The sequence below is a fragment of the Stutzerimonas tianxiuensis genome, assembly GCF_053470365.1.
The window spans coordinates 1-103614 of the sequence record NZ_JBPVWS010000016.1; the positions used below are offsets into that span (position 1 = coordinate 1).

Annotated in this window: 99 protein-coding genes, 4 pseudogenes and 1 other annotated feature; of the genes and pseudogenes, 44 read left to right on the top strand and 59 right to left on the bottom strand. The window is 58.7% G+C overall.

Annotated elements, in window-relative coordinates; genetic code table 11:
- Window positions 1–477 precede the first annotated feature (477 nt).
- The 3 genes from ACSSNI_RS18145 (at window position 478) to ACSSNI_RS18155 (ending at window position 4660) form a co-directional block, all read left to right on the top strand.
- Entirely contained in the window at window positions 478–1443 is a 966-nt protein-coding gene (locus ACSSNI_RS18145) for a hypothetical protein (RefSeq protein ID WP_165771289.1), read from the top strand.
- Window positions 1444–1568: 125 nt separating this feature from the next.
- The gene (locus ACSSNI_RS18150) at window positions 1569–3434 is read left to right on the top strand and encodes a polysaccharide deacetylase family protein (protein WP_104739576.1); all 1866 of its coding nucleotides are present in this window, start codon (window positions 1569–1571) and stop codon (window positions 3432–3434) included.
- Between the two features lie 194 nt (window positions 3435–3628).
- The gene (locus tag ACSSNI_RS18155) at window positions 3629–4660 is read left to right on the top strand and encodes a sensor domain-containing diguanylate cyclase (protein WP_448259883.1); all 1032 of its coding nucleotides are present in this window, start codon (window positions 3629–3631) and stop codon (window positions 4658–4660) included.
- Window positions 4661–5347: 687 nt separating this feature from the next.
- Here the strand turns inward: ACSSNI_RS18155 and ACSSNI_RS18160 are convergent.
- Entirely contained in the window at window positions 5348–5806 is a 459-nt protein-coding gene (locus ACSSNI_RS18160) for a hypothetical protein (protein ID WP_200638671.1), read from the bottom strand.
- A gap of 180 nt (window positions 5807–5986) precedes the next feature.
- On the opposite strand from ACSSNI_RS18160, the gene ACSSNI_RS18165 reads away from it, so the two are divergent.
- Window positions 5987–6172 carry a hypothetical protein gene (locus ACSSNI_RS18165; RefSeq protein WP_200638669.1) on the top strand — a complete coding sequence of 62 codons (186 nt, stop codon included), beginning with the start codon at window positions 5987–5989 and terminating at the stop codon, window positions 6170–6172.
- A 399-nt stretch (window positions 6173–6571) separates the two neighbouring features.
- A complete protein-coding gene (gloA, locus tag ACSSNI_RS18170; RefSeq protein ID WP_200638667.1) occupies window positions 6572–6958 on the top strand; it encodes a lactoylglutathione lyase in 387 nt (128 codons plus the stop codon).
- On the opposite strand, the gene ACSSNI_RS18175 is transcribed toward gloA, so the two are convergent.
- The 15 genes from ACSSNI_RS18175 to ACSSNI_RS18245 all read right to left on the bottom strand — a co-directional run bounded on the left by ACSSNI_RS18175 (window position 6951) and on the right by ACSSNI_RS18245 (window position 22218).
- Window positions 6951–7313 (bottom strand): hypothetical protein, encoded by a 363-nt coding sequence (locus ACSSNI_RS18175; protein WP_234484533.1) that lies wholly within the window; start codon window positions 7311–7313, stop codon window positions 6951–6953. The genes gloA and ACSSNI_RS18175 overlap by 8 nt on opposite strands.
- Window position 7314: 1 nt before the next feature.
- Window positions 7315–9231 (bottom strand): hypothetical protein, encoded by a 1917-nt coding sequence (locus tag ACSSNI_RS18180; protein ID WP_200638666.1) that lies wholly within the window; start codon window positions 9229–9231, stop codon window positions 7315–7317.
- Window positions 9231–11093, bottom strand: coding sequence for a hypothetical protein (locus tag ACSSNI_RS18185; protein ID WP_200638665.1), 1863 nt, complete (start codon window positions 11091–11093; stop codon window positions 9231–9233). The genes ACSSNI_RS18180 and ACSSNI_RS18185 overlap by 1 nt, the downstream gene beginning before the upstream one ends.
- A complete protein-coding gene (locus tag ACSSNI_RS18190; protein WP_200638664.1) occupies window positions 11090–12487 on the bottom strand; it encodes a site-specific integrase in 1398 nt (465 codons plus the stop codon). The genes ACSSNI_RS18185 and ACSSNI_RS18190 overlap by 4 nt, the downstream gene beginning before the upstream one ends.
- A gap of 475 nt (window positions 12488–12962) precedes the next feature.
- Window positions 12963–13181 (bottom strand): hypothetical protein, encoded by a 219-nt coding sequence (locus tag ACSSNI_RS18195; RefSeq protein WP_125869341.1) that lies wholly within the window; start codon window positions 13179–13181, stop codon window positions 12963–12965.
- 70 nt (window positions 13182–13251) lie between these two features.
- Window positions 13252–13659: a hypothetical protein gene (locus tag ACSSNI_RS18200; protein ID WP_019406495.1), complete on the bottom strand. Its 408-nt coding sequence runs from the start codon at window positions 13657–13659 to the stop codon at window positions 13252–13254.
- Between the two features lie 72 nt (window positions 13660–13731).
- Window positions 13732–15597 carry a VWA domain-containing protein gene (locus ACSSNI_RS18205; protein ID WP_019406496.1) on the bottom strand — a complete coding sequence of 622 codons (1866 nt, stop codon included), beginning with the start codon at window positions 15595–15597 and terminating at the stop codon, window positions 13732–13734.
- Between the two features lie 81 nt (window positions 15598–15678).
- Window positions 15679–16842, bottom strand: a complete 1164-nt coding sequence (locus ACSSNI_RS18210) for a DUF3150 domain-containing protein (RefSeq protein ID WP_019406497.1) — start codon at window positions 16840–16842, stop codon at window positions 15679–15681.
- An 83-nt stretch (window positions 16843–16925) separates the two neighbouring features.
- The gene (locus ACSSNI_RS18215; protein WP_019406498.1) at window positions 16926–17906 is read right to left on the bottom strand and encodes an AAA family ATPase; all 981 of its coding nucleotides are present in this window, start codon (window positions 17904–17906) and stop codon (window positions 16926–16928) included.
- A 95-nt stretch (window positions 17907–18001) separates the two neighbouring features.
- Entirely contained in the window at window positions 18002–18358 is a 357-nt protein-coding gene (locus tag ACSSNI_RS18220; RefSeq protein ID WP_019406499.1) for a hypothetical protein, read from the bottom strand.
- Between the two features lie 398 nt (window positions 18359–18756).
- On the bottom strand, window positions 18757–19557 hold the full coding sequence (locus ACSSNI_RS18225) for a hypothetical protein (protein ID WP_448259888.1): 801 nt from the start codon (window positions 19555–19557) through the stop codon (window positions 18757–18759).
- Window positions 19550–21016, bottom strand: coding sequence for a 3'-5' exonuclease (locus ACSSNI_RS18230; protein ID WP_019406501.1), 1467 nt, complete (start codon window positions 21014–21016; stop codon window positions 19550–19552). The genes ACSSNI_RS18225 and ACSSNI_RS18230 overlap by 8 nt, the downstream gene beginning before the upstream one ends.
- 20 nt (window positions 21017–21036) lie before the next feature.
- Window positions 21037–21483 carry a hypothetical protein gene (locus ACSSNI_RS18235; RefSeq protein ID WP_125869340.1) on the bottom strand — a complete coding sequence of 149 codons (447 nt, stop codon included), beginning with the start codon at window positions 21481–21483 and terminating at the stop codon, window positions 21037–21039.
- Window positions 21484–21565: 82 nt separating this feature from the next.
- Window positions 21566–21745: a hypothetical protein gene (locus tag ACSSNI_RS18240; RefSeq protein WP_019406503.1), complete on the bottom strand. Its 180-nt coding sequence runs from the start codon at window positions 21743–21745 to the stop codon at window positions 21566–21568.
- Window positions 21742–22218 carry an HU family DNA-binding protein gene (locus ACSSNI_RS18245; RefSeq protein ID WP_331250369.1) on the bottom strand — a complete coding sequence of 159 codons (477 nt, stop codon included), beginning with the start codon at window positions 22216–22218 and terminating at the stop codon, window positions 21742–21744. Before ACSSNI_RS18245 ends, ACSSNI_RS18240 begins: the two co-directional genes overlap by 4 nt.
- A gap of 126 nt (window positions 22219–22344) precedes the next feature.
- On the opposite strand from ACSSNI_RS18245, the pseudogene ACSSNI_RS18250 reads away from it, so the two are divergent.
- Window positions 22345–22668 (top strand): annotated as a pseudogene (locus tag ACSSNI_RS18250) (DUF4158 domain-containing protein); the annotation flags it as partial.
- Window positions 22669–22991: 323 nt separating this feature from the next.
- Here the strand turns inward: ACSSNI_RS18250 and ACSSNI_RS18255 are convergent.
- Entirely contained in the window at window positions 22992–24500 is a 1509-nt protein-coding gene (locus ACSSNI_RS18255) for a DEAD/DEAH box helicase (RefSeq protein ID WP_173425594.1), read from the bottom strand.
- A 337-nt stretch (window positions 24501–24837) separates the two neighbouring features.
- Here ACSSNI_RS18255 and ACSSNI_RS18260 point away from each other — a divergent pair, with 337 nt between their 5' ends.
- Window positions 24838–25740 (top strand): DNA-binding protein, encoded by a 903-nt coding sequence (locus tag ACSSNI_RS18260; protein WP_019406702.1) that lies wholly within the window; start codon window positions 24838–24840, stop codon window positions 25738–25740.
- Between the two features lie 6 nt (window positions 25741–25746).
- Here ACSSNI_RS18260 and ACSSNI_RS18265 read toward each other — a convergent pair whose 3' ends face one another.
- The 3 genes from ACSSNI_RS18265 to ACSSNI_RS18275 all read right to left on the bottom strand — a co-directional run bounded on the left by ACSSNI_RS18265 (window position 25747) and on the right by ACSSNI_RS18275 (window position 28668).
- The gene (locus ACSSNI_RS18265; protein ID WP_448259891.1) at window positions 25747–27012 is read right to left on the bottom strand and encodes a Y-family DNA polymerase; all 1266 of its coding nucleotides are present in this window, start codon (window positions 27010–27012) and stop codon (window positions 25747–25749) included.
- 18 nt (window positions 27013–27030) lie between these two features.
- Window positions 27031–28152 (bottom strand): ATP-binding protein, encoded by a 1122-nt coding sequence (locus ACSSNI_RS18270; RefSeq protein ID WP_040137971.1) that lies wholly within the window; start codon window positions 28150–28152, stop codon window positions 27031–27033.
- 75 nt (window positions 28153–28227) lie between these two features.
- Window positions 28228–28668, bottom strand: a complete 441-nt coding sequence (locus ACSSNI_RS18275; protein WP_448259892.1) for a LexA family protein — start codon at window positions 28666–28668, stop codon at window positions 28228–28230.
- Between the two features lie 172 nt (window positions 28669–28840).
- Here ACSSNI_RS18275 and ACSSNI_RS18280 point away from each other — a divergent pair, with 172 nt between their 5' ends.
- The 7 genes from ACSSNI_RS18280 (at window position 28841) to ACSSNI_RS18310 (ending at window position 35431) form a co-directional block, all read left to right on the top strand.
- The gene (locus ACSSNI_RS18280) at window positions 28841–29386 is read left to right on the top strand and encodes a hypothetical protein (protein WP_040137966.1); all 546 of its coding nucleotides are present in this window, start codon (window positions 28841–28843) and stop codon (window positions 29384–29386) included.
- Window positions 29387–29534: 148 nt separating this feature from the next.
- Window positions 29535–30026, top strand: a complete 492-nt coding sequence (locus ACSSNI_RS18285; RefSeq protein ID WP_044315039.1) for a DUF5983 family protein — start codon at window positions 29535–29537, stop codon at window positions 30024–30026.
- 262 nt (window positions 30027–30288) lie between these two features.
- On the top strand, window positions 30289–30546 hold the full coding sequence (locus ACSSNI_RS18290; RefSeq protein WP_044315040.1) for a hypothetical protein: 258 nt from the start codon (window positions 30289–30291) through the stop codon (window positions 30544–30546).
- 1149 nt (window positions 30547–31695) lie between these two features.
- On the top strand, window positions 31696–32526 hold the full coding sequence (locus tag ACSSNI_RS18295) for a replication initiation protein (RefSeq protein ID WP_125869336.1): 831 nt from the start codon (window positions 31696–31698) through the stop codon (window positions 32524–32526).
- 66 nt (window positions 32527–32592) lie between these two features.
- Entirely contained in the window at window positions 32593–34317 is a 1725-nt protein-coding gene (locus ACSSNI_RS18300) for a DUF4942 domain-containing protein (RefSeq protein WP_448259893.1), read from the top strand.
- A gap of 273 nt (window positions 34318–34590) precedes the next feature.
- Window positions 34591–34992, top strand: a complete 402-nt coding sequence (locus tag ACSSNI_RS18305; protein WP_063542199.1) for a TraR/DksA family transcriptional regulator — start codon at window positions 34591–34593, stop codon at window positions 34990–34992.
- Between the two features lie 70 nt (window positions 34993–35062).
- A complete protein-coding gene (locus ACSSNI_RS18310) occupies window positions 35063–35431 on the top strand; it encodes a hypothetical protein (protein ID WP_063542197.1) in 369 nt (122 codons plus the stop codon).
- A gap of 59 nt (window positions 35432–35490) precedes the next feature.
- Here the strand turns inward: ACSSNI_RS18310 and ACSSNI_RS18315 are convergent, their stop codons facing one another.
- The gene (locus ACSSNI_RS18315) at window positions 35491–36693 is read right to left on the bottom strand and encodes an ISL3 family transposase (protein WP_079761896.1); all 1203 of its coding nucleotides are present in this window, start codon (window positions 36691–36693) and stop codon (window positions 35491–35493) included.
- 233 nt (window positions 36694–36926) lie between these two features.
- Between ACSSNI_RS18315 and ACSSNI_RS18320 the strand changes: the two genes are divergently transcribed.
- From ACSSNI_RS18320 to ACSSNI_RS18330, 3 genes are all read left to right on the top strand, one after another.
- Window positions 36927–37157 carry a metallophosphoesterase family protein gene (locus tag ACSSNI_RS18320; protein WP_026012526.1) on the top strand — a complete coding sequence of 77 codons (231 nt, stop codon included), beginning with the start codon at window positions 36927–36929 and terminating at the stop codon, window positions 37155–37157.
- A gap of 169 nt (window positions 37158–37326) precedes the next feature.
- Entirely contained in the window at window positions 37327–37695 is a 369-nt protein-coding gene (locus tag ACSSNI_RS18325) for a hypothetical protein (RefSeq protein ID WP_417447081.1), read from the top strand.
- Window positions 37692–38882 carry a tyrosine-type recombinase/integrase gene (locus tag ACSSNI_RS18330; RefSeq protein WP_417447080.1) on the top strand — a complete coding sequence of 397 codons (1191 nt, stop codon included), beginning with the start codon at window positions 37692–37694 and terminating at the stop codon, window positions 38880–38882. Before ACSSNI_RS18325 ends, ACSSNI_RS18330 begins: the two co-directional genes overlap by 4 nt.
- 185 nt (window positions 38883–39067) lie before the next feature.
- Here ACSSNI_RS18330 and ACSSNI_RS18335 read toward each other — a convergent pair whose 3' ends face one another.
- Window positions 39068–39829, bottom strand: coding sequence for a hypothetical protein (locus ACSSNI_RS18335; protein WP_279648788.1), 762 nt, complete (start codon window positions 39827–39829; stop codon window positions 39068–39070).
- 109 nt (window positions 39830–39938) lie between these two features.
- On the opposite strand from ACSSNI_RS18335, the gene ACSSNI_RS18340 reads away from it, so the two are divergent.
- Window positions 39939–40253, top strand: coding sequence for a hypothetical protein (locus ACSSNI_RS18340; RefSeq protein ID WP_417447079.1), 315 nt, complete (start codon window positions 39939–39941; stop codon window positions 40251–40253).
- A 76-nt stretch (window positions 40254–40329) separates the two neighbouring features.
- On the opposite strand, the gene ACSSNI_RS18345 is transcribed toward ACSSNI_RS18340, so the two are convergent.
- From ACSSNI_RS18345 to ACSSNI_RS18375, 7 genes are all read right to left on the bottom strand, one after another.
- Window positions 40330–40689: a histone-like nucleoid-structuring protein, MvaT/MvaU family gene (locus ACSSNI_RS18345; RefSeq protein ID WP_417447078.1), complete on the bottom strand. Its 360-nt coding sequence runs from the start codon at window positions 40687–40689 to the stop codon at window positions 40330–40332.
- A gap of 257 nt (window positions 40690–40946) precedes the next feature.
- Entirely contained in the window at window positions 40947–41840 is an 894-nt protein-coding gene (locus ACSSNI_RS18350; protein WP_448259897.1) for a ParB N-terminal domain-containing protein, read from the bottom strand.
- A gap of 831 nt (window positions 41841–42671) precedes the next feature.
- The gene (locus tag ACSSNI_RS18355) at window positions 42672–43160 is read right to left on the bottom strand and encodes a hypothetical protein (protein WP_417447076.1); all 489 of its coding nucleotides are present in this window, start codon (window positions 43158–43160) and stop codon (window positions 42672–42674) included.
- A gap of 673 nt (window positions 43161–43833) precedes the next feature.
- Window positions 43834–44847, bottom strand: a complete 1014-nt coding sequence (locus tag ACSSNI_RS18360) for a ParB/RepB/Spo0J family partition protein (RefSeq protein WP_417447075.1) — start codon at window positions 44845–44847, stop codon at window positions 43834–43836.
- A 25-nt stretch (window positions 44848–44872) separates the two neighbouring features.
- Window positions 44873–45970, bottom strand: coding sequence for a ParA family protein (locus ACSSNI_RS18365; RefSeq protein WP_044314870.1), 1098 nt, complete (start codon window positions 45968–45970; stop codon window positions 44873–44875).
- Between the two features lie 174 nt (window positions 45971–46144).
- On the bottom strand, window positions 46145–46465 hold the full coding sequence (locus tag ACSSNI_RS18370; protein WP_279648796.1) for a hypothetical protein: 321 nt from the start codon (window positions 46463–46465) through the stop codon (window positions 46145–46147).
- Window positions 46466–46469: 4 nt separating this feature from the next.
- The gene (locus tag ACSSNI_RS18375) at window positions 46470–46817 is read right to left on the bottom strand and encodes a hypothetical protein (RefSeq protein WP_279648797.1); all 348 of its coding nucleotides are present in this window, start codon (window positions 46815–46817) and stop codon (window positions 46470–46472) included.
- A gap of 209 nt (window positions 46818–47026) precedes the next feature.
- Here ACSSNI_RS18375 and ACSSNI_RS18380 point away from each other — a divergent pair, with 209 nt between their 5' ends.
- The 8 genes from ACSSNI_RS18380 to ACSSNI_RS18415 all read left to right on the top strand — a co-directional run bounded on the left by ACSSNI_RS18380 (window position 47027) and on the right by ACSSNI_RS18415 (window position 53211).
- Window positions 47027–48325 carry a tyrosine-type recombinase/integrase gene (locus tag ACSSNI_RS18380; RefSeq protein WP_279648798.1) on the top strand — a complete coding sequence of 433 codons (1299 nt, stop codon included), beginning with the start codon at window positions 47027–47029 and terminating at the stop codon, window positions 48323–48325.
- Between the two features lie 248 nt (window positions 48326–48573).
- Entirely contained in the window at window positions 48574–48756 is a 183-nt protein-coding gene (locus ACSSNI_RS18385; protein WP_044316033.1) for a hypothetical protein, read from the top strand.
- A gap of 15 nt (window positions 48757–48771) precedes the next feature.
- A complete protein-coding gene (locus tag ACSSNI_RS18390; protein WP_448259901.1) occupies window positions 48772–49062 on the top strand; it encodes a hypothetical protein in 291 nt (96 codons plus the stop codon).
- Between the two features lie 327 nt (window positions 49063–49389).
- Window positions 49390–49707 carry a hypothetical protein gene (locus tag ACSSNI_RS18395; protein WP_417447073.1) on the top strand — a complete coding sequence of 106 codons (318 nt, stop codon included), beginning with the start codon at window positions 49390–49392 and terminating at the stop codon, window positions 49705–49707.
- 476 nt (window positions 49708–50183) lie between these two features.
- Window positions 50184–51620 (top strand): UvrD-helicase domain-containing protein, encoded by a 1437-nt coding sequence (locus tag ACSSNI_RS18400; protein WP_448259903.1) that lies wholly within the window; start codon window positions 50184–50186, stop codon window positions 51618–51620.
- 133 nt (window positions 51621–51753) lie between these two features.
- Window positions 51754–52053 carry a hypothetical protein gene (locus tag ACSSNI_RS18405; protein WP_417447072.1) on the top strand — a complete coding sequence of 100 codons (300 nt, stop codon included), beginning with the start codon at window positions 51754–51756 and terminating at the stop codon, window positions 52051–52053.
- A complete protein-coding gene (locus ACSSNI_RS18410; RefSeq protein WP_417447071.1) occupies window positions 52046–52450 on the top strand; it encodes a hypothetical protein in 405 nt (134 codons plus the stop codon). Before ACSSNI_RS18405 ends, ACSSNI_RS18410 begins: the two co-directional genes overlap by 8 nt.
- An 80-nt stretch (window positions 52451–52530) precedes the next feature.
- A complete protein-coding gene (locus tag ACSSNI_RS18415) occupies window positions 52531–53211 on the top strand; it encodes a hypothetical protein (RefSeq protein ID WP_019406669.1) in 681 nt (226 codons plus the stop codon).
- 261 nt (window positions 53212–53472) lie between these two features.
- Here ACSSNI_RS18415 and ACSSNI_RS18420 read toward each other — a convergent pair whose 3' ends face one another.
- The 7 genes from ACSSNI_RS18420 to ACSSNI_RS18450 form a co-directional block, all read right to left on the bottom strand.
- Window positions 53473–54201 (bottom strand): EAL domain-containing protein, encoded by a 729-nt coding sequence (locus ACSSNI_RS18420; protein WP_448259906.1) that lies wholly within the window; start codon window positions 54199–54201, stop codon window positions 53473–53475.
- Between the two features lie 27 nt (window positions 54202–54228).
- Window positions 54229–55206: an endonuclease gene (locus tag ACSSNI_RS18425; protein WP_448259908.1), complete on the bottom strand. Its 978-nt coding sequence runs from the start codon at window positions 55204–55206 to the stop codon at window positions 54229–54231.
- Between the two features lie 84 nt (window positions 55207–55290).
- Window positions 55291–55659 (bottom strand): hypothetical protein, encoded by a 369-nt coding sequence (locus ACSSNI_RS18430; protein WP_448259910.1) that lies wholly within the window; start codon window positions 55657–55659, stop codon window positions 55291–55293.
- 46 nt (window positions 55660–55705) lie between these two features.
- Window positions 55706–56899, bottom strand: coding sequence for a TniQ family protein (locus tag ACSSNI_RS18435; protein ID WP_202636815.1), 1194 nt, complete (start codon window positions 56897–56899; stop codon window positions 55706–55708).
- A gap of 20 nt (window positions 56900–56919) precedes the next feature.
- Window positions 56920–57828 carry a TniB family NTP-binding protein gene (locus ACSSNI_RS18440; protein ID WP_021264342.1) on the bottom strand — a complete coding sequence of 303 codons (909 nt, stop codon included), beginning with the start codon at window positions 57826–57828 and terminating at the stop codon, window positions 56920–56922.
- Window positions 57829–57830: 2 nt separating this feature from the next.
- On the bottom strand, window positions 57831–59513 hold the full coding sequence (locus tag ACSSNI_RS18445) for a Mu transposase C-terminal domain-containing protein (RefSeq protein ID WP_031297276.1): 1683 nt from the start codon (window positions 59511–59513) through the stop codon (window positions 57831–57833).
- A gap of 101 nt (window positions 59514–59614) precedes the next feature.
- Window positions 59615–60199, bottom strand: a complete 585-nt coding sequence (locus tag ACSSNI_RS18450) for a recombinase family protein (protein ID WP_448259913.1) — start codon at window positions 60197–60199, stop codon at window positions 59615–59617.
- A gap of 277 nt (window positions 60200–60476) precedes the next feature.
- On the opposite strand from ACSSNI_RS18450, the gene ACSSNI_RS18455 reads away from it, so the two are divergent.
- From ACSSNI_RS18455 to ACSSNI_RS18475, 5 genes are read left to right on the top strand one after another with little or no spacing between them, the layout of a single operon-like run.
- Window positions 60477–61421, top strand: coding sequence for a chromate resistance protein ChrB domain-containing protein (locus ACSSNI_RS18455; protein WP_126152496.1), 945 nt, complete (start codon window positions 60477–60479; stop codon window positions 61419–61421).
- Entirely contained in the window at window positions 61418–62650 is a 1233-nt protein-coding gene (chrA, locus tag ACSSNI_RS18460) for a chromate resistance efflux protein ChrA (protein WP_174236539.1), read from the top strand. The genes ACSSNI_RS18455 and chrA overlap by 4 nt, the downstream gene beginning before the upstream one ends.
- A 59-nt stretch (window positions 62651–62709) precedes the next feature.
- Window positions 62710–63303, top strand: a complete 594-nt coding sequence (locus tag ACSSNI_RS18465) for a superoxide dismutase (RefSeq protein ID WP_023443146.1) — start codon at window positions 62710–62712, stop codon at window positions 63301–63303.
- A gap of 2 nt (window positions 63304–63305) precedes the next feature.
- The gene (locus tag ACSSNI_RS18470) at window positions 63306–63770 is read left to right on the top strand and encodes a chromate resistance protein ChrB domain-containing protein (protein WP_003155013.1); all 465 of its coding nucleotides are present in this window, start codon (window positions 63306–63308) and stop codon (window positions 63768–63770) included.
- Complete coding sequence (locus tag ACSSNI_RS18475) at window positions 63770–64984, top strand: MFS transporter (RefSeq protein WP_126152498.1); 1215 nt, start codon at window positions 63770–63772, stop codon at window positions 64982–64984. Before ACSSNI_RS18470 ends, ACSSNI_RS18475 begins: the two co-directional genes overlap by 1 nt.
- On the opposite strand, the gene ACSSNI_RS18480 is transcribed toward ACSSNI_RS18475, so the two are convergent.
- From ACSSNI_RS18480 to ACSSNI_RS18495, 4 genes are all read right to left on the bottom strand, one after another.
- On the bottom strand, window positions 64920–65543 hold the full coding sequence (locus ACSSNI_RS18480; RefSeq protein WP_448259916.1) for a DUF4158 domain-containing protein: 624 nt from the start codon (window positions 65541–65543) through the stop codon (window positions 64920–64922). The two genes, ACSSNI_RS18475 and ACSSNI_RS18480, sit on opposite strands and share 65 nt — an antisense overlap.
- Before the next feature lie 3 nt (window positions 65544–65546).
- The gene (locus tag ACSSNI_RS18485; protein ID WP_003150546.1) at window positions 65547–65957 is read right to left on the bottom strand and encodes a putative toxin-antitoxin system toxin component, PIN family; all 411 of its coding nucleotides are present in this window, start codon (window positions 65955–65957) and stop codon (window positions 65547–65549) included.
- Window positions 65957–66196, bottom strand: a complete 240-nt coding sequence (locus tag ACSSNI_RS18490; RefSeq protein WP_003089107.1) for a ribbon-helix-helix domain-containing protein — start codon at window positions 66194–66196, stop codon at window positions 65957–65959. The genes ACSSNI_RS18485 and ACSSNI_RS18490 overlap by 1 nt, the downstream gene beginning before the upstream one ends.
- A 192-nt stretch (window positions 66197–66388) precedes the next feature.
- Complete coding sequence (locus ACSSNI_RS18495; RefSeq protein ID WP_003291594.1) at window positions 66389–67282, bottom strand: site-specific integrase; 894 nt, start codon at window positions 67280–67282, stop codon at window positions 66389–66391.
- Window positions 67283–67855: 573 nt separating this feature from the next.
- Between ACSSNI_RS18495 and ACSSNI_RS18500 the strand changes: the two genes are divergently transcribed.
- The gene (locus ACSSNI_RS18500) at window positions 67856–68290 is read left to right on the top strand and encodes a hypothetical protein (protein ID WP_041110863.1); all 435 of its coding nucleotides are present in this window, start codon (window positions 67856–67858) and stop codon (window positions 68288–68290) included.
- Window positions 68291–68833: 543 nt separating this feature from the next.
- On the opposite strand, the gene ACSSNI_RS18505 is transcribed toward ACSSNI_RS18500, so the two are convergent.
- The 5 genes from ACSSNI_RS18505 to bktB form a co-directional block, all read right to left on the bottom strand.
- Entirely contained in the window at window positions 68834–69778 is a 945-nt protein-coding gene (locus ACSSNI_RS18505) for an electron transfer flavoprotein subunit alpha/FixB family protein (protein ID WP_042909929.1), read from the bottom strand.
- The gene (locus tag ACSSNI_RS18510; protein WP_042909930.1) at window positions 69778–70527 is read right to left on the bottom strand and encodes an electron transfer flavoprotein subunit beta/FixA family protein; all 750 of its coding nucleotides are present in this window, start codon (window positions 70525–70527) and stop codon (window positions 69778–69780) included. The genes ACSSNI_RS18505 and ACSSNI_RS18510 overlap by 1 nt, the downstream gene beginning before the upstream one ends.
- Window positions 70528–70605: 78 nt before the next feature.
- Window positions 70606–72384: an acyl-CoA dehydrogenase gene (locus ACSSNI_RS18515; RefSeq protein ID WP_042909931.1), complete on the bottom strand. Its 1779-nt coding sequence runs from the start codon at window positions 72382–72384 to the stop codon at window positions 70606–70608.
- Between the two features lie 19 nt (window positions 72385–72403).
- Complete coding sequence (fadB, locus tag ACSSNI_RS18520) at window positions 72404–74509, bottom strand: fatty acid oxidation complex subunit alpha FadB (protein WP_041110995.1); 2106 nt, start codon at window positions 74507–74509, stop codon at window positions 72404–72406.
- Window positions 74509–75696, bottom strand: coding sequence for a beta-ketothiolase BktB (bktB, locus tag ACSSNI_RS18525; RefSeq protein WP_042909932.1), 1188 nt, complete (start codon window positions 75694–75696; stop codon window positions 74509–74511). Before bktB ends, fadB begins: the two co-directional genes overlap by 1 nt.
- Window positions 75697–75885: 189 nt before the next feature.
- On the opposite strand from bktB, the gene ACSSNI_RS18530 reads away from it, so the two are divergent.
- Entirely contained in the window at window positions 75886–76899 is a 1014-nt protein-coding gene (locus ACSSNI_RS18530) for an AraC family transcriptional regulator (protein ID WP_042909933.1), read from the top strand.
- A 4-nt stretch (window positions 76900–76903) separates the two neighbouring features.
- Here ACSSNI_RS18530 and ACSSNI_RS18535 read toward each other — a convergent pair whose 3' ends face one another.
- Window positions 76904–77539, bottom strand: coding sequence for a response regulator transcription factor (locus tag ACSSNI_RS18535; protein ID WP_042909934.1), 636 nt, complete (start codon window positions 77537–77539; stop codon window positions 76904–76906).
- Window positions 77539–79809, bottom strand: a complete 2271-nt coding sequence (locus ACSSNI_RS18540) for a PAS domain-containing sensor histidine kinase (RefSeq protein WP_079282612.1) — start codon at window positions 79807–79809, stop codon at window positions 77539–77541. The genes ACSSNI_RS18535 and ACSSNI_RS18540 overlap by 1 nt, the downstream gene beginning before the upstream one ends.
- Before the next feature lie 193 nt (window positions 79810–80002).
- Here ACSSNI_RS18540 and ACSSNI_RS18545 point away from each other — a divergent pair, with 193 nt between their 5' ends.
- The 4 genes and pseudogenes from ACSSNI_RS18545 (at window position 80003) to ACSSNI_RS18560 (ending at window position 84415) form a co-directional block, all read left to right on the top strand.
- Window positions 80003–81661 (top strand): acyl-CoA synthetase, encoded by a 1659-nt coding sequence (locus tag ACSSNI_RS18545; protein WP_042909936.1) that lies wholly within the window; start codon window positions 80003–80005, stop codon window positions 81659–81661.
- A 108-nt stretch (window positions 81662–81769) separates the two neighbouring features.
- Window positions 81770–83143: a solute carrier family 23 protein gene (locus ACSSNI_RS18550; protein WP_042909937.1), complete on the top strand. Its 1374-nt coding sequence runs from the start codon at window positions 81770–81772 to the stop codon at window positions 83141–83143.
- A gap of 98 nt (window positions 83144–83241) precedes the next feature.
- A pseudogene (locus tag ACSSNI_RS18555) lies at window positions 83242–83700 on the top strand (IS5 family transposase); the annotation flags it as partial.
- Between the two features lie 385 nt (window positions 83701–84085).
- Window positions 84086–84415 (top strand): four-helix bundle copper-binding protein, encoded by a 330-nt coding sequence (locus ACSSNI_RS18560; RefSeq protein ID WP_003283205.1) that lies wholly within the window; start codon window positions 84086–84088, stop codon window positions 84413–84415.
- 95 nt (window positions 84416–84510) lie between these two features.
- Here the strand turns inward: ACSSNI_RS18560 and ACSSNI_RS18565 are convergent, their stop codons facing one another.
- The 4 genes from ACSSNI_RS18565 to tnpA are packed head-to-tail and all read right to left on the bottom strand — an operon-like array spanning window position 84511 to window position 87061.
- A complete protein-coding gene (locus ACSSNI_RS18565; protein ID WP_003458515.1) occupies window positions 84511–84780 on the bottom strand; it encodes a hypothetical protein in 270 nt (89 codons plus the stop codon).
- Window positions 84770–86401 (bottom strand): IS66 family transposase, encoded by a 1632-nt coding sequence (gene tnpC / locus ACSSNI_RS18570; protein ID WP_004423346.1) that lies wholly within the window; start codon window positions 86399–86401, stop codon window positions 84770–84772. The genes ACSSNI_RS18565 and tnpC overlap by 11 nt, the downstream gene beginning before the upstream one ends.
- A 28-nt stretch (window positions 86402–86429) precedes the next feature.
- On the bottom strand, window positions 86430–86774 hold the full coding sequence (gene tnpB / locus ACSSNI_RS18575; RefSeq protein ID WP_004423345.1) for an IS66 family insertion sequence element accessory protein TnpB: 345 nt from the start codon (window positions 86772–86774) through the stop codon (window positions 86430–86432).
- A complete protein-coding gene (gene tnpA, locus ACSSNI_RS18580) occupies window positions 86771–87061 on the bottom strand; it encodes an IS66 family insertion sequence element accessory protein TnpA (protein ID WP_004423344.1) in 291 nt (96 codons plus the stop codon). Before tnpA ends, tnpB begins: the two co-directional genes overlap by 4 nt.
- Window positions 87062–87147: 86 nt before the next feature.
- Between tnpA and ACSSNI_RS18585 the strand changes: the two are divergent.
- From ACSSNI_RS18585 to ACSSNI_RS18600, 4 genes and pseudogenes are all read left to right on the top strand, one after another.
- Window positions 87148–87339, top strand: a pseudogene (locus ACSSNI_RS18585) (transposase); the annotation flags it as partial.
- 606 nt (window positions 87340–87945) lie between these two features.
- Window positions 87946–88077 (top strand): annotated as a pseudogene (locus ACSSNI_RS18590) (DUF2840 domain-containing protein); the annotation flags it as partial.
- Window positions 88074–88670, top strand: coding sequence for a S26 family signal peptidase (locus ACSSNI_RS18595; RefSeq protein WP_034201273.1), 597 nt, complete (start codon window positions 88074–88076; stop codon window positions 88668–88670). The pseudogene ACSSNI_RS18590 and the gene ACSSNI_RS18595, both read left to right, overlap by 4 nt.
- Window positions 88671–89118: 448 nt before the next feature.
- Window positions 89119–91086 carry a relaxase/mobilization nuclease domain-containing protein gene (locus ACSSNI_RS18600; protein WP_008642578.1) on the top strand — a complete coding sequence of 656 codons (1968 nt, stop codon included), beginning with the start codon at window positions 89119–89121 and terminating at the stop codon, window positions 91084–91086.
- A 46-nt stretch (window positions 91087–91132) separates the two neighbouring features.
- Here the strand turns inward: ACSSNI_RS18600 and ACSSNI_RS18605 are convergent, their stop codons facing one another.
- From ACSSNI_RS18605 to ACSSNI_RS18635, 7 genes are read right to left on the bottom strand one after another with little or no spacing between them, the layout of a single operon-like run.
- Window positions 91133–91921, bottom strand: a complete 789-nt coding sequence (locus ACSSNI_RS18605) for an enoyl-CoA hydratase/isomerase family protein (RefSeq protein ID WP_448259925.1) — start codon at window positions 91919–91921, stop codon at window positions 91133–91135.
- 31 nt (window positions 91922–91952) lie between these two features.
- The gene (locus ACSSNI_RS18610; protein WP_448259927.1) at window positions 91953–92735 is read right to left on the bottom strand and encodes an SDR family oxidoreductase; all 783 of its coding nucleotides are present in this window, start codon (window positions 92733–92735) and stop codon (window positions 91953–91955) included.
- 29 nt (window positions 92736–92764) lie between these two features.
- A complete protein-coding gene (locus tag ACSSNI_RS18615) occupies window positions 92765–93550 on the bottom strand; it encodes an enoyl-CoA hydratase/isomerase family protein (RefSeq protein ID WP_448259929.1) in 786 nt (261 codons plus the stop codon).
- Between the two features lie 11 nt (window positions 93551–93561).
- Window positions 93562–94743 carry a thiolase family protein gene (locus ACSSNI_RS18620; RefSeq protein WP_448259931.1) on the bottom strand — a complete coding sequence of 394 codons (1182 nt, stop codon included), beginning with the start codon at window positions 94741–94743 and terminating at the stop codon, window positions 93562–93564.
- Between the two features lie 28 nt (window positions 94744–94771).
- Window positions 94772–96448, bottom strand: a complete 1677-nt coding sequence (locus ACSSNI_RS18625) for a long-chain-fatty-acid--CoA ligase (protein ID WP_448259933.1) — start codon at window positions 96446–96448, stop codon at window positions 94772–94774.
- A gap of 11 nt (window positions 96449–96459) precedes the next feature.
- Entirely contained in the window at window positions 96460–97518 is a 1059-nt protein-coding gene (locus tag ACSSNI_RS18630) for a CaiB/BaiF CoA transferase family protein (protein ID WP_008642587.1), read from the bottom strand.
- A 2-nt stretch (window positions 97519–97520) separates the two neighbouring features.
- Window positions 97521–98636, bottom strand: coding sequence for an acyl-CoA dehydrogenase family protein (locus ACSSNI_RS18635; protein ID WP_448259938.1), 1116 nt, complete (start codon window positions 98634–98636; stop codon window positions 97521–97523).
- 224 nt (window positions 98637–98860) lie between these two features.
- On the opposite strand from ACSSNI_RS18635, the gene ACSSNI_RS18640 reads away from it, so the two are divergent.
- Together ACSSNI_RS18640 and ACSSNI_RS18645 are read left to right on the top strand one after the other, a co-directional pair.
- Window positions 98861–99901, top strand: coding sequence for an AraC family transcriptional regulator (locus ACSSNI_RS18640; protein ID WP_034201272.1), 1041 nt, complete (start codon window positions 98861–98863; stop codon window positions 99899–99901).
- A 305-nt stretch (window positions 99902–100206) separates the two neighbouring features.
- A complete protein-coding gene (locus tag ACSSNI_RS18645) occupies window positions 100207–101256 on the top strand; it encodes an MBL fold metallo-hydrolase (RefSeq protein WP_021025934.1) in 1050 nt (349 codons plus the stop codon).
- A 176-nt stretch (window positions 101257–101432) separates the two neighbouring features.
- Here the strand turns inward: ACSSNI_RS18645 and ACSSNI_RS18650 are convergent.
- Window positions 101433–102679 (bottom strand): IS3 family transposase gene (locus ACSSNI_RS18650; RefSeq protein ID WP_226145690.1). Its coding sequence is split into 2 segments (ribosomal slippage): window positions 101433–102388 and window positions 102388–102679, totalling 1248 coding nucleotides; the frame shifts between segments, so codons are not numbered across the junction.
- Window positions 102282–102398, bottom strand: a sequence feature (AL1L pseudoknot). Its footprint overlaps the gene before it by 117 nt.
- A 300-nt stretch (window positions 102680–102979) precedes the next feature.
- Here ACSSNI_RS18650 and ACSSNI_RS18655 point away from each other — a divergent pair.
- Window positions 102980–103606, top strand: a complete 627-nt coding sequence (locus tag ACSSNI_RS18655) for an MFS transporter (protein WP_448259936.1) — start codon at window positions 102980–102982, stop codon at window positions 103604–103606.
- Window positions 103607–103614: the final 8 nt, after the last annotated feature.

Consider the following 103614-nt stretch of genomic DNA (forward strand, 5'->3'; position numbering starts at 1 on the left):
ACCAACTTTCCTTTGTTCCAGGGCCGGCGGGTGCAGGTAGCAGTGATGTTCATGGCAAGTCCTCCACATGTGGGAGGACAAGCATGGCTAGCCAGAGAAGTGGTTGCTAACCGGCCAAAAGCAGTCCTTGAGAGCGATCGACCCGAAGCAGATGGTGTCCACCCGTGTAGCTGGACGGGCTGACCTATGCAGTTCGCTTGCAGCGCTGGCTGTATGCAACATACCGTTTAGCGGGGCGGGGATTGGAAACCTCGTCTCGGCACATTGGACTTGCCCTCAATGTCCGCTGGCTTCTTGACGACTCGTACCCCTGAGACTTCCTAGTCACTAGTGACGGTTTTGGTTGATAACGTGAAACCGCCACTCGGTTAGATTCGCATGGTGCAAAACTATCGCTACGCGGATACCTACGCCTGTGGCGGGGCGTCCAGATCTTCCGTGGCTCATATTGTCATTCGATGCTGGAGCGCGGTTGCGATGCTCAATGAAATGCTGCGACGTGATCGTGAATCATCAGCCATGGCACCGTGGTGGGTTCTCCTTAAAGCGAAGAAGTTTCAAATGCGCCAGCTTCTAGTGTGCGGCTTGCTAAGTTGCCTGGCTTTCGCTGCGCCGGCAGAGGTTATGTCACCGGCGCAATTGCACTTTCTGGAAGTAAACGCTGCTGAACCCGAGGCTACCCAGGCCTGGAGGCGGGGCGTGTACATTTGGGATAGCCGTGCGTTGCTCAATCCTGCTACTCGAACCGACGAGCTGTCTCGCCTGGACCGCACGGGCATCCAACGTCTATATATCGGGCTGAGCGCCGAGCAATTAGCGCAACCGGAAGTTGTGCGGACGCTCGATGCGGTTGCCATAACGCTCAGAAAACGTGGCTTCGAGCCTGTGCTGCTTTTGGGTGATCCAGACTGGATGGCGCCTGAGAACCGCGCTTCGCTGATCGCCATCATTTCGAAATTGAAGTCTGTGTCGTTCTCAGCACTTCATCTGGATCTGGAAGTTGAGCAGCGTGGCTGGCCGGTTCCGGCGAAACATGTGCGTGAATGGCTGGACACGCTAAAGCATGTGGCAGCCGCTAGTCCTTGGCCTGTCGAAATATCGAGCCATTACCGCTGGTTTACTGAGGAGATGGGTGGCTTTCCTTGCGCTCCGTGTGAGCTACCTTCCATCGGTGTAAGTAAGGTGAGTTTGATGATCTACACCCGCAGTGCTGAACGCAGCGCCCAGCTCACGGAGAAAATCGCTCAGCGCTGGCCGGCCGTGCGCTTTCGACTCGCGCAGAGCATAGAGCCTCAGCTTGCGCCTGAAGAAACCTGGGGCGGCGCAGCACAGGCTCTACTTCAAGAGCAGGACAGCTTTTGGCGGGCTAGGCTGCAGCCTTTGGCTGTAGGGGGTATCGACTGGCAAGAGTGGGAATATTATCCAACCGGCCAACAACTATGAAAATCTATTGCTAATAAACGAAACAGCTACGATCCGGAAGCAGCAGGAGCCGGTTGCCGCTCTAACGTTTCCTGCCTCGCATTGCTCCAAGATGCTAATTTTCTACTTGCACCGACGAGGTCTTCGTGCCGTTCGTAAACAAGCCTGCCATCTTGGCACGTGCCATCGCCATTATAGTTCTTGTCAGTTTGCTGATAGTTGCCGTTACCGCTTTTATCGAGCGAAACACATTTGATCGCTTAGATGATCTAAACGGGCCTACTGAAGTGAGCCATATCTCTGACCAGGGGCGTTCCGACTGGAATCGCTTCGCCAGCGGAGAGCCTTCTCGTCTTGCAATCTTGTTGACTGATAAGGATTCCGCTTGGCTCGGCCTGTCTCATGGCCTCAAAAGTATCGGCGTGCCGTTCACTATTACCGATGACGTCGCCGAGGCTACTCGTCATAACGTCGTCCTCGTGTATCCGTTGCTTTCGGGACGCACCCTTGACGATGCTGGGCGCACAGCGCTGCGCCGCCACGTGGAAGCAGGACGGACTCTAATAGCCACACAAGTGCTGGGTGGCGGACTACACGATCTGTTTGGCTTCGAATCGACTTTGGAATCGCGAGCTCACCACAGTATCACCTTCGAACAAGCGCCAGCCCTTGGCTGGATCAGCGATCCCCATGAAAAGACAGTACTGCTTGGCCAGCCTGATCTGCCGACAAGTTGGATCGGCACGCAAACGTATGTGAATGCGCAGCAGGTTTTGGCCAGGTTCGAAGACGGATCCGCCGCTTTGGTCAGAGGAGACAACAAGGCAGGCGGCAGCGCATATGCGTTGGGTTTTGACCTCGGCTTTTTCATCATGCGAGCGCACAACGATCGTAATGACCAAGGCTACCGGGCCTATGCCAATGGTTATGAGCCCTCCGTCGACGTATGGCTGCGCTGGCTCAGGGCTGTCTATCGCCAGCACGAACCGCTAGCCGTCACGATTGGCTCTGTGCCACAAGGCCAACGCCTGGCTGCGGTCGTGACGTTTGATGTGGATTACGTCAAGTCGATGGGCAATCTACTTGCCTATCGGGACTTGCTCGTGCGGGAAGGAATACCGGCAACCTTTTTCCTACAAACAAAATACTACCGCGACTTTCAGGACGAAGGTTTTTTCAACGACCGTACGCTTGCTGCGATGGATGCCTTGGTGGCGGCTGGTATGGAGATAGCCAGCCACTCAGTTAGCCATTCCGACATGTACGCCTCGCTTCCGCTTGGTGATGGGAGCGAGCAATATCCGACCTACCAGCCGAGGGTTAAGGCTCTCGGCGATACGCAAGGTGCGACGGTGATGGGCGAGCTTAGGGTGAGCCGCTTTTTGTTGGAGCAACTGACCGGTCGCTCGGTGGTCTCGTTCCGTCCCGGCTATCTAGCAACACCGCCTCGCCTCCCTGAGGCTCTGGCCGCATCGGGCTATCGCTTTTCGAGTTCAGCAACTGCAGGGAACCTCACCACACACTTACCGTTTCGCACAAACACGCAACGGATGTATAGCGATGAAACGACAGTGTTTGAGTTTCCAATTGCGATTGAAGATGAGATACCGCCGATTATGGATCAGCGAGTCGAGGAGGCGGTTGAGCTGGCCGAGAAGCTTGCCCGATATGGCGCAAGTTACGTGATGCTGCTTCACCCGAATGAAGTTGACCATAAGTACCGCTTCTTGGAGCAGATCCTTCCTCGACTCAAACCATTCGCCTGGTTTGGAACCATGAGCCAGTACGGCAGCTGGTGGGCTGCACGCGATAAAGTCGAGGTCGATGTGCTGGCGCAACGCGGTCAAATTGTGCTCAACGTCCAAGCGCAAGAGCCTATTAAAGATCTGGTATTTGAGTTGCCAACTGGCCTGCGGCCGGTCTCTGGCAGCGCCATGCAAAAGCTATCCGATGGGCGATGGCTGTTCCGCGATATTCCCGCCGGCACGATTATGATTGACTTACATCACTAAAGACGCAGGAAATCCAGGTTCGACTGCGACTGTCACCACGGGCAGGTTTTGGCCGGAGGCGGTCATCGATGACAGGCAGCTGCCGGCCAAAAGCAGACATCGGTGGAAAGTCGCTCACTCAGACAATGGGCTTTTCGGCAGCTGCCGTTTGGCTAACAATCTCCGTATCCGTTCTCCAACGCCGAAGTACCGCAATGGATCAGATACTGTCGCTTCTCTCCGAAACTGTTCCCAAGGCCCGCACACTTGAAGAGCTGACACGCCCCCTGCTGACGCTGCTCGGCCAGGTCACGGGGATGGAGTCGACTTATCTGACAACCATCCATGCCGAGGAGGGAGTCCAGCGCATCGAGTATTCCCGCAACGTTGGCAACATGGTCATCCCAGAGGGACTGGTTGTGCCCTGGGCCGATACGCTGTGCAAGCGGGCCCTGGAAGAGAACCGGCTGTACTCGGACAACGTGACCGAATGCTGGGGGGATTCGGAAGCTGCTGCGGCCCTGGGCATCAAGACCTATGTCAGCGCGCCGATCCGATCCCACGATGGCCGCGTGCTGGGCACGGTCTGTGCTGCCAGCTCGGCCAAGGTGCCTCGCGCGCCGGATGCCGAACCGCTACTCATGCTGCTGTCGGGGCTGCTGAGCTATTCGCTCGAGCGCGAGCAACTGGTCGAGCGACTGCAGGTCGCCAACGGCGAGCTGGCCAAGCTAGCCCTGACCGATTCCCTGACGGGCCTGCCCAACCGGCGAGCCATCCTCAACGAATCGGCTCACCTGTTCGCCCTAGCCGAGCGCGAGCTCAAGTACCTGCTGGTGGGCGTCGTCGACCTAGATGGCTTCAAGCTGATCAACGATACCCATGGCCATATGGCGGGCGACCAGTTCCTGCGTGGCGTCGCCGACAAATTGCAACACAGCCTGCGGGCCAGCGACATCGTAGGGCGGACCGGAGGCGACGAGTTCATCGTGTTAGCTCTGGGCAACCCATCCGAACACGAGGACCTGGAAACAGGCATGAGCCATACCGCAGAGCTGCTGCAGAAGCGTTTGACCGAAGCACCGATCGGCCACTACGAGCTGGACCATGGCATCGGCGACCTGAGCTATACGGGTGCGAGTGTCGGCGTTGTGGCAGTCATGCCTGAAAGCATGACGGCAGAGGACGCGATCAAGCTCGCGGATCGCGAAATGTACAAGGTCAAGCAGGGACGCAAACTTCGGGCATGAGGCTGACAGGCCAGCACCGGCTCGTCTCAGGTTTCGCCGCCCGCTAACCGGGGGCAGCGAAGCAATCGCACGGAGGCAATGAGGTTTTCGTCATCCAGCCTCAGCTGGCCGTTCAGCACCGCCTGCTGCCCCTCACCATTGGATGCTATCGGCCAAAAGCAGCTGCTGGAGAGGCCTCTAGGGAAGCGGGGCCTATTCACCATGTTCGCTCTTTCATTTCTTCTAGTGGGCTGTCATTCGCCTTGGGCTTCAGAAATGCGCTCGCGGAGCCTGTTCCAATGTGGCTTGAGCTGCTTCTTGATCGAGGGGGCGTTCATGATTCTGGCTGCCCGGTAACCATATGAGATGAAGTTTCTTCGACCTAGGTAGGAGTATCGCTTGTACAACTTCTTCAGGAACATCGAACGGGGCAACTGGCCTCTGGAAATCCGTTTGGCATTGACCTTGTCCATACATTTTTCGGCCAGCCAGATGCCTCTGTGTACACGGTACTGGTAGCGAGCCAGTGACGATGAGCGCAAGTAAATGTTGGCCCCATCGAAGATAAAACCCAACCTCAAAAGCGGGAGCCAAACGGCATGAACAGCACAGTCACACACCGAGCTAACAGAGCCCTGAAATTCCAGCACAGCTGCTTTCAAACCAGGCTACTAGCCTGCCTCAGGCTCCGACTAAAAAGTCATCGACTCAGTTCTCATGATCTCCGGCGACCCGGCCCAGCATGCTTGCGTCAAAGAGAAGTTCTGCAGTGCAGCTGCTCTGGGCAAGAGATGCGTCGCCAGTTACGTAGGAACGATTGCCGTCAACCTTGTAGGTCAGCGTGAGTTCAGAACCCGGATCCGCAAACAGAAGAAGCCGCTCAAGCTTCTCCAGCTGCCACGAATCGCTACCGTTCACGTGAGCGGGAGTAACAACCAGCACGCTTTTTACGAGCCAGTTGGATCGCTGAGACTCCATAAGGGACTGCAGCGAGCGCTCATGGCCAACCAAGACCATGTGACTCCACTGCATGCCATCTCCATGCTCCACGACGCAGACGTAGAACCAGGGGCGATGGATGTCATGTTCGACAGCTGCCCAAAGCATCGGCTCGTCGGGGAATGCCGGATGGGAAGGTATCCGAGCATGCGAATAGGTCTGAAACATCGGAAACTCCCAAAATATCGCTATAGAGCATAGCCCAAATCATCTGCGCGCGGCTTCATCGTTCCTTTTGTGGGGCGACGAATGGGCACTTCTCTTAGACATGCCATTGGAGAGGCAATAAAGGCGTTTCGAACTGCTCGATCCGTCAGCCAGGAAAGCTTGGGAGCGAGCCAGAGCTACATGAGCGAGCTCGAAAGGGGCGTAAAAAAGAACGTTACCTTTGTGAAGATCGACCAAGTGAGCGAAGCAATTGGGGTACACCCGATCACAATCATGACTGCGGCCTATCGACTGTCTGATCCCGAAACCAGCCTGCAAGAACTCCTCGCTCGGGTAGAGCGTGAGATGGCCGAAGTGGATCTTTGAGCCCCTGAAGTCCGCATCCATAGACAAGGTAGAGCCTTGATGGGCTTAGGCCTCTCAGTTGCTTCCTGCAATCTCGTCGAATCCGAGTTGCAGAGCGTTAAGAGATTCGCCCCCTAGTGATCGATCTTCAAATGCATATAGGAGTAGCTGCTCCTAAACAGGAGCTACGAGCAAAAATACCCTCAGACCTCGCAGAAGCATGCACTCAATTCCTCTCGAAAAATCAGCGCCGAAGAACGGAGTAAGCCTCTGAGTACGTGAGCCACATTTTCGAAAACTATCCAATCGCCTTGGAGGACCGGTAGTCGGATCAGATACAAGAGGTCTGCGCCACGCCAGAGAAACGCAAGCAAGTCACTGTGTATAATTCCCCCTAAGCTTGATGAGAGGAGACACACAATGAGACTGCTACATACCATGCTTCGCGTTGGCGACCTTGATCGGTCGATCGATTTCTATACACGCATCTTGGGAATGACGCTGCTACGTCGCCACGAATATCCAGACGGTCAGTTCACTTTGGCCTTCGTCGGCTACGGCAACGAGGCCGAAAACAGCGTGATCGAGCTGACCTACAACTGGGGTGTTGATAAATATGATCTCGGCACTGCATACGGACACATAGCAATTGAGGTAGAGAATGCCGCAAAAGCTTGCGATGACATCAGAAATAATGGTGGCACCGTAACTCGAGAAGCTGGCCCAATGAAGCATGGCAAGACAGTGATTGCGTTCGTCGCTGACCCAGACGGGTACAAAGTAGAGCTGATACAAAAATCTACTTAACAACTTTGATAGCTGCGGAATTTGCCTTTGCGAGTTCCGCTCTAACTGCGGTGAGCTCCACTAGCAGTGAAACCTCTCTCACTAAGGCCGCCTCGTATAAATCTCTGTATTTACGCACATCATCACGAAGAGAATTTTCATCCCCGTCAGAGCCGCCTTTTTGCTTTGCTGCTGCACGCTCGATAGACTCTATTAAGTCCAAAAATTGAGTTCTAGACTTCTTTATACTCCCCCTACCCCGCCCCGCCTCAAGCGCGACAGTATCCTTTGAAATCTTGCTGCCTCTCGAAACCCGAATCGGAGTATTTTTAGACAGGCGATCCAAGGCATCGTAATACTCAGTCATCACATCCACATCACCCTCCTTTATTAATTATTCTATCAAGAGCAGTTTTATAGTCATCTAGAATAGCCATCTCGTTTTTCCAAACAACTGTAGCGGCATCCAGCTTGGCAACATGGCCTTCCTGCGAAACAATAAGCTTTCGGAGTGAAGCAACCTTAATGACAGATTGATCACATTTAGTGACGCAATGTGAGAAAACGCCAAAGGATCGATGAATACAGTCGCCGCTATTCATACATCCTCCTATCGGCGTTTCCGTATATGAAATCAAGCCATTACGAGCTTTTCGCTGAGTTTCTTTAAACTCCTCGCGGGAGATCTCAACATTCTCAGGCGGCTTACGGTACCAAATCCCCTTGGGACCGAAAGATGGATCTGGACTTGAAAGCACGTTTTTAATGAAAGCAAGGGCCTGAGACTCGAGCTGAGCCTTGGCATACTGCACTGAAATGTGATCATCATAGGTCTCAAGGAGATTCTTAGCGAAGAAGCTTCCAGATGAGTAATATCGAGACATTTCTTCAGTAATGTGCTGAAGCTGTCTTTTAAGGGAAGGCAATGTCACCAACCCTGAACGCGTAGCGTAAAGGGCCAAAGATCGGCGGAGCTGATGTACTGTCAGATGCCATTTAGAACCAACTTTGAATGCCTTATCGAGCGCCCACATACGAAATGGATCTATATCCTGAAGCTCTTGCAAGTCCTCATCAGTAATCGCGACCATCAATCTGTCGACTAGTGTTTTGAAATGACATAAATCGAGGCGAGGCCCGCGAAGCTCATCGCCGAACCCCTTAATAAGAAGCCCAGGGGCCAGAAATAGTGGAGCATCATCAGGAACATGATCTCCCCCCAAGGCAAGGCGGTAGATAACAGCTGAAATTTTCTTCACAACTTCAACAGCTCTATAAGCCTCCTTTGAGGTAACCCATTTAGCCCGCTTCTTTTTTCCGTCCGCAAATTTCGTCGTAAACCCCTTGATCATGTAGTGCTTCTTGCCGCGCCCAGACACAGGCTCAAGACAGTTATAGGGCAAAAACTCTACTTCGCCGTCCCGCATACCGGAGAATGTATGGATTACAAGCTTGCATGATACAAATATCTCCAACAACGCTCGATTAATACTCTTCAGCGTTTCACCTATCCCCCTTTGCGCAAAATGCTCAGCTAAACCAAACTCATCAAGAAGAACCTCAATATATTTTTTTGGCCTTTCATTAGAAGGTATTTCACGAAAGCTATTAGCTCTCTCAACCAAACCTAACAAGCCATCTATTATGGCTTCGTTATAACTTAGATCTTCAAGCAAATTAGAAATAAACAAAGAATAAATTCTAGTCGGCAGAGGCGGATGCTGCCTTGCACCTACTTCGCTACGATATTCGACCTGCCTTGCTCTAACCTCTACCAGCATAGTCCGCCCAACAGGCACGAAACCTAGATCTGAGATATCAAACTGCTGCAAAGTAGAAACTACTTGCGCCAAGCTTCTTAATTGATTTTGATTATGAGAATTTAAAAAATCTATAAAAATATCATCCACCGAAAGAACATGACCTAGTCCAATCTCATTCTTCAACGCATAACGACAAACCATCACAAGGAGGTCGAAATAATGCCTAATCGTTGTTACACTCAAAGGATTTCCAGAGCGCTTAAAAATAATTAAAAAAATTAAATTATGAAGTTCAGAAATAAGACCCATCTCGATCAAGCTGGGATATTTTCGCTTTACACACCAGTGAGAAAAGTTGAAACTGCATGGCTTGGGCTTAGGAGAAAATGCCGATAAATCCCAAGTAAGATCCGGATAAAAAGAAACGGGATTCCCTTCCTTATCCCAACTAACGGGCATATCTGCGCGATTGGAGCATGGAGGTATCTTGATCAGTGCCGGAGCACCTTGAAGATTTGGAAAAACACTCATTAAAGAACACCTACCTGAATGAGAAGCTCGATTTTTCCTTCCCAGTAGGAATCTAACTGGTGCTCCTCGTTAATACTTCTCTCAATATCAGCCACCATCAAATACAATTCAGGAGACAAACTCTCAATATAATCTATGATTTCATCTATCCTATCTAATACGGGCTGATACCAAGAACTCTGAGCCATCTCTGATGGATTAATATACGACACACGCTCAACAAAATATCTACAGCTGAGGAGCTTCCTCACACCTTCCTCGTTTGCATGAACCTTAAAGAACCTACAAAAGAAGCAGCCAAAATCGCCTTTACAATCAGGAGTAATAGGAGCGTTTTCTTCAGCTTCTGGATTTCCAACGCTCTGACACATCGCGCTGCCTATCTGAGTAAACCTCTCAGACAGTTTACCCACTACCACCACAAGCCTTCTAAAGAACTCTGAGAACTGTTTCTTTTGATCACTTTCTCTTCCTTGGGAGTAGTGCATCTCGATAGTTTCCGGCTCACTCTGCAACGTGATTGATGCAATACCTGTATTGTACTTCGCTATATGAGAATCTGACTTAGCCGCCCGCCATTCGCGAGTTCTCACTAATCGGAAATCTCTATCAACGCGCAGTAAAAATTTTTCCAAACGGACGAGAACACCCGAGTCCAAAGCACAAACTTTCTTGTCGTAAGGCACGGTGAAGAACAGTAGAGAGCATTCGACTCCATTCAGAAGCCTGCTTCTAAATTCTAAAAACAACTCAAACTCTGCGACAAACTCAGTTGAGGCTCTAAATGTCTTTAAAACACCACCTGCACGCCACTTAATAACTTTGAAATGCGGGTCTGATTTTTCTATCTTGTATGAATCCCCCCAAGGTAGCTCGCATACCTGCTTAAGATTCATTGAGGTTTTAGCTTGAAACATTGCAACAAAGGCAATCATGGCATGATTAGCCAGCGTAATCCTATGAATACTTCTAGGATCAGCGTTTGCTTCGCGAATCTGTTTCAGCATCAAATTTCTGCAAGTGCGCGCAGTCTCTCGATTGTTGTATACGATCTCAGCGTCATCTAACGATCTAACCCATCCTTTCTCAAAATCCACAATAAGCGCGGGCCTAGTCATCCCAGAACTTGCGTTACTGAATGGGGATCTAAACTTGATCATACAAGGAAAGACCCACAACGCACCCCCAAGGTAATCAGGCAACTTCCAACTGTATGGATAACGTTCAAAACCAACAAATAAATTCGAAAATCCTACATAAGCAGCTCGACACATCGCATAGGATCTTGCCTGCACATCATCTTCCGGAGCCTCGGTCGGAGTTCCAAACAAATTATTGTGCTTAAGTAGTGGAACACCATGCCCGACATACTCATCATCAAATGCAACAGAAACAATCTCAATAATACTTCGCTGAGCTGTGGCATATTTATTCTTTGCAATGTCATCCAAACGATATTGAAGACCCATAAACAAGCAAAACTCTTTGACACAACCCCTCCGCTCTTGAACCACAGTCAAATCTAAAAACCTTGGATCACGATCACACCAATCTAAGAAAATCTTAAGTTGCGCCCACGCCCCCCTTATCGTCGAAAGGCTAAGACCACGATAATTCCTAAGCTGTATAAAATAATTAATAAAAAATGGAATACACTTAGCACGAACCTCACAATAACTATTGCGCTCAACTCTTTTAATGTGCGATCTAGACCCAGCTTTGTCATCCCTTTCCGCAAAACAGTATGAACCTATATCAAAGGTATAACGCTCGGCCCTTAAAACAATCTCACTAGGCCTTTCACCGTCATAAGATTCAACCTTATCTACATCAATGAATGACACCTCCCGTGCTTCCTTCATTGATAATCCTCCACCCTCCAACCTGCCAACAAATCCAAGCGCCGCTCCCAATCAAGCTGAGCCTGCAGTGCAACCTTGTTGTTTTCGGCATAAGACATATAACTATCTAGAGCTTTTTTAGTCGCATGACCTAATCTGAATCTTATATATTCCCTAATATAAGAATCCGATAGCTTCTCTTTTCCAGACAGCGAAGAAAGGCTGTTGTATATATTCATTGCGAAGGATGCTCTCAAATCGTGAAATCTATAAGAAAACACTTCGTGATCAATTTTCAGAGCGGGCCTGACTCTATCGGAAATAAATTGCCGTACAGCCGCACCTTCTAACGATATGAGCTTATCGTTACAGCCTGGATCTTGTATGGATTGATAGTATGGCGTGCCCCTATTACTTAGAAACAGATATTCCATCCCCTTGAATCGATCTCCCGTCGCCGCCTTCACCCGACTCTGATATCTACCACTATTAATATATAGCCTCAGTTTCTCTATTACTTCCCACGGCACCAGCAGCACATATCTCTTATTAAGCTTTGTATCAACACCGGTGCCAGGACCAACCTTAATATATGCGCAGTTGTTCGGACCTCGCTCACAAGAGGTAATATGCTCCGCGCGAATTGTTAGTACAGTTTGAATTCTCGCACCTGAGAATAGAGCAAGGATGTGGGCCAAATACATCTCGCTGTTCCCTAAGAGATAGAGCGTCTCCAACAACTTAATCTGCTGCGCATCCTGTAATGGCCTAAGCCTTCCACCATCAGTAATCAATGCAATATCTACTGGATCTGCACCTTTGAACGCCAAGTCGGTTGTAGTAACTACCCTATGCTTATCTTTTTTTCCTTCTTCATTAACTGGTATAAGGGTCTGCTTTTCTTTCCAAGGAGGGTTATCAGGAATAAATTTTTTATGTTCAGCTAACCATTTATAGAACGATATAACACAGGATATCTTGCGCCGTGCCGTCTTAATGGTGATTTCACCAGCATCCATTTTTAGCTTTAGATATGCCCGATAGCGATACGTAACTCTTTTATATCTTTCAGATGGAAAGAAACGGAAACTTAAATGTTCTTCGTTCAAGTAACGAAGATATAGGGCCAAGTCTTTTGCCAATGAAACACAGGTTCTTATATGACGTTTGTCGTCGTAAAACTTGCTGGCGAGGAAGAGACAGGCCTCAGGCCAAGGGGCCCCGTGCGAATCAACCACGATTGGAAAGGTGATGTGCTGGATACCAGTGTCACTGACCCCAGTGGTCAGAGCAGGCGTGGAGAGGTATGTGACAAGCGGCGTACTGACCAGCTGTGCGACTGGGTTCCCCAGCGCAGCTGTGCGGCTTAGCGCGAAGCGCTTGAGATGTAGGGAGTGCGCTTGACCAAGAGACATGGACGGTTCTCATTTGCTGAGCGACCTGTCCATAAATAGAACACTTTAGAAGGGTGTCAAATTAGTGGAAACTTTGGGGTGCATATGGGGGATGCCACCAGCAAACGTGAGCCATCTCACCGATGTACGACGCAAGGTCGTCCGTACGCAAGTTGAAGCCCTGATGTAGGTCAGTGCCAACAAATCGCAGTCCCATCTCCCTAGCAACATCGACGCTAGTACCGCCACCGATGCTCGGATCTACGACCAGGCCATCTTTTCTTTTCATGTAACTTTCCAGAAAGTCTTTGATAATTCTTCCTGTGCAGTTACCGCGATAGGATGACTTGCCCCAGTGACCACGATCCGGGTAAGAAACAACTGAGCCTGCAAACATGTCTATTCTCCATTCATTTTTGATGCTGGAGAACCCCGACTGGAGTTTCCCAGCCGGGTTTTAGGCGCTCGCCGTGTTAACCACGACGAGTAGCATTAGTCAGACAAACTCACCCTCTTCGCCGTTTGAGTAAACACGACAAGATGATGCGTAGTTCAACCAGCAAGCAGGATACTTATCCCGAGCTTGCTCAATTGCATGTAGCGAATCTTCTGCATCGCACTCGAACGTTGTTTCAGGGAGCAAAGCTCCGTTCACACGTTCGCGCAAGTAGATCCGATAGCGCAGATACAGCCGTGGTATCACCATGACTGACATGTTTCTCTCCTTTCATTTTCCAGAAGGGAGAAAGCCCGGTAAGGGGCTTCCCCCCCTACCGGGCTCATATTTACTTGCGCCGCATCATGCTCAGGAAATTCTCACGAACCTCCTCATGATCAGCGCCAGCTGCGTTACAGCAGGTTTTGAAGCTGAACGGTTCATCTTCGTCCGCCAGCACCCACAACATGCCATCCCACCAGTTTTCAATACTCACCTGAGGGTGAAGAATCTGGCGAAGTGTCATCTTGATCATGTAACTGCGCATCCAGTCGATGTAATCGTCAGTGATTTCATCCTCTGCGCGCAGCAACTCCAACTCCGCATCTGACATCTCAAGGATGTCGAGAAACCCAAGCTGAACCTGTACCTGGATGGGAACAGTTTTTCGCCGGGTGCGGCGCTCAAGAGAGCGGCGTTGAATAATTACTTCATCACCGAACAAGTCGAGTAATGGAGCTACAGCTACATTTTCCATTCTGGCCTCCCTTTCCAAGCGAAGGCCTCCCCCAGCAGGGTTGGCCCCTGCTGGGAATGGTTTGTTGTCTAGTTAAGCGGTTAGTACGTCTCGAACAACCTCAAACAGCGCTGTCTTCAATCTACTTACCGTCCCAACTGCAACGTATTTGGTGAAAAGCTTGCTGAGAACATAGCTATTAGCCGAGCCGAAGCCGAGTCCAATAACCTGTATCCCTGAAGCCTCACACCGCTCGAACATCTCTTTGCAATATCCGTCAGTACCGGAATTTGGCTCGCCATCGGTTATCACGAAAAGAATCTTCCGCTCTCCCTTTGCGCGTAAAACCTCAATCGCGGCAGGCCATATAGCCTGTGCCAATGGAGTTCCACCATGCGGCAGAGCACCAAATCCACCCGCTTCCACTGCAGCGCCAAGACGCTCGGTTGAACGCTTGATCAGATCGCAGCATTGACCGGCCCCAGCTGTGGTTGTGCCTGGAAAAGACATCGCCCCAGTTGTCACCAGTGGCAGCCCTTCAAGCCCCCTGAGAACGGCATACAGCGCCGCCTCAGCTTGTTCCATTGCCGCATCCATACTTACTGACTTGTCGAACAGGAACTGGATAGCAGCTGACTGACGCTCGGCCCGCGCTTTGCTTCGGAACACCCGCGTTTCGCCAGCTGGAAGCATGGCAATGCGCGAGGTATCGATCCGACGCCCTTGGCGCTTGAGCCTTACCCGACAGTCCACCTGTGCCTGCAGCAGTCCATTTAGGATCTGACGCAGACCAGCAGAGTGCGTTTCACCGGAAATACGACGCCTGCATGAGGCTTCGGCTGACCGGCGTACCGCTCTCCCTCCCAGGGGGAATGGCTTGATCGGAGTGAAGTGTGCCGCTGCCTTTCGGCCCAGCAACTCAGCTGCCGCATCGCCAACCTCCGAAATCAACCCTTGCAGGTCTTTTTCAGTGGCTTGCATTACGCGCTCACGCAATCCCAGTGGGGCACCTTGGCCATCACCGGGCTGTAGCGTTGCATCGCGCTGGCCTGAATCCTTCTGGTCGGAACTTCCGCCCTGACCTTCAGGAGATGATTTCTGCTCGGAATTTGGTTGCCCGCCTCCCGTGCCATCCTCACCGCCATTGGCTGGTTGATCACCGCCCGCTTCGTCACCCTGCGAAGAGTTCTGCTCTCCCGAAGGATCGCTTCCTTTTTCGCCGGTACCGTCACTGTCGGTGTTGCCGGTTTCGCCTTCGCCCTCCCCTTGCGGGTCGGCCTCCGACTCACCGTTTTCACCACTTTCGTCAGCACCTTCGTCATTGCCCTTTTCAGGCTCCGGCTCAGGCTTATCTTCGCTTGACGGAAGCAGCTCGATTATCGAATCCACCAGCGCCAGAACCTCTTTCGTGCTGTCGCACTTCAGAGTTTTCAGCACCTCGGCCATGATCTTGTCGGCTAACTCTTGGCCCAGTCGGGCTTCAAGCGCTTCGAGATAGGCTCGCGCGGGTACCTCTAGTTGCGGCTCCTGCAGTTTCCAGTAGCCGCCCATGAGGATTGCGTTATGGATGATCTCTACGTCTGTTGCCTGCGCGACTCGCTCAGGCTGAAACGGATCAAGCAGAACCTTGCGGTTCAGGTACCGAATGTCATCCTCGGTGCCAGGGTACTGATCCATCGACAGACGCTCGATACGGATGTCCTCCAGGATGTTCAGCAAGTTTTTGCGGAACGGAACCGGGGCATCCGCGCCGAATACCGCCATGTCAGTGTTACGGACATGGGAGCACTCATGCGCGATGAAGCCGAAGGACAGCGGTAAATCATCCTCACTGAATGGGACAGTTACCGTTTTTCCATCTGTGAAGGCTCGGGTTCCTTGCACCACCACCTTGACGCCGGTTTGTTCGGCCAGGTGTTGTGCGTAGTACGGGAGCGATCCAATCAGGGATTTAGCCATTTCGTTTCTCCATTCTCGCCACCGCCAGACGGAGAAACCCCCGCTGGGAGGTTTGCTCCCAGGCGGGGTTTAGTGTTGGTGTCAGAAGCTGAATACGCCGTGAGAGACGACGCTACTGACAGATACGGGTGGAACAACCAGCGGTTGAGGCTCTGGAAGCACGTCCTCGTCCTCTGCTTGCTCGGTTGAAGCAGCATCCTCGGCGCCGACCAGATCAAAGGGGTTGAACGAATCAGCCATGCCGGCCTGCTCGATCTCTTCCTCTGCCTGGATCTGCTGGGATACCAGTTCGTTTTCTAGCTGCACCTTCGGCTCAGTCGCTTCAGCAGGTTGCGTCGTGACTGTTTCCGCAGGCTGCACAGCAGCTGGTACCGCAACATCATCCTGCTCGGGCGAGCCATTGGCGATGTTGAGGTTCTTGATCAGCCGGCGTATCGAGTCCTCATCCGAGAGCCCCGATACCAACGTCACAATGTTGCTGTACTGCGTGCCATTGACCACCCCTGAGGCCGGCAAAACCGCAAGGGTTTCGTCGATGTAGGTGGACAGGGCTTGGACATCGCTCGACAGGAACATCAGGCCCTTGAGCTTGGTGTTCATCTTGCGAATCGTGTTGAGGGTCGTCTGGGTGACATGGCCACGAGTGGCCAGGCCGTTTTCCATCAAACGTTCGGCTGTCTCTGCCGTCTCAGCGTAGAGCTGATCCGACAGGCCGCGCACTTGACTCCCAAGCGTTGCAGATAGGTGCTTGTCGCCGTCCGGCGCCACACGGCAAGCCGCGTAACCGAACTGAAGACCGGCCTCTACCTGATGTTTCGGCGTGATGCTTTGCATAATGGCTTCTCGCCATTCGGCACGCTCCCACTCCTGCTGCACCCATTCATTGACCCAACGGTCATAGTTAGGAATGAAGTTTTTCTTCAGGTCATAGAACTGGTTCTTCAGAGCTTCAAGCTCGTCTACAACCCTCTGGATCTTCTCCTGCGGTATGGCATAGCCGCCGAGGAATTTGATTCCATAGTCTTCCAGGACCTTGATCGCACGCCGTTTGACTTTCTCGAACGGCTTGAGCTTTTCGGGATCGATTACTCGCATCGAACCCAATGAGGCCAGCCGTGCCGGTGGAATTTTACCCTCCAGCATTTCAGGCTTCAGTTTCTTCCGAGCAGTCCACAGGTGGATGCCCGAGAGGTCTACCAGCAGGATCTGGTCCAGAATCTGGATTTCGTTCTGTTGGATAGTCATTGCGAAGTTCTCCTTTTCTCTAAAGCAAAAAAAGGGGGAACTTCGCCCCTAAGGGGAAAGTTCCCCCTCAGGGCTGTTTACGATTAGAACGGTTTATCTACTTCAACCGGCCAGTCGTTACCAAACACGCTGCTTGCCATCTTATCGATTGCAAGCTTCTGCACTTTGTCGCAGCGATTAAGCAGCGACTCTTGCAGAGCGAGTTTCAACGGGTTTTTCTTCTTGGCCAATGTATATCCATTGCCAATCCGAGCCCAACGCAACAAAGTCCGAGTGGACATTGTAACGCTGAGATAGTTACCGCCTTTACCTTGGTGTTGATCACGAACACTATTTGCAATCTTCACCATGTTCTCGACGATTTCCTTTGTTATCCCTGGTACGGCTTTAACGACCAGATCAACTTCATCCTTCGGCTCAAGGTATTCCACCTCGAACACTCGGAATCGGTCGAGCGATGCCAGGTTCTGCTGCATCGTAGCGGCATAAACCCCCATCTCATCCGACTGCCCTGCCGTGTTGCCGCAAGCGACGAAACGGAAATTGGCATGTGGCCGAATGACCTCGCCGTTGTTTTCAGCGATCACCAGTGGACGCCCCTCCATTACCGCGTGGAGGCCCACCGTTACCGAAGGATCGAGGGTGTCGTACTCGTCCAGGACGAACACGAGCCCATGTCGCATAGCCTTGGTGAGCGGCCCGTCCACGAATTTCGTGTTCAGATCGCCCGACACAGGGTCCGTTACTGGCAGGTTGTAGCCTGTCAACTCCGGCATCTCCATGCGGCTATGTGCTGAGACGGTAATGCTTGGCCAGTTGAGTCGCGCGCACGTTTGTTCGACGAGCGAAGACTTACCGGCACCCGTTGGGCCGACGAGCAAACAGCTGTCACCTGCCGGGGCGTAAAGCCAACTCATAAACTGAGAAAGCAGTTCCTTCCTGAAGAAGTACGGCTTTGCTGGCTCAACGTGTTGCGAAAGATTGTGGTTTGGCGAAAAAGCCGGCGCAGTTGCATCGGATTGGAAGCCAAACTCTTTCATTCCAACTTGGATATTCAGTTGCATTTTATTTCTCCATTCTCAAAAGCAAGTTGCCCAAAGACGGAGAACTCCCATAGGGGATATCTCCCCCGATGGGTAGGTTGGTTATTTGTTGCGGCTTATGCAGCTGCTACAAGAGAAACAAGGACATGTCCCTGTTCAAGGTTTTTCTTGGTGAAAGACACCACTGGCTTGAGGCCGTGATACAGAAGCTCACGGCAAAGCGTAGCGTTCATCCAAGGCGGGCAGGCGACCAGAACGTCAACCGCACCCGTTTTCTTAGCCTCCTGCAGGGCGATCTCACCCAGGCGCTCAACGCGACTGGTGATAATCTCCGGCGAGGGAGGGGTCGGGAAATACAGAAGATCTCGGATTTCCTGAAACTGTTTCCAATCCGACAAATCGTGAACGCCGAAACGTTCCATCTCGGCAGTAGCCTTGAACTTCGTCAGATTGATTACGTGCTGCTTTTCCATTTCTCTACTCCAGATTTGAGCGGAGAAATCCCCCTTACGGAGATTCCCCGCAAGGGCTATTGGGCTGAATGAGTCGTCAGCTTCGACCCGTGCTAGGCACGGAACAAACACCAACGCGCATGCGTGGGTGATTGATTTCTGGAGCGGCACCTTTCGGTACACTTGGAGTGCGAGACGTTTGCACGTCTGCAAGAGATCTTTAGCTGTTCAGCGCACAGCTTGCGCCAGAGCATCATGCCATCGCCTGGATGGGTTTCACAAGGGGTGCACACAAGATCCTGACCCACCGAGGTGGTATGGGCTCGGCTTCAGCGCACCCAAATCGCTTGCCCCACGGGACTGAAGATCTTGGGACGCGCTTCCCTAGATATCTGAGCAATTTCTGCCGCGTTGGTCACTCAGATATCGCCGCGCGCCCCTCGGATGAACTGAACTACTTGCAGGCACAGAGAGGGGATCACGATGAGTGCCAGCCCGCCGAGGATCGTCAAGGTGACCAAGCTCACGGCCCCGTAAAGGGCTGCCCACATGCCCCTTTCTATTTGGAGCGTCACCACTCGAACGATGCTGTCGAGATCCTTGCCTACGTCTGGCCCGTACACCCAGAACAGATCGATGGCCACAGCTACAGCTGCTGCAAACCCCACCAATACGATCAAGCCCCGCAAGCCGGATTTGATATCTGCCAGGCTCGGAATTGCGTGCATGCTGATGATTGTCGCCAATAGCACAGCACCTAACCCCACCGGGCCGGTCATGGCCTGAGCCCAGGCTGCGAGAGCGGTACCTACGACTACTCCGCCAAGCCACCCCACGATATGTCCTACGCCACTATCCGGCAGCTCAGCTGGCCCACGGTTGGCCAGCAGAAGCCCCACGATGACGGCTCCGGCGAGAAGCGGCGCAATGCCCTGCAAGGCCATCCCAAGCGCATGCTTCATTGAGTACGGCGAATAGCGGTACTCGACGAACCCTAGCGTGCCGGTGGCACTGTTCGGCTGATAGAACGCCATCTTCGTTATCCGCATACCAAACAGCACGCAGACCAATGCGTGAGACAGTTCGTGTACTGGCACCCCGATATAGCCCGTCAGCCGCGTCAGTTTGCGCGCAATGGGTGCAAGCCTGTGCATCATCAGATCCCAGATGGTTATGACCGATGCAGGCACCAGCAGCAGGGCAACAAATAGCTCAATCATGGAGGGATTCTCTACTTGCAGGCAGCCCTCTCTTCGCCGCTCTGTGTGCTCGAACGATGATCGTTTGAACGATGGAATTGATGACAAGGGTTCGTCGCGCGCGCGTCACGGCCACATACAGAAGGTTCAGCTCATCACCTACTTGCGAGGGGTCTACTCGTTCCTCATCGAAAATGTCCGGGAAATCTTCCTCCAGCAGCACTACATCCCATTCAAGGCCCTTAGCTCGATGCGCGGTGCTCAGCACCACGTCAGCTTCGGTGATGTCATCGACCGTGCATTGACGCAGCGATGAGATCAGCCGGGGGATGTCACCGTAGGTTTTCAGAATCCGCATGGTGCGAAGCATCTCGGGATCTTCACTCGCCTCAGCAGCGTCGGTGTATGCCTCGTATGACTTGAAGTGCTTGAGCCGATAGTCCTGGATCTGGCTGTGCTTGTTGGTCTTCAGGTAGTAGACATCTTCGAGCTGTGACAGATTGTAGGCCTCGATTCCGCCGTTCCAGAACACAGTGAGTCCGTTGGCTACGGAGTCGATGGCAGACATCAGCACACCTGTCACGGTGCGGTTCAGGATGGTGTACTGGCCGCGTATCCCGGACATTGAGGTCTGCACTCTGTCAGCCGGCCCTAGCCCAACCAGTGGGCGTGTCTCGCCCTGGAGCCGCAGAATGGCATTGGCAACGCCAGCGATCATCGGCCCGAAGCGGAACGAGTTGGTCAGGTACATCGCTTCGGCGCCCTGCTCGATCTGCTTATCCAGGGCGTTTTCCGCGCCGCGCCACCTGTAGATCTGCTGCAATTTATCCCCCACAAAAATCTTCTGCCCACGCTGGCCGGCGACTATGGCTCCAAGGACGGGGTTTGTATCTTGTGCCTCATCGAGCAGGATGCAGTCGTAGTCGAGCTGCGGATCGCTAAGCTGGTACAGCTTCAGGTATGCGTCATGCGCGCAGACAAAAGCGCTCTTCTCGTCGGTCATGGCCTCCCAGACTGCCCCCGCCCCGTTGAGTAGTTTTTCGATGCGTGAATCTCCGTATGCGTCTCGCTCTTCGTCCGAGAGAGCCGCGATGAAATGGCACATGCCAATTTCCGGTTCTGCACTGCTGGTGAAGTTGTTGAAGACGGCCATGACGTGCCGCACGAACCCCCAATCGCGTGTCGCAAGTAGCTTGGAGACATCGGTGAGCTTCGGATTGCCCAGCTTATGGGCGTACCGGGTGCCAAAGCGCGGCCATGCCAACTGATGGCCTGTCTTGCAGATCACGTTGTCAGGGAATCGGGCCATGGCCTCATCCTTGATGGCCTTGTTGTAAGCCAGGTACAGAATCTTGATCGACGTGTTGGCGTAGGCGAAGGCTTCGAGCGTTGCCGTTTTTCCGCAGCCGGCATACGCCTTCACAACGAGATATGGCCCGCGATAGTCGATGATCGGTTGTTGTTCGTGGGTCGGATTCACAGAGAAAAATTCGCCTGGAATTACTGGCAGCTGACCGCGACACGATCAGCACGGAGGACAAAGACGGCTTGAGCACTGAACAGCCAGAGCTTGATCAGCAGGATGAACAGATGGGGGCTTTCGAAGAGCAGCAGCAGGGCGAGTTCCACCGGCGCGGTGAACAGTATGAGAGCGATCATGGCTGCCGCGCTTCGCCGGCCGAGCACAACGTAGAACACACTGATCGCTATGCCGGTTACCAGAGCGGCTTGCCAGAACGCCAAGAACTCAACTTGATCGCCGGCGACCGGAAGCAGCGCAGTTACTCCGGCGACAAGGCTCGCGACGATGCCGAGTAGCAGCATGTGCGCGCCCCCCAGATCAAGCCCCGCGCCCCGATGGCGGAAAGTCAGAATCATCCAGGCGTGGCTCGCTAGGTCTGTGAAATGACCGGCGCCGGTGGTCTTGCCGCAAGAAATCGTGGACATGAAAAAGCCCCTTGGTGATTGCGGTATGGTCCCATACGCAGCCTCCACCAAAAGGGGCTAAAGCAGCACGATTGTTGTAGGTTTAGCCCTCCCCTCCCCCCAGAAGCTGCGCGCAGCGTCGGGACATCAGATCGCTCAACACCTCGGCATCATTGGCAGCATCCACGGGATCGCGCAACGACGCTGCTATCAGCGCATCACGCAGCCAGTGGCTGGTTTCAGGAGCCGTAATGACCGCCTGAATCTCTTCCTGGATGCTCATTTTCCCCCCTGATTGACGGCATCCTTGAATGCCTTGCCGGGGGTGAACTTCGGGGTCGTCGATGCGGCAATGGTGATCTTCGCGCCGGTCTGAGGATTGCGCCCATCGCGCTCAGGCCGGCTCACCGGCTCGAAAGCGCCGAAGCCGACCAGTACCACTTTGTCCCCTGCAGCCACGGTGTCCTGGATCGTCCCAATCATGGCGTTGAGCATTTCGTTTACAGCGGTTTGGCTGTGGCCTGCCCGCTCTGCAACGGCCTTTACCAGTTCCTGTCGAGTCATGCGGTATCTCCTGTGCTTGTTGGAATGCAGTTTTCTGTTTCGAGAGCCCATTGGCTCAGATTGCGATGCCCTGGCCCGACTCCACTTTTGGCCGTGCCTCGCTGTTCGGCGCGTGGCCGCGCGGCTCGATCCATTGGCAGTGACGTACCCCTGCATGGGTCTTGCAGCTGGGCAGGATGTAGACCGGGTCATGCCGAGATGAAGGGAAAATTCACTCACTTCGCTCGTAACGTGTTGATGCCAAGAGAATTTACCAAATAGACCGCACAGCCTCTGATCGTGGACTATCTTTTCTGACTCCTCAGAAAAGGAGTTCCTATGGCTTCATTAGAGCGTACGGCGTATCCCACTCTGCCAAAGGCGTATTCAAAAGCTGAGCTGCAGCGAGATTTTTCGTTCTCAGATGATGAGATTAAATGGGTACGAAGCAAGTCCAAGGCCCCTTTTCACCTCAATCTCGCCGTTCTCCTCAAGACCTTTCAGGTGCTCCGGTATTTTCCTGATATCACCGACGTACCTGATCAACTGGTGGATTTCATTCGCGGAGAGTTGGGTCAGCGTAGCAAGGTGAAACTCGCGGAATACAAGTGGTTCCAGCAATATCGCCACATGAACGCGATCCGAGTTCGCCTCGGTGTGACGAGGGTAGCGTATGTCGGCACGCCCAATGTATTCGAGCGTAGAATTCACCTATGGATCAAAAGGTTAGAGAGGAAGTGAGTGAAATTTTCCCTTATCTCGGCACGCACCCTAGACCGGGATCGGCCGAGCGGGTGTGGTGACGGCATCTCGCGCCGCTTGGGTGGTCGGCACGCTGCTCGGCGCATCGTGGTTGGCGCAACCAGTGAGTGTTGCCATTAGAAGTGCGTAAGCAGTGAGTCGCTTCTGGTAGCAGTGCACAGCAATTTCCTTGATGCCGATTGACTGCAGATAGCTTGCCCCTGGTAGGGAAAATCCCAAGGCCCTCATGCGCGCCGCTTACTCTTCGCACGCCTTACGTTGTAGCCCTTGACCCATTGCTGCATCGGCTCGCCTGGCGGCACCGACGCAACCGTGTTCACCCACTCGCGCTGGATTGGCTCAGCCATGAACGCCTGATAGGCGCCTTGCGCCCACATGGGACTTTTGCCTTTCATCTGGGCATACCCCAGCAGCTCTGCGTAAGCGTGTTGCTTCGTGTTCGGGGCCAGCTTGGTCTTGCGGTCTGCCAATTTAACCAGAACGCCAGCTGCTACCTCCACGCCGGCGTCGATCTTGATCTCGAACCCGCAGCGGGGACAGATCAAGCCGGTCATCACATAGCTGCAGGTTGGGCACGGCTTGGTCTTAGCTTCCTTGTCAGGGTTGTTATCCGGCTTGGCCCGATCTACCGGGTCACCGTCACCCATGTCGAGCCGGTCTGGTAGCGGGTCAGTGGGGAGCCCGTTACGCAGAAGATTCCCCGCATGATCGATGATGATGCCGTTGGTCTTGCCTTCGAATATCCGCAAAACCCGTCCCAGGATCTGGTAGTGCAACATCAGGCTCTTGGTCGGGCGGGCGATCACGATGCACGAGGTCCGGGGGTCGTCGAACCCTTTGGCTAGCATCCCGACTGAAACCAGCACCTTAATCTTGCCAGACTTGTAGAGCCGAATAATCTCGTCGGATTCGTCAGAGTGCATGTATCCGTCGATGTGCGCGGCCATTACGCCCGCATTGAAGAACGACTCGGCAAGTTGCTTGGCGTGATGGACATTGCAGGCAAAGACCAGTGTTTGCCGGTTCTCGCCCAGCTGCTTCCAGTGGCTTACGACATCCCCGAGGATATCGGCGCCGCCCATGACGCGGGCTAGCTCATCTTCAGCCCAGTCACCGCCAGTCGATGTTCCTACACCTTTCAGGTCAGGCACATGCGGGGCGTAACACTCGGCAGGGACTAGGAAGCCTTGGTCTGTCAGCTGCTTAGTGCTGATGCGATTGACCAGACGGTCATAGATTTTGCCGAGCCCCCGCTTGAACGGCGTCGCGCTCAATCCGATCACCGGCACCTTGTTCTTGCGGCACCACTGGATCAGATCCTGATGCGCCTTGAACAGGACGTGCGCCTCATCGATCACCACCAGCTTGGGCGGCTGAGTTCGCAGCAACCAGTCCAGGCGCGGCCCGAGTGACTGAACCGTTGCCACCTGAACCACTTTCGAGTAGTCGGTGCACGGGTGATTCGACTGAATAGCGCCGGCATATATGCCATCGGCGTGGAAGCGCGCAAGCGTCTGATCAAGCAGTTTGACGCTATCGACTATGAACCAGACCTTGTTCTGCTTTGCCGCCGCATTGGCGATGACGTATTTCGCGACCTCGGTCTTGCCCGAGCCGGTAGGGCTCATGAGCATCTGCACGAGGAATTGCTGGCGGATTCCCTCGCGCAAATCTGAAACCTGATCGTTCTGGTAAGCCCTGAGCTGCATGGTGCCTCCCTGAAGTGCTGACATCAGGAGAACACCGCTTCTGGGAAACCCAAGCCCGGCCGGCTGAGGAGTGCCGGCACACCATTTCTCGGGTTCGCTGCCCACGGCTGGTCCCCGGCGCGACGGGCACCTCTATGGGCTGTATCGGCAATTCGCGAGATCTGCGGCGCCTACCTGAGCACTGGGCTCGCCCCACGCCGGCCCCGCATACGCGTCTGCGATAAGTGCACGAGCAAAGCCAGATCAGCAACCCGCCCTGCAGTAGCACGGCTGTGTTTCATCACCTCATAAAATCACAGCATAGATAACGTTATGTGTTATCATGTTATTCGTTATCTGTTATTACGTTTCGGAGCACACCATGGCCAACATCACACCGGATAGGGTTTTCGCTGCAGCAGATGCCCTTGAGGCCTCAGGCAACCGCGTCTCTGTGCGCTCCGTGCGCGATCACCTTGGTGGGGGCTCCCCAAACCAGATCACCCCACTGCTCGCCAGCTGGCGTGCACGCAAGCCTTCAGTGGCGGCGCCGGAGATCCAGCTGGACCCTCGCATCGTCCAGCTCATTGCCGAGCAAGTCCGCGCAGCAGCCGGCGAAGCCGCTGTTCGCGCCGATGAGCGCGCAAACGAGGCCGAGGACACCCTGACACTGTGCCAGCAGGAAAACAGCGAGCTGGCCGAGCAGCTGGCCACGACCCTCCGCGCCCTGGACGAAGCCCGCGCCAAGGTCGAGCAGCAGGCAGGGACCATCAGCGAGATCCGCGAGGAAATCGAGCGCGTGCGCAGTGAAGCCGAGGAAGAGGTGGAGGCAGCCGACACCAGGGCAAACCGTGAGCGAGAAGTGGCAGAGACGGCGCAGCACGCCCTGGCCCGCGCCGAACTGCGGCTCGAATCCATGCCTCGCCTGGAAGGGGAAGTGGAACGGCTCCGCACCGCGCTCGACGAGGCACTGTCCGGTAAGCAGTCGGCAGAGCAACAAGCGGCAGTCGCCGCCGCCAAGCTCGATGCCGCTATCCAGCGTGTGTCGGCAGCAGAAGAGCGCGAGCGTGAGGCACGCCAGCAGCAGGCAGCAGCTCAGGAGGCAGCCGCCCGTGCCAATGGCGATGCCCACCAGGCCCAAATCACTCTGCAGGCCGTGCAGGCGCGGCTTGAGTCCACCAGCAGAGAACTGGAAACCGCCAGGGGCAGCTTGAGCGAGCTGAAGGAAGAGCTGAAGGAGCTTCGCGCTGAGAAGAAGCCAGCAAAGAACGGTGAGCAGGGCTAGGCGCCCTCAGCAGCGCGCTTGGGGTAATCCCTGCCAGGAGGTGGTGTAGGACGGGCTGAGAAGCCTCTGCCGCATCACCCATCCGCCGCCCTCATGATCGCTGCCGAGGCGAATAGCTCCCCTGCCCTGTCTGGCATTGATCGCATCCATCACCTGCATGACTGCCTTGCTTCCGCTGCGCGGCGCCGGTGCGAAGAGGTCGCCGGTGATGGCACCCCGCTCGACGAACTGACTTAGGATCACACCGGCCTTGGCATAAGCCACACCTTCACGAAACATCGCGCTGAGCCCTTGCTGAGCTGCCGCAACCAGATCGCGTGTGTCATCGGTCGGGTACGGCAGCGCCATGATCCGCGTTCCGCTGAAGCGCTCGCCGGGGGCAAAGGCGCTGCTTTGGGCGAAGACCTGAATGCAGTTGGCCAAACTCCCCTGGGCGCGCAGCTTGGCAGCAGCAACCGAGGTGTAATGCGCCACGGCGCTACGCAGGGATTCCAAGCGGTAAATCTTCTCCCCGAATGTCCGTGAGCTGATGATCTGCTGCTTGCGCTCCGGCCCTGTGTCGCCAAAGGGAAAACATGGGATACCGCACAGCTCGCGCGCGGTACGCTCGACGTTGACGCTGAAGTAGCGGCGCAACAGCTTCGGATCGGCATTGGCCAGCTGCCAGGCGGTCTTGATGCTCAGCTCCGATTCAAGTCTCGCGCTCAACCTCCGGCCAATCCCCCAAACCTCTCCAACCGGCGCATAGCGCAGCAGCTTTTCCTGCCGCAGGGGATCGGTCAACAGGACCACGCACCCGGTCTTGGCCTTCCATTTCTTCGCCGCCCAGTTGGCCAGCTTGGCGAGCGTCTTGGTGGGGCCGATGCCAACACCCACCGGCAAGCCAATGCGCCGCATCACTTGTGCCTGCGCCTGCCGGCCCCAGGCCTCCGGGTCGGCAATACCATCGAGCCACGAAAAACATTCGTCGATTGAGTACGGGGAGATTCGAGGCGAATGCTCCTCCAGGATGGCCATCATGCGGTTGCTGAGCGATTGGTAGAGCGAGTAGTTCGAGGAGAAAATCTTCACCTGATTTCGGGCTTCGAGGTCGCGCAGCTCGAATACCGGCTGGCCCATTTTTATGCCGAGCGCCTTGGCCGGGTCATTACGACTGACCACACATCCATCCCCGTTGCTGGCGACCACCACCGCAGAGTCACGCAGCCACGGCTCGAACAGGATCTGCGCCGAGCAGTAGAAGGCGTTCGCGTCGATCAAGGCGATAGTCATGGCAGCCAGCCAGCGGGGTCAGTCCTGATCATCGTCCAGCAAAACCCGCCGCAGGTAGCTTTGCAAGGCGCCGTCCTCAATGCTCCAACTGCCGTGGTCGAGGTTACCGATCAGTTCGGCTCGCTGCAGGCGTTTGAGCGCTGACTGCACCTGAGTCGTCGTAGGCGCTATTCCGCTGGGGAGTTCATCACCGAGCCTCTTGCGGTATTCAGCCGAGAACAAGGATTCCCCAGTGAGAATGCCCACAAGCAATGCCTGATCCAGCGGAGCCAAGCTCTCGATCAGGGTGGCGAACTGGCCTTCGTCGAGCATGGAAGCCCAGACGATTTTATCCGCCTCAACTACGGGCAGGTTCTGCGTCAGGCTCAGGTTGTAAATCTCGCGCAAATGCTTGGGCATCATTCCGCGCCGCACGTACAACGAGAACGCCTCGGCAGCTTCCCAGGTTCGGCCGGTGGCCTCGAAATACAAGGCGGCAAGGTGCTGCGCGAATTCCATACCCAGCTCCGGGAAACTGACCTCCGAACCGTACTGGTAGAAAGGGGCTTTGCTGCGCCGGAACATGCGCGCCAGGCCATGCTGCGAAGAGCCGGTAAACACGGCATAGACTTCACCCTGCGCGCCCTGCAGTAGCGTGCGCAGCGTGGCGGTAAACGTCTCGAATTCCTTGCGCGTGGCGAGGTGCTGAACCTCGTCGATGATCAGCAGCGCCTTGCCTTTGCCGAGCTGGCTGAATCGTTCGAACAGCTCGGGCAGAACAAGCCCCGCGTCGTCCGCCAGATCGAGGCCAATGGATACTCCGTCCGTGCCGGCACCGGCGTTCACGCCACTGATCACCTGACCGGGCCTCGTAAACCGTAGCAAGGTGCGCCGGACAAAGCCGGTGCCATGAATGGCCTCCTGCAATGCCCGCGCGATAACTCGCTCCGGGTGATCCTTGTCCAGCCATAGGTCAGCGGTCGCAACAAGAAACCCCTTGTCTCTGGCCATCGGAATGAGATCGTTGCGCACGAACGTGGTCTTGCCTTTTCGACGCGGAGCGAAAATGGTCGTGGCAGTCTGAATGTTGTTCTCGAAGCCCAGCAAAATGGACTCGGCCAGCGCGTGCCGGGGGAAGTGCAGACGATCCTTGGTGGTCATGAATATGCACCTTTATGCGATTCTGAATAATTATTCATTTTTGCATAATCCAGCATAAACCCAACCCCCCGCAACTCATCTGGCGGCGCCCATCTGGCGCAACACCCAGATGCACACCCCCCAAACCTCCAAGGTTTCTGCCTCGCCCAGCAAAATCGGCGGATACGCCGGGTTCGTGGCCACGAGGGAGAAATTGCCTTGTTCATCCTTGGCCAGCTCCTTGACGGTGAACTCGCATCCGATGATGGCCAGCACCACATCGCCGACCTTGGCCTCCTTCGCCTTATCCACCACCAGGATGTCGCCGTCGCGGATGCCGGTCCCGAGCATCGAGTCCCCTGACGCGCGAAAGAGGAAAATCGAGCCGGTCGGCCTGATACCCACCAGTTCATCGAGCGATAGATCCGGTACCGCGTAGTCGGCCGCTGGCGAGGGGAACCCGCAGCTCACAGGCCCAGCCAGGGGGAGTGGTTGACTAGAGGCATTGGGCGAGAGCTTGGCAGAGAGCTGGATCATGATGCGAAACCAATACTGTACATATGGACAGTATTCTAGTGCGACACCCGGAATCCTGAAACGAGTTTTTCCCCTGGGAATTCCAGTGATTGCTCGCCTTGGGTTTCGCCGGTTCCATGCAAGCCTGTTCTCGCGGGGATTGGCCCCGCAAATAATCACAGCGGAGTCACCAATGGACGAGGCTGGAAAAGCACGCGGTCGCAAATTTGCGGCCCAAATTGAGAGCGCTGGGTGGGTGCTGGACGCCGGTCAGGAAGATGTTACGTCCTCGGGAGGCTTCTGGCTCTATTCCTACAGCATTCCGCAGGGCTCGCGTCTGGTTGCTCAGCTGACACCTGAGGGGTATCGCGCTATGTGCTCGGGCGAAATGCTGAAGCATGCTGCCGGGCTCAGCCCAGTTGATGTGCTAGCGGGCGCCTTGTCTCATTACGATGCGCTGCGCCCAGAAAAACGGGATCGGGCTTCCTCCCGTGATCTGGCGCTGGCTTTGGCTCTGTATGCCAGCCATACCCAAACTCTCAAGGCTTTGCCAAGGCTTCAAGGTGGCCTATCGCTGCACTTCATGGTCTTCGATTGGCATACCGCTCAGGGCACCCGAATTCTGAAGCCAGGTGCAGCACCTCACCCCTCCCCCATTACGCCCGCCGAACTGGAAGTTTTTTCCGCGCGTGTGCTGTTTGAGCACTTGGTCAAGAACCCGAACGAGCAACCTGCATAGAACCGCTTTCAGGGAGGAATTTTCTTCTGGGTTTTGTAGGCATGTACGGCCCTCGCTGCCGGTAGCTAAGCAAAGGCGCGCCGGCTCAGCTTGGGTTTCTTCGGGTCAGCGATAGCCTGGAAGCAATCCAAACAGCGAGGACACCCGTATGCAACCCCTCAACTTTTCATTGATCTTCAGCGGCACCGTCAACCCGAATGGTGGTGATGAGGAGGCCACTGGGATCGCCATGCAACGAGGCGAGTTGTACGCCAATCTTGAGCAGATCGTTTGCGATATCACAGGCAAGGGCCTGGTCACTGGTGACACGCCCGCCACTCTCGAAGATCACTCTCACCGCGTCCGTATCACTGAAGGCCGGTTCGACATGATGGCGATGCCCGTTATCTCGACTGCGCACCTGGACCAAGCTACTGCTCAAGAGCTGAGCGATAAGCCGGACGCCTGTAGCTGGGCCATCGTCGCCAATTACGGCGCTGGCATGTTCATTCGCTTCTTGGAGCAAGAGGGGCTGGAAGCAGAGCTGCCGCAGTGTGCCGCTGATATTCGCCAGTGGCTCAAGCGTCAGGGGCTCGATGGCTGGGTGCGCCTGGATCGGGACTGGGATGCCGTTGATGTCCTGAAGACCTACGAGTGGTAGTGCCAGTGGCCCTTGATCGATTCCATTTGCTCGGGCGGCGTACCAGTGCCGCCTCCTTGGTACTGCGGGGATGCTTCCATGGAAAAGAGGTGGTCGAGGTTGCGCCCTGGTCCGGTGAACAAACGGACCATTGGCAGACCACTGTCCAGCTGCGCTCGGAAGGGACCACCGCCATCGTTCAGTTCAACCTGTTTTTCCCGAATGGCGGGGAAGATCCTAATCGTGTGGATCTGATCCGACTGCCGAACCAGGAAGCATCGAGATGACGATTGAGCGTGTTAGCGGCCAGCGACCATACGTTGCGAGCTGGCAGGCGTATGGCGGACACATGATGTATGTCGGTGTTTTCACCTCAAATGTCTGCGGTCAGGTGCTGCTGGCAACCGCAGAGTCCTCCGAAGCGGCTGGGTTTGTGTCCGGTGAAGCTTGCGCTGCCGCACTGATGGCGTTCGGCTTCAAGGTTGACGGCGAAACGTGGATTGATATCGCTCCGATGTGCGGTCAGTTGGCGCTGTTCTGACCGCCCTACTCTGCTTGGGGCTGGAATTGTGATTTCACTGGGAACCCGCATGCAAAGCAGCATTCGTTGCTCGCAAATTTGCGTGCTCCATAGTTGTCTGATCTGAGGTGCTGAGCAGCCAAGGTCCGCTCTTCCCCTGGTAGGGATGCCCTGTCGCTGCTAGCTGGCAAAGTTGGTTCGCAGGAGGTGAGGGTCGTGGTATCAGGCCCCAGGCCGGGGCTCGATCCCGCCTTGTCCACAACCACCTGCCCTTTTAAATCTTTTTTTCTTGTTTTATGGCTTGTTTTTAAAAGCTTTATCGGAACGCTCCAGCCCTTCTACCATGCGGGTTTCAGAAGGGTCATGACTACAGATTCCCACCTTCATGACTACAGATTCCATGTCTCATGCCTACAGATTCCATTCCTCATGACTACGGATTCCATGCTTCGTGCTACAGATTCCATGCGCTATCCACAGGCAGGTGAGAACGCGGGACGAAGGGGCGAAGTCAGGGCTACAACAAAACAACCAATTTGTAAGGCTCAATCTTACGCATTTGTTGTAGGTTTAAGCTTCCGGCACCTCTGAAGGCCGCTAAATCATTGATCTGCAACCAGTTTCCCTTTTATCGGAACCTTGAGCTACTTCCGATTGTCCCGCTGGCCTCACAGCTACAAATTCCATGCTGTGAGCATGATCAATGTCACGATTTTGAGCCGCAGATCGGCAGATGGGTGCGGCCTAATGACTACAAATTCCATGTTAAGCAGCGCTCCGAACGGGCTCATGACTACAGATTCCATGTCGTAAGCCAGGCTTTGGAGCCCTCATGACTACAGATTCCAGGTGGAAAACCTCCCTCTCTCGGCGTCATGACTACAGATTCCATGCGAAACGAGCGGATCGGAACGCCTCATGACTACAAATTCCATGTTCCCAACCAGGGCGGCGTGGCCTTATGACTACAGATTCCATGCTGACATGACCTCAGGAAAACCTCATGACTACAGATTCCAGGTCGAGAAGATCACCCGCATCAAGCTGTCATGACTACAGATTCCATTACCTGCCGGCACCGTGCGAGATATCTGCAGGATGGTCGGTTGGGGTTTCCGGGAAAGGCCTTTATGCTCAACACCCTGAATGACTTTTGACCGGGATTGAGGCATGGGAGACATCATCACGACTGATAGCGTCGCCACTGAGCCAGACAGCGACACCAGCAATGAAACGATGATTTCGCCTCACGTTGTCTCCAAGCACAACGATCTGGTGGGCGCGTCCTATCGCTTGTCCGTGGCTGAGCAGCGGCTGATCTTGCTGGCCATTGCCAAGATCGATTCGCGCAAGCCCATGCCCAACGGGATCGTAGTCACCGCGCACGACTTCATGAGCCGGTACACGGTCAACAAGAGCGATGCCTACACCCAGCTCCAGGACGCCGCCAAGCAGCTGTTCAACGCCAAGATCACCTCCATCACCGGGACTGGCAAAGGCCGGGCGATCCACGAGGTCCGCTGGGTCGAGCGCTGCACCTATGTCAAAGGCGAAGGCCGGGTAGAGCTTCTTTTCTCCACGACCGTTAAGCCATATCTCTCCAGGCTGATCGGCCATTACACGTCCTACGACCTTTGGCGTGTTTCCGGCATAGAATCAACCTATAGCTTTCGACTCTTTGAGATGCTGATGCAGTACAAGTCGAAAGGATGGCTTTACATCACAGTTGAGGAGCTGCGCCGGCGCCTTCAGCTCGGCGATGCCTATGAGCGCTTTAGTAATCTGCGCAGTCGTGTAATCGATGCTTCAGTGAAGGAGCTGCGCAATAAATGCAGCATGGAACTGGACTACGAGTTAATAAAAGAGCACCGGACAGTTAAGGCAATTAAATTCAACTTTAGACTGCTCGATCAAATGACGCTCCAGTTCCAGAATGGGAATTTTCCCCCTGAGGACCTTGAGCAAGACATGAACGATATCATTGCTGAGCCCGAAAGTTAGGTAGCGTTGATTTGGGTATTTAAGGTTACGCGGGACAATTTGGTCATTTCCTTATAGGTGATGACCATGTTGAGCAACATACCCGCAACAGAGCCAGAAGTAATCCCTGCCGATATTATAGACACGTTCTATGCTCCGGTCGCTTTCGACCGATTCTCCTCCCTTGTCTCAGCTTATGAGGCAACCAAGAAAAAGATATTGGAAGTGCATGCTATGTACACCCAAGAGAATGTCTCGGGTGTTATGCACTACTTTTTCAATGGGAACAGTAAAGACAAGTATGGCCACTCGGCAAGTCTTCGTCATACAAACTCGTTCTCCGAGATATTTCAACTCCAAGGCGCCCTGTTTGAGCTGGAAGCCACATACTGGGATAAAGCGCTGCGGGAAACGGACCTGATGGACTATATGCCGCAGGAGCGCCGTAATCAGTGGAATGAAATCCTGAACGCTTGGCGTGACCATAATTATGTAAAGGGCCAGAACCCAGAACGTGATATGCCGGATTTTAATATCGACAATCTTCGGAGCACGATAACTTCTTTGCAGGCTCGGAGAGCCGAGTTCTTGGCTGAGCGGGTAGATGGAATATTCAAGGGAATATCGCGTCAGCACGTAACGAATGTTCCAGAGGGATTCTCCAAGCGCATGATCATGAGTGGCGTGTTCAACGAGTGGGGAAGCACGTCGCATGATCGCGAGGGGTATATCCACGACCTGCGGATGGTGATCGCGAAATTCATGGGTCGCGACGATCCCTGCCGATCTTCAACGGGACGACTACTGCAGACCGCACGCGCGGCGTCTGGAGAGTGGATCGAAGCGGACGCCGGCGCATTTCGGGTGAAGGCGTTCAAGGTGGGCACAGCTCACCTGGATGTGCATCCTGAGATGGCGTATCGGCTCAATAGCATCCTTGCTTATCTGCACCCTGCAGCCATACCTGAATCGTTCCGCAAGCGGCCGAAGCGGGCACCTACAGGCACATTCAAGAACAGGCCACTGTTTGATCGGCCATTTTCAAATGCGGTAGGGGCTCTGCTGGCCCAGATCGAGCCTTTCAAGAAGATGGTTAAGTCTGAAAGCTTCCGTCGCGAATACGACTACATTCCGGTGCGTAACGCGGTGTCCCTGCCCTTCTCCTGCCGTGAGCACAGCAAGCATCTACGGGCCGAGGTCGGAGCCGTCATGCAGGCGCTCGGCGGCGTGCTGACGCCATGCGCGGAACAACCCAGGATCACGTATTGGCAGTTCGATTTTGCTGCACTGGACCTGATCCACGAAACTGCCGCGTTGGGGGTCCTGCCGGACCAGCGGTCACATCAATTCTTCCCCACCCCCGAGGCGGTAGCACGCCAACTGGTGGATTGGCTGGATATCGGCCTGCTGGATACCGTGTGTGAGCCTCAGGCTGGTCAAGGAGGCATTGCGGATCTACTACCGAAGGATCGTACCCGGTGCGTAGAGATCAGCCCCCTGCACTGCGAAATCCTGCGCAAGAAGGGACATCAGGTCATCGAGGGCGATTTCCTCGCCTGGAGTCCAGGAGACGGCTTCTCTGTGATCGCGATGAACCCACCCTATAGCGAGGGGCGTTGGCAGGCGCATCTGCAGCATGCGGGCACTCTGGTAGCCCAGGGCGGGCGTATTGGTGCGGTGCTCCCTCTGAGTGCTCGCGGCAAGGCTGCGGATCTCCTTCCAGGCTTCGACCTTGAGTTTTCGCAGCCAATCGAGAACGCATTTGCCGGTACGTCTATAAGCGTGCTCCTTCTCAAGGCAACTAAGCGCTAAGAGTTGGGATTCGCCAAAGCTCGATCATTGTAATCGAGCACGACTTATCGCGCCTATCAGCGGATAGGCGCAGATATTGGGCTAAGAGAAATATCGGTGCTTTATGAAATGGTTTTATTGGCTAATTGTGCTGTACCTGATGATCGCTCTTTATGGTGCGGTCAGATCACAGAGTCATTGGAATGCCGTCAGTATCATCACTCAGTTACTGATTTGGATCTATATGTATCGGGCACACAAACAGGAAAAAATATCCAAAGAAGGAAATGACATATGAGCAGCTTCACTATCAATCGCGTTCCGGGTGGCGACTATATGAACCCAGCACAGAAAGAATTCTTCGAGGGCGTGCTGCGGGCTCGCCTTGGAGAAGTGGCTGATTCAGCGCGTGCTGCCAAAGAAGCATTGGCAGGCCTTGGCATTGCAGCGGACGCGTTAGATCAAGGCCTTATCGAAGAAGAACGAAACACGCTTTATCGCACCTTGGAGCGTTTGAATGCGCAGAGTGCCGAAATTACACGAGCTATCCAGGCAATCAAAGATGATGAGTATGGATGGTGTGAAGATACCGGCGAAGAAATCGGGTTAGAACGACTGATTGCTCAGCCCACTGCGAAGTTAAGCGCTGTGGCACAGGCGCGAATGGAGTCTGCAGCTGCTCACTATAATCGGTAAAATAAAGGTTTGACTAATTCGATTATTGTTATATTGTTGGCGTTAGGGTTTGAATTGATATGAGGTGGGTATGCTGGTGAGTGAAGAGATTAATTTTGACACGCTGTTGCGCTTCGATGGTAATGACCAAGTAAAAATGCACGCGGCGCTCCGGGGTTGGATGGACCTTGCCCAAGAGCAAAGAGCTTTATTGTGGAGATTCTACAATCTTTCAGAAGTGCTCACTGCACAAGACGTTCCGCGTGTAGAAAGTGCGCTGATGATTATTCGTCAGATTCGTGCGCGCATTGCCAATCTTGTTGAGCAATTTGCATTGACCCCGTGCGTGAATGTTCTAAAGAGTGCACTTGAAACATTGGACTCCTGTGCTAATGACGCAGAAAAGTACGCCAAGTGGATTCTTTCGTTCTACTACGAGCACAACAACGTCATGTTGTAGGACGCATGAAGAAAGAGTTACAAAACAAGACCTGCCCTCTGCAGGTCTTTTTTTTGGGTTCATCGCGCTTTCCCGGGGAAGGCGGCCTTGATTTTCAGGAAGAAGTATTCCGAGTCCCGGAATCCATAGGCCATGCGCTTGATCACCTTGATGCGGTTGTTAACACCCTCAAGGACGCTGGTATGCATGTGGAAGCGAGCACTGGCAAGGATGCCTCGGGCGTATTTGCGCAGGTTGCGAGCAAAGCGTTGCAGCGGTGCGAGGCCGCTCTCGCGAGCATGTCGCAGCCAGGTTCGCCAGCGTCGCCAACCCTCTCGTACGCTGGGGGCGTACCAGACATCCTTCAGGGCATCCTTGAGTACATAGACCGTAGCCAGCGGCTGGTTGGCCGCGAGCAGTTCCTGTAACTGCACGGCCTGTCCGTCCTTCAGGTTGTCGCGATTGCGCAGCAGCAGCCAACGACTCTGTTTGACCGCCTTTCGTGCCGGCTTGTCTTCGCGCAGGAGGTTGGCCTGGTCGACCCGGATTCGGTCGATCACATCTCGCCCGTAGCGCGCCACCACATGAAACAAGTCGTACACCACTTCGGCTTGAGGGCAATGTTGCTTCACCTCCAGGTCGAAAGCCGTGTTCATGTCCATGGCCACCGCTTCGATCCGTTGGCAGTGCTCGCCGAGCAATTCAAAGAACGGGCGGATCGCCTCGCGGCTGTTGCCGTGGCCGACCCACAGCACCCGTGTTCGCTCGGCATCCATGATTACCGTGGCGTAGCGATGCCCCTTGTGCAAGGCGAATTCGTCCATCACCAAGCGGCGGACGTCGCTCGAATTGAAGGTGCCTACCTCAGCTTCCAAGCGGCGTTTGTCGAGCGTTTTGAGGGTGTGCCAGTGCAGGCCGCTGAGGCGGCTGACGTGGCTAATCGGCAGCAGTCGCAGCAAGCTTTCGAGCCAGATCCGTAACCGCTGGGTCAGGCGAGATGCAGGCTCCAGCCAGTCGACCCGCTCGGTCACCCGACCACAGTTCAGGCAATCGACTCGGCGCACTGGTAGTTGAAGCAGGACGCGCTGATCGAACAAATCACGATCGCGCACCAGACGAATCCGGCGCTCATGAATCAAAGGGCTGAGCTGGCCACAACGCCCGCATTTGGGAACCGAGCCGGCTTGAGGCTCAAGCTCAATCAGAAGGGAGTTGTTGGCGGATGAGCGACAGGCAACGGCTTCATAGCCTGGCCAGAAAGCAGCAAGATCAATAGGATGCACGGCGACAGCAGGGACAGGTGAAGGGTGTGTTTGGCGACTGCCAATTTACCTGCTTCCCTGACTGTCAACTCGCTCTTCCCCCAGAATCCGCGAAGAACCTTTTAAATAAGCTTCCAGTTGCACTTTCGTTTATTGGGCCGTGCGGAAAGAAATACGGATTAGTTCATGCCGAATGCCCTCATCACGACTGGACCCACTTTGAGGAAATACTTCGTGGTGAGTGGGGGAATAATGTGCGCGCCCACTTCGCCTCCAAGGCTATCTGGAGCCGAAAGCGCTACCAGCAACTTGACGCTTCCCTGGTGCGCGGTGTTGAAGCGGTGTTCGTTGGCCACACGCGGGTCGATCAGGTCAAAACCATTGGCAACGTCTGTTACCTGGACACTGGCGCCTGCTTTGAGGGCGGCCGGTTGACCATGATCGAGCTGATGCCGAACGGCGCCCGGCACGTCTATCAGGTGTAAATGTGGGAGAGGCTGTGGGACAGATTGAGCCGGAACGGGCAATGGGCTGTAAATATGCGCTCTACAGGTCGTTTGTACGCAGATATAGTATCTGCGTACAAAGCGTGAAATCTGACCCTGCTGCTGGCCCTGCGGTGCCGAGATTTGAATTTTGCATAAAAGGATCAGCATGGAATCAGTAGTTGCAACCGTCAGTGCAGTGATCGAGGACGGCATATGCGCAGCTGCCATCAGCATGGCCTTGGATCAGGACTTCACCCAGGTGCGCGCGGAGATGGAGGTGCGCGCGATATACCTCAGCGCATCGCAGCGTCCGTTGTTCATAAAGGATGCAGTCGCTCACCTGGTCATCGAAGCCATCGGTGCGTTCGCTGAGTCCGAGGGGTTCACAGGCAACCGCTGTGCAGGTTTTGTCCGCGCCTGGCTGGGCTGCCCGGTTGGTGCGCACGGATCTTCCGACACGCTCGCCGGCTGGCAGGCAGGCTTCAGCCACCCGGCCAAGCCGCAACTTGAAACCTTCCTTGGAATCGAACCATGAGCAAACTGACCCCGAAGTTTGTGAAGGACACGACCACACCCGGCGCCTATCAGGATGGGCGGGGCTTGATACTGCGTATCGCGGAGACAGGGCGGAAAAGCTGGGTGTTCCGATATTCATTCCACGGGGATCGGCACGACATCTCGTTGGGTACCTACCCTGCCCTCTCTCTGCGTGATGCCCGGCTTGCCGCCGACGCTGAGCGAGTGACGATCTCGCAGGGGAAAAATCCGCTGGACCAGCGCTACGCCATTCGCCAGAAATCGGCTGCCAGCAAAAAGGCGGGAAAGACGTTCAAGTCTGAAGCCAAGCAGTACGTCAGGACCCACTCTGCCTCTTGGAGCCCGGCGTATGCTCAGGATTGGGAATCGAGCCTGGAGAATCACGTATTCAATGTTATCGGCATGCTGCACCCACGCGATGTACACACCGATAACGTCCTGGCTGTTCTCGAACCCATCTGGCTGCAGATTCCAGCTACCGCAAAGCTGGTCCGCAATCGCATCGAGCTGATTCTGGATGCTGCCAAAGCCAAGGGGCTGCGTGAGGGCGAGAATCCGGCCCGCTGGCGTGGCCACCTCGACAAGCTGCTGGCCAGGCAATCCAAGAGTAAGCGGCCCTTCCCCGCCTACCCTTGGCAGAAGATCCACGGGCTATACAGCGATCTCATCACCCTGGATGGGAGTGCTGCCCGCGCAATGGAGATGGTGATTCTCACTGCCTGCCGAAGCGGTGAGGTCCGTAATGCCCAATGGCATGAGTTTGATTTTGTAGAGCGGATCTGGACGATCCCTGCAGAGCGCATGAAGTCTGGGGTAACACATCGGGTACCGCTCACCGAGGCAATGATCGACGTTCTCGACAGTGTGAAAGGGCTCGATCCAGTCTGGGTTTTTAAGAAGGGTCGCGGCTCAGGCCCTTTGGCGGGGAATGCGTTGGGCCGCGTGCTGAAGAAGATAAAGGCCGGTGATTGCGTCCCGCATGGGTTCCGCTCGACCTTCAGGACGTGGGCGGCAGACGCTACCGATTTCCCCCGAGAGGTCTGCGAAATGGCTTTGGCGCACGGTTTGAGTGACAGGGTAGAAGCTGCGTACAACCGCGCGGAGTTGATCGATAAACGCCGGCTGCTTATGCAGCAGTGGAACGATTTCTTGCTGGGTACCAGAGAGCAGCAAGAGGCTGCTTAATGCCAGGCTTAGATAGGCATCTCATGGGAGGCCTCCATTTGAGCGATGGTGGCCGTCATGTAGATGACTGTGGCTGTAGGCCGGGGCTGGGTAATGGCGGGTTCAATTCTCTGACCGAGGCAATGAGCAGCAGCTGCATCTGCAGCAGCGTGCCAAAAGTAGCTAGGTCGGCGTTGCACCATGCATCAGGTAGCCTGCTGCATGTGCATTGTTGAGCGAACCAGTGCGATAGCTGAACTGGCATCCAACCATGGAGAGATCTTACGGATCTGCAAGAGAAACAAGCTCGTGACAAAGAAGGCGTCTGCAGCCTCAATCGGTACAGCTTTCACACCCCCGCCCTTCTCGAAGACCTTCGTGAACACCTTAGTACCCTGGCGCTCCATAGAGAAGCCTTTCGTTTTATCGGCACCGTGAGAAGAGAACTCGCAGGATTGGCGAGCGCCAAGCAGTACGGCCGCAACCACGGGTAGCTCAGCGCGCGTCATTTGAATGCGAGTTTTCTGCCCCCAGTTGTAGGATCGCGGTCCCGTTGCACTTGCAGCATCGAGTGCAATGGTTGGCACCCCACCACGGGTAACATCGGCTTCAAAGCATAGCGCGGCTTTGCCACCGTAGACGTGGAACTTCGCACGATCACTCAGCAGATTGTTCTCGTCACGTTGGCTACGGCCCTGGTCATCATCGTTAGTTTGGCCATCCATACCACCTTGATCATCTTCCTCATTGGCCGACAGTATTTGCGCGGCTGTTAGCGATGATCTGACATATTCCAATGCGTTCGGGTCATCGAGCTGGTTGAGCGAGGCGATCAACTTACCGCGATCAGCATGAGCAAGAACCACCTGGATCTTTTCGCGCGGGATCACTGGCAAGCTGAAGCGCATTAGCTGGTGATTGATCTGGGCAAGAGTTGGATTCTGATTGAGTGCGACTGAGCTATTCATGGAACCCTCCGGTTTTTCTTAAATCTATCCTAGATGGCCAGAAACCCAATGGCTTGGGATATAGCAGCTTGGCCGTACAGTCGATATAGGCATTGACTGGAGAGCCTGTATGGAAAACATTATAAAGCACATTTGCTCTGTAAAAGAGATATGCAATGAGTGCCCGTTTCTGAAAAGTAACCGTGATGCTGAAGCATTGAGTATTCGCCGGCATCATCTGTCTGAAATGAAAGGCGACCTATTTTATCGCCCCAACTGCCGCAAGCACGCTGACGTTGCTGACGGTGGCGATAACCCTATGTGTCGAGGGGCAGCGGTCTACATGCATAAGACCAAACAACTTAACGCAGCACTAAAGGTAGCGCTCGATAGCGGGGAGATCAAGGAGGAAGAGCTTGTAGCCGAGCACAATAAGGTTATTTGAAATCTACTGAAACTCAGCGAAAGAATAGAAACAAAAAAGCCAGCTTAGCGCTGGCTTTTTTGTTTTACCTTTACGGTCATTCGGTAACCCAGCTTTCAACCACATCGCTGCCGTGTTCGGCTTTCCATGCCTTCAGGGTCTTGTGGTTGCCGCCTTTGGTGGAGATTGATTCGTTGGTGTGGGGATTCACGTAGGTCTTGACCTTACGCTCTCCACGCTTCTTGGGCACCGCAGCAGCTGGACGCTGCCGGGAATCGGGGTCCAGGATTGCGATGATGTCACGTAGAGACTTGTTGTAGTCGGCCATCAGACTGCGCAACTTCTCTTCGAACTCCATCTCCTTGATCAGGCGTTCATCATTGCTCATGTTTGCCAGACGGGCTTGAAGCTCTTTGATAGCTTCCTCGGTTTGGCGGTATTCAGTGATGAGGGACATCGTTATTCCTTCCTTATGTTGGGTGTGCGCATTTAGCTTGCGTGTGAGCCAAACCCGACAAGAGTAAGGCATCCGTAGGTCGCAAGCATACCGAAAGCAAATATGCCTGCATAGAAAAGCTTACCGCGTATCAGCTGAAATGTGCTCATTTGTGTTCACGAGTGGTACTCGCCCTCTTTGATGTAAACTGGTGTGGTCGGTACGTTCTATCTGTACAGCTTTATCTAACCACGGACCCGCAACAACCCAAGCGAGGTTTAACGCCTGAACGACATAGCTTTAAGACGGGGGTATAGAAGACTCATGGCCTCAGAGGTAAACAATAGTAGTTGCATGTCCAGACCCTGTTCTACCTCATCCAGAATCTGTCCCACCAGTGTCTCTGCCTCATAGCCTTGCTCCATCGCATCCTTCGCCAGTGCAAATAGCAATTCGGTGCTGGACGGAGACTTCACCTTTGGTTGAAGCAAATCGTCTGATGCGGAATCTCTATCACAAGTGGATGCATTGAAGGATGCAGGATTGGATTCGATTGCATCACTTAGCGATGCTGGAGTTATGGGTTTACTTGCAGCCTTGGGGGCCGGCCTGCTCTTCTCTCGCATTTGCTTCGCAGCTTTGCATATGGCTTTGGGTCCATCGTTGCAAAGTGTTTTTTGTTCCTGGTCTTCCAGTCCACTGATTCTTTCTGCAGCTGAAATACTGATTTCGCCCGACTTCACAGCATCAAGCAACTCGGGCACGCCCTGGCGCACGACCTTGCAAGCTGAAGAAATGGATCTGGGGCTTACGCCCATGATGGTTGCTGCGTCATCAATCGTTATGCTCCCCTCTTCATCTGCGCCCTTCAGAGAGGAAACCTCTGCTGCGATCAATGCTCGCTGCGCAACGCTCAGTTGCCGACGATAGAGGTTCAACGACAGCACGAAGCCTAACGCGTCGTCGCCTGTGTACTCCTCCGTCGCAGGCTCAATATCGAGATCACAGCAGCTCCTATAACGATTACGACCGTCAAGGATCTTGCCCTGGAACAGAACGATAGGATGTCGCAGGCCATTGGTGCTGATATCGGAGCGGAATGAGACGTATTCATCCTCATGCATCATCGGGAACAACTTGGCGTAAGGATGAATTTCGTACTGTGTGACCATGATGCGGAGCCCGGCTAGGTGATGGACTTACGTTATCAGTCATCAACATGATCCGGTGCTTTAAACCTACCAGTTTCTGGTAGGTTTCCTGCCAAAAAAAAGGCCGCGTGGAGCGGCCTTCTATGAATGTTCATTGTCAGTTTTGGTTCGTCTCAGTCAAACCCCCTCTTTTTCAAGGGCTGAGATAAGTGCTTCAAGTTCCTTAGGATCGGGGTTTGTTTCGACGATCCTCAGCGTTTTATCAGACAGGACCTCCATTACACACCAGTCGATGCTTCGGAGATCTTGTCCCGGCGCGGGCGGTTCGACCCAATAAGGGAATGAATGCACAACGCTAGGCTCTGACTTTTTCTTCATGGTGGCTAACCTCTTGCTCAGTCAGCAATTTCAACATTGCGGCACGCTGGCTGATGTGATCGCTCAGCTTTGAAAGGCCACCTTGTGTGGGGTGCCTTCAGGCCAGGCGAATCATGTCAGATTGGGTGGTATCAAATATTTTCTGCATTAACTTGGCATTATCCCTGATGGGACTGCAGCAGGATTCTAGGAGTTCTCGTTTCGCGCAGGGTGTGCATTTTCTCCAGTGCTCCACTACGGCGGCGTGCAGCTCAGCAGTGGAAGCGTCAATAAGGTCATTACGGGTTATGGTGTCCGCCAAGCGCATGCTCTCGAATCGAGAGATCGCCCGATGAGAAATTTGTGTGCTGTTTTTGGTTGGCTGTTGCATGCTCGCCTCCGAAAAGTTCGGATGGCATTGTGCCATCACGTAAGAATCTTTGGCACATCATATTGATATTTTAGTACGCCGTTCGTTCCGCTCACCTCACTCATTTACTCATATATAAGCGTTGTTTTAGACATTTTTGCTAAATGAAACTTTCTGGTGCTGTAGCCAAGAGTCATTTCTTGGCTGAACAGAGGCGCGTGTAGCTCTAGCTGTCCATCGTCTAGCTTGAAGAGCACGCTCCTGCTACCCCGTATGGGGTCGTTGGTGTTCATTACCTCCAGTGCCTGCGAAAGATTTGCCTTCAGACGCTCGAAATCTGCCGCGTCCATCGTCAGCCAGGCTGCATCAAGGGTGCTCGTTTCGTCGAAGGCTAGCAGGATGTGTTGCACCTCTGGGTACAGATCATTAGACGATATGACCTCTACTACAGGCCCGTTCGTGAAGCTGTACCCTTGCTCGCTCGTGACTATGAAATCTTCCAGGATCGATTTCATTGTGCTCTGCCCTACTCGCAAACCCAGCGGCAGGCGCAGATCGTCGCAGCGTTCTTTCGGGGTGAAGGCGTCATCATCTAATTTCAGCGCGCTTTCCATGACTGTCCTCTTTGTGGTGAGTGAGGACATGTTGGAGTTTTTTTTCAGCTGCGTGCGCTGGAATCCTGCAGCTTTGTTGTCGATTTAAAAAATAGTTTGGCGCCTGGCGTCGTCGGATGCAGGCCGATATGGCAACGGCTGCGCTCGAAGTCCTTCACTATGAGTGCGCATGCTCAAAGCGCTGCCAATACGGCAACTGGCCGTCCACGCTTGAGGCGCTATGCCAGACGGCATCCAATTTGGCAGCATCGGCAATTCCAGCAGATGATGATGTTTCACAGTGAAACATTGATAAGGCTGCATTCCTGATTTCACGCCGCCCATGATCATCGCGGTGTAGAGGAAGGGGCATCACAGTGTTTCACGGTGAAACACGCAGCCGATAGAAGCGCCTCATTCGCTCTATATGCTGATAGATGTCAGATCTTGCTGAACCATCAGCATCACCTAGTGGGGCGCCCAAAGGGGGGCGTTCTGAATGCGACCTGTCCTGTTTCACTGTGAAACAACGGCAACAGCAGATCGAGGCGGGTAGGGCAGGGTGGTTGCTTGTTGAGGAGTGGCGATTCGCCACTTAGCGTGAGGGCTCGCTCGATAATAACGGCCTGTGTTTCACGGTGAAACAAAAAGGCCCCGTCATGAACGGGGCCAGGGGTGGATTCGATAGAGCTGGCTACTGGATTGACTCGATAGCCTTGCGTATCACTTCCTGAGCCGCGCTCATGTCCAGGTCCTTAGGAAGCTTCAGGCTGATCGTGTTCTTTCTGACCGTCATTGATGCAGCGCGTCCATTTCCCAGCGTCAATTCAGAGGTGCTAAAGCTCGGAGATCTCTCCTTGTTGCTATCGTCCTTAATGGTCTTCTCGATCCACCTTAACGCCGCTTCTTGGCTGATGCCTTCTTCTTCGATCTTATGCAGCGCCTGCAAAACCAGATCTGGATGAGATTCGCCGGCCGTTACAAAGTCAGCAATGCTGCGGCCGCCAACCAGGGAAGGGTGGGTTTCGAGATACTGAATCGCCTGGGGCGGAAGCTTCATGAAGGACAAGCAACGGGTTACGGACGCTAGGCTTGCGCCAAGCCTAGAAGCTAGCGCCCTTTGATTCTTGATCTTGCCTCGGCTCAAGATCTTCGCGTATTGCCGGCCCTTCTCGAAGTCCGTTAAGTCGGTATGACCTTCGTTGTCGGCTACTGCGAGTATTTCGGCCTCGGCGTCATCAGCTTCGATGATTCGGATTGGAATCGATATCCAGCCAAGATCTGCGGCTGCTCGGTACCTGCCATAGCCGCCAAGCAGCTCCAACTTCCCGTCATCCAGCATCCTAACCAGAACTGGTCTGGTGATCTTGCCAGCCACAGCTATCGAGGTCGTAAGACGCTCCTGCTGATCGTCGGTACGCGCGAGGCGCGGTTGGATCTCAGGATTGACGACAATGCGGGAAAGGGGGGCTACGGTCGCGTCACCCTGATCAGCGTGCTCATCAGCACTTGGATGCAGGGGGAGGGCGGTAGCGCTTGCTGGATGTTCATCAGTGGACTGCTGCTGACCTTTTGTCTTGAGAATGTCGTCAAGCGAGACTCCAAGGCTCGCCGGTGGAATCTTGCTTGCACTCTCCTGCTTCTGCAGTTGCTGCAACTCCTCGACCGAGGGCCGGTCCTGGCCGAAAGGCCGCACCTTCTTGGGCATCTGAACCTCCGTTGTGGTGACCTGATTAGCTCAGCGCAATCAGTCGATCAAGAATTTCACTGTAAACAGACCGCATGGCGCCAGCGGAATTGTCAGAAGCACCCTTCCAGGTAAGGATCGGCAGGCCCAGTTCGAGGGCCTTGGAGTAGTCTTCAGACATATACAGCTTCGATTCCGTAACGCACCCAGGGAAAACATCTTCCAGCTTCGCCAGGTGTTCCATGGCCCGTGGGCGATTCTTGATAAACATCGTAGGAATGGCTGCTACGGCCGGGGTGCGACCGTACTCCTCGTGGGAAGCGCGAAGACGGTCACCCAGGCGGGCGAGGGCGCGCGAGGAGAATTTATCCATCCTGATTGGGCAGACAATCAAGTCACAAGCGACAAGACTGTTGCGAGTCATAAGGGATGCTGTAGGGGCATTGTCGAAAATAATCACGTCATAAGAGCGCAGGTCCACACCGGGGAACTCGCCTTTCAGCCCCTTCGAGATGAGGGTGGCGTAGCGGTAGTCGTGGTTCTGCGATGCGTTGATGCCAATCTCCAGCTCTTCCAGCTGCTCCTCCGATGGGATGAGGTGAGGCCCATACTCACCAAAAGGCTTTTTGATGATCTCATCGAGGGATTTGGGGGCGAAAAGTCCACGAATGCCCAGCACGTTGCCAAGGCTTCCGTCTACGCCGCGATCTGCAGGAATTCCAAGGTCCTCCAGCTCTTCCGGGGTGAGGTCGGGATAGTAGCCGAGCATCTCCGTTGCATCGCTCTGCGGGTCATTATCGATGATCAGGACCTTCAGCCCCATGAACCCCAAATAAATGGCCAAATTCACGCAGTTGGTGGTTTTGGCCGTACCCCCTTTCTGCACGTATGTGGAGATCGTCATCGGCCGCTTGAGCGTCCGGGTAAGACCTTTGCTGCGGCGCAAGGCAGCGATCTGGAACAGGTCAGCAGGGGAGTACACACGACGCGCAACCGAGCCGCTATTGATCCGGCGAATCTCTATTCCTGGCTCGTCTTCGACCAGGCGCAATGCGCGCTGAGAGATGCCCAGGCAGTCGGCGGCAAACTGAGGCGCGTAAGCGATCTCATCGTAGTTAGGGTAGGGCGGTCGGGTGTTTTCCATGTCGATTCCTTGAGTGATTTTGGTGAGACTTTACACGGTGTGCGTTGTAAATCAAGTCTGCGTCATACGCGAGCGTTGATTAGAGCTAAAAAGCTTACGTGGAAAGACTTAAAAGTATTTTTTACGGCAGGTAGAAAAAAGCCCGCATAGGCGGGCTCAGAGAAGAGGCCAGCGTCATATCGCAACGGCATTCGGGAACAGTTCGATCAGGTCCGGGTACTGATCGAGTACATGGGCCGGGGGGAGGGTGGTTGTGCCGTAGAGCGAGCCAGACTGCACAGGATCGTTGAAGAAGAGGGCGTTATTAACGGCAGCACGGTGCACGTCACGAAGGGCAAGGTCTGCCGTTTCGGCGTCCGAGAAAGCCGAATAATGCTCTCCAAGCTCAACATTCCACCGCCGGCCGTGGTTGCTCAGGCGAACTGCCTTGGCCAATGCACAGAACTCCTCACGAAGCAGCTCATGCGGTGCAGCCTGGCTATCTGTAGTGGTCATGAATTCAACCCTCAGTCCTGGATGTTTGCGGCACGAGCGTGATCAGAGCGCGTCGGTACCGAGCAGCTTGATCCGAGCTGAGCAGGCCTCGGGCTTTCAATGCTTCAAAGATCGATACGGCGTACTTCATGGCCTCGCAATCGTCAGCGTGCTGATCGATGACGACCACCGGGAAGGCGGATGGCGTATCGTGAGTCGCGCCGATGGCCAGCGTTTGCACGACCCAGCCGTGATCTGTCTCCACTTGGTCAACCGTGAGGCGCGAGATTGCAATGATGATTCCGCGCTCGATCAGATCGAGCATGCGCAGCTTCGCGTGCGGAGCCTTGGGCTTGATGATTTTGGCTTGCATGGGTGTCTCGTTGCAGCGGGAGATGTACTCAAGTTACCAACGATCCAAGGGAACCCAAGCTGACCTGATGCCGGCCATTCAGGTGGAGTGGCAGCGGCCGGGGAGTGGATATAGAGATAAGCAATATCCGATAATCACCAGACTCGGATATTGCACAGAGGGCCGGTGCACAGCAGAATCAGGACAGATTTCATCGCCTGGAATGTCCTATGCCGAGCCCAAACAAAACCGCGCCTGCGCCACTGTTCGAGACGTACCAGAGATTTCAGGCCCTCAATCACCTGAACCTCAGCGCTGAGCTACCCGCCGTTCGCGATTACCTTCAAGCATTTCCGGCCGAGCTTCGAGCCGTAGATGGTTACCAAGTCGTTCGCAGCTTCCTCAACTCCTACGCCGGCAACGAAACCACGTTCAACTCCTACAGAACTCATGCCGAGCGCTTGCTGCTTTGGTCGCTGCTGATCCGTCGCAAACCCATCCTGGATCTGACCCGCGTCGATGCCGAGTCCTTCATGGAGTTCTGTCTGAATCCTCCTCCTGGATGGGTCGGTCCGGTGGTCAAGTCGCGCTTCAACCGCATCGGCGGACGCAAGGCCCAAGACAGTGATGTCTATCAGGTCAACGAGGCATGGCGCCCGTTCAATGTGGTTGCGCCTAAGCGAGCCAAACTCGATTCAGGAACGGCCTGCCAGGAAAAAAAATACACCCCATCTCAGGGCTCCGTGGCGCAGATTTTCGCCGTCTGCGGCAGCTTCTATCAGCACGCCAATGATGAAGGTTTCACCGAGGCAAATCCTTTCCGGGCGATCAAGCAGAAGTCGCGGTACAAGCAGCGAAATACCTGGGAGGTCGGCAGTCGGTCGCTCACGCCCCTGCAGTGGGACTACGTGATCGAAACCGCCGAGAGGATGGCTGATGCCGATGACGCACATGAGCGCACCCTGTTCATCCTAGCCACCATCTTCTCTATGTACTTGCGGGTGTCCGATCTGGTTGGCCGGGATAACTGGGAACCAACAATGGGGGACTTCCGGCGCAACGGACAGGGCATTTGGTTCTTCCATGTGGTCGGCAAGGGCAACAAAGCTGCCAAAATCAGCGTTCGTGACGACTACATGAACACCTACATGGCGCGATACCGGCGCCACCTTGGCCTCTCAGCAACACCAGCCCCTGGAGAGAGCACGCCGCTTCTGCAGGCCCTCAATGGGCGCGCTGGGTTGAGTGATCGGCAAATTCGTCTGCTCATCCAGGGCGTGTTTGACCAAGCCATCGAACGGATGAAACACGACGCCTGGAACGAGGCGGAAATCGTCAGTCTCCGTGATGCGTCTCTGCACTGGCTGCGCCACACCTCAGCAACCTTCGACGCACCGCTGCGTGATGCAAAGGATCTGCAGGCTGATCTGCGCCACGAGAGCATGAGGACCACGGTCGATGTCTACTACAACTCTCTTGACGATCAGCGGGCCAGTTCCGTCAAAGGGCTGCCAGTCAGGAGGCAGTAGCTCACGGGTGATCGCCTAATCGACTGTGCTTGCCGCAAGCAGGCGTCGAGAGCTATGTGCGGGCCATACAGGGCTACCAATACCTCATTGGCATTGTCCTAGTTTTCTTACCAGAAAGTGGTGACCTTTCAGGCCTTCCATGTGTGCAGGCTATGGGAGAATGCCGGCATGGCATTGGGATTGCGCTAAGTGTCGTCATGCTGGACTCATATCAACCTACCTCAGCGAACAAACCACGGTAATCGACAATGGCCATCTTCGACGAGATGCGGGAACAGCTTCAGGAACTGCTGGATCTGGTAAAGCAGGACGAACAGTACACCGCAGCTGTCGCATACGGCGCGTTTAAGGCTGATGAGGGCTCCGCCCAGGCCCACCGAAAGCGCGTCCTACGCATCGTAGAGCTGAAGCGCAACTTCGGACTGAAGTGATCGAGGGCATCGACCATGGGCATCATTGCCGCTGACCCAATGGGCCGCATTCTGCGAGTTACTGCGGTGCTGTGCATCACCGTTGGTGTCATCGCACTTACTGACTATTTCAGCCTGTTCCGGGCTGTCGGCGTCATGTGTGTTGCACTGTCGCCTATCGTTTTTGCCTACGGCTATTTCCTCCGTAAACCTTGGATTACTCGCGTAGCTTCAAGTTTGATCATCACTGGGATGATCTTATGGTTTATCAATGCTGACATGGGTTGGCAGGATCGTTACTGCATCTTATCTCCGATTGGCTGCTGAAGTTTTTGAGGAAATTGTATGAATGTTTGGGTACTTATTTTGTCCTTGGCGACTGGAAGTTCAAGTGGTGGCCAGGCAATAACACACGTTCCTGGATTCTCCTCGCAGGAGAAGTGCAACGCGGCAGCGGCTGCATGGTTAAATACGGCCGTTAAAGAGCACAGTCCAGTCCGTCCAACAGCCATTTGCGTTCTGCTTTGAGAGTAGAGGCGTGTGAAGCACTACCTAATATGTTCACCTGGGGAGTCGGTTGCGAATTGAATCAGTAGTCGCGCCTTAGACTATTCTCAGGTAAAAGTAATCATCTAAATATGTCAGGAAACTCGTATGTCCGTACTTGTTGAGTTTGTGATTTTCATCTTTGCGTTGCCAGCGTTGTTTCTGTACTTGTTCTACACGATGCTGCACATGGTTGCTGATTTCTTTGGGTGGTCTTTCATCCCAGGCGTAATGGGCATCCACATTGGCGTCACACTTTTTGTGCTCGGTCAGCCCGATCCCGGTGTTCAATGGGAGAGCATCTTCCAAACGCTTGCTGGGATTGAGGTGGTCGGCATGCCGTTGCCCCTTGTCCTAGTTTGCGCTGGCGTGACCATCCTCGTGATAGGTGCGGCTATGAACATTCGAAACCAAACCGCGAGATAGTTTGATGAACGACTGGGAGACGGCCTGCCGAATCAAGAAGGTGATGCAACGTGACCGCTTTGGATGCGGTATCGCTTGCGCTGCAATGGTGTCTGGCAAGAGATCTTTGTGGCATCGTTGTGCTGTTTCGCTGGTACGAATTTATTGTTAAGGCTAAGCGACCTCTGTGCTAATTGCTGCGGTGGTTGACGAATTAAATTAGTCTTCAACGAGGTCTTTGCACATGTCTTTTCTTCTCTTAATTATTGCTTTCCTGGCCTTCATGTGGTGTTTCTTGCAGTTCGGGAAAAGGTATCCTAAGGCGTTATATGCCTTGGTTCCCGTAGTGGCGTTTGGGTTGGTTGCCGCCTACAGCGTAGGCCTACTTGCAGACTGTGAGCAGCCGTTCTGTGTAAATATCGCGGAGCGATAATGGGTAATGCTTGGGTTTCCTTTTGAGCGAGGGATAATTTCATTCAGCCCAGGAGGAAGTAACCATGTCATTCGCCTTCACGCACGAGCAACAACCTGCGATTAACTCGCTTGCTCGCCTGATCAGGCTTGTCGCATTCGCCGGAACTGGCAAGACAACCACACTGGTTGGGTATGCCCAAGCTCATCCCCAACAGCGCATTCTCTACCTCTGCTACAACAAGAGTGTCGAGATAACGGCCAAAGAGAAATTCCCACTCCATGTGACATGCAAGACCTCACACGGGCTTGCTTATGGTTCGATGGGTGCGAAGTACCAGCACAAGCTCACCGGGAATCTCAGGCTGACTGATATCGCCCGCGCGATTTCGAGTCAGAGCTGGGATTTCGTGCGCGCGGTGCAAGACACGCTCAATGCCTTCCTGGCCAGTGCGGATGACAGCATCACAATCGATCATGTGCCATCGAGCAGGCTCAAGAACGAACGCATGAAGCGCGCCGCAGGAAAGATCGTCGCCAGCGCCAATCATCTCTGGAATCGCATGCTCGATGTGCGCGATACCTCTGTCCTCCAGACCCACGATGGGTACCTGAAGGCGTGGGCGCTCACCCGCCCGGATCTGTCGAAGCGTTTCGATATTGTGCTGGCGGACGAGGCGCAGGATATCAACCCTCTGCTGGCCGGCGTCCTTGCTGACCAAGCGCGATACGGTATGGGTGTTGTTGTGTGCGGTGACGGCCACCAGATGCTGTATCGCTTCAGGGGAGCCGTCGATGCGCTAGATGCTCACTGGCTCGACAAGGCCGAGACGCACTACCTCACCCAGAGCTTCCGCTTCGGCCCGGCCGTCGCGAAGGTGGCGAACATGATCCTGCACTTCAAAGGCGAAACGCGGCCGCTGGTAGGGCTGGGCGAGGCCACCCGAGTGACAAAAACCCTTCCCGAGGACCTGGAGCACCGTACCGTTCTCTGCCGCACTGTAATCGGCGTCATCGAGACGGCCCTGATTGCACAGGCCAAGAATGAGCAAATCTACTGGGTCGGCGGCATCGATAGCTACCACCTGCAGGACATCGAAGACCTGTATTGGCTCTATGCCGAGCAGCGGGACAAAATCAAGAACAAGCGCCTGATGCAAGAATATCCTACGTTCGACCTGTACGAGGAAATCGCAACAGAGAGCCAAGATGCTGAGATGCAGCGCACGCTACGAGTGGTCGAGCAGTACAAAAACGCCCTGCCCGACCTCTTTGCCAAACTTCGCCGCACGGCAGTCAAGGACGAGCTGGAAGCCACAATCTCGGTCAGTACAGCGCACCGAGCCAAGGGCCTGGAATGGGATGCGGTGGAGCTAAGCGATGACTTCTCCTTCGAGCCGTTCAACCCGGAAAATACGCTTGAGCAGTTCGAGGACGAAATGAACCTGCTGTATGTCGCCAGCACGCGAGCGATGAAGGTTCTGGCTATCAACGGTCCAGTGCTGGAAATCATGCACGAATAATTCGTGGGCCGGCGTGACGGCAAGCGGCCGAATATCCCCCTTACCTTCAAGCGCGCAGCAGAGGCGGCGTAGTCCTTGGGTTTGACCAATGCAGCGGTAGTGTGGGCAATACCAGCCTCCCGGAGTGCCCCCGATGTCCGATCATTCGCCTTTGACCATCGTCACCGCCTGCAGACTTGAACTTGCACTGACGCCGGTACCGATGCCCGTGATGCCTAGCTCCAGAAGCGAGCATTGGCTGGCCTTCATCTTGCCGAGCAGTTCCCAGTACGGGTTCGAGTTGCACCCTGATGTCGTTGAACGTATTCAGGCGTACATGATCGAGCACCAGACCGAGTGCCTGAACGATGGTTGGCGCAACTACACGATCTACGGGCGCCGTCTCGCCGGCTGTAACCCTAAGGCTGTTGCCGAGCGGCTTAGCCATGAGTGAGTCGATTGAGTTCAGCTCCTTCGTGGACTGGTTGGAGCACCAGGGCGAAATCGACGGACCCGTAGTGGTGTCGGTCACGAGGAGCAGATTTTCCGGCAATCACCAGGACTTCGCTCACGGCCTTGTCGAGGCCCGGCTGGACTCTCCTTTCGGCCGACTGTCGATCATCAGCGGCTGGTCGGCTTTCGTGCAGCCTCGACGTGCGGACGGTTGGTATGTCGAGCATCGGCCCGATGCAACGGGCGCAGGAATTACCTCCGAACATCCGGTTGTCATGACGGTTGAGGCGGAACAAATTCGCCTTGAAGCCCGCTGCGAGGAACTAGCGAAAGAGGCCTGGGACTTTTGGTCCTATCAGGATCTTGAGCGCTATGTGACTCCCCACCTGCTCAGCTAAGCCCCCACTTCCCTGCTCTTGGGTTTAAGCGCCCATGAGACAGCATTGCGCTGCACCTTCAACAAAAACGGAGTTTTCACATGTCGGTTACGACTAGCTCAATCCAGGTTCATGTCCTGCCCAACAAGGCCACCATCCATCTGCACGAGGCTGATCGCGAGCTGGTAGGCGTCCATGGCGTTGAGGTTGATGTCATGGATTACCCCTCCCAACAGGCGACGGCGGCGCTGAATGCCTTCAATGCGAATGTCACCCTGAACCGTGCCGAGCATTTCACCCTGATGGTGTTCGATCCCAAGAAACAGAGCTGGCTGACGCCCCCTGAGGGCCATCAGGCATTCCCAAGCGACGGCGATTACAGTGGCATGCTGGATGTCCCTCTCCTACCCCTCGGGTGCGTTCTCAAAGCTGAGAAGGACGTAGCTTATGAAGATGGCGATGGCCAGCCGATTATGGCCGGATCGAAGTGGAAGGTCCTCGCGGCTGATCGGGCGACCGTGCGGCTGGTGTGTGAGGATACTGAGGCGGAAATCTTCATGCCCGTCTGCCAGCTTCATGAGGGCCTGGTGATCAACACTGGCTACGATGAAGACGCGCATCTGAGCGCCGATCAGCTTGACGATAAGTACAACCCCGAAGGCGCCGGTGAGCATCCGATGTTCACTCGCCAAATGTGGCGCGAGGCGGTGGCCAATGAGGACACGATCTGCGGCTATTGGTCGTGGTTGGTGAGCGAAATCGCGCAGGCACACTGGAAGTAGCGGCCTTGATCGCCGCATAGCGGCCTGTTGTTGAAGCTGAGGGCGGTGGTGATTTAGCCGAACCACTTCAAAATGAAGCCTGGGACTGACCGCTACGCTTTCCAGAATCCCGCAGGAGACGCCTCGCAAGGTCGTTCTGCGGGTGTGGCGTGTAGTCCTAGCCCTCAGCGTCCAAAAGGAGCACCAGCGAGCCCATAGGGGCCGTAACTTGAAGATTGCCCGCCATGCCCGGCTGTTCGTGCCGGCAAAATCATCTTGGCATCAGCCCCACGCCAACACCCCAGCGTTTGCACGAGATTGCTCAAGCCCCACCAGAGCATGAGTCGGCCCTACGACTTCAGGACGCGAGAAACAGTACCCCTGAAACCACGCAGTATTCCTAATCGGATGCAGCAGGTGGTCGATATCTTGCGACGACTCGACTTTCTCCATGATCAGGTGCGTCTTGTTGGCATAGCAGTGCCGGATTGCTGCATCAACCCAGTTCAGATTTTCCGTAGTCTGGATTGCCGGGAGATCGATCTTGCAGAAGTCCCAATCGAACGCCTCCAGGCGCTCTTGATTGGCATGTTCCTGCCCGAAATCATCAATGGCTACCTTGGCTCCGGTGCTCTTGATCGCACGCAGCCGCCTCACAAGCTCAGCGCCACGCATACCGGAACTCTCTGGAATTTCGATCACCAGGCGATTACGGACTTCTGGATCAAGCGCCATCAGTTTCGATTGGAAGATGTTGAAGAATGTTCCGATGTCGAGTGTGGCAACCGATATGTTCATGAACACGGGCAGCGGTGAATGGAGCTGCGCCGTGCTGGCCTCCAGCATGTTCAGCACCTCAATGTCGAGCGCGAACCATGAAGCCATCGACTTGCCGGCCATGAAGCGAGGTGGGCTTAGCACCGTGTCGCCAAGCTGCAGGCGCGCCAGAACCTCGGTTGCGACGGCGGCTCCGTCGCTTCTGTGAATGGTTTGCTGGGCAATCTTGAGCATGTGGCCCTCGGATCGTGAAGGTTTCGGTTATCTGCAATTCCCAGCCAGGCGGAAGCCTGCTTGTTCGGCCTGTGCAGCGGTCTGGAAGGTAACGCGGTTGTGCTCGCGCACGAGGTCATAACTGGGGCAACCAGTCGGCAGGTGATAGACGCGGCTATTGCGGTTGCCTATAACGCTGCCTCCCGTGGCGCCCGTCATTTGTGAGTGCTGCGGAATGGAGCGGGAATTCTTCCCCTGGAAGGGATGAGTGGCCACGCCCGGTGTCGCAAGTCCGTCGCCACTCGGTTGCTGCCCCACCGACCAGGTGCGCTCGCCGGTGACATAGGGATTGCTGTGCCCCATCACCTTCGCAATTCGCCGGTCGCGTTCGAGTTCCCAGTCGCTGGGTGGGTACATGCGATCCCAGGCGGTAAAAAGCTGCTGCTGCTGCCGGGACATCCTCAAGCCGTACCAGTCGTGCATGTAGAGCTGCACACGGGCCACGAGTCCTTTGGCTTCGTCGCGAGGCTCGGCTGCACGCTGGTTGAAATCCACGCGGGTCGCGCATGCGCCGTACTGATAGGGGGTTTTGGAGAGCTGTGCGTAGTTGTAATGGGATCGGTCAGCGTTGACCTCACCGACGACTACGGTGAGGTTGTGTGCATCGGCCTCCATGGCGCGGAACACAGGATCGGTCGCCACGCAGTTCTTCCGCCCGCCGTTCTGCCAGCATTGGCGCTGGTGACCAAACGACCAGGCCGGCGTTATGTGCTCGTACTCGATCCGCGCCGCACGCTCAGGTAACGCTCGAACCTCATATCCGCAAGACCGGGGGTCGATGCGTCCACCCGTGCGACCAACCCAGCGCCATGTGCAGCCGCAGTAGGTGTCACCCTGAAGGTTACGGTCGAAGTAGACGCGCTCGCGTAGCTCAACTTTCGCTTGGTCGAACGTCGCCGGTGCGGCAGTGCACACCAGTGAGATGGCAGCCGGAAAAGCAGCGAGAATGAGGGCAGTGGTTTTCATGGAGCACGGCGTGGGTAGTTTCACGCCATGCTATAGATCGAAACCCGGAAATTGGGCTGGTATCTGACACGATTGTTGTCAGTTTTAGACTTCCGTGCTTCCTACCCATTCGCCGGCTATGAAAGCGTCTGCACCATCCTGGGTGCGGTCCTTCAATAAGCCGGCTATGGCAAGCAACGCCTCATGTGTCCAGCCAGATGCAGGAGCCGGCTCAGCATGAATCAGCGTTCCCCGCAGATCGCAGATCTCCAAGGGACCGTTGGCGATGGCCGCCAGAATGTCAGGCTCGCCAGCATTCACATCAGTAACAAAGCAGATCATTTTTCCCTCGCTGCTGCGTGTTGCCATTCGTACACCAGCGGCGATGAGCGCATCGCGTTGCAAATTGGTGGACTGGGATCCGTCCGCCTTCGATACCCGCATGTAGCCGATCAGCACCTTTTCACCCGTCACGTATACGTTCGATTATGTGACAGTTTGCATCGGGAAGCTCTGCACGTCAAAATTTGTCACTTAACCCGTCATTCTGTCTAAGGCATGCAAAGGGTAGGCTAGGCTCATAATGTGACAGAAATTCCGGGGGGATGCCTTCCTTCGCGAAGGTGGCGCGCAACTGTTCCAAGGAAGCGGGGTCGCGCCGACCATAGGAAGCCAACGCGAACAGCGAGCGTGCCGTCTCGGGGTCGTGCCGCGCTTCAATGATGGCCTCATCGATGGCCTGGACTGCCCGTTGCCAGTGATCGACGGGTTCGGGCTTCGGCGTTTTCGCCGACAGGCCACTGGTGAAACCGGTTTGGGGTTCGGACCAGAACAGCTTTGCATGCTCGCCCGGCGGGCTTATGTCCCTCACCTCAATCAAGCTGATTGCCGTTGCCGCCGCCTCCAGCATCTGCAACCGTACTGCCGGATTCAGGGTTTCATACGGTCGCCACAGACTTTGCCCAGCACGCAGCGGATGCCCGCAGCCTTCCCAGGCTTGGCGGAGATACCCCGCGCAGGTTCCGCACGCGGAAAGCGGGGTGTTCAGCTCATCGAGCAGCGTGCGTAGCAGCCGAAACCACAATCCGGCGTGGATGCTTCGGCGCGGCAGCTCCACGTGACCGGTTGTCAGTGCCTGCCAGGTACGCTGGTCCATCGCCGCAATCGCGTCGCTGGCGGTGCGCGGTTCGGCGTCGGCGTTCTCCCAGCCGATAAACCGCCCTGGCACGCCCCAATAGGATTCCAGCCAGCAGCCATGCAGCGGGCAACTCAGCATCAGGGGCAGCTTCCACGCGAGCAGTACGGCTTGGTTCTCCGGATCGTTCAGGCAGAGCGGACAGGCGCGATGTATCGGCTGGCTGGGCAGCCAGGCACGCCAGCTCGTGATGGATCGCGTCCTACGGCGGAGTTTCGGCAGCAGCACCGAGAGCTGGAACGTATAGGTTTCCAATGCGTCTGGAATCTGATCATCAAGGCTGTCCAGTAGCCAAGGCACCCAGCCGGCGAAACTCATGCAACGCAGCCGGTCCGGCTCGATGCCGCTCCGCTGGGAGAGCATCGCCAACAGCGCCAGTGGTGGCGCGGTATCCAGGTCATCGACCTGAGCGTGACCAAGATCGTGCTCCAGCAGCTCGGACACCTCCATGTGATAGCAAATGGCCACGCGGTTGAGCCACGAAGACAAGGCTTCGCCTTCTCTGGGGGCCGGATGCAGTGGCCAGCGTGGCGCTGGCTTCACATCAGTTCCCGCTCGAATTGCCGCCGCCGCTCGCTGGGACCGGTGTAATCGGCCATGCTCAGCGTGCGATGGTTGATCGCTTCCTCGCCGCTCTCCACGGCGACGATGGCCGCCGCCATCAGCAAGTGCGCCAGTTCGCCGATGGTGCCCTCGCTGCGTGTGAGCAAGTAGCGGGCCATGTCCAGCGTGGCAATCGACGAGGGTCGCCGCAGTGGAAGCGAAGCGGCGAAGCTGGCCAGCAGTGAGCAGCAATCGTGGTTGGCCTCCCATACCGGCAGCATCATCGGCTCGAAACGATTTTCCAACTGGTCATCGGAGCGGATGGCCAGGTAGGCGTCACGCGTGCCGACCCCGACCAGTGGGATGCGCAGTTCATTGCCGAGGAAGCGCAGGAGATTGAGGAATTCCCGGCGGTTGACGCTGTTACCGGCCAGGACGTTGTGCAACTCGTCGATCACCAGCATGCGCACGCCGACCTTGCGCAGCAGTGCCAGCGCCAGTTGTTCCATTTCTGGCAGTCGGGGGCGCGGGCGCAGTGGCGCGCCCATTGCGGCGAGCAGCGCAACATAGAAACGGATCACCGACGGCTCAGACGGCATCTGAACGACCAGTACCGGGATGTGCTCCTGGTCGGCGTCGGCGCTGGCTGGATGCGTGCGCCGGAACTTCTCGATGATCATCGACTTGCCGTTGTTGGTTGGACCGACCAACAGCAGGTTTGGCATGCGCTGCTTGTTCGGCCACGCATACAGGGTTTCCAGCCGGTTTAACGCTTCGACCGCGCGCGGATAGCCGATCCAGCGGTCGGCGCGAAGACGCTGGATGCGCTCGCCCGCCGGCAGCCGGGCCAATCCCTGCGCCGCCGGCAACAGGTGTAACAAGTCGATGATGGGATATTCGTCCACGGCTACCACTCCTCGATCTGGTCGAACGGCTTGGCTGGTGGCTGCTTGTCTGCCTGCGGGTCAGCCATCTCTGCGTCCGGCGGTGGCATCGCTTTGACAGGCGGTGTCGTTGCCTTGAGGTGCTGGCGTCGATCCGCATCGCGCCGCGCCTTGCGCGTGGCCTTCTGTGCGGTGGTCACGATCTCGCGCATCTGCCCGATCATGCGGAACAGTGCCGATTCATCCACCTGCTCGCGCCCTTGCTGCCGTAATTTCGCCAGCGCCTGCCGTTGTTCCCATAGGGTGACAGCCGGGTGCGACAAGGTACGGTAGGGAATTTCCAGGTAGTGCTGACCCTCCGGCTCCAGCACCCAAATGCGGCTGATGTCGCGCGGGTCGCGCCGGATCAGGAACGCAGGCAAGCGGTCGCGCCGAGCTATCCACGGCTTGAGCGCATCGGCGTAGTAGTGGATGTGGTCGATGACGAAGCCGGTGCGGGTCAGCGTGCGGCGGATGATGGGCAGAAAATCGACCAGAAAAGCCGTGGCGCGGGTGACGACGGCCGGTATACCGACACGCGCCACGGCCTCAGCCCAGCGCGCCGCCGGCGGTTGGAACAGGCCGTTGTGCACGGAGCCGTGATAGGTGCCGACCGCCAATGTGAGCCAGCGCTCCAGCTCGCGCAATGTCAGAGCGGCCTTGTTTTCGGAATCGTAGTCGCCGCGCCGGTCCGGGTTGGAGAAGGTTGTTCCCGGTAGATCGTCGTGGATCATCTGCATCGCCGTGCCGATGATCCGTTCCACAATGCCGCCATAGTGCGGCTGTCCCAGCGGACGATAGTCCAGCCGGATGCCATGCTGCTCGCAACCCCGGCGCAGGGCCTCGCTCTTGAACTCGGCCGCGTTGTCTAGGTAGAGCAGCAAGGGCTTGCCGCTCATCGGCCAATCCATTTCCACGTTCAGCCCTTCCAGCCAAGGGCGCTTGTCGCAGGCGATATGCACAAGGCACAGGCCGACCGAGACGGCGGATGGCGCTTCCAACGTGACCACCATTCCAACCACGCAGCGGGTAAACACGTCGATGGCGAGGGTCAGGTACGGGCGGCCAATCGGTTGCCGGTCGCGCTCATCGACCACGATCAGGTCGATGACCGTATGGTCGATCTGTACCTGCTCCAGCGGCGCGGTCACGGCAGGAGGCTCGCCGCCTACACCTTGCAGGTCGCGGGCGGCATCCTGGCCTTCCCGGCGGCGCATGGTTTTGAGCGGATCGAGGCCGGCGATCCGTAAGGCCACGGTGTTGCGCGCCGGCACTCGCAGTTTTTGAGCCTTGCACACCTGAGTGACTTCGCGGTGAAAGGCCGCCAGGCTGCGCTTCTGCTTGGTCAGGAAGCGCTTTTGCAGCAACTCGCGGATGATGCGCTCAACTGATTCCGGCAAGCGTCCCTTGCCTTTTCCGCCGCCGGATCGGCTGCGAGCCAGGTCCGTCACAAGCCCAGCACCTTGCCGGGCACGGCGGATTAGGACATACACCTGCCGCCTGGACAGGCCAAGCGCGTGAGCAGCGGCATCGGCGGCTTCATGCCCGACCACATCAAGCGCTGCCAGCGGCCCGATGATTTCCGCCCGTTGCCGGGCCTGCGCCCAAGCCGCATCGGGCAGGGTGGCCACGCCTTGCTCGGCAATCAATGATGTGTCTGACGCCATGCTCACACCTCGCTTTGGTGCACACGAGTATTGAGCATAGTCGAGATTGGTGCAGATGACTTCTGATATTGCGTTGTCAGGAGTCGCCTGCACATCTGGCGTTACGCCCCGTCAATTGGTGCAGTCGTCTTCTGAAAATGACAGTACTGGTAGAGGGTTTCCCGGCTGATGTTGAACTCGCGGGCAAGCTGCGCCTTGGGCTCGCCGGCAGCCGCCCGCTGCCGCAGGGTAGCAGCCTGCTCGTCGGACAGGGCCTTCTTGCGGCCCCGGTACGCGCCGCGCTGCTTGGCCAGGGCGATGCCTTCGCGCTGCCGCTCACGGATCAGGGCGCGCTCGAACTCGGCGAAGGCCCCCATGACCGACAACATGAGGTTGGCCATCGGCGAGTCCTCGCCGGTGAACACCAGGCCTTCCTTCAAGAACTCGATGCGCACACCGCGCTTGGTCAGCTTCTGCACCAGGCGGCGCAAATCATCGAGGTTTCGTGCCAGGCGATCCATGCTGTGCACCACCACGGTATCGCCTTCGCGGACGAAACCGAGCATGGCCTCCAGCTGTGGACGCTGGGTGTCCTTGCCCGAGGCTTTGTCGGTGAACAGCTTGCCGATCTCGACCTGCTCAAGTTGGCGTTCCGGGTTCTGGTCGTAACTGCTGACCCGGACGTAACCGATGCGTTGTCCCTGCAAGATGCCTCCATGGGCTGGATGGGCGGCAGGGCTTACGTTGGTTTTTGGTTCCATTGCGCCCTAAGCCTTGAATTTGTCAGGCTGAAATCTGTGACCTTGGCAAGCAGGTGTCAAAGAATATGAAAGTAGACTCTATTCTGACGGTGCGGCGCGGCCTTTCCTGACATCCAGTTAGGGTATGCCTTAAATTGACGCTTCAGCACAAATTGAGTTTTAACTATAACGTGATGTAGAGTCTATTACATTCGCTATTCCTTGTTGACGAAGGAGCCCGTGCTTGAGCTTTCTTGCCCTATTCATCAGCCTGCCCACCAAGGCATCGACCGGCCGCATGCGCGCCTGGCGCTCCGTCAAGGCGCTGGGCTGCGCAACGCTGCGTGATGGGGTCTATCTGCTGCCCGACACGGCCGACAACGCCGCAGCGCTGGACGAAGTGGCGGCGCAGGCGGCGGAGGCCGGAGGCAGCGGCGAGGTCTATCGTCTGTCGGGGTGTGACGAAGCCCAGGAGGCTGCACTGCGCGCCCTGTTCGACCGTGGCGAGGAGTACGCCGGCATCGCCGAGGAGATCAAGGAGCTCGGACGGAGCCTGACATCCCTGGATGGCGCAGCCGCCGCACGCAAGCTCCAGGCGCTCGTGCGCCGCTTCGAGCAGGTGGCGCGCATCGACTTCTTCCCTGGCGAGGCGCAGCGCCAGACCTTGAAGCTGCTCGACGACCTGCGCGACGCGATCACCCGCCGCCTGTCTCCCGACGAGCCGACCGCCCGGGAGGCGGATGTTCCGCGGCTGGGCCGCTCCGACTATCAGGGCCGCACCTGGGCCACGCGGGCGCGCCCGTGGGTGGATCGGCTGGCCAGTGCCTGGCTGATCCGCCGGTTCATCGACCCGAGCGCTCGCATCGTCTGGCTGGCGAGCCCCTCCGACTGCAAAGCTGATTGGCTCGGCTTCGATTTCGACGGAGCGGCGTTCAGCCACGTCGGCACCAAGGTCACCTTCGAGACGCTGCTGGCGAGTTTCGGACTTGATTCCGCCCCTGCACTGGTACGTCTGGGCGAGCTCGTGCATTGCCTGGACGTGGGGGGACTCCCGGTCGCGGAAGCGCTGGGCATCGAAGCGCTGCTCGCCGGCCTGCGCGCATCCGAACCCGACGACGACGCGCTGCTTACCCGCGCGTGTGAAGTCTTTGACTGGCTACTCAAGAGTTACGAGGACAAAGCAACGTGAACGCCCCGACCAGACCTCAGACCGCTGCCACGACTGAAGCCGTCCCTCCAGCGATGAGCTACCTGCAGCTCTTCGCGCGCTTCCTCAAGTTCGGCTTGCTCGCATGGGGCGGGCCTGTGGCTCAGATCGGCATGTTGCGCCGCGAGCTCGTGGACGAGGAACGCTGGATCTCCAGCAGACGCTTCAACAAGCTGCTTGCGGTGATGCAGGTGCTGCCCGGACCCGAAGCGCACGAAATATGCGTTCATTTGGGCATCCGAGCGAAGGGGCGGCTTGGGGGCGTACTGGCGGGACTCGGGTTCATGCTTCCCGGATTCTTGCTGATGTTCGCGCTGTCCTGGCTGTACTTCCAGATCGAATTCGTGGGCACCTCGCTGGGCGCGGCGTTCCTTGGCGTGCAGGCGGCCGTGATCGCCCTGATCGTGCGCGCCGTGCACCGCATCGGCGAGCACATCCTGCTCGATCGCTGGTTGTGGGCCATTGCCATCGTTTGCGCGCTGGCCGCCATGGCTCGTGTCGACTTCTGGATCACCCTGCCGGCGAGCGGCCTGGTGTACGCCCTGCTCGTGCTGAAGCATCGAGTCTTGGCGCTGCTGGTGACACTGGGGGCGGTGGCGCTGGCCGCGGCCGTGGCTTTGTGGGCTGCGCCGGCGGCGAAGCTGGTGGAAACGGTCGTTCAAGGCCAGGCATCGGTGCTGCTCATCTTCGCCTCGGGCCTGAAGGCCGGCTTGCTCACCTTCGGCGGCGCCTACACGGCGATCCCGTTCGTTCGCAACGACGCCGTCGGGCGCGGGTGGATGACGGATGGGCAGTTCCTGGACGGCCTGGCACTGTCCGGTGTGCTGCCGGCACCCCTCATCATCTTCGCCACGTTCGTCGGCTATGTGGCAGGGGGGCCGATCGGGGCGGTGGCCATGACGGTGGGTGTCTTTCTTCCGGCCTTTGCGTTCTCGCTGATTTTCTACGACCGGCTGGAGGCGGTCGTGGAGAACAAACGGCTGCACGCGTTCCTGGACGGCGTCGCGGCCGGCGTAGTCGGCCTGATCGGCGCAACCACCCTCGACCTGGCGCAGGTCACGGCTGAACGTGTGCCATCGCTGACGATGGGCATGTCAATCTTCGCCGCAGGCTTGGCATTCCTTTATGCCTGGAAGAACAAGCTCAACGTCGTCGTCGTGATCCTCGCGGCGGGATTGGCGGGCTGGCTGGTGTTTCCGAACCAAGGCTGAATCTGATCGAGTCAGCCTTCGCCGCGCCGTTTCCGATCCACCCTACTGAGGAAGCCAAGATGCCTTACGAACTGAAGCCCCTTTCGTGCGATCCGGCCAAACTCACCGGCCTGTCCGAGAAGCTCATCGTCAGCCACTGGGAAAACAACTACGGCGGGGCGGTCAAGCGCCTCAATGCCATCGAGCAGCGCCTGGCCGAATTGACCTGGGCCAGCGCCCCGGTGTTCGAGATCAACGGCCTCAAGCGCGAGGAGATGATCGCCAGCGGTTCCATGATCCTGCATGAGGTGTACTTCGATTCCCTCGGCGGTACCGGCGGCGACCCTGGCGGAGCGTTGAAGCAGGCCATCAAGCGGGACTTCGGCTCCGTGGACGCGTGGCGCGCCGAATTCACGGCCATGGGCAAGGCCCAGGGCGGCGGCTCCGGCTGGACCCTGCTGGTATGGAGCCCGCGCCGCGGGCGCCTCGTGAACGCCTGGGCCGCCGACCACGCCCACAACCTCGCCGGCGCCACGCCGCTCATCGCCCTGGACATGTACGAGCACAGCTACCACATGGACTTCGGCGCCAAGGCCGGGGCCTATGTGGACGCCTTCATGCAGAACCTGTCCTGGACGGCTGCCGACGCTGCATTTGCCAAGGTGGAGGGCTGAGCATGAAATGGATCACCCGCGAACGGCCCAAGATCGACCGCATCGCCTGCCCCTGGCTGGTAGCGCGCTTCGTCGACGAGGCCCCCGAGTTCCTGTACGTGCCGGCAAGTGACGTCATGAGAGTCGCGGCCGACACCGGCGCGATCCCCTATGACGTGCCGAATGTAGAGCTCGGCCACCACAGCGACCGCTGCAGCTTCGATGCCTTCATCGAGAAGTACAAACTCGACGATCCGGCCTTGAACAAGCTGGCGCTCATCGTGCGGGCCGCCGACTGTGCCCAGCCGCAACTGGCGACCGAAGCGGCCGGCCTGCTCGCCATCTCGCAAGGGCTGTCGCTCAACTTCGCCGACGACCACGAGATGCTGAAGGCAGGCATGGTGATGTACGACGCGCTCTACGCCTGGTGCGCCCACTCAACCACGGGGCCGCTGAAGACGGTCGCCCGCCTGCCCGGCCTGAAGTGATGCTGCTGCCCGCCGGCGTCGCGCCCGAGGCACGCCTGCTGCTGATCGGCCGGGCCCTGCGGGCCTTCACCGACGGCTTTGTGGCCATTCTGCTGCCGGTCTATCTGCTCACGCTCGGGCTCGGCAAGTGGGAAGTCGGGCTGATCAGCTCCGCCACCCTGCTCGGATCGGCGCTGGCGACCCTGGCGGTCGGGCAATGGGGCCATCGCTTTCCGCAGCGCCGGCTGCTCCTCGCCGCCGCCTGGCTGATGGCCGCCACCGGTCTGCTGCTGGCCGGCCTGGGCGGCATCGGCGCCTTCTGGCCGCTGCTGATCGTCGCCTTCGTCGGCACGATGAACCCCAGCTCCGGCGACGTCAGCGTCTTTCTGCCGCTGGAGCATGCGCGGCTGGCCGAATCGGCACAAGGCGAGGCGCGCACCTTCCTGTTCGCGCGCTACACCTTCGTCGGCGCCTTGTGTGCCGCGACCGGTTCGCTGGCGACCGTGATCCCGCAAGTGCTGACTGATGCCGGCCTGGCCCAACTCGACGCGTTGCGCCTGATGTTCGTCGCCTACGGGCTGATCGGTGTCGCGATCTTCGTCCTGTATCGCGCCTTGCCGGACCACCGCGTGCACGAGCAGGCGGCGCCGTCCGCAGCACTGGGGCCTTCGCGCGGCATCGTGATCAAACTGGCGGCGCTGTTCTCGGTCGATGCCTTCGCCGGCGGGTTGATCGTCAATACCTTACTCGCGCTCTGGCTGTTCGAGCGTTTCGACCTCTCACTCGCCGCTGCCGGCCAGTTCTTCTTCTGGGCCGGACTGCTGTCGGCCGGCTCCCAGCTCGCCGCCCCCTGGGTGGCACGCCATATTGGTCTGATCAATACGATGGTGTTCACGCACATCCCGTCCAGCGTCTGTCTGATCCTCGCCGCCTTCGCCGATAGCCTGCCGGCGGCGCTCGCGCTGCTGTTCCTGCGCAGCGCCCTGTCGCAGATGGACGTGCCGACGCGCTCGGCCTTCGTCATGGCGGTGGTAACGCCGGCAGAGCGCGCCGCGGCGGCGAGCTTCACCGCCGCTCCCAGGAGCCTTGCCGCCGCAGCGAGCCCCGCCATTGGCGGCGCCCTGTTCGCCGCTGGCTGGCTGGCGGCGCCGCTGGTTGCCTGCGGCCTGCTCAAGATCGCCTATGACGTTGCACTTTGGCGCGCGTTTCGGAAGCACGAGAAACCCTCCTCTTGAGAGCGCTCGCGCGCAAGCAGATGGGGCGCCTTAGCGTACGATTTTTTCCGAATTCTGCGGGCTGCCCTAGTTGAGACACACCAGGCAGGAGGACTTTCTGTGTGAACAGCCACGAGGTGGCTCGCTCAAACAGCACTCCCGGCCGGTCGGTGCCCGTCCAGCAGAGGGCATACAGCCAGCGGCTCAAGCGAAAGCCGATGCCCGGATCGGTGAAATGACGATAGCCAAAGCGGTTCTGAATATCGGTGGCATGTATCCAGCGGCGATGATCGCTATAGCGCTGGAGGCAGTCGGGGTCTGGAATCGCCAGTTGTCGGCAAAGCACCTGCAGGACTTCCACCGGCACGGCGGCGGGCTTGTCCGGCAGAACGCCAACGAAGCGGACGGTGGTCAGCAGAACGGCATAACCCAGACGGTTATGGTTACCCCGCAGCACCTGGATGGCTTCACGGTCTTCATCGCTCAGGTGGAAGTAACGTTCCAGCTCTTCACGGCTGGGCGAATCAACATAGCGGCCAAAACCGTCGCGTTGCTCTTGAGTCAGAAAACCGACCGGCATTGATCACAGCACCTCGACGCAGAACACGGCGGGCGTGACGATCCGCGTGCGTTCGATGTGCCCGCGTTGCAGCAGGCCGGCGCGGCGATCACCGGTTACCAGGTAGTCCGCATCGCCCGCCAAGGCCATGGCCAGCAAAAACGAGTCATCCGGATCATCGGCTTCGACCTCGATGGTCAGGCGCTCCAGTACCACAGCCCGTTGCAGGTTATTGATCATGGCGCCCACCTTGGCGGGCTGTAGGATGGCCTGAAGCTTGGGATAGCGGCTGGCTCGACGAATTTCATCGAGTTGCATCCGCGAGGTCACCACCTCGAAACGCGCCGCCCGCCAGGCACGGTAGATCGCATCGGGCGCGCCATGTGGCGAGATCAGGGCGCTGAACAGGATGTTGGTATCCAACACGACCCGCATCAGCGCTTACGTGCCCAGTCGAGCGCTTCGTCAACCGCGTTGGTCAATTCTGCCTCACTCAGATGGGCGTTAGCGGCCTTGGCCTGCTCAGCGCTCAGCTCCAGGATGTGTGCCCGTACCGCTTCTTCGATGAAGCGCGACAGGTCGCCCTTACGGCCGCCGCCCTGGCTGGCCAGAAACATCCGAAGCGACTGGTCGGTGTCGGCCGAGACGGCGACATTCCAGCGAATGGTATTCATAGCGTTCTCCGCTAATAGGTGTTTGTGTGTTTATACGCCAATCACAAAGGGCGATGCAATGGTTCGACAAAACGAACAGATACCTGAGCGTTGACGACGTAAAGGTGGAAACCGCTATCAAAACCAGAGCTAGATACAAACGCTCTATAGCCTAAGGAATTCATGATTGTCCGCTGAAATGACCACATCACCTCAGCCGTCAGCGACCTCAGTCCTACGATCCAAGTCTCGCTGATCATTAAGAGCCACGGCGTCCGCACGCATTCGAGCAGGCACTGTATCTCTCACCTTTGAAAAGTCAGCATCGCTTGCAGGCTTAACCTTAACCGCTTCTGCACGTCCAAATCTTTTATCGCCATAGCGGCTAATCGAATCGGTAGCCTGGTGCCCCATGACGTATGCCATTTCTATTGCGGACATGCCTGAGGCTTTCAGATTTGAGCCGAACTGGTGACGAAGTGTGTACATACTCGGCACCTTCCTCCTACCGAATAGCTCAGTAGCGACTTGGTGAAGCGCAACGCGTATTGAATCCATACTGCGCGGCTGACATTTAAAAGCAGCGAGAGCGTTTCTCAAGATATTGCAGACGTCTCCATCAGCCTCAAGCGTTCGGCTAGCGCCGCGTAAACCGTTGTGGCTAAGCTTTGCACCGGATATATGGATGCGCCGGCCATCGATAGAAATTCCGTTAAGCTCGCATGGTCGCGCTCCGGTAAGAGATATCACCATTAAAGCTCCCGCTTCGACAGGCATATCTCGTTCAGCCAGACACCGTAGCCACGCTTCGAAATCAGCGGTAGAAAGCTTCTGCGGACGTCGCTGCTTTTTCTTTCGCGGCAGATTTAACACAGTGACCGGATTGAGCGTACGATTGATTTCTTGGGCAGCCCAGAAATTTCCTCGATGCTTTTGATCAAACGCCAAAGCGTTACGTAGGCGCCGATAATAATCCGGGCGGTAATCAGGGGCCGCCCGTAGTAAAGCACCAATAATATTGAGCTCATCAAGCTCAACGCCCTGCATCCGAGTCGCATAAAAATTACTGGCCAAACTAATATAGGCGCTTTGAGTCTCTGCATTCATATTATTCTTCTAATTATTATTTGCGTGACACATGCCACACAATCAATTATTGCAAATACGAAAACAAAAAAACAACAACCAGAGCATTATTTTTTATATAACCCCAAAAGCCAAACATTGCAAAGGTGCAAAAATTCTATCCTTTCTATATCGCATTCCGGACTTTGGTTCGTTGGCCAAGGACGCACCATGTTAACCGGATCCCACAAGACGACCGGCCGGGAGCAGCACATAGGCCGACTGGATAGCGCTGGGTATGAGCAGGTGCTCCCATTCTTACAGCCGATTCACATTTTAAAATGCCAGAAGCAAGTGGAGTGATTTTAAATTGTGCTCACAGTTTGGGTCGGCGACGGACTGGGGCAATCGCCTACCGAGACACCACTGCCCACGGCATACTGCTTGTGCCAATTTTAAATTATGGGTTTGGGTCGGACACGCTACTAGATAGCCAGCCGAACGGCCTCCGGGGCGTTAACCGTGAGAGCTGTATAAAAATACAGTATAGCCTATTGCCTTTTTAAAGCGGAGCAACTTAGAATTATGAACAGAACAACAACCTGAGGAAAAAACATGTCTGTCCTAATTCTTAACTGCGAGCGCGACGAAGTCGGCGGTCAATACCTAGTAGCAAGCATTCACGGTGTGGAACACTACGTATCACTTGATGATGACTATCCGGAGCAAATCCCAGATTCAGATGATATAGTCCACCGCATTAATGCAGATGACTTCAATGAGCTTTCAGAGCAGGTACGCTCCTACGTGCGCAAGCACAGCATCGCCCCCATTCATTCACTCGATGATGTTAAGCTGCTTGCAATGCGGCTCGGCGATATGAAAGCAAAGACCTACGAAATCGACGAAGAAGGTCTTGGCCTCACGCTCCGTGACTGTAACGTAGATAAAGGTGTACGCATCCTAGCTCGTAAATTTCAGAGTACATATCAGGCACATCGCTGGCTGACCGAGCAACTGGATATTTTAGGTTTCAATGCGTCACGGTAAGCGTGCAAGCGCTAATGTCCCGCCATTGCATTCCTAATCAAAAGCCGCATGCAACCGCAGGCGCGCTATAGATAAAGACGTTTAACCGACTAAATTGACTTCATCCGACTCGGTTAGACGTTGGCTTTATTGTAGTCCACCTGATTAACTTGAAGGCTGCTCACTTCAAATCTTTTCTGTCTCGCGGTAGCCTTTCGTTTAGCAATGCTCGGCAACCGACGCACGCTTTATAGATTGAACCAACAAAGGCGCATGGATCATGGTTCATCTACAGCAGAAGTACCGTCATCCAGTATTTCCGCCTCGAGGCGCCCCATATAACCATTAAGCAATACTATAGCCAGCAGACAACATAGCGGAGCAAGTGCTTGCTCCGCAGAGAGTTGCGAAGACCGTCGTCAATTCGTACACCACCGTATTTCCCTGAAACAACCGTTAGTGGTCTATTTCTCAGGACAGGCAAAGGAACGCAGACAGCCGCCTAGTTCGCCTATTACCGTTGGCTACAGGCCGATGGTTTCGATTAATGATACCTACTTCGACTCAGACGAGCTTTTCCAACTCCGGCAGGATCTCGAACAGATCCCCGACCAGGCCGTAGTCGGCGACCTGGAAGATCGGCGCTTCCTCGTCCTTGTTGATCGCGACGATCACCTTGGAGTCCTTCATGCCCGCCAGGTGCTGGATCGCACCGGAGATGCCGACGGCGATGTACAGCTGCGGCGCGACGATCTTGCCGGTCTGGCCGACCTGCATGTCGTTCGGCACGAAGCCGGCGTCGACCGCGGCTCGCGAGGCACCGACTGCGGCGCCGAGCTTGTCGGCCAGCGAGTACAGGTGCTTGAAGTTGTCGCCGTTCTGCATGCCGCGGCCGCCGGAAACGACGATCTTGGCCGCGGTCAGCTCCGGACGGTCGGATTTGGCCAGCTCTTCGCCAACGAAGGCGGACTTGCCGGCGTCACCGCTGCCGGAGACCTGCTCGACGGCCGCTGAGCCGCCCTCGGCGTTCACCGCGCCGAAGCCGGTGGCACGCACGGTGATGACCTTGATCGGGGCGCTGGACTGCACGGTGGCGATGGCGTTGCCGGCGTAGATCGGGCGCTTGAAGGTGTCGGCGCTTTCGACGGCGATGATCTCGGAGATCTGGTCGACATCCAGCAGCGCCGCCACGCGCGGCAGGAAGTTCTTGCCATTGGTGGTGGCCGGAGCCAGCACGTGGCTGTAATTTTTCGCCCCACTTTCCCCTACAAGCTGCGCGATCAGCGGCGCGACGTTTTCCGGCAGCTGATTGGCGTAGGCCGCGTCGTCGGCGACCAGCACCTTGGACACGCCCTCGATCTTGGCCGCCGCTTCACCGATGGCGCCGCAGCCGCTGCCGGCGACCAGCACGTGGATGTCGCCGCCGATCTTGGTGGCCGCCGCCACGGTGTTCAGGGTTGCAGCCGCCAGGACCGCGTTGTTGTGTTCAGCGATAACCAGGATAGCCATCAAATCACCTTCGCCTCGTTCTTCAGTTTCTCGACCAGTTCAGCCACGAACTTGACCTTGATACCGGCGCTGCGGGCAGCCGGCGCTTCGACCTTGAGGGTCTTCACGGTCGAGGTGGTGGTCACGCCCAGCGCCTCGGGCGTCAGGGTTTCCAGCGGCTTCTTCTTGGCCTTCATGATGTTCGGCAGCGACGCGTAGCGCGGCTCGTTCAGGCGCAGGTCGGTGGTGACGATCGCCGGCAGGTTCAGCGCGACGGTCTGCAGGCCGCCGTCGATCTCGCGGGTGACGTTGACCTTGTCGCCAGCGACTTCCACCTTGGAGGCGAAGGTGCCCTGGGCGTAGCCGGTCAGCGCGCCGAGCATCTGCCCGGTCTGGTTGTTGTCGCTGTCGATCGCCTGCTTGCCGAGGATGATCAGTTGCGGCTGCTCCTTGTCGACCACGGCCTTGAGCAGCTTGGCGATCGCCAGGGAATTGAGTTCATCAGCGGACTCGACCAGCACGGCGCGGTCGGCGCCCAGCGCCAGGGCGGTACGCAGCTGCTCCTGGGCAGCGCTCGGGCCGACGGAGACGACCACGATTTCGCTGGCCACGCCTTTCTCTTTCAGGCGCACGGCTTCTTCCACGGCGATTTCGCAGAAGGGGTTCATCGACATCTTGACGTTGGCCAGGTCAACGCCGGAGTTGTCCGCCTTGACGCGGACCTTGACGTTGTAATCGACCACTCGTTTGACGGCGATCAGTACTTTCATGTGGAAAACCTCTCGATCTCACGGGAGCGGATGCCCGCCGCCCAGCCGGCGGGTAAGGCGAGCACCTGCCGGGTCGGTTCAGAAAAGCTCTTCGACGAGCGCCATGGTGCTGTGGCTACCGGCGAGCACGCTGGCAAGCAGGGCGCCGGTGCGAGGCAGCAGGTGGTCGGTGTAGAAGCCCGCGGTGACCAGCTTGGCCTCGAGAAAGGCGGGATCGCCGCGCCCTGCGGCCAGCGCGGCGGACGCGGCCAGCGCCGAGCGCGCCATGGCCCAGCCCCCGCACAGGTAACCCAACAGCATCATCAGGTTGAAGGCGACGCTGCCGGGCAGCGCGGGATCGCTTGCAGCACCTTCCAGCAGGTACTGGCGCGCTCGCCGTGCAGCTGCCAGCGCCTCGGCCAGCGGCGCCGCCAGCCTGCTGCAGCGCGCATCCTGGCGCAGGTGGCCGAGGGTCGTGTCGATGTCATCGAGCAGCTCGGCCAGCAACGCTCCTTCGTTGGCGAGGGTCTTGCGCCCTACCAGGTCCATCGCCTGGATGCCGTTGGTGCCCTCGTAGATCGGCAGGATGCGCGCATCACGGAAATGCCGCGCAACACCGGTCTCCTCGACATAGCCCATGCCGCCATGAACCTGCACGGCCAGCGAGGTCACCTCCTGCGCCAGCTCGGTCAGCCATCCCTTGATGATCGGCGTGTAGAGATCCACGCGGCCCTGGCGGGCACGGTGGCTGGCCGGGTCGGGCGCATGGCGGGCGCGGTCCAGTTCGGACGCCGCGAGCAGCGCCAGGGCGCGCATGGCCTCGGTCGAGGCCTTCATCTGCATCAGCATGCGGCGCACATCGGGGAAGCGGATGATCGGGTAGCGGCTGCCGTCGCGCTGGGTGCCCTGCAAGCGCTCGCGGGCATAGCTGCGGGCCTCCTGCCAGGCGCGTTCGGAAATCGCCAGGCCCTGCAGCCCCACGGCCTGACGCGCGTGGTTCATCATCGTGAACATGCAGGCCAGCCCGGCGTGCGGCTCGCCGACCAGGTAGCCGATCGCCCCGCCCTGCTCGCCAAAGCTCATGGTGCAGGTCGGGCTGCCGTGGATCCCGAGCTTGTGCTCCAGCGACACGCAGCGCACATCGTTCGGCTCGGCGGCTTCGCCTGCGGCGTTCGGCAGGAACTTGGGCACCAGAAACAGCGAGATACCCTTTACGCCAGCAGGCGCATCCGGCAGGCGAGCAAGCACCAGATGAATCACGTTGGATGTCATCTGGTGGTCGCCCCAGCTGATGAAGATCTTCTGCCCGGTGATGCGGTAGTGCTCGCCTTCGGGAACCGCGCGCGCCTTGACAGCCGCCAGATCGGAGCCGGCATCCGGCTCGGTGAGATTCATCGTGCCGGTCCACTCGCCGCTGACCAGCCTGGGCAGATAGCGTGCCTGCAACGGTGCCGACGCATGATGCGCCAGTGCCTCGATGGCGCCCTGGGTCAGCAGCGGGCAAAGCGCGAACGCCATGTTCGCCGCGTGCCAGACCTCACTGACCGCGGTCCCCAGCACACTCGGTAGCGCCTGCCCGCCAAACGCCTCGGGCGCGGTAAGCGAACACCAGCCCCCTTCGCTGAACAACCGATAGGCGTCGGCGAAACCGGGCGCCTCCTTGACGCCGTGCTCGGTCAGCCGGACGCCTTCCCGGTCGCCGATCGCGTTCAGCGGCGCCAGCACTTCGGCGCCCAGTTTTCCCGCCTCGGCCAGCACTGCCGCCGCCAGCTCGCTGTTGATATCGCCCAGGCCAAGCTCGGCGCATAGGCGCTCGAAGCCCAGTACTTCATTGAGCACGAACTCGGTGTCGCGGTACGGATGGACGTAATCGGCCATGTGCGTTTCTCTCGGTGCGTTAGTGGTAGCGCTGGCCGCTGTGCAGCCGCGCGCGGAACTCGTCGGTGAGTTGGTACAGCCCGCCGTGGTGTGCATGGCGCCTGGCGCGGGCGGCGAACTCGGCGAGCCCCTGGTTCTGGATGTAGCGCAGCGCGCCACCGCGAAAGCGCGGGAAGCCGAGGCCGAGCACCAGGCCCATATCCGCTTCGGCGGCACTGGCGACGATGCCGTCTTCGAGGCAGCGCACGGTTTCCAGGCACAGCGGGATCATCAGCCGGTCGACGATGTCCTGGTCGCTCACCTCGGCGCCCGGCGTACCCAGCAGCGCCCGCGCCTCGGCCGACGGCTCGCGCTGGCGCCGGCCCTGCTCATCGGTGCCGTAGAGGTAGAAACCGCGGCCGTTCTTCTGGCCCAGGCAGCCGGCCGCGAGCAACTGCTCCATCACCGGCTCGCCGTCATGCCCCATGCGCCCGGGGTAGCCCTCCTGCAGCACCCGGTCGGCATGCACCATGGTGTCCAGGCCGATCACGTCGGCGAGATAGGCCGGGCCCATGGGCCAGCCGAAGGCTTCCATGACCCGGTCGATACGCTCAAAATCGACACCGTCCTGCAGCAGCCGGTTGAAGCCGTTGAAGTAGGGAAACAGCACCCGATTGACCAGAAAGCCCGGGCAGTCGCCGACCACGATGGGCGTCTTGCCCAGCGCCAGGGCGAAGGCCACGGTGCGCGACAGCGTCGCGTCGTCGGTGTGGCGACCGCGGATGACCTCCACCAGCGGCATCATCGGTACCGGGTTGAAGAAGTGCATGCCGCAGAAGCGCTCGGGGTGGCGCAGCCCTTCGGCCAGCCGGTCGATGGAAATGGTCGAGGTGTTGGAGGCCAGCACCGCGGCGTCGGCCACCAGCCCCTCGGCTTCGCCGAGCACCGCGGCCTTGACGTCGGCCCGCTCGACCACCGCTTCAACCAGCAGATCGACCTCGGCGAAGCCCTGCCAGTCCATCGTCGGGGTGATCCGCTCGAGGATCGCCGCCTTCTGTGCCTCGCTCAGCTTGCCCTTGGCGACCTGCCGGTCGAGCTGGGCGGTGGCGGTGCGCATGCCCAGCTCCAGCGCCTCGGCACGGATGTCCTTCATCAGGATCGGCGTGCCGCTGGCCGCCGCCTGGTAGGCAATGCCGCCGCCCATGATGCCAGCGCCGAGCACTGCGGCGCGGCGCACCGGCGCGGCACCTTCGGCATGCCGACGGGCCTGCTTGCGCACCGCCTGATCGGCGAGGAACAGCCCGACCAGCGAGGCCGCCTCGGGCCCACGCGCCAGGGCCACGAAGGTCTCGCGCTCGACTCGCAGCGCCTCGGCGAACTGCAGCCCGGCGTGGGTCTGCACCGCGGCGAGAATCGCCTGCGGCGCCGGGTAGCGCGGGTCGAGCGTATCGCCACGGGCGGCGATGCCGTCCGGCACAGCCACCGGCTGACGCTTGCGTGCGCGCCAGGCCTGCCAGTCGCCGCCCTCGGCAACCTCACCGAGCAGCGCCAGCGCCTCTTGGCGCAAGGTTTCCGGGGGCATCACACGTTCGGCGACACCGGCCGTCAACGCCGCCCCGGCCTTCCGCGGCTTGCCCTCGAGCAGCCAGTCCAGCGCATCGGCCACGCCGACAAGGCGCGACAGCCGCACCGTGCCGCCGAAGCCGGGGCAAATGCCCAGGGTGACTTCCGGCAGGCCGACCTGCGCATCCTCGGCCAGCACCCGGTAGTCGGTGGCCAGCGCCAGCTCCAGGCCGCCACCAAGGGCGAACCCGTTGATCGCGGCAACGCTTGGGTAGGGCAGCGATTCCAGGCGCCCGAGGCTGTCCAGCGCCTGCTCGATCCAGGCGTGCAGCGCGCCCTCCCCGGCCTCGAACAGCGCGGGGAATTCGCTGACGTCCGCACCGACCACGAACGCCGGCTTGGCGCTACGCACCAGCAGCCCGCGCAACGCGGTGTGCTCGAGCACCTCCAGCGCCGCGCGCAGATCCGCCAGGGTGGCGCGGTCCAGTTTGTTAACCGACGAGCCGTCGACATCCAGCACCAGCTCGGCGAAGCCGTCGCCAAGCATTTCCAGGCGCAGCGCCTGCCCTTGATAAAGAGTCATCAGAGGCACTCCAGCAATGCGGCGATGCCCTGGCCGCCACCGATGCACAGGCTGACCACGGCGAAGCGGCCGCCGCTGCGGTGCAGCTCGTGCACGGCCTTGACCATCAGGATCGCCCCGGTGGCGCCGATGGGGTGGCCAAGGGAGATGCCGCTGCCGTTGGGGTTGACCTTTTCCAGCGGCAGGTCGAGCTGCTGCACCACCGCCAGCGCCTGTGCCGCGAACGCCTCGTTGAGCTCGAAGAAATCGATATCCCCGATCTCCAGCCCGTTGCGCGCCAGCAGCTCGCGCACCGCCGGCACCGGGCCGATGCCCATGATCTCGGGTGCCACGCCGGACACCTGGTAGTCCACCAGCCGCGCCATGACCTGGTGGCCGTTGGCCTCGGCGTAATCGCGGTCCATCAGCAACAGCGCCGCGGCGGCGTCGTTCAGGCCAGACGCGTTGCCCGCGGTAACGGTGCCGCCCTCGCGCTTGAACGCCGGGCGCAGAGCCGCCAGCTCTTCCGGCGTGCAGTCGTGGCGCACGTGCTCATCGGTGTCGAACGACCGCGTGCCTTTGCGGGTTTTCAGCTCCACGGGGACGATCTGCCCGGCGAAGCGCCCCTCGGCGATGGCGCGGGCCGCCCGGCGGTGGCTTTCCAGGGCGAGAGCGTCCTGCTGCGCACGGCTGATGCCGTAGCGCTCGGCGACGTTTTCCGCCGTGATTCCCATGTGATAACGGTTGATCGGACAGGTCAGCGCGCCAACCATCAGGTCGAGTGTCTGGCCGTCTCCCATCCGCTGGCCAAAGCGGGCCGCGGGCAGCAGGTAGGGCGCGCGGCTCATGGACTCGGCGCCGCCCGCGATCGCCGCTTGGCAAAGGCCGAGTTGAAGCTGCTGCGCCGCACTGATGACCGCTTGCAGGCCGCTACCACAGAGCCGGTTCACCGACATGGCGACGCAGCGCTCGGTCAGGCCCCCTTCCAGCGCAGCCACCCGCGAGAGATACAGATCGCGCGACTCGGTCGGCAGTACGTTACCGAACACGCAGTGCCCCACGCTCGCCGGGGCCACGCCGTAGCGCTTGACCGATTCGGCAACCAGTTGGGTTGCCAGCTCACTCGGCCTGGCGTCTTTGAGGCTGCCGCCGAAATCCCCGATCGCCGTGCGCAAAGCGCCGGTGATCACCACCTCTCGTAGTTGCATGGAAGGCTCCCTGCTCAGGTAGAGTTGCCGGATAGCGCGCAGGAAGGCCTCGAGCCGGCCACTGCACCAGCCGAGCACGTCGCCGCTCGCTCGTTCGTAAAGCGCCGCTAGCTTCGCCGCTCACGCAGGCGCCAGCCATAACCAAAGCTGACTAATACTTGACATAAACGGACAATCCGAGAGCCTCACATGTCTTACGAGGGCTACAGCATTTCGGTCCACTTCGCCTGCAGCGCCATCAAGGCGGCGCAGCGCAGTGGGCTCGACGAACAGGCGTTGCTGCAGGAAGCCGGCATCGGCCAGCGCCTGCTCGACAACGCGCAGATGCGCATGACCTCACTGCAGTTCAGCCGGCTGATGCTGGCGCTATGGCGCGTTGGCGACGACGAATTCATGGGCCTTGCGCCCTCCCGTAGCCGCCACGGTGTGTTCGCCCTGATGGCCCGCCAGGTCATCGGCTGTCGTCGCCTGGCCTCGGTCTATTACCGAATGGCGCGCTTTTACAATCTGGTCAACGATTCGCTGCGTCTGGAGCTGACCGCCGATGGCGGGCAAACCGCTTTCGTGATGCGCCTGGCCGATCCGGAGCATGACCCGGAGCATCTCTTGCGGGAAGTGTTCATGCTGCTCTGGCATCGTTTCGCCAGCTGGCTGGTGGGCCAGCGCATCGGATTGCGGGAGGTGCACTTCGACTACCCGCAACCGGCCAACCATGCCGAGTACAGGCTGATGTTTCCCTGCCCGGCACGCTTCTCGATGCCCGATTGCCGCCTGGTGCTCGACCCTCAATGCCTGGACATGCCGGTGGTCCAGACGCCCGCCACGCTGCGTGAACACCTGCGGCGGGCGCCGCTGGAATGGTTCACGCGCCCGTCCTACCAGGCCGCCTTCACGCGCAGCGTCAGTGACCTGTTCCAATACGATGGCGCGTTCAGGGACCTCGGTATCGAAGCCGCGGCAGCGGCGCTGCATATCACCGAGCGCACCCTGCGGCGGCGTCTTGCCCTCGAAGGTGCCCGCTTCCAGGCGCTCAAGGATGGCCTGCGCCGCGACCTGGCCATCCACTACCTCAGTCAGGCTGGGCTGCCGATCAGTGAAATCGCCCAGCGTCTCGGTTTCTCCGAACCTTCGGCTTTCACCCGTGCCTTTCGTCAGTGGACCGGCGACAGCCCACGCGCCTATCGGGAAGCAGCGCGGGCCTGAACGCCTAGCCGCGCAAGCGCAGCGGATCCACCAGGCGTGCCGCTACGGCCATGCCGACCAGATCGGCCAGGCGCTCGGCCTGCATGCGCTTCATCACCCGGGACCGATAGAGGTCGACGGTCTTGATGCTGATGTCGAGCTGGCGAGCGATTTCCTTGGTGGTGTAGCCCTGCACCAGCGGCAGCAGTACATCGCGCTCTCGCGGGGTCAGGCTGTCCAGGCGGGCCTGCAGGCTGACGTGCTCGCCGGTGCCGCCGGCACGTTCCTGACGACTGAGTGCCTGCTGCACGCTATCGAGCAGTAATTGCTCGTTGTAGGGCTTCTCGATGAAATCCACCGCGCCGGCCTTGAATGCGCGAACCACGATAGGCACATCGGCATGGCCGCTGACGAAGATCACAGGCAACTGCAGCCCGCGCGCGCGCATGGCCTCCTGAACCTGCAGACCGCCCATACCCGGCATCCTGACGTCCAACAGCACGCAGGCGTTATCCGCGCCATTGCAGGCTTCGAGAAACTCCCGCCCGCCGATGAACGGCCTGGCAGACAACCCCACCGACTCCAATAGCCAGACCGTCGAGTCGAGCATGCCCTGGTCGTCGTCGACGATATACACCACCTGCTCGTGAGCATCGCTCATCAGCGTTCCTCTGTTGTTATTGTCTTGATCGGCAGGCAACAGCGCATGCAGAGCCCTCCGTTCTCGCCCGGCTGGCCCTGCAACGCGCCGCCAAACCCCTCGATGATGCTGCGGCTCATCGGCAACCCGAGCCCGAGACCGTCCGGCTTGCGGGTAAAGAACGGCGTAAAGGCCTGCTCGAGTTCCTGCTCATCCAACCCACGGCCCTGGTCCGCAACGGCCAGGACCACCTCATCGGCCTGTCGCTCGGCGCGCAATACGATACGCGACGGCTGCCCCGGGTGGGCTTCGCGGTTCGCTTCTATCGCATTGCGCAAGAGGTTGATCAAGACCTGCTCGAGCAGCACGCGGTCGGCATAGACCCGTGGCAGGTCGGCGGCCAGCACCTGCTCGACGGTCACCTGGGCGGCAGCGGTCTCCCACGCGCAGAGGCGCACCGCGTCGCGCGCGACCTCGGCGACATCGAGCGGCTGCATGCGCCGCTGCCCCTTGCGCAGGAACGCCCGCAAGCGCTTGATCACCTCCGAGGCATGGTTGGCGTGCTCGGTAATCCGCTCCAGGCCCTGGGCCACGCGCTCGGCTGCTTGCGGATTCTGCCCCAGGCTCTGCAGGTAGCGCTGGCTGGCGCTGGCGTAGTTGACCACCGCCGCGAGCGGCTGGTTGATCTCATGCGCGATGCCGGATGCCAGCTCGCCGAGGGTGATGAGGCGCCCCGTATGCGCCAGCTCGTCCTGGTGGCGCCGCTGCTGCGCCTCGCGCAGCTCACGCTCGCTCATGTCGCGGGCCACCAGCGAGTAATAACGCTCGCCGCCGGTCGTCCGATGCGCCAGCAGCACGAGGGAAATCGGCACCGAGGCACCGCCGTCCTGTGCGAGCAGACGCGAATCGCAGCTCCAGACGCCCTCGCGCTCGGCGGTCGTGCGGCCGGTTCCGTGCAGCAGCGCCAGTACCTCGGTATCGAACAGCGCATCGAGCGCCGGCATCTGCCCATCCTGCAGACGCAGCGCTCGCCTTGCCGCCGGATTGAGATACGTCACCCGCCCCTCGGCATCGATGAACAACACCAGGTCAGTGTTTACTTCCACCACCTCGGCCAGACGCCGGCGGTTCTCTTCGGCCTGCACCCGCGCGGTGATTTCGCGCGACACGCTGACCACCTCGACCACCGCGCCGGTATAGGTCTCGCGGATGGCATGGCTGGCGGTCTCGAACCACAGGTAGTGACCATCCCGATGGCGCACCCGGTAGGTCATCGTGTGATAGCCGTCCACCTCCAGCGCGTCGCGGCTGCGCGCCGGCAACTGGGCCCGGTCTTCGGGGTGGAACAGCGTTTCCACGAGCTGGCCACGCAACTGCTCCGGCCAATAGCCGAGCAGCCGCCAGGCCGCTGGCGAGGCGTCGAGAAAGCGTCCATCGGGCGCGTGCCGGGAGATCAGGTCGGTGGTGTTTTCGGTGATCAGCCGATACAGACGCCGGGCGCGTGCCGCATCCCGCTCGGCCAGGACCTGTGCGGTCGCCTCTCGACAGCGCGCGAGCACCCGGTTCTGCGCGGGGTCGGGAACAAAGGTCCAGATCAGGATGCGCTGGTCGTATTCGGCCTCCACCCCTTCGATAGCCCGTTGTTGCGCCAGACAAGCGCCGACCAGCGCGGCGTGATTGACGGGCAGAAAGCGCAGCAGCTCATCCAGAGGGCGATCGGCCAGCAGCGCCAGCAGGGCAGCGTTCAGCTCGACGGGATACGCGTGCTCGTCCAGCAGCAGGCTCGGTTGCGGATCCAGGCCGAGCAACGGCGACTGACGCGCCAGGCCGCTCGCGCATGCGAGCAGGCTGAGCAACAGCTCGCGTACCCAGCTCAGCGAGCAGGGACCGACATCGCCATCGGTGGCAAGCAGCAACAACCCGGGTACGGCTTCATCCAGATCCAGCGCCAGCACGGCGCCCTGAACGATACCTGCCCGGCGCAGGCGGCCGGCAAGCCAGCAGTCCAGCCCACGGACAACGGCGAGGTCGAGCAGGCCCTCGCCGCCGAGCCGCTCATGCAGCAGGCGATCACTGGCCTGCAGCGGATCACCCAGGCCGGGAGGCAGCTGTGCGCCACTGCCCTCATGGGTGTAGATGCCGGCACCGGCCTGCCAGGTCATGTAGTACGCCTGGCGTACCCCGGCGCAGCCGCGCAGCACCCGGCACAGGGCATCGGCGCGCGCGTCGAGCGCTACCTGTTCACGCTGCAGACGCAGCCAGGTGTGAAGGCGAACGGGAGTTGTGCTCATAAGCAATCCGTCTGAAAGGTTGGCCGGGAGAAACCCCCTGGCCCGCACGGAAATAGATATAGGAGTATTACCATATTCGCCCAGCAATACTTCCATATGCCTTCCGACTGATCTATAAGATTTGCAAGCCGCCCGGGAGAAGCTCCCAGGCGATGCAGAACAAGAGCTAATAATCAGCCAAGTGGTGTCTTGCATGACCATCTACGAACAGGGCCTTGCGCCCGCCGCAGTCAACCATGTTGCCCTCAGTCCGCTCAGCTTCATCGAGCGCACCGCCAGCGTTTATCCCGATTACCCCGCCGTGATCCACGGTTCGATCCGTCGCACCTGGGCCGAAACCTACATGCGCTGCCGACGCCTGGCCTCTGCGTTGGCCGGGCGTGGTATCGGCAAGGGCGATACCGTCGCGGTGATGCTGCCCAATATCCCCTCGATGCTCGAGGCCCATTTTGCCGTGCCCATGATCGGCGCGGTGCTCAATACGCTCAATGTACGACTGGATGCCGAAGCCATTGCCTTCATGCTGCAGCATGGCGAGGCCCGGGTATTGATCGCCGACCGCGAGTTCTCCTCGGTCGTGCGCGCGGCCGTCGGGATGCTCGATCACCCGCCGCTCGTGATCGATGTGGACGACCCCGAGTACGGCGAAGGCGAGCCGGTTTCCAGCCTCGACTACGAAGCGCTGCTCGCCGAAGGCGACCCGGCGTTCGCCTGGCAGTGGCCGGAAGACGAGTGGCAGGCGATCAGCCTCAACTACACCTCCGGCACCACCGGCAACCCCAAGGGCGTGGTCTATCACCACCGCGGCGCCTATCTGAACGCGCTGGGCAACCAGATGACCTGGGCGATGGGCAACCATCCGGTGTATCTCTGGACGCTGCCGATGTTCCACTGCAACGGCTGGTGCTACCCATGGACGATTACCGCGCTGGCCGGCGTCCATGTGTTCCTGCGCCGCGTCGACCCGCAGAAGATTCTCGGGCTGATTCGCGAGCATCAGGTCACTCACCTGTGTGGCGCGCCGATCGTGCTCAATGCGCTGGTCAACATGCCCGCTTCGGCCAAAGCCGCCATCGACCACCCCGTGCACGCCATGGTCGCCGGCGCCGCGCCGCCGGCCAAGGTGATCGGCGCAGTCGAGGAAATGGGCATCAAGGTGACGCATGTCTACGGCCTGACCGAAGTCTATGGGCCGGTCACCATCTGCGCCTGGCATGCCGAATGGGACGAACGCCCTCTGGAGGAGCGCGCGGAAATCAAGGCACGCCAGGGCGTGCGCTACCCGACCCTGGAAGGGCTGATGGTGGCCGATCCCAAAACCCTGGAGCCGACCCCGCGCGACGGCCAGACCATCGGCGAGATCTTCATGCGCGGCAACACGGTGATGAAGGGTTATCTGAAGAACCCCAGTGCAACGGCCGAAGCGTTCGAAGGTGGCTGGTTCCATACCGGCGACCTGGCCGTCTGCCACCCGGACGGCTACGTGGAGATCAAGGATCGGCTCAAGGACATCATCATTTCCGGCGGGGAGAACATTTCCACCATCGAACTCGAAGGTGTGCTGTACCGCCATCCTGCCGTGCTGGAAGCTGCCGTGGTGGCTCGACCGGATGAGAAATGGGGCGAAACCCCCTGCGCCTTCATCAACCTCAAGGCCGATCACCAGGCCGTCGACGAAGACGCCATCATCAATTTCTGCCGCGAGCACCTGGCCTCGTTCAAGGTGCCACGCACCGTCATATTCGGGGCGCTGCCCAAGACCTCGACCGGCAAGATCCAGAAGTACGTCCTGCGCGAACGGGCACGCGACCTGTCGCCACCCCAGCCTGCACCTCTGCGCAATCTGGCCTGACCCCTCTTTTTTCTGCCTGGTACTGCCATCCCGTTGCAGGGATGGCGGCTGCCGGCGGCATCCGTTCACAACAACAAGAAGGCGCCACGCGGCGTCAACGGAGGCTCCATGCAACTGTACAAACGTAACGACGGCGATGAACAACCCTGCTGGAAGGCCGGACCGTTCAAGCTTCGCCTGCCCTTCGTGCACTACCGCTGGGAAACCGCGGAGATGCTCCAGGCGCTGATCATGTTCGTGGTCAGCCTGGGCATGATCCCGCTGTTGGAGAAATACCTCGGCCTGCCCTACGAGGTGGCGCTGGCCTACGTGGTGGTGTGCGGCATCGGCTTCATGCTGCCGGCGTTGCTCGGCGTGCCGCTGGTGCCGGGCTGGATCACCCCCGGCATCCCGGTGGTGCTGCTGTTTCTCGGCAACTTCGAGCCGGGGCCGGAGGCGATCCGCGCGCTGTTCGCGCTGCAGATCCTGGTCTGCGTCATCTTCTTCCTGCTCGGGGTCACGCGCCTGGGCAGCGTGATGGTGCGCATCGTGCCCAACTCGATGAAGGGCGGGATCATCATCGGCGCCGGCATCGCCGCGCTGATCGGCGAGATCGAGACCGGCGGGCGCCTGGCCAACACGCCGATCTCGTTGGTGCTGGGCAGCCTGATCTGCCTGTACCTGATGTTCTCGGTGTCGTTCCGCGGGCTTACCGAGCGGGTGCCGCTGGCGCGCAAGATCGTCAACTACGGCATGGTCCCGGGGATGATCGTGGCCATCGTCGCCGGCATCGCGGTGGGCGAGTACAGGATGCCGGACGTGCGCTTCGGCATCACCGCGCCGGCTTTCGACCAGCTCTGGCAGTACCTGCCCTTCACCGCCGGCTTCCCCGACGCCCAGGTGTTCATGCTGGCGGTGCCCACCGCGGTGATCGCCTACATCATCGCCTTCGGCGACATCATCGTCGGCCAGTCGCTGATGCAGCGCGCCGACGAGCTGCGCACCGACGAGAAGATCGAGATCAACGTCGACCGCATCCACCTGGTGTGCGCCATCCGCAACGCCCTGCATGCCTTCTTCGCGCCCTACCCGGGCCTGGCCGGCCCGCTGTGGACGGCCGTGGCGGCGACCATGGCCGAGCGCTACAAGTACGGCCGCAAGGCGATGGAGTCGATCTACAGCGGCGCCGGCACCTTCTGGATCACCGGCTTTCTCGCGCTGTTCGTCCTGCCGCTGGTGAGTTTCTTCCAGCCGGTGCTGCCGATCGCCCTGTCGCTGACGCTGATCCTCACCGGCTACATCTGCCTGATGGTCGGCTTCGAGCAGCTCAACAACAACGCCGAACGCGGTATCGCCGGCACCATGGGTGTGGTGCTGGCGGTGTACGGCGCGGGCTGGGGCCTGGCCGCTGGCGCCGTGCTGTACCTGCTGATCGAGCGCACCCACCTGCTGCGCTTCGCCTCCCCCGGGGTGCGCGCCCAGCGCCCCAGCGAAGCCGACTGACCGCCGCCCGCCCCCAAACCTCCCCGCATTGGTCCGCGTGGCCAGTGCGGGCGACTAGAAAAGCCAGTCCTGATGAACAACTACAGCAGGCCATTGCAACGAAGGCGCACATCGGCGTGGATGATGAGTCGGGGCTGGTACACAGCGTGGTAGGCACGGCAGCCAACGTGGCGGATATCACCCAGGTCGACAAACTGCTGCACGGTGACGAGAACGTCGTCTGCGCCGATGCCGGTTACACCGGCGTCGAAAAGCGCTCAGAACATGCGGGCCGCGAAGTGATCTGGCAGGTCGCGGCGCGTCGCAGCACTTACAGAAAACTCGGCAAGAACAGCCCGCTCTACAAAGCCAAGCGCAAGATTGAAAAGGCCAAGGCGCAGGTGCGGGCCAAGGTCGAGCACCCATTCCGGGTGATCAAGTGCCAGTTCGGTTACGTGAAGGTACGCTTCCGCGGCCTGGCCAAGAACACCGCGCAGCTGATGACACTGTTCGCACTGTCGAACTTGTGGATGGCGCGTCGACATTTGATCGCCACCGCAGGAGAGGTGCGCCTGTAATGCGGGAAATGGCCACCGCGAGATGCTCGCGACGGCCAAAAAAGGAGAAATGAGTGGGCTATCTGGCTGGTTTTTGATCGATTGCTCGCTTTCAAAATCGACAAGGACTGAAGTTGGCGCGAAATACCCAGCTACTTCAGACCTTCCCTAAAGAGAGGTTAACGAGGCAGTCGGGCTAACAAGCAGCTGACACTCTGGCGGCTCTCACTTGCAGACCTTCCGAATAAATATCCGTCACCAGGCGAACCTTACAGCATTGTAATTAAGTTGGTCGAACCGGGCGCGACAAGGGCATGTCGTATTTTCTGTGGTTGCTAAGACGCTGATGCGACAATTCAGCGAGTAGGCCACCGTCGAATACAACTATCGAAACCTGGAGAACGCAATGACAAATTCAATGTTCACTTCCTGCATCCAAGCTTGTTCGAACTGTGCCCTGGTGTGCGAAATGTGCGCCGCTGCTTGCCTACGCGAGGATGACGTGAAAATGATGGCTCGATGCATCGAGCTTGACCGTGACTGCGCGGACATCTGCGCGTTGGCCGCCACCCTGATGAGCCGTGAAAGTGAGTACGCAAAAGAGTTCTGCTCCCTTTGTGCAAAGATCTGCCGGGCATGTGGTGAGGAATGCGCGAAACATCAGATGGATCACTGCCAAGAGTGTGCAAAGGCGTGCATGAACTGCGCTGAGGAATGTGAGCGTATGGTTGCGTAACACCCATAACTCAATGCTCTGGCACAACCACGCTGGTGGTGCCAGAGCCGGAAAGTCAGAATCAAAGTAAGCGTTCATTCCACGACGTACTGGACTTACTTTACGTCCCGAAGGGGCCTTAGCAATTCCGGTGAGACCTTGTACTGTTTCGTGCCGTTCTCGGCCAGGACGATCACGCTCTTGCGGTTGATCTTGGTGACGATCCCCATAGTCAAGCCAGTTCGGCTTTCGAAGGTCACCTTCAGCCCCACGTGCAGCCGACTCAGCGCCTGCAGGTTTTCTTGATCTTGCAGTTCATCAATGCGCCGGCAGATCATTCGGTTCAGCTCCAATAGCTGATCGATGCTCATGTCTTCAATGCGCATGGAGGGTGCCCTTTGGCTGTGCGGTCTGTCGATCAGAATGGCGCGGATCGATCAGCGAGCGTAACGGATTATCGGCGAACCGGGTCTTCCAGAGCCGAGGCGTCAGGTCAGCGACCTTGCTGGCCGGGTGCTGACTGATGCGCTGCAGCACGTCCACCAGATAGGTGTACGGGTTGATGTCGTGCAGTTTGCACGTAGTGATCAGGCTCTGGATGATGCCCACGTGTTCCGCGCCGAGTTCAGTCCAGCAGAACAGCCAGTTCTTGCGTCCCATGGGAATGGGGCGCAGGGCCCGTTCCAGGTGGTTGGTGTCTGGCTGGACGTCTGGGTCTTCCAGGAAGACGGTCAGGCTGGCTTCACGGCTGAGCACGTAGTTCAGTGCTTTGGTCAATAAATCACTGGGCAGCAGACCGCCCTGTGCCAGTTGATCCCGGCACCATTGGAAGAAGTCGCTGACCACCGGCTTTGAGTGGAGCAGCCGGTACTGGCGTTTCTTTTCGCCGGTCAGTTGCTGGACGCGGATCTCTTCTTCGTTGGTGTATAGCTTGGCAATCTGCTGAAGGGCTTCGGTGGCAGTTATCGGGTGGTCCTTCTGCGCCTCAATGAAGTAACGACGACTGTGCACCCAGCACTGCGCGTGGATGATGTTCTGCTGTGCGGCGGCATAGCGGGCATAAGCAGCATAGCCGTCACTGATCAGAGTTCCGCTGAACTGTTCGTTCAGTACCTGCTCGATATGGGCTCGGCCTCGACTGTTCGAGTAAGTGAACACCACTTCATCGGCATCGCCGTATAACGGCCAGAACCAGCCGGATTTCATCTTGCCTTTTTGTGGGCCTGCCCGACCCTGGTGGCCAGCTTTAATCGGCGTCTCATCCATCGCCAACACCCGGCTGCGCAGAACATTGTCGGTCTGGGCATCCACGATCGGCCGCAGCAGATCAATAGATCGCTTGATCAGATTGGTGAGGGTGCTGCGGCTGAGGGTAATACCCGCTTGCTGGATGCGTTGGTGTTGGCGATACAGCGGTAGGTGAAACTGGAACTTGTCGACCATCAGACCCGCCAACAAGCTGACGTCGGCCAGGCTGTTGTCCAGTACGTTGGACGGGGCCGGCGTGGTCACGGGCTTGTCGCTGCCCTTGCGCCGAAATACGGGGCGTTCCACTTGCAACACCACGTAACTGGACGTCCGCTGGGCCAGCCGATAGGTCGTTTTGGTGCCAAGGATGTCGTACTGGTCGGCGTCGGGGCCGCTTAGCTCCGGCGGCAGGTGTTCAACAACTTCCACTGGCACGTCCGCTGTAAAACGCAGACCCGTATCGTTCAGGCAGTCGTCGTCCCGCTGTTTCTTTCCGGTGCCTCGCTGATAAGCCCGAACCGGGCGTTTCTCCGCATCGAGAGGCTTCTCCGGGCTAGCCGCATCATTCGATTGGAACAGGCCGCCCTGCTCCGGGAGGTCATACACCTGCTTCTCGGACTTGGGGCCGAACAGCTGCTTCTTGAACCAGTCCAACTGCCGCTGCATGACCTGTAGCTGCTCACGCAACAGGGCATTCTCCTCGGCCAGTACCGAGTAGGAAGGGGCGTTGGAATAGGACGCGGAAGCCATTGAATTCATGGCCGATATTATACCGGAACACAACCCGCTACGTGCCCCGAAAACGCTTGAACTGACGGTACTTTTGCACCTCGATACCGTCAATCAGCAACTGGAGATCAGTCAGGTTTAAGGGGCGCTGTCCCGAAGAAGACGGCCGTACCCGGAACTGCCCCTGCTCCAGTCGCTTGGCCCACAGGCAGTAGCCCGTGGGCGTGAAATACAACATCTTCATTTGGGTCTTGCGACGGTTAACGAAGACAAAATACTGCCCGCTGAGCGGATCTTGCTTGAGTTGATTGCGGACCAGAGCGCTCAGCCCCCGGAAGGATTTGCGCATATCCGTGGGCTCGGTGCACAGCCAGATCCGGGCCTGGCTATCCAGACCGATCATCTGATCTGGCTCAGCCTTAGCTCAACACCATTACCCAGGCTCAGCACGATATTCCAGCCGCTTCCGGGAGAGGCCGAGTCATCCATCAGCGATGACAGATCCAGGAAGCTGGCATAACCAGAATCCGCAGCCTCACCGACCGGCTGACTCAACAGGCGCTTGCGCCAACTACAGAAGCTGGCATAACCGAGTTTGTGCTCCTTGCAGAACTGCGTGGCCGACAGGCCGCTGTCACGCTGCTGACCGATTAGGACTTGCCACTGTTCTGCGGTGCGGTGTTTTCTCATGGAAATAACCTCGCGTTGTTGAATGCGAGGTCACTCTAGGGCGGAAGTCAGCGGGATGGCAGGATGTCTTGGAATGAACGCTTACGTTCGAACGGCTACGCGATCATCTCCAGGGCACCGCATTGGCGCGCATGAGCATCCATAACCTGCGCTTGAAACTGCTCAAGATCGGTGCGGTGATCATTCGCAACAGCCGGCGCATCCGCGTGCTGATCAGCGAGGCCTATCCGCATCAGGAACTCTTTGCGGGGCTGGTTGCCCGCCTCAAGCCGACCTGAACAGGCGGGCGCCCCCGGCCCGGCTCAATGGGGGAAAGGGGGCAGTGCGCCCCATACGCGGGAATTGAATAAAAAACGATCAATTTTTAGCGGTGGAAGGCAGGTTGTTGATACACCGAGGCTTCACCGGCCACGCCTGCCGGCCTCATGAGAAATCCGGGCTAGGTCGACTCGATGAACGTAATTATAGTAACAGTATGGCTTGTCGTAGCGTATGCACATTGGCCGTCCCTGACCAACACATTAAATTATCCATGCTGAACTTTTTAGGCTGTTCTCTGATCACGCTGGGCAACCGACGGGAGACTTGTGTATGGAAACCATGTTACGTTTAGCTTGAACTTGGGGTTGGGGGAGCAACGGAACAGAAAGTGCACTTAAGCTCAGTCGCTGCCCCGCAAACCCTTGCAACGTCTGGATAGTTTCGAAAAACGACCGTTTTATGAAACCGTTTCCGCTATCGCGAGGAAAGGTCACCAACACCCGAAAATCAGTGCAATAAACCTTTCTCACGAATCAAAGTTCGTTAATTCGCAGTCGCTGACGAGTAAAACGAACTCTAATTCGGCTTACGTTGGTTTTCAGTTCCATTGCTCCCCAACCCCCGGTATCGCGCCCGCTGCCGCTTCGCCCGCGTACTGGCGCACGCTTGCCAACCGGCTCGCTGCGCGCCTGCCGCTGCCCGAATACAGCGCCGAGCGGCACGCCGCCTGGCTGGCCGGGAGGGCGCTGCCATGACCGCCGTTTTCACTTCCGGCACCGGGCCGCGTCCTCGCTCGCCCCGCGCACATTTGCGCGCTCGCCTCGTACTGGCGGGCCTTTCCGCCTGCGGCCTCGCTGCGCTGGCCTGGGCGTCCTTCGTGCATCCGCTGCCGCGCCTGACCTACAACCCGTCCGATAGCGTGGCTGTCGGCTGGTATCGCGTCGATCCGCTCGACCATCGCGCCAGCTCACCGCCACGTCCGCTGTCCGTGGGCAGCATCGTGCTGGTGCCGCTGCCCGCCGAGGCTGCCGCCCTCGCTGCGCAGCGCGGCTACCTGCCGACGCGCATCCCGCTGCTCAAGCGCGTGGGCGCGGTCGCACCGCAGGAGGTTTGCATCATTGGGGGCAGCGTCCGCATCGACGGCGTGCCTTCGGCCGCCGTGCTATCTGCCGACCGCTGGGGCCGGCCGCTGCCATCCTGGCAGCAGTGCCGCCGCCTTCGGCCCGGCGAGCTGTTTCTGCTCAGTGTCACCAATCCGGCGTCGTTCGACAGCCGCTACTTCGGACCGGTCAGTGCAGCGGCCGTGATCGGCGTTGCGCATCCGGTCTGGCTGGAGTCGCGCCCATGATGGCCGCCGACTCGCTGCACGTTGCCTTGCATCTCGTCGTGCCATCGAGCATGTCGTGCTGCTGTCCGTCGCCGTGTCGTCGCGCGTGCAGTGCGAGCGCATCCGCGCCGCACTTCGCGCTGCCTTCGGCGCAGCAATCCAACGTGCAGGCGTCTTGCCTCGAACGCGCCCGGCCTGTGGCCGTGTTCGCGTTCGCCGGCGCGCTGGCTGCTCGTGCAGCAGCGCCACCGGGCCGCCGCTGCCCGGAGCGCCAGCGAGGGGCAAAGGCGGAAGGCAAGATTGAAGGGCGCGGCACCACGGCGCGCGCAAAGCCAGTCTGCACGTGGGTTGGGGGCGGCACTCGCCACAAGGTGGCTTCGTGCCGCCAGCAGCCCCAAGGCCTTGCGGGCATTGGGAATACCGTGTGCCGCATGCGCTCGGGCGCGATGGGCTTGGTGGGGACTGCATCATGAGCCAGCGCGGAAATCCCGGTGACGATGACCGTTTTCGCGTGCGGCCCAGCAAGCCCAGGCAGCGCGGCGACACCTTCATTGCCCAGGTGCTGCGCCAGACGAGCAAGGCCGCTGGCGTCTCTGGCCGGGGGCGCAAGACCACCGGCAAGCCCCCCGGTTCGCGCCTGGGGCGCGGTCATGTCGCAGCCCGCTTCACGGGCCAGTCGTTGACGGCGCTTTCTCGCCGGGCCACGGTCAAGGTGCGGCTGGTGTATTTGCAGCAGGCCAGCGGCCGCTCCACCGTGCAGCACCTGCGCTACATCGAGCGCGAAGGCGTGGACCGCCAGGGTGGACAGGGCCGTGCCTATGGCGCCATCACCGACGAGGCGGACACGGCCGCCTTCGAGGAGCGTGGCAAGGGCGACCGCCACCAGTTCCGCTTCATCGTCTCGCCCGAGGATGCGGAGCAGCTCGAAGACCTGCGCACCTACACCCGGCACCTGATGCAGCGCATGGAGGCCGACCTGGGCACCCGCCTGGATTGGGTGGCGGTCGATCACTGGAATACCGACAACCCGCACACCCATGTCGTGCTGTGCGGCAAGGACGACACTGGCAAGGATCTCATCATTTCGCAGGAGTACATCACCCGCGGCATGCGCGAGCGGGCGATGGAACTGGCCACCGAATGGCTGGGGCCGCGCACCGAGCTGGAGATCCAGCGCACCCTAGCCCGCGAAGTGGAACAGGAGCGGTGGACGAGCCTGGATCGCACCCTCCAGCGCGAGGCGGTGGACGGCCTGGTGAAGGTCGAGCGCTTCAACGAACCCAAACTGCAACGCCAGCGTCTGCTGCTGGTCGGGCGCTTGCAGCGGCTTCAACGCATGGGGCTTGCCACGCAGACCCAGCCCGGCACTTGGGCCGTGCATGCCGATGCCGAGAAAACCTTGCGGGCCATGGGAGAACGTGGCGACATCATCCGCACCATGCAGCGCGCGATGGGCGGCAAGCAGCGTGACCTGGCCGTGTTCCAACCGGGCGAGGATGGACACTCCATCATCGGCCGCGTGGCGGGCAAAGGACTGGCCGACGAACTGTACGACCGGGGCTATCTGGTGGTCGATGGCATCGACGGCAAGGCCCACTATGTGGCGCTGCCGCCCAGGACGGAACTGGAGCAGTACCCCATGAGCGCAGTGGTCGAGGTGAAAGGCTCCGCCGAGGTGCGCGCAGCGGACAAGACCATCACCGCGCTGGCGACCAATGGGCTGTACCGCACCGACCATCACTTGGCCATTGCACAAGGCCAGGCCAAGGATGGCCGCGACCCGCATGAAGTGGTTGCGGCCCATGTCCGCCGCCTTGAAGCCCTGCGCCGAGCGGGCATCGTGGAGCGCGTCGCTGAGGGACTATGGAAGGTGCCCGGTGACTTGCCTGAGCGTGGCCGCCAGTACGACGCGCAGCGCCTGGGCGGCGTGGCCGTGGAGCTGAAATCGCACCTGCCCATCGAGCGGCAGGCCCGCGTGATCGGTGCCACCTGGCTGGATCAGCAGTTGATCGGCGGCGGCTCCGGTCTGGGTGACCTGGGCTTTGGCGGCGAGGCCAAGCAGGCGCTACAGCAGCGCGCCGATTTCCTGGCCGAACAGGGACTGGCCGAGCGGCGCGGCCAGCGCGTGATCCTGGCGCGCAATCTGCTGGGCGCGTTGCGCAATCGGGAAGTGGCGCAGGCCGCGAAGGACATTGCCGCTGATACGGGCTTGGAGCATCGTCCGGTAGCTGAGGGGCAGCGCGTGGCGGGTATCTACCGCCGCAGCCTCATGCTGGCCAGCGGGCGCTACGCGATGCTGGATGACGGTATGGGGTTCAGCCTGGTGCCGTGGAAGCCGGTCATCGAACAACGACTCGGCATGCTGATTTCTGCACAGATACATGGTGGCACTGTATCCTGGCAAATCCGACGCCAGTTGGGTTTATCCATTACCTGACGCCAACGGCAATTGAACTCCACCAACTGGATGCGTCTACAACCGATCAGCGTCCGGTAAACTGAGGCACTCGCTTTGCGACGAACGCGTGGACCGCTTCCAGCGAATCCGTGGTTTTCGAGGCCCGATTCATTTCGGCCGCCTCTAACCTCAATGAGGTCACCAGACCGCTCTCGAAGGCAGCAAGTTGCAGGCGCTTGGCGCCCGCATAACCATGCGTAGGACCGGTCGAGAATTGCACCGTCATGCGCTGCGCTTCGTCCAGCAGGCTCTCGCCCGGAACTACTTTCTCGACCAATCCCCAGGCCAAGGCTTCATCCGAACCGACCACGCGGTTGGTCAGGATCATGTCGCGTGCGCGTCGTCCGCCCACTGCGCGCGGCAGGAGCCAGCTGATGCCGAAATCCCCCGCGTATCCAAGGCCGGTGTGGGCCGCCACGAATTTCGTCCCACTTGCGGCAATCAGGTAGTCAGAGGCCAATGCTAGTCCGAGGCCGCCTCCAGCGACCGCGCCTTGTACGGCGCAGACCACCGGGAATGGCAGGCTGGCGAATTGAGGAATCATGCGTTCGACCACCCTCAATTCGTCATCGACCAAGGTAGACAACGCTTCGCCTGCTGCCGCCATTTCGTCGTTGTCGCCGCCGCAACTGAACATCCGGCCCTCGCCGCGCAGCAGCAAAGCGCGAATCGAGCCGTCACGTTCGACGTCTGCAATGACGCCAGCTAGCACGTTGACGACAGACGTGCTCAGCGCATTCTTTTTCTGAGGCGCATTGAGTGTGATGGTCGCAACAGCACCATGCTTTTCGAGAATGACAGAATTTTCGGACATGACGCTTCCTGATGGGCCAAGATTTCAGGCGTCAGCGCGGCGCCATGCGAATAGCGCCATCCACCCGAATGGACTCGGCGTTCATGTAGCCGCAGGTGACGAGAAACTCGACGGCCTGCGCGAATTCATCGGGATCGCCCAAACGCTTGGGAAAGGGCACGCTGGCCGCCAGCGCCTGCTTGACGTTGTCCGGCAGGCCCAGCAGCAATGGTGTTCCGAAGATCCCCGGCATGATGGTGTTGACCCGGATCCCTTCGTCCATCATGTCGCGCGCAATCGGCAAGGCCATGCCCACGATGGCAGCCTTACTGGCAGCATAGCTGGCCTGGCCAACCTGGCCATCCTGTGCGGCGGCCGACGCAGTGTTGACGATGGCGCCGCGGTCGCCATCGGCCAGCGGCGCGAGCGTCAACATGCCCGCGGCTGACTTGGCGATGCAGCGGAAGGTGCCCACTAGGTTGATCTGAATGATGCGATTGAAACGATCTGTTGGGCATGGGCGGATTTCGCCGGTTTTCTTGTCGCGGCTGACCGTCTTGACGGCATCGGCGGTACCGGCGCAGTTGACCAGAATGCGCTCCTGTCCAATGGCGGCGCGGGCCTTGGCGAAGGCTGCGTCCACCTGCTCCTCGGACGTCACGTCCACATTGCAGTAAACGCCTCCAAGCTCGCAGGCCAACGCCTGGCCAACGGCTTCGTTCATGTCGAAGATGGCGACCTTGACGCCATGGCTGGCCAGACGCCGGGCCGTGGCAGCCCCCAGGCCGGAAGCACCGCCAGTGATGACGGCAGAGATGTCGGAATTGAGTTGCATGGTTTTCCTCGATGGGTGACAGACAGGTGTTATTGGCCGATGAAGTTGGGTGCGCGCTTGTTCAGAAATGCCTCCTGCCCTTCACGGTTGTCCGCCGAGCGCATGGCGACGAGGAAGTTGCGCTTCTCATGCTCCAGACCCTGCGCGAGCGGCGTTTCAAAGCTGGACAGGGCTGCATCCTTCGCCAGCGCCACGGCCAGCGGCGAATTGGCCGCAATCCGGCTGGCCATGGCCAATGCTGTCGGCAGGGCCTGGCCGTCAGCCGTCACTTCGGCAACGATGCCTGCATCGCAGGCCTTGCGGGCGTCGATCAAATCGCCGGTCAGCAACAGGGCCATGGCCTTGGATTTGCCGATGGCGCGGATCAGGCGCTGCGTGCCTCCGGCACCGGGAATGGCGCCCAGCTTAACTTCCGGCACGCCAAACTTGGCGGACTCGCCAGCGATCGCGATGTCGCAGGCCAGCGCCAGTTCCGTGCCGCCGCCCAGCGCGAGCTTTTCCACCGCTGCGATGACGGGCTTGGGGAAGCGCTCCAGTTCCGACCAGAAGTGGCCGCCTGCCGCCGCACGGTCGCCCAGCAGCGGCTCGGCGCGCAGCGCGTCGAACGCGGTGATGTCGGCCCCGGCGCAGAACACGCCCTCGGCGCCGGTGATGATGACCGCGCGCACGGTATCGTCGTCGCGCAGTTGCACAAGCTGCGCACGCAGGCCATCGAATACCGCGCGGTTCAAGCTGTTCTTCGCGCGCGGGCGGTTGATGGTCAAGGTGGCGATGGCGCCATCGCGGCTGACGAGCACTTCGCTGGCTTCGCTCATGGTGGCCCCGCTCATCCAAGCCGCTCGATGATGGTGGTGTTGGCCGTGCCCGAGGCCTCGCAAATCGTCTGCAGGCCATAGCGGCCGCCCCGGCGCTCCAGCTCGCACAGCAGGTCAGTGAGCATGCGCGCGCCGGTAGAGCCCAGCGGATGGCCGATGGCTATCGAGCCGCCGTTGACGTTGAGGCGGTCGTCCAGGATGCCGAACTCCTGCTGAAACATCAGCGGCACGCCGCCGAAGGCCTCGTTGACTTCGAACAGATCGATATCGTCGAGGGTCAGACCCGATTCCTTCAGTGCCTTGCGGGTGGCGTCGAGCACAGCGGTGAACTGGATCACCGGGTCGGCGGCGGCCACGGCGGTGCTGACGAAGCGTGCACGCGGCTTCAAGCCGTGCTGCTTGGCATAGGCGCGGCTGGCGATCAGCAGCGCGGCGGCGCCATCGCTGATCTGCGACGAGTTGGCGGCCGTGGTGGCGCCGTCGGCGGCGAACACGGCTTTCAGCGTGGCCATCTTCTCGGGGTTGGGGTCGGCGCGCATGCCCTCGTCGGCGGTGACGAGTGGGCTGTCCGGGTCGGCCGGGTCCTCGTTCAGCCGCACCAGTTGATCTTGGACGCGGCCAGCCTGCGAAGCCTCGATGGCGCGCTGATGGCTGCGCACGGCGAAGGCGTCCAGGGCCTCGCGCGTGAGGCCGAAGCGCTTGTTCATCAACTCTGACGAAGCGCCTTGCGGCAGCAGCGGGTTGTCCTGGTAGCGCGCAAGTTCGCGCGGGCTGTATTGCGTGCCGAGCGGCGCGCCTGGCTTGAACGACGGCGGCATGGGGGCCTGCGACATCGACTCAACCCCGGCACCAATGACCAGTTGGTAAGCGCCCGCCTGGATGCCATGCACGGCAAAGCTCACCGCCTGCTGACCGGAGCCGCATTGCCGGTCAACCGTCACCGCCGGGACGGATTCGGGCAGCCCCGCCGCCAGCACGGCATGCCGGCCCAGATTGCCGTGCTGTTGCTCCCATTGCAGCACGCAGCCGACGATCACATCGTCCAAATCGGCGGGGTTGATGCCGGAGCGCTCGACCAGCTGACGCAGCGTCTCGCCCAACAGATCGACGGGGTGCCATTTCTGCAGGCGCCCGCCGCGCTTGCCCACGGGTGTACGCAACGCACCGACTATGACGGGTTCATGGTTATTCATGTTCTTCTCCTGGTGCAAAAAGGTTGGCTCACTCAGCGTAGCGGCCCGCATGCTCGATGCGGATGCGCTTCTTGTCGAGCTTGCCGACGCTGGTCTTGGGGATGGCTTCGACAAACAGAATCTGGTCTGGCAACTGCCACTTGGCGAAGGCGCTGGTTAGGTGTTCCTGCAATTGCTCCTGGGTCGCCTGCTGGCCCGGCCTCAGCACCACCAGGGCCAGCGGCCGTTCCTGCCACTTCGCATGGGGAATGCCGACCACCGCGGCGTCGCGTACGGCCGGATGGCCCATGAGCAGGTTCTCCATGTCAATGGATGAGATCCATTCACCGCCGCTCTTGATCACGTCCTTGATGCGGTCGGTAACCTTGAGGTAGCCGTTCTCGTCCACCGTGCCGACATCGCCCGAGCGCCACCAGCCGCCCTCCAGGAAGCGGTCGCCTGAATCCGGCATGTCGTGATAGCTGGTCGTGATCCAGGGGCCGCGCAGGCAGATCTCGCCAGCCGACTGTCCGTCGTGCGGGAGGTCCTGGTCGTCTGCATCGAGAATGCGGATGTCCACCCCGGTAAGGATCAGGCCCTGCTTGCGCTTGAGGTTCCACTGCTCGTCCTGGGTCAGGCGCTTCTTGAGCGTGGACTTGAGGCGGTTGACCGCCACCAGCGTCGTGGCTTCGGTGGCGCCGTAGCCGTGCACCACCTCGGCACCCGTCAGTTCGTAAAAGCCGATCATCATCGACAGAGGTGGCTCGGTGGCGCCGGACAGCATGCGCATGCGGCTGAAGTCCGGCTTGACCGGCAACGTCTCGATGTACTGCAGCATAGGCTGGAAGATGGCCGGTGCGCCGTTGGTGATGGTCACGCCCTCGGCGATCATGGTGTCGACCAATGGCTTGGTGTCCTCGGCGGCGTAGCGGCCCGGCAGCACGATCTTGTCGCCCAGCAGCGTGGCCGCCTGCGGCAGGCCCCAGCACTGCCCGTGGAACATGGGCGTGATGAGCATGACGCAGTCGTCCAGCGTCATGCCCATGTTGGTGGCCATGCCCGTGGAATGCAGGTAGATTCCGCGGTGCGAGTAGTACACGCCCTTGGGCTTGCCCGTGGTGCCGGTGGTGTAGCAGGCGCTGTAAGCCGAGGTTTCGTCGATCTCGGGCCAGTCGATCTTGGCGTCGGCGGCGGCCAGCAGGTCTTCGTAGTGCAGCAGCGGCGCCAGCGTGGTCTTGACCTGGTCCAGCGGCTTTTCGGTCATAACGATCCAGCCCTTGATCTGGGGCGAGTTCGCTGCGACGGATTCGGCAATAGGCAGCAATGATTCGTCCACGCAAACGTAGGACACGTCGCTATGGCCGACAACGTAGCCCAGGTCCTCGGGGCCCAGGCGCAGGTTCATCTGCAGCATGACCGCGCCCAGGCCGGGGATGGACCAGTACAGCTCGAAGTGGCGCCGGCTGTTCCAGTCCAGGACGCCGACCCGGTCGCCCGGCTCGACGCCGAGCGCGCGCAGCGCATTGGCGCTGCGGCAGACGCGTGCGTAGCAGTCGGCATAGGTGTAGCGGTCCCAGCCGCCGCCGGGTGTGCGATACACGATCTCCTGATCCCCATGGGTGCGTGCAGCGTGGCGGATCAGCGTCGTGGTGTTCAGTTGGCGCTCGTTGCCCGTGGTGGACGGGCAGCCGCGGACAGGCTTGGTGGGCTGGACGGTTCCGGTCATGTGCTTGTCTCCTAGGTAGTTGTGTCGAGTGCCTGGAACCGTGGGGCCGGGGCCGCTTCGATGGCGCCGGAGGGGGTGATCTGGTAGATGCCCCGTGCCGCGTTATGCGGATGCTGCACCGACTCGGCGAGGCTGAGCACGGGTGCAAAGCAAGCGTCGCTGCCTTCGAGCAGCGCGCACCAGTGCGCTCGGGGCTGGCTGCGGATGAGGGCTGCGATGCGCTCTTTCAGCGCCGGCCACGTTGCCGTGTCGTACTGGTCGGCAGGCTCCACGTCCGCCAGGCCCAGCTTCGACAGCAGCAAGGCGTAGAAAGGCGGCTCGATCGCGCCGAGGCTGATGAAGCCGCCGTCGGCGCAGGCGTACACGTCATAAAACGGCGAATCGTGAAACGGACTCGGCTGCGCGCCATCGATCTGCCCATTGGCGCGAATCCAGTGCACCAGGGTGCCCAGCATTGCCACGATGTCAACGATGGCGGCGTCCACGACCCGGCCGCGGCCGGTGGCGCGCGCATCGACCAGCGCGCAGGCGACGCCGAAAGCCATGCCCAGCGCCCCGGCCGCGTCCCCGAGTACCGTGGGCGGAACGATGGGCGCTTGCCCTTTGTGTGCCGACAGCGACAGCAGGCCGGTCAGCGCGACGTAGTTCATGTCGTGTCCGGCGGCCTGGGCGAGCGGGCCGTCCTGGCCCCAGCCCGTCATGCGGCCGTAGACCAGCCTGGGGTTGCGCGCCGCACACTCGGCGGGGCCGAAGCCCAACCGTTCCATCACACCGGGGCGAAAGCCTTCGATCAAGGCGTCTGCCTGAGCGATCAGGTCCAGGGCACGCGCCTTGCCTTCGGGCGACTTCAGGTCGATGACCTCGACCGTCTTGCCGCGGCGCAGCGGGTTCTCCACCGCCCCGCCCAGCCGCCGCGCCGCAGCGGCCTGCTCGGCGCGTGTCAGCGTAATCACCTCGGCGCCCATGTCAGCTAGCATCCTGGCGGCCAGCGGGCCTGGCCCTATGCCCTCGAACTCCACCACGCGGACGCCGTGCAGCGGCATCTGCAGCGTATGCAACGTGTGCGACATGTTCACAGCTTCCTCGAAACCAGGTCTTTCAGGACCTCGTTGGCGCCGCCATAGATCTTCTGCACTCGCGAAGCGGCATACATCCGCGCGATCGGGTACTCGGCCATGTAGCCGTAGCCGCCGAACAATTGGAGGCATTCGTCCACCACGCGGCACTGCTGCTCGGTGCACCACCACTTGGCCATATAGGCGGCCTCGTTATCCAGCGTGCCGTCCAACAGGCGCTGGGTGCAGTCGTTGACGAAGCTGCGCACCACATGCGCGATAGTGGCCACCTCGGCCAATTTCTGGCGCGTGAGCTGCATGTCGAAGAGGGGCGCGCCGAAGGCCTTGCGCTGCTTCGTGTACTCCACCGTGACGGCCAGCGCCTGCTCGATAGTGGCGGCCGCCGGCACGGCAATGAGCATGCGTTCGTAGGGCAACGCGCCCATCAACTGCCCGAAGCCCTGACCTTCGACCTCGCCCAGCAGTTGGTCGGCCGGCACGCGCACGCCGTCGAAGAACAACTCCGCCGTGTCCGAGGCCTGCATGCCGATCTTCTCCAGTAGTCGGCCAACGCTAAAGCCGGGCAGATTCTCGGTTTCCAGCACGAACAGCGACACGCCCTTGCTGCCTGCACCGCTGGTGCGCGCCGCGACGATCAGCAGGTTGCCAGTGAAGCCGTTGGTGATGAAGGTTTTGGCGCCGTCGATCACGTAGTGGTCGCCGTCGCGGCGGGCCCGGGTGGAAATGGCCTTTAGATCCGAGCCGCAACCCGGCTCGGTCATCGCGATGGCGGCCAGCATCTCGCCGTTCGTCACCTTGGGCAGCCAGCGCTGCTTTTGCGCTTCCGTGCCGAAGTCCAGGATGTAGTGCGAAGCGATGGTGTGCACCGCGATATTGACTGGCATCTCGGCCTTGGCTAGCTCGTCCTGCACCACCAACTGGTAGGCAAGGCTGGCGCCGGCGCCTCCATAGGTCTCGGGCATCTCGGGCAGCAGAAAGCTCATCTCGCCGAATGGACGCCAGACCTCGCGCGGGATGTAGCCCTGACGGCGCCATTCATCGAGCCGGGGCGTGAATTCGGCGGCAACGTAGCGGCGCACCTGCTCGCGAAATGCGTCGATCTCGCCGTCCATCCAGGCGTGGCGATAAAGCTGTGGCAACATGAGAGCGTCTCCTTATATGTTGGCTTCTGTCCCCGCATCGGACGTTCCGCGCAGTGCCACTGCCGAAATGTTTTGGGGATGACACAATCGTAGTAATTGGCCCCTGCAAGGGCGATGGCGGATTACCTCAATCAACTGACAATTAACTTCTTTCGGCCTATGCGACCGGCGTTGGCCCCTTAGAATCACACGCCATGCTGGAACCCGTCTTAACCGCTCCCATCTTTGCCGTGCATGGCCTGCTGGACGGTGCGCGCGGCAAGGGGCTGGCCACGCCAGAATGGCTGGTAGGTGTGCTGGGGCGCGCGGGCATCAGTGAATCGCTGCTGGAGTTGGAGGAGTCGCGCGTGACCGTGGAGCAGTTCAACGCGCTGTTCATCGCCGTCAAGGACAGCCTGAACGACGAGTGCCTGGGCTACCTGCATGGGCGGCCGATGCGCCCGGGCAGCTTCGCACTGATGGTGCGCAGTGCGTTCACTGCCCACTCATTGTCGTTCGCCCTGCGCCGCCTGGGTGAATCCTTTGCTTTGCTGCAGGACGATGTGGCGCTAGTCCCCGTGACTGAGGGCAGGCTGACGGGTGTCGCGCTCGATATGCGTGGCGGCCCGGGCGCGCATGCCGACTTCCTGCACGCACATCTGCTGCGCGTGTTCTGGCGACTGCTGGTATGGCTGCACGGCGGCCGACTGGTGCCGCAGCGCTTCGACTTCAACTTTGCGCCGCCACCTCACGCGCAGAACTACCAACGCATCTTTTCCGGCACGTTGTGCTTTGGGCAGCCGCGCACGGCCGCCTGGTTCGACGCCGATGCCTTCAAACAGCCGGTGCGGCGCGATCGGGACGCGCTGCAGTCCTTCCTGCGCGCCACGCCAGGCAACGTGGTGGGGCCGTACCTGAACGAGCGCAGCGCCAGCGCGCGGGTCCGCATGGTGCTGCAGCGGGCCAGTCCCGAATGGCCTGATCTGGCCATCACTGCGCAGCGCCTGCACATGTCGGTGAGTGCGTTGCAGAGGCACTTGGCCTCCGAGGGCACTTCTTTCCAGGCGCTAAAGGACCAACTGCGGCGCGACATGGCGATCGTACGCCTGACCAGCAGCGAAGCCTCGCTCGCCGCCATCGCCGCTGACCTGGGCTTCACCGACAGCACCGCCTTCCAACGCGCCTTCAAGGTCTGGACCGGCAGCGCGCCGGGAGCCTACCGTGCCCGCTCGCGCACCAAGCAGTACCTTACATAGAGGTATCCGACCAATTTCAGCTTGGCCGCCGAGGAGATCGGCGCCTTCATGGCTACCGGGGCCGTGGCCTGCTTCGGGCGAGGCTCTTGTGCGCTCAAGAGACTGTTGACCGCCGTTGGGGGTTGCACCGACGGCAGCGCAGTGACTGGCTGCGCCAGGACGCAGACGTTTTCCGTCAGCCTATCGAGGTCATTCGTCATTGTCACTTGTCAGTGCTGACCTTAAGCTAAAAATGAACTCGCACAGCATAAGAGTGATGGCTGTGCACCATTGAAGCGGCATTGCCAGAATGTAAACCAAGCATCATGACCGACGCAGCCCCGGCACTCTCGTATCCGTTCTCTCATCTCCCGCTGCCTGGTCAAGCCATTGAAATCAAGCCAGGTGTGCTGTGGCTACGCATGCCGCTGCCGTTTTCCCTGGATCACATCAACCTCTGGGTATTGAGCGATGGTTCTGGTTGGGCGGTCGTGGACACCGGAATTCGTAGCGTGGACGTAATGAACGCATGGTTCGCCTTGTTCGCTCCTCAGGGGCCGCTAGCAGGCCGTCCTGTCTCCCGTGTAATGGCGACGCACATGCACCCGGATCACGTGGGCATGGCGGGATGGTTGACACGTCGCTTCGAATGCGCGCTGTGGATGACACGAGACGAGTATTTAAGCTGTCGGGTGATGCTTGCCGATTCAGGGCGGGAAGCGCCAGTCGATGGTGTTCGCTTCTACCGGAGAGCCGGATGGAGCGACACCGAGGTCGATGAGTATCGCACTCGGTTTGGTGACTTCGGCAAAATGATTCATCCTTTGCCTGACAGCTTTGTACGGCTCACGGATGGTCAGATGTTGCGGATCGGGAATCAGGAATGGGAGGTCATTGTTGGCACAGGACATTCTCCCGAGCACGCGTGCTTTTACTCGCGCGAACTGGATTTGCTGATATCGGGAGATCAGGTTCTTCCCAGGATCAGTTCCAATACCTCCGTGTACGCCACCGAGCCGCATGCTAATCCTTTGCAGGGCTGGCTCGACTCCATCGACCGATTGCTGCAACGCGTACCTGGGAGCGTCTTGGTTCTGCCTGCCCACAACGAACCTTTCTATGGCCTGCACCTACGGTTGGAGCAACTACGTGCGAGCGCCGTGAAAGGCACAGACCGTGTCAGGCAACAACTTGCGCAGCCTTTAAGGGTCATCGACCTAGTTCGCGTCTTGTACCGTTCGTCCACTGTTGCGGAGCAAATGCACCTCAACCTCGCGACCGGAGAGACACTCGCCCACCTGAACTATCTCGACCAGCGTGGGGAAATCGTGTCTGCAGAGGATGAAGACGGCGCCATGCGCTATCGGCTCGCCTGATGCGCTAATTTGCCCTCAAGGATGTAGAAGCAACCCAATCAAGCCCAGTCATTGACTGGGTTCTTTGTGGGGGGGTGTTTCGAGAGCAATGGGTATTTGCACCAGCGCGCCGTGTATGGCCTTCGGTCCTTTGAACACCTTGTTTGCGAACTGAATCGCACCGGGTTTGGTGGAGGCTAGTTTGTTGAAGTGCAGGCGTTAGCCTGCACGGTATTGGCAACTTGCCTCCAGTAGTTTGCCTCAGCTTCCGCTGGCGGTATATGTCCTATAGATTCCAGCAGCCTGTCATGGTTGAACCAGTGCACCCATTGCAGCGTTGCCAGCTCCAGTGATTCCTTTGTTTTCCACGGCCCTCGTTTGTAGATAACTTCCGTTTTGTACAAACCGTTGATGGTTTCGGCCAAGGCGTTGTCGTAGGAGTCGCCAGTGCTGCCCACTGAAGGCATCAGTCCAGCTTCTTCCAAGCGTTCGGTGTAGCGAATGGACACATACTGACTCCCCCTGTCGGAGTGGTGAATCAGTTTGGTGTCGCTGGACGGCTGCCGTGCATACAGAGCCTGCTCCAAAGCATCCACCACAAAGTCCGTACGCATATGGCTGCTGACCCGCCAGCCCACTATGCGGCGTGCATACACATCAATCACAAAGGCCACAAACATCTGCCCTTGCCATGTAGATACATAGGTGAAGTCTGCAACCCAAAGCTGGTCAGGGCGCTGAGCTGTGAACTGGCGGTTGACCAGGTCTAGCGGGCTTGGCCGTGCCACATCTGGGCGTGTCGTACGCACCTTCTTGCCTCGTCTAGCGCCTTCAAGGCCCAGCTTGCGCATCAGGCGTTGCACTGTGCAGCGGGCAATGGTCAAGCCCTCTCGGTGCATCTGCTTCCAAACTTTGACGGCACCATACACCTGCCAATTGGCGTGCCACACCCGTTGAATATGACTGCAACGTTCTTCATCTGATTGGCTGCGCTTGCAGCGCAGCCAATAGCAGTTTCTTTGTTGAACTCTGCGCCTGTAGCCCGATGGGGCAATTTGCAGCAACCTGCAAATTGGCTCGACCCCATAGGCATCACGATACTGGTCTACAAAGTCAATTAACTCTTGATGCGACGGTCCAGCTCCGCCTGCGCAAAAAAAGCGCTCGCAGCCTTGAGGATGTCATTGGCTCGGCGCAGTTCCTTGTTCTCTCGCTCCAGTTGCTTGAGCCGCTCACGTTCATCCGTGGTCAATCCTGGGCGTTGGCCTGCATCTATTTCTTTGCGCTGCACCCATCCATGCAAGGTGCTGACAGAGCAGCCAATCTTGGGGGCTATCGATTCACATGCGCCCCACAGCGATGCGTAATCCGCTTGGCATTCCTGCACCAAACGTACGGCACGTTCACGTACCTCAGGGCTAAAACGAGCAGCTTTAGTGTTCATGACTCAATCCTCTCAGGAGTTGAGCCTCCACGGAAGCCGGTGTGATTCAAACTGGTCTTGAAGTGGCACCTTTCACAGATGCTCGACAGGGTTCATCTCAATTTTGCTTGACGCTTGACCTCTTGGCGCACTTGACGGGGCCCTCAGAAAGGGGCCGTTTGTCATTCGATCGGGGCGCTTCGTCATCGCGGATTGCTGCACCGGCACCTACGATTCCTTGCGTGCGCTGGACGATATGTAGCGGTGCGGCGATGACCGCCGTCCCCACGATCCGGAGCCAAGTTCAAAGGAGACAAACACGTGTGCCAAATCGACATGCAGAAGCTCGCCGACGACGCTCGCTTCAACCGCTTTCATGCCAAGGTGCTTCTATGGTGCCTGTTGATTCTCATCATTGACGGCTATGACATCGCCGTGGTGGGCATCGCCCTGCCGTCCATCATGCAGCAGATGGGCGTGAACGCATCGACTGCCGGTTTCATGGCCAGTTCGGCGCTGTTTGGCATGATGTTCGGTGCTATGGTTCTGGGCACGCTGTCCGACCGGATTGGTCGTCGCTGGGCCCTCTCCATTGGTGTCATGCTGTTCAGTGTGTTCACTGCGGCCGCCGGATTCACCAAGGACCCCATCAGCTTCAGCGTGGTGCGCTTCATTGCTGGCTTGGGGATTGGTGGCGTGCTCCCGGTCATCGTGGCACAGATGGTCGAGTATTCGCCCAAGAAGATCCGCAGCCTGATGACGGCACTGATGACTTCGGGCTACGCACTGGGCGGCATCCTGGCTGCGGTGCTGGGCAAGCAACTGATCGGCGAGTATGGCTGGCAGGCCGTGTTCATCGCGGCGGGGGTGCCCGTGCTGCTAGCAGCCTGTCGGACTTTTCCCCTCGCCGGTAGAATTGCGCATCGCTCCTGGAACCTGACTGTATGAGCCGCTTT

Coding starts and splice junctions, on each gene's coding strand:
- ACSSNI_RS18265 (WP_448259891.1), bottom strand. CDS start 27,012: ATGACTATCGCCTTGATCGACGCGAACGCCTTCTACTGCTCGGCGCAG.
- ACSSNI_RS18195 (WP_125869341.1), bottom strand. CDS start 13,181: ATGTCAGTCATGGTGATACCACGGCTGTATCTGCGCTATCGGATCTAC.
- ACSSNI_RS18220 (WP_019406499.1), bottom strand. CDS start 18,358: ATGGAAAAGCAGCACGTAATCAATCTGACGAAGTTCAAGGCTACTGCC.
- ACSSNI_RS18565 (WP_003458515.1), bottom strand. CDS start 84,780: ATGCGCATTGAAGACATGAGCATCGATCAGCTATTGGAGCTGAACCGA.
- ACSSNI_RS18295 (WP_125869336.1), top strand. CDS start 31,696: ATGGGAGACATCATCACGACTGATAGCGTCGCCACTGAGCCAGACAGC.
- ACSSNI_RS18310 (WP_063542197.1), top strand. CDS start 35,063: ATGCTGGTGAGTGAAGAGATTAATTTTGACACGCTGTTGCGCTTCGAT.
- ACSSNI_RS18245 (WP_331250369.1), bottom strand. CDS start 22,218: ATGACCCGGTCTACATCCTGCCCAGCTGCAAGACCCATGCAGGGGTAC.
- ACSSNI_RS18210 (WP_019406497.1), bottom strand. CDS start 16,842: ATGACTATCCAACAGAACGAAATCCAGATTCTGGACCAGATCCTGCTG.
- ACSSNI_RS18280 (WP_040137966.1), top strand. CDS start 28,841: ATGGACGAGGCTGGAAAAGCACGCGGTCGCAAATTTGCGGCCCAAATT.
- ACSSNI_RS18225 (WP_448259888.1), bottom strand. CDS start 19,557: ATGATTGAGCTATTTGTTGCCCTGCTGCTGGTGCCTGCATCGGTCATA.
- ACSSNI_RS18390 (WP_448259901.1), top strand. CDS start 48,772: ATGGGCATCATTGCCGCTGACCCAATGGGCCGCATTCTGCGAGTTACT.
- ACSSNI_RS18365 (WP_044314870.1), bottom strand. CDS start 45,970: ATGGAAAACACCCGACCGCCCTACCCTAACTACGATGAGATCGCTTAC.
- ACSSNI_RS18515 (WP_042909931.1), bottom strand. CDS start 72,384: ATGGCCGATTACGTCCATCCGTACCGCGACACCGAGTTCGTGCTCAAT.
- ACSSNI_RS18185 (WP_200638665.1), bottom strand. CDS start 11,093: ATGAAGGAAGCACGGGAGGTGTCATTCATTGATGTAGATAAGGTTGAA.
- ACSSNI_RS18205 (WP_019406496.1), bottom strand. CDS start 15,597: ATGGCTAAATCCCTGATTGGATCGCTCCCGTACTACGCACAACACCTG.
- ACSSNI_RS18370 (WP_279648796.1), bottom strand. CDS start 46,465: ATGACCACTACAGATAGCCAGGCTGCACCGCATGAGCTGCTTCGTGAG.
- ACSSNI_RS18395 (WP_417447073.1), top strand. CDS start 49,390: ATGTCCGTACTTGTTGAGTTTGTGATTTTCATCTTTGCGTTGCCAGCG.
- ACSSNI_RS18305 (WP_063542199.1), top strand. CDS start 34,591: ATGAGCAGCTTCACTATCAATCGCGTTCCGGGTGGCGACTATATGAAC.
- ACSSNI_RS18405 (WP_417447072.1), top strand. CDS start 51,754: ATGTCCGATCATTCGCCTTTGACCATCGTCACCGCCTGCAGACTTGAA.
- ACSSNI_RS18620 (WP_448259931.1), bottom strand. CDS start 94,743: ATGAATAACCATGAACCCGTCATAGTCGGTGCGTTGCGTACACCCGTG.
- ACSSNI_RS18355 (WP_417447076.1), bottom strand. CDS start 43,160: ATGGAAAGCGCGCTGAAATTAGATGATGACGCCTTCACCCCGAAAGAA.
- ACSSNI_RS18630 (WP_008642587.1), bottom strand. CDS start 97,518: ATGTCGCACACGTTGCATACGCTGCAGATGCCGCTGCACGGCGTCCGC.
- ACSSNI_RS18625 (WP_448259933.1), bottom strand. CDS start 96,448: ATGACCGGAACCGTCCAGCCCACCAAGCCTGTCCGCGGCTGCCCGTCC.
- ACSSNI_RS18595 (WP_034201273.1), top strand. CDS start 88,074: ATGACCGCCGTTTTCACTTCCGGCACCGGGCCGCGTCCTCGCTCGCCC.
- ACSSNI_RS18300 (WP_448259893.1), top strand. CDS start 32,593: ATGTTGAGCAACATACCCGCAACAGAGCCAGAAGTAATCCCTGCCGAT.
- ACSSNI_RS18385 (WP_044316033.1), top strand. CDS start 48,574: ATGGCCATCTTCGACGAGATGCGGGAACAGCTTCAGGAACTGCTGGAT.
- ACSSNI_RS18415 (WP_019406669.1), top strand. CDS start 52,531: ATGTCGGTTACGACTAGCTCAATCCAGGTTCATGTCCTGCCCAACAAG.
- ACSSNI_RS18255 (WP_173425594.1), bottom strand. CDS start 24,500: ATGTCAGCACTTCAGGGAGGCACCATGCAGCTCAGGGCTTACCAGAAC.
- ACSSNI_RS18285 (WP_044315039.1), top strand. CDS start 29,535: ATGCAACCCCTCAACTTTTCATTGATCTTCAGCGGCACCGTCAACCCG.
- ACSSNI_RS18350 (WP_448259897.1), bottom strand. CDS start 41,840: ATGGTCACACAGTACGAAATTCATCCTTACGCCAAGTTGTTCCCGATG.
- ACSSNI_RS18145 (WP_165771289.1), top strand. CDS start 478: ATGCTCAATGAAATGCTGCGACGTGATCGTGAATCATCAGCCATGGCA.
- ACSSNI_RS18375 (WP_279648797.1), bottom strand. CDS start 46,817: ATGCAAGCCAAAATCATCAAGCCCAAGGCTCCGCACGCGAAGCTGCGC.
- ACSSNI_RS18290 (WP_044315040.1), top strand. CDS start 30,289: ATGACGATTGAGCGTGTTAGCGGCCAGCGACCATACGTTGCGAGCTGG.
- bktB (WP_042909932.1), bottom strand. CDS start 75,696: ATGCAACTACGAGAGGTGGTGATCACCGGCGCTTTGCGCACGGCGATC.
- ACSSNI_RS18550 (WP_042909937.1), top strand. CDS start 81,770: ATGCAACTGTACAAACGTAACGACGGCGATGAACAACCCTGCTGGAAG.
- ACSSNI_RS18505 (WP_042909929.1), bottom strand. CDS start 69,778: ATGGCTATCCTGGTTATCGCTGAACACAACAACGCGGTCCTGGCGGCT.
- ACSSNI_RS18260 (WP_019406702.1), top strand. CDS start 24,838: ATGGCCAACATCACACCGGATAGGGTTTTCGCTGCAGCAGATGCCCTT.
- ACSSNI_RS18600 (WP_008642578.1), top strand. CDS start 89,119: ATGAGCCAGCGCGGAAATCCCGGTGACGATGACCGTTTTCGCGTGCGG.
- ACSSNI_RS18495 (WP_003291594.1), bottom strand. CDS start 67,282: ATGAATGCAGAGACTCAAAGCGCCTATATTAGTTTGGCCAGTAATTTT.
- ACSSNI_RS18215 (WP_019406498.1), bottom strand. CDS start 17,906: ATGCAACTGAATATCCAAGTTGGAATGAAAGAGTTTGGCTTCCAATCC.
- ACSSNI_RS18535 (WP_042909934.1), bottom strand. CDS start 77,539: ATGAGCGATGCTCACGAGCAGGTGGTGTATATCGTCGACGACGACCAG.
- ACSSNI_RS18500 (WP_041110863.1), top strand. CDS start 67,856: ATGTCTGTCCTAATTCTTAACTGCGAGCGCGACGAAGTCGGCGGTCAA.
- ACSSNI_RS18530 (WP_042909933.1), top strand. CDS start 75,886: ATGTCTTACGAGGGCTACAGCATTTCGGTCCACTTCGCCTGCAGCGCC.
- ACSSNI_RS18615 (WP_448259929.1), bottom strand. CDS start 93,550: ATGAGCGAAGCCAGCGAAGTGCTCGTCAGCCGCGATGGCGCCATCGCC.
- ACSSNI_RS18510 (WP_042909930.1), bottom strand. CDS start 70,527: ATGAAAGTACTGATCGCCGTCAAACGAGTGGTCGATTACAACGTCAAG.
- ACSSNI_RS18360 (WP_417447075.1), bottom strand. CDS start 44,847: ATGCCCAAGAAGGTGCGGCCTTTCGGCCAGGACCGGCCCTCGGTCGAG.
- ACSSNI_RS18335 (WP_279648788.1), bottom strand. CDS start 39,829: ATGAATAGCTCAGTCGCACTCAATCAGAATCCAACTCTTGCCCAGATC.
- ACSSNI_RS18180 (WP_200638666.1), bottom strand. CDS start 9,231: ATGAGTGTTTTTCCAAATCTTCAAGGTGCTCCGGCACTGATCAAGATA.
- gloA (WP_200638667.1), top strand. CDS start 6,572: ATGAGACTGCTACATACCATGCTTCGCGTTGGCGACCTTGATCGGTCG.
- tnpC (WP_004423346.1), bottom strand. CDS start 86,401: ATGAATTCAATGGCTTCCGCGTCCTATTCCAACGCCCCTTCCTACTCG.
- ACSSNI_RS18480 (WP_448259916.1), bottom strand. CDS start 65,543: ATGCCGGTCGGTTTTCTGACTCAAGAGCAACGCGACGGTTTTGGCCGC.
- tnpA (WP_004423344.1), bottom strand. CDS start 87,061: ATGAGAAAACACCGCACCGCAGAACAGTGGCAAGTCCTAATCGGTCAG.
- ACSSNI_RS18425 (WP_448259908.1), bottom strand. CDS start 55,206: ATGAAAACCACTGCCCTCATTCTCGCTGCTTTTCCGGCTGCCATCTCA.
- ACSSNI_RS18445 (WP_031297276.1), bottom strand. CDS start 59,513: ATGGCGTCAGACACATCATTGATTGCCGAGCAAGGCGTGGCCACCCTG.
- ACSSNI_RS18560 (WP_003283205.1), top strand. CDS start 84,086: ATGACAAATTCAATGTTCACTTCCTGCATCCAAGCTTGTTCGAACTGT.
- ACSSNI_RS18270 (WP_040137971.1), bottom strand. CDS start 28,152: ATGACCACCAAGGATCGTCTGCACTTCCCCCGGCACGCGCTGGCCGAG.
- ACSSNI_RS18465 (WP_023443146.1), top strand. CDS start 62,710: ATGCCTTACGAACTGAAGCCCCTTTCGTGCGATCCGGCCAAACTCACC.
- ACSSNI_RS18330 (WP_417447080.1), top strand. CDS start 37,692: ATGAGCAAACTGACCCCGAAGTTTGTGAAGGACACGACCACACCCGGC.
- ACSSNI_RS18640 (WP_034201272.1), top strand. CDS start 98,861: ATGCTGGAACCCGTCTTAACCGCTCCCATCTTTGCCGTGCATGGCCTG.
- ACSSNI_RS18200 (WP_019406495.1), bottom strand. CDS start 13,659: ATGGAAAATGTAGCTGTAGCTCCATTACTCGACTTGTTCGGTGATGAA.
- ACSSNI_RS18605 (WP_448259925.1), bottom strand. CDS start 91,921: ATGTCCGAAAATTCTGTCATTCTCGAAAAGCATGGTGCTGTTGCGACC.
- ACSSNI_RS18470 (WP_003155013.1), top strand. CDS start 63,306: ATGAAATGGATCACCCGCGAACGGCCCAAGATCGACCGCATCGCCTGC.
- ACSSNI_RS18240 (WP_019406503.1), bottom strand. CDS start 21,745: ATGAGCATCCAGGAAGAGATTCAGGCGGTCATTACGGCTCCTGAAACC.
- ACSSNI_RS18235 (WP_125869340.1), bottom strand. CDS start 21,483: ATGTCCACGATTTCTTGCGGCAAGACCACCGGCGCCGGTCATTTCACA.
- ACSSNI_RS18545 (WP_042909936.1), top strand. CDS start 80,003: ATGACCATCTACGAACAGGGCCTTGCGCCCGCCGCAGTCAACCATGTT.
- ACSSNI_RS18420 (WP_448259906.1), bottom strand. CDS start 54,201: ATGCTCAAGATTGCCCAGCAAACCATTCACAGAAGCGACGGAGCCGCC.
- ACSSNI_RS18155 (WP_448259883.1), top strand. CDS start 3,629: ATGGATCAGATACTGTCGCTTCTCTCCGAAACTGTTCCCAAGGCCCGC.
- ACSSNI_RS18540 (WP_079282612.1), bottom strand. CDS start 79,809: ATGAGCACAACTCCCGTTCGCCTTCACACCTGGCTGCGTCTGCAGCGT.
- tnpB (WP_004423345.1), bottom strand. CDS start 86,774: ATGATCGGTCTGGATAGCCAGGCCCGGATCTGGCTGTGCACCGAGCCC.
- ACSSNI_RS18275 (WP_448259892.1), bottom strand. CDS start 28,668: ATGATCCAGCTCTCTGCCAAGCTCTCGCCCAATGCCTCTAGTCAACCA.
- ACSSNI_RS18345 (WP_417447078.1), bottom strand. CDS start 40,689: ATGTCCCTCATCACTGAATACCGCCAAACCGAGGAAGCTATCAAAGAG.
- ACSSNI_RS18645 (WP_021025934.1), top strand. CDS start 100,207: ATGACCGACGCAGCCCCGGCACTCTCGTATCCGTTCTCTCATCTCCCG.
- ACSSNI_RS18325 (WP_417447081.1), top strand. CDS start 37,327: ATGGAATCAGTAGTTGCAACCGTCAGTGCAGTGATCGAGGACGGCATA.
- ACSSNI_RS18635 (WP_448259938.1), bottom strand. CDS start 98,636: ATGGACGGCGAGATCGACGCATTTCGCGAGCAGGTGCGCCGCTACGTT.
- ACSSNI_RS18400 (WP_448259903.1), top strand. CDS start 50,184: ATGTCATTCGCCTTCACGCACGAGCAACAACCTGCGATTAACTCGCTT.
- ACSSNI_RS18160 (WP_200638671.1), bottom strand. CDS start 5,806: ATGTTTCAGACCTATTCGCATGCTCGGATACCTTCCCATCCGGCATTC.
- ACSSNI_RS18490 (WP_003089107.1), bottom strand. CDS start 66,196: ATGAATACCATTCGCTGGAATGTCGCCGTCTCGGCCGACACCGACCAG.
- ACSSNI_RS18340 (WP_417447079.1), top strand. CDS start 39,939: ATGGAAAACATTATAAAGCACATTTGCTCTGTAAAAGAGATATGCAAT.
- ACSSNI_RS18380 (WP_279648798.1), top strand. CDS start 47,027: ATGCCGAGCCCAAACAAAACCGCGCCTGCGCCACTGTTCGAGACGTAC.
- ACSSNI_RS18475 (WP_126152498.1), top strand. CDS start 63,770: ATGCTGCTGCCCGCCGGCGTCGCGCCCGAGGCACGCCTGCTGCTGATC.
- ACSSNI_RS18165 (WP_200638669.1), top strand. CDS start 5,987: ATGAGCGAGCTCGAAAGGGGCGTAAAAAAGAACGTTACCTTTGTGAAG.
- fadB (WP_041110995.1), bottom strand. CDS start 74,509: ATGACTCTTTATCAAGGGCAGGCGCTGCGCCTGGAAATGCTTGGCGAC.
- ACSSNI_RS18610 (WP_448259927.1), bottom strand. CDS start 92,735: ATGCAACTCAATTCCGACATCTCTGCCGTCATCACTGGCGGTGCTTCC.
- ACSSNI_RS18485 (WP_003150546.1), bottom strand. CDS start 65,957: ATGCGGGTCGTGTTGGATACCAACATCCTGTTCAGCGCCCTGATCTCG.
- ACSSNI_RS18410 (WP_417447071.1), top strand. CDS start 52,046: ATGAGTGAGTCGATTGAGTTCAGCTCCTTCGTGGACTGGTTGGAGCAC.
- ACSSNI_RS18190 (WP_200638664.1), bottom strand. CDS start 12,487: ATGTCTCTTGGTCAAGCGCACTCCCTACATCTCAAGCGCTTCGCGCTA.